Annotated in this window: 98 protein-coding genes, 1 other RNA gene and 2 pseudogenes (2 of these 101 only partly in view); 92 read left to right on the top strand and 9 right to left on the bottom strand. The window is 47.9% G+C overall.

Translation table 11 applies throughout. The features are described from left to right. The 9 genes from DW642_RS02075 to rny form a co-directional block, all read left to right on the top strand. Positions 1 to 204, top strand: partial view of an NAD(+)/NADH kinase gene (locus DW642_RS02075; protein WP_117509107.1) — the 3' portion only. It extends 654 nt beyond the left edge of the window; only the last 204 of its 858 coding nucleotides appear in the window; its start codon lies beyond the left edge, outside the window; the stop codon is at positions 202 to 204. Positions 205 to 233: 29 nt separating this feature from the next. Further along, on the top strand, positions 234 to 710 hold the full coding sequence (gene argR, locus DW642_RS02070) for an arginine repressor (RefSeq protein WP_022463344.1): 477 nt from the start codon (positions 234 to 236) through the stop codon (positions 708 to 710). Positions 711 to 774: 64 nt separating this feature from the next. After that, a complete protein-coding gene (gene recN / locus DW642_RS02065) occupies positions 775 to 2466 on the top strand; it encodes a DNA repair protein RecN (protein WP_117509106.1) in 1692 nt (563 codons plus the stop codon). 165 nt (positions 2467 to 2631) lie between these two features. Further along, a complete protein-coding gene (gene spoIVB, locus DW642_RS02060; protein WP_158554956.1) occupies positions 2632 to 3852 on the top strand; it encodes a SpoIVB peptidase in 1221 nt (406 codons plus the stop codon). 206 nt (positions 3853 to 4058) lie between these two features. Then, positions 4059 to 4859: a sporulation transcription factor Spo0A gene (gene spo0A, locus DW642_RS02055; RefSeq protein ID WP_055218233.1), complete on the top strand. Its 801-nt coding sequence runs from the start codon at positions 4059 to 4061 to the stop codon at positions 4857 to 4859. A gap of 192 nt (positions 4860 to 5051) precedes the next feature. Then, positions 5052 to 6494 (top strand): glycogen synthase GlgA, encoded by a 1443-nt coding sequence (gene glgA, locus DW642_RS02050; protein ID WP_117509104.1) that lies wholly within the window; start codon positions 5052 to 5054, stop codon positions 6492 to 6494. A gap of 273 nt (positions 6495 to 6767) precedes the next feature. Continuing rightward, entirely contained in the window at positions 6768 to 7835 is a 1068-nt protein-coding gene (recA, locus tag DW642_RS02045) for a recombinase RecA (protein ID WP_022463338.1), read from the top strand. After that, positions 7836 to 8462 carry a regulatory protein RecX gene (locus DW642_RS02040; protein ID WP_022463337.1) on the top strand — a complete coding sequence of 209 codons (627 nt, stop codon included), beginning with the start codon at positions 7836 to 7838 and terminating at the stop codon, positions 8460 to 8462. 148 nt (positions 8463 to 8610) lie between these two features. Further along, on the top strand, positions 8611 to 10176 hold the full coding sequence (gene rny / locus DW642_RS02035) for a ribonuclease Y (protein WP_022463336.1): 1566 nt from the start codon (positions 8611 to 8613) through the stop codon (positions 10174 to 10176). A gap of 112 nt (positions 10177 to 10288) precedes the next feature. Here rny and DW642_RS02030 read toward each other — a convergent pair whose 3' ends face one another. Continuing rightward, positions 10289 to 11119, bottom strand: a complete 831-nt coding sequence (locus tag DW642_RS02030) for an AraC family transcriptional regulator (RefSeq protein WP_117509103.1) — start codon at positions 11117 to 11119, stop codon at positions 10289 to 10291. A 187-nt stretch (positions 11120 to 11306) separates the two neighbouring features. On the opposite strand from DW642_RS02030, the gene DW642_RS02025 reads away from it, so the two are divergent. The 10 genes from DW642_RS02025 (at position 11307) to DW642_RS01980 (ending at position 25332) form a co-directional block, all read left to right on the top strand. Continuing rightward, positions 11307 to 13889, top strand: a complete 2583-nt coding sequence (locus DW642_RS02025) for a glycoside hydrolase family 3 protein (protein WP_055218222.1) — start codon at positions 11307 to 11309, stop codon at positions 13887 to 13889. Between the two features lie 214 nt (positions 13890 to 14103). Continuing rightward, positions 14104 to 14679: a stage II sporulation protein M gene (locus tag DW642_RS02020; RefSeq protein ID WP_117509102.1), complete on the top strand. Its 576-nt coding sequence runs from the start codon at positions 14104 to 14106 to the stop codon at positions 14677 to 14679. A gap of 111 nt (positions 14680 to 14790) precedes the next feature. Beyond that, the gene (gene xerD / locus DW642_RS02015) at positions 14791 to 15672 is read left to right on the top strand and encodes a site-specific tyrosine recombinase XerD (RefSeq protein ID WP_117509101.1); all 882 of its coding nucleotides are present in this window, start codon (positions 14791 to 14793) and stop codon (positions 15670 to 15672) included. 206 nt (positions 15673 to 15878) lie between these two features. Further along, entirely contained in the window at positions 15879 to 17396 is a 1518-nt protein-coding gene (locus tag DW642_RS02010; RefSeq protein ID WP_117509100.1) for a response regulator transcription factor, read from the top strand. After that, entirely contained in the window at positions 17393 to 19195 is a 1803-nt protein-coding gene (locus DW642_RS02005; RefSeq protein WP_117509099.1) for a sensor histidine kinase, read from the top strand. Before DW642_RS02010 ends, DW642_RS02005 begins: the two co-directional genes overlap by 4 nt. Positions 19196 to 19520: 325 nt before the next feature. Further along, complete coding sequence (locus tag DW642_RS02000; protein WP_117509098.1) at positions 19521 to 20453, top strand: ABC transporter permease; 933 nt, start codon at positions 19521 to 19523, stop codon at positions 20451 to 20453. A gap of 24 nt (positions 20454 to 20477) precedes the next feature. Continuing rightward, on the top strand, positions 20478 to 21386 hold the full coding sequence (locus tag DW642_RS01995) for a carbohydrate ABC transporter permease (protein ID WP_117509097.1): 909 nt from the start codon (positions 20478 to 20480) through the stop codon (positions 21384 to 21386). A gap of 42 nt (positions 21387 to 21428) precedes the next feature. Next, positions 21429 to 22964 (top strand): ABC transporter substrate-binding protein, encoded by a 1536-nt coding sequence (locus DW642_RS01990; RefSeq protein WP_117509096.1) that lies wholly within the window; start codon positions 21429 to 21431, stop codon positions 22962 to 22964. Positions 22965 to 23124: 160 nt separating this feature from the next. Then, the gene (locus tag DW642_RS01985; RefSeq protein WP_158554955.1) at positions 23125 to 23946 is read left to right on the top strand and encodes an MBL fold metallo-hydrolase; all 822 of its coding nucleotides are present in this window, start codon (positions 23125 to 23127) and stop codon (positions 23944 to 23946) included. A 39-nt stretch (positions 23947 to 23985) separates the two neighbouring features. Continuing rightward, entirely contained in the window at positions 23986 to 25332 is a 1347-nt protein-coding gene (locus DW642_RS01980) for a glycoside hydrolase family 30 protein (protein ID WP_117509094.1), read from the top strand. A gap of 98 nt (positions 25333 to 25430) precedes the next feature. Here the strand turns inward: DW642_RS01980 and DW642_RS01975 are convergent, their stop codons facing one another. Next, entirely contained in the window at positions 25431 to 26465 is a 1035-nt protein-coding gene (locus DW642_RS01975) for a 3-deoxy-7-phosphoheptulonate synthase (protein ID WP_117509093.1), read from the bottom strand. 167 nt (positions 26466 to 26632) lie between these two features. After that, positions 26633 to 27994 carry an oligosaccharide flippase family protein gene (locus DW642_RS01970; protein WP_117509092.1) on the bottom strand — a complete coding sequence of 454 codons (1362 nt, stop codon included), beginning with the start codon at positions 27992 to 27994 and terminating at the stop codon, positions 26633 to 26635. Positions 27995 to 28152: 158 nt separating this feature from the next. On the opposite strand from DW642_RS01970, the gene DW642_RS01965 reads away from it, so the two are divergent. The 36 genes and pseudogenes from DW642_RS01965 to DW642_RS01785 all read left to right on the top strand — a co-directional run bounded on the left by DW642_RS01965 (position 28153) and on the right by DW642_RS01785 (position 66466). Beyond that, positions 28153 to 28608, top strand: coding sequence for an RrF2 family transcriptional regulator (locus tag DW642_RS01965; protein WP_022463329.1), 456 nt, complete (start codon positions 28153 to 28155; stop codon positions 28606 to 28608). Positions 28609 to 28614: 6 nt separating this feature from the next. Further along, entirely contained in the window at positions 28615 to 29796 is a 1182-nt protein-coding gene (gene nifS / locus DW642_RS01960) for a cysteine desulfurase NifS (protein ID WP_022463328.1), read from the top strand. A gap of 108 nt (positions 29797 to 29904) precedes the next feature. After that, positions 29905 to 30342, top strand: coding sequence for a Fe-S cluster assembly scaffold protein NifU (gene nifU / locus DW642_RS01955; RefSeq protein WP_022463327.1), 438 nt, complete (start codon positions 29905 to 29907; stop codon positions 30340 to 30342). 2 nt (positions 30343 to 30344) lie between these two features. Continuing rightward, entirely contained in the window at positions 30345 to 31439 is a 1095-nt protein-coding gene (mnmA, locus tag DW642_RS01950) for a tRNA 2-thiouridine(34) synthase MnmA (protein ID WP_117509091.1), read from the top strand. Then, entirely contained in the window at positions 31436 to 32236 is an 801-nt protein-coding gene (locus DW642_RS01945) for a histidinol-phosphatase HisJ family protein (protein ID WP_117509090.1), read from the top strand. Before mnmA ends, DW642_RS01945 begins: the two co-directional genes overlap by 4 nt. A 263-nt stretch (positions 32237 to 32499) precedes the next feature. Continuing rightward, positions 32500 to 33513 (top strand): type I glyceraldehyde-3-phosphate dehydrogenase, encoded by a 1014-nt coding sequence (gene gap, locus DW642_RS01940; RefSeq protein ID WP_022463324.1) that lies wholly within the window; start codon positions 32500 to 32502, stop codon positions 33511 to 33513. A gap of 214 nt (positions 33514 to 33727) precedes the next feature. After that, the gene (locus DW642_RS01935) at positions 33728 to 34921 is read left to right on the top strand and encodes a phosphoglycerate kinase (RefSeq protein WP_022463323.1); all 1194 of its coding nucleotides are present in this window, start codon (positions 33728 to 33730) and stop codon (positions 34919 to 34921) included. Between the two features lie 35 nt (positions 34922 to 34956). Continuing rightward, positions 34957 to 35709, top strand: coding sequence for a triose-phosphate isomerase (gene tpiA / locus DW642_RS01930; protein ID WP_022463322.1), 753 nt, complete (start codon positions 34957 to 34959; stop codon positions 35707 to 35709). Between the two features lie 246 nt (positions 35710 to 35955). Continuing rightward, a complete protein-coding gene (locus DW642_RS01925; RefSeq protein WP_416822260.1) occupies positions 35956 to 37236 on the top strand; it encodes a type I restriction endonuclease subunit R, EcoR124 family in 1281 nt (426 codons plus the stop codon). 84 nt (positions 37237 to 37320) lie between these two features. Beyond that, positions 37321 to 38829 (top strand): ATP-binding protein, encoded by a 1509-nt coding sequence (locus DW642_RS01920; protein WP_117509089.1) that lies wholly within the window; start codon positions 37321 to 37323, stop codon positions 38827 to 38829. Positions 38830 to 39176: 347 nt separating this feature from the next. Further along, a complete protein-coding gene (locus DW642_RS01915; RefSeq protein WP_055218381.1) occupies positions 39177 to 39560 on the top strand; it encodes a RidA family protein in 384 nt (127 codons plus the stop codon). Positions 39561 to 39575: 15 nt separating this feature from the next. Beyond that, positions 39576 to 40865 (top strand): homoserine dehydrogenase, encoded by a 1290-nt coding sequence (locus DW642_RS01910; RefSeq protein WP_117509088.1) that lies wholly within the window; start codon positions 39576 to 39578, stop codon positions 40863 to 40865. A gap of 181 nt (positions 40866 to 41046) precedes the next feature. Beyond that, on the top strand, positions 41047 to 42588 hold the full coding sequence (gene gpmI, locus DW642_RS01905) for a 2,3-bisphosphoglycerate-independent phosphoglycerate mutase (RefSeq protein WP_022463319.1): 1542 nt from the start codon (positions 41047 to 41049) through the stop codon (positions 42586 to 42588). Between the two features lie 270 nt (positions 42589 to 42858). Beyond that, positions 42859 to 43092, top strand: coding sequence for a hypothetical protein (locus DW642_RS01900; RefSeq protein WP_117509087.1), 234 nt, complete (start codon positions 42859 to 42861; stop codon positions 43090 to 43092). 56 nt (positions 43093 to 43148) lie between these two features. Beyond that, on the top strand, positions 43149 to 44492 hold the full coding sequence (gene eno, locus DW642_RS01895; RefSeq protein ID WP_022463318.1) for a phosphopyruvate hydratase: 1344 nt from the start codon (positions 43149 to 43151) through the stop codon (positions 44490 to 44492). Between the two features lie 86 nt (positions 44493 to 44578). After that, positions 44579 to 44815, top strand: coding sequence for a preprotein translocase subunit SecG (gene secG, locus DW642_RS01890; protein WP_055226503.1), 237 nt, complete (start codon positions 44579 to 44581; stop codon positions 44813 to 44815). Positions 44816 to 45038: 223 nt separating this feature from the next. After that, complete coding sequence (rnr, locus tag DW642_RS01885; RefSeq protein WP_442857740.1) at positions 45039 to 46868, top strand: ribonuclease R; 1830 nt, start codon at positions 45039 to 45041, stop codon at positions 46866 to 46868. A 19-nt stretch (positions 46869 to 46887) separates the two neighbouring features. Further along, a complete protein-coding gene (gene smpB / locus DW642_RS01880; protein WP_022463315.1) occupies positions 46888 to 47358 on the top strand; it encodes an SsrA-binding protein SmpB in 471 nt (156 codons plus the stop codon). A 128-nt stretch (positions 47359 to 47486) separates the two neighbouring features. Beyond that, positions 47487 to 47844: a transfer-messenger RNA gene (ssrA, locus tag DW642_RS01875) on the top strand. Between the two features lie 745 nt (positions 47845 to 48589). Further along, positions 48590 to 50029 (top strand): annotated as a pseudogene (locus DW642_RS16620) (ATP-binding protein). A 13-nt stretch (positions 50030 to 50042) separates the two neighbouring features. Continuing rightward, a pseudogene (locus DW642_RS16725) lies at positions 50043 to 50349 on the top strand (DUF188 domain-containing protein); the annotation flags it as partial. Between the two features lie 428 nt (positions 50350 to 50777). Further along, positions 50778 to 52091, top strand: coding sequence for an ABC transporter substrate-binding protein (locus DW642_RS01860; protein ID WP_158554954.1), 1314 nt, complete (start codon positions 50778 to 50780; stop codon positions 52089 to 52091). A gap of 35 nt (positions 52092 to 52126) precedes the next feature. After that, the gene (locus tag DW642_RS01855; RefSeq protein ID WP_055266562.1) at positions 52127 to 52975 is read left to right on the top strand and encodes a carbohydrate ABC transporter permease; all 849 of its coding nucleotides are present in this window, start codon (positions 52127 to 52129) and stop codon (positions 52973 to 52975) included. Between the two features lie 21 nt (positions 52976 to 52996). Then, the gene (locus tag DW642_RS01850; protein WP_147326093.1) at positions 52997 to 53761 is read left to right on the top strand and encodes a carbohydrate ABC transporter permease; all 765 of its coding nucleotides are present in this window, start codon (positions 52997 to 52999) and stop codon (positions 53759 to 53761) included. 16 nt (positions 53762 to 53777) lie between these two features. After that, positions 53778 to 54398: a hypothetical protein gene (locus DW642_RS01845; RefSeq protein ID WP_117509085.1), complete on the top strand. Its 621-nt coding sequence runs from the start codon at positions 53778 to 53780 to the stop codon at positions 54396 to 54398. A 607-nt stretch (positions 54399 to 55005) separates the two neighbouring features. Continuing rightward, positions 55006 to 55599: a type IV toxin-antitoxin system AbiEi family antitoxin domain-containing protein gene (locus DW642_RS01840; protein ID WP_022463308.1), complete on the top strand. Its 594-nt coding sequence runs from the start codon at positions 55006 to 55008 to the stop codon at positions 55597 to 55599. 116 nt (positions 55600 to 55715) lie between these two features. Then, positions 55716 to 56192 (top strand): LURP-one-related/scramblase family protein, encoded by a 477-nt coding sequence (locus DW642_RS01835; protein WP_117509084.1) that lies wholly within the window; start codon positions 55716 to 55718, stop codon positions 56190 to 56192. Positions 56193 to 56230: 38 nt separating this feature from the next. Next, positions 56231 to 56407 carry a YccF domain-containing protein gene (locus tag DW642_RS01830; protein ID WP_082424435.1) on the top strand — a complete coding sequence of 59 codons (177 nt, stop codon included), beginning with the start codon at positions 56231 to 56233 and terminating at the stop codon, positions 56405 to 56407. A gap of 201 nt (positions 56408 to 56608) precedes the next feature. Next, positions 56609 to 57154 carry a hypothetical protein gene (locus DW642_RS01825; protein WP_117509083.1) on the top strand — a complete coding sequence of 182 codons (546 nt, stop codon included), beginning with the start codon at positions 56609 to 56611 and terminating at the stop codon, positions 57152 to 57154. Between the two features lie 165 nt (positions 57155 to 57319). After that, positions 57320 to 58228: an aminoglycoside phosphotransferase family protein gene (locus tag DW642_RS01820; protein WP_147326092.1), complete on the top strand. Its 909-nt coding sequence runs from the start codon at positions 57320 to 57322 to the stop codon at positions 58226 to 58228. A gap of 313 nt (positions 58229 to 58541) precedes the next feature. Then, on the top strand, positions 58542 to 60092 hold the full coding sequence (locus tag DW642_RS01815; RefSeq protein WP_117509081.1) for an ATP-binding cassette domain-containing protein: 1551 nt from the start codon (positions 58542 to 58544) through the stop codon (positions 60090 to 60092). 223 nt (positions 60093 to 60315) lie between these two features. Next, entirely contained in the window at positions 60316 to 61605 is a 1290-nt protein-coding gene (locus DW642_RS01810; protein ID WP_022463302.1) for an ATP-binding protein, read from the top strand. 550 nt (positions 61606 to 62155) lie between these two features. Continuing rightward, positions 62156 to 63259 (top strand): glycerol dehydrogenase, encoded by a 1104-nt coding sequence (locus DW642_RS01800; protein ID WP_055226553.1) that lies wholly within the window; start codon positions 62156 to 62158, stop codon positions 63257 to 63259. A gap of 259 nt (positions 63260 to 63518) precedes the next feature. Beyond that, on the top strand, positions 63519 to 64202 hold the full coding sequence (locus tag DW642_RS01795) for a response regulator transcription factor (RefSeq protein WP_117509080.1): 684 nt from the start codon (positions 63519 to 63521) through the stop codon (positions 64200 to 64202). Further along, a complete protein-coding gene (locus DW642_RS01790) occupies positions 64199 to 65797 on the top strand; it encodes a sensor histidine kinase (protein WP_242991100.1) in 1599 nt (532 codons plus the stop codon). Before DW642_RS01795 ends, DW642_RS01790 begins: the two co-directional genes overlap by 4 nt. 120 nt (positions 65798 to 65917) lie before the next feature. Beyond that, on the top strand, positions 65918 to 66466 hold the full coding sequence (locus DW642_RS01785; RefSeq protein ID WP_022463298.1) for a TetR/AcrR family transcriptional regulator C-terminal domain-containing protein: 549 nt from the start codon (positions 65918 to 65920) through the stop codon (positions 66464 to 66466). Between the two features lie 21 nt (positions 66467 to 66487). Here DW642_RS01785 and DW642_RS01780 read toward each other — a convergent pair whose 3' ends face one another. Then, positions 66488 to 67510: a hypothetical protein gene (locus DW642_RS01780; RefSeq protein WP_117509079.1), complete on the bottom strand. Its 1023-nt coding sequence runs from the start codon at positions 67508 to 67510 to the stop codon at positions 66488 to 66490. Positions 67511 to 67806: 296 nt separating this feature from the next. On the opposite strand from DW642_RS01780, the gene DW642_RS01775 reads away from it, so the two are divergent. The 11 genes from DW642_RS01775 (at position 67807) to DW642_RS01725 (ending at position 82881) form a co-directional block, all read left to right on the top strand. Then, entirely contained in the window at positions 67807 to 68607 is an 801-nt protein-coding gene (locus DW642_RS01775; protein WP_055218178.1) for a PHP-associated domain-containing protein, read from the top strand. A 93-nt stretch (positions 68608 to 68700) separates the two neighbouring features. After that, positions 68701 to 69873 carry a metallophosphoesterase gene (locus DW642_RS01770; protein ID WP_022463295.1) on the top strand — a complete coding sequence of 391 codons (1173 nt, stop codon included), beginning with the start codon at positions 68701 to 68703 and terminating at the stop codon, positions 69871 to 69873. 387 nt (positions 69874 to 70260) lie between these two features. Continuing rightward, the gene (aspS, locus tag DW642_RS01765) at positions 70261 to 71595 is read left to right on the top strand and encodes an aspartate--tRNA(Asn) ligase (RefSeq protein ID WP_330410080.1); all 1335 of its coding nucleotides are present in this window, start codon (positions 70261 to 70263) and stop codon (positions 71593 to 71595) included. 323 nt (positions 71596 to 71918) lie between these two features. Beyond that, complete coding sequence (locus DW642_RS01760) at positions 71919 to 72377, top strand: hypothetical protein (protein WP_117509078.1); 459 nt, start codon at positions 71919 to 71921, stop codon at positions 72375 to 72377. Between the two features lie 230 nt (positions 72378 to 72607). Then, positions 72608 to 74065 carry a radical SAM protein gene (locus DW642_RS01755; protein ID WP_055226489.1) on the top strand — a complete coding sequence of 486 codons (1458 nt, stop codon included), beginning with the start codon at positions 72608 to 72610 and terminating at the stop codon, positions 74063 to 74065. Positions 74066 to 74250: 185 nt separating this feature from the next. After that, positions 74251 to 75162 (top strand): AAA family ATPase, encoded by a 912-nt coding sequence (locus DW642_RS01750; protein ID WP_117509077.1) that lies wholly within the window; start codon positions 74251 to 74253, stop codon positions 75160 to 75162. Between the two features lie 11 nt (positions 75163 to 75173). Then, complete coding sequence (locus DW642_RS01745) at positions 75174 to 76961, top strand: cobaltochelatase CobT-related protein (protein WP_117509076.1); 1788 nt, start codon at positions 75174 to 75176, stop codon at positions 76959 to 76961. A 236-nt stretch (positions 76962 to 77197) separates the two neighbouring features. After that, complete coding sequence (locus DW642_RS01740) at positions 77198 to 77659, top strand: MarR family winged helix-turn-helix transcriptional regulator (RefSeq protein WP_242991099.1); 462 nt, start codon at positions 77198 to 77200, stop codon at positions 77657 to 77659. Beyond that, complete coding sequence (locus tag DW642_RS01735; protein ID WP_117509075.1) at positions 77653 to 79401, top strand: ABC transporter ATP-binding protein; 1749 nt, start codon at positions 77653 to 77655, stop codon at positions 79399 to 79401. Before DW642_RS01740 ends, DW642_RS01735 begins: the two co-directional genes overlap by 7 nt. Positions 79402 to 79404: 3 nt before the next feature. Further along, positions 79405 to 81330, top strand: a complete 1926-nt coding sequence (locus tag DW642_RS01730) for an ABC transporter ATP-binding protein (protein WP_117509074.1) — start codon at positions 79405 to 79407, stop codon at positions 81328 to 81330. A 240-nt stretch (positions 81331 to 81570) separates the two neighbouring features. Further along, entirely contained in the window at positions 81571 to 82881 is a 1311-nt protein-coding gene (locus DW642_RS01725) for a M18 family aminopeptidase (RefSeq protein ID WP_117509073.1), read from the top strand. 94 nt (positions 82882 to 82975) lie between these two features. Here DW642_RS01725 and DW642_RS01720 read toward each other — a convergent pair whose 3' ends face one another. From DW642_RS01720 to DW642_RS01710, 3 genes are all read right to left on the bottom strand, one after another. Continuing rightward, on the bottom strand, positions 82976 to 86569 hold the full coding sequence (locus DW642_RS01720) for an ABC transporter ATP-binding protein/permease (protein ID WP_117509072.1): 3594 nt from the start codon (positions 86567 to 86569) through the stop codon (positions 82976 to 82978). 189 nt (positions 86570 to 86758) lie between these two features. Then, positions 86759 to 87082, bottom strand: a complete 324-nt coding sequence (locus DW642_RS01715; protein WP_055218165.1) for a helix-turn-helix domain-containing protein — start codon at positions 87080 to 87082, stop codon at positions 86759 to 86761. Positions 87083 to 87300: 218 nt separating this feature from the next. Then, the gene (locus DW642_RS01710; protein ID WP_117509071.1) at positions 87301 to 87669 is read right to left on the bottom strand and encodes a DUF1292 domain-containing protein; all 369 of its coding nucleotides are present in this window, start codon (positions 87667 to 87669) and stop codon (positions 87301 to 87303) included. A 278-nt stretch (positions 87670 to 87947) separates the two neighbouring features. Between DW642_RS01710 and DW642_RS01705 the strand changes: the two genes are divergently transcribed. The 8 genes from DW642_RS01705 (at position 87948) to DW642_RS01670 (ending at position 96971) form a co-directional block, all read left to right on the top strand. Then, positions 87948 to 89012: a branched-chain amino acid aminotransferase gene (locus DW642_RS01705; protein ID WP_117509070.1), complete on the top strand. Its 1065-nt coding sequence runs from the start codon at positions 87948 to 87950 to the stop codon at positions 89010 to 89012. Between the two features lie 114 nt (positions 89013 to 89126). Further along, positions 89127 to 90587, top strand: a complete 1461-nt coding sequence (locus DW642_RS01700; RefSeq protein ID WP_158554953.1) for an aminotransferase class I/II-fold pyridoxal phosphate-dependent enzyme — start codon at positions 89127 to 89129, stop codon at positions 90585 to 90587. An 81-nt stretch (positions 90588 to 90668) separates the two neighbouring features. Continuing rightward, on the top strand, positions 90669 to 91424 hold the full coding sequence (locus DW642_RS01695; RefSeq protein ID WP_117509068.1) for an exodeoxyribonuclease III: 756 nt from the start codon (positions 90669 to 90671) through the stop codon (positions 91422 to 91424). 96 nt (positions 91425 to 91520) lie between these two features. Next, complete coding sequence (locus DW642_RS01690) at positions 91521 to 93416, top strand: alpha-amylase family glycosyl hydrolase (RefSeq protein ID WP_117509067.1); 1896 nt, start codon at positions 91521 to 91523, stop codon at positions 93414 to 93416. Continuing rightward, positions 93394 to 94011, top strand: coding sequence for a DUF5662 family protein (locus DW642_RS01685; RefSeq protein WP_226906316.1), 618 nt, complete (start codon positions 93394 to 93396; stop codon positions 94009 to 94011). Before DW642_RS01690 ends, DW642_RS01685 begins: the two co-directional genes overlap by 23 nt. A gap of 122 nt (positions 94012 to 94133) precedes the next feature. Further along, positions 94134 to 94616 (top strand): GntR family transcriptional regulator, encoded by a 483-nt coding sequence (locus tag DW642_RS01680; RefSeq protein WP_055226473.1) that lies wholly within the window; start codon positions 94134 to 94136, stop codon positions 94614 to 94616. A 32-nt stretch (positions 94617 to 94648) separates the two neighbouring features. Continuing rightward, complete coding sequence (locus DW642_RS01675; protein WP_334294011.1) at positions 94649 to 96241, top strand: xylulokinase; 1593 nt, start codon at positions 94649 to 94651, stop codon at positions 96239 to 96241. A gap of 34 nt (positions 96242 to 96275) precedes the next feature. After that, entirely contained in the window at positions 96276 to 96971 is a 696-nt protein-coding gene (locus DW642_RS01670; protein WP_022461490.1) for an L-ribulose-5-phosphate 4-epimerase, read from the top strand. A gap of 114 nt (positions 96972 to 97085) precedes the next feature. Here DW642_RS01670 and DW642_RS01665 read toward each other — a convergent pair whose 3' ends face one another. Continuing rightward, positions 97086 to 98114 carry a LacI family DNA-binding transcriptional regulator gene (locus tag DW642_RS01665; protein WP_117509065.1) on the bottom strand — a complete coding sequence of 343 codons (1029 nt, stop codon included), beginning with the start codon at positions 98112 to 98114 and terminating at the stop codon, positions 97086 to 97088. A 312-nt stretch (positions 98115 to 98426) separates the two neighbouring features. On the opposite strand from DW642_RS01665, the gene DW642_RS01660 reads away from it, so the two are divergent. The 5 genes from DW642_RS01660 (at position 98427) to DW642_RS01640 (ending at position 104451) form a co-directional block, all read left to right on the top strand. Continuing rightward, entirely contained in the window at positions 98427 to 99800 is a 1374-nt protein-coding gene (locus DW642_RS01660; protein WP_117509064.1) for an ABC transporter substrate-binding protein, read from the top strand. 27 nt (positions 99801 to 99827) lie between these two features. Next, positions 99828 to 100700: a carbohydrate ABC transporter permease gene (locus tag DW642_RS01655; protein ID WP_022461493.1), complete on the top strand. Its 873-nt coding sequence runs from the start codon at positions 99828 to 99830 to the stop codon at positions 100698 to 100700. Next, positions 100700 to 101560, top strand: coding sequence for a carbohydrate ABC transporter permease (locus DW642_RS01650; protein WP_022461494.1), 861 nt, complete (start codon positions 100700 to 100702; stop codon positions 101558 to 101560). Before DW642_RS01655 ends, DW642_RS01650 begins: the two co-directional genes overlap by 1 nt. Positions 101561 to 101677: 117 nt before the next feature. Further along, positions 101678 to 102997 (top strand): glycoside hydrolase family 32 protein, encoded by a 1320-nt coding sequence (locus DW642_RS01645; RefSeq protein ID WP_117509166.1) that lies wholly within the window; start codon positions 101678 to 101680, stop codon positions 102995 to 102997. A 134-nt stretch (positions 102998 to 103131) separates the two neighbouring features. Next, entirely contained in the window at positions 103132 to 104451 is a 1320-nt protein-coding gene (locus tag DW642_RS01640; RefSeq protein ID WP_117509063.1) for an aspartate kinase, read from the top strand. Between the two features lie 62 nt (positions 104452 to 104513). On the opposite strand, the gene DW642_RS01635 is transcribed toward DW642_RS01640, so the two are convergent. Further along, complete coding sequence (locus DW642_RS01635) at positions 104514 to 104789, bottom strand: hypothetical protein (RefSeq protein WP_147398846.1); 276 nt, start codon at positions 104787 to 104789, stop codon at positions 104514 to 104516. Positions 104790 to 104843: 54 nt separating this feature from the next. On the opposite strand from DW642_RS01635, the gene pyrH reads away from it, so the two are divergent. The 13 genes from pyrH to trmD all read left to right on the top strand — a co-directional run. After that, positions 104844 to 105542: a UMP kinase gene (gene pyrH / locus DW642_RS01630; protein WP_022461497.1), complete on the top strand. Its 699-nt coding sequence runs from the start codon at positions 104844 to 104846 to the stop codon at positions 105540 to 105542. A gap of 210 nt (positions 105543 to 105752) precedes the next feature. Next, positions 105753 to 106271, top strand: coding sequence for a ribosome recycling factor (frr, locus tag DW642_RS01625; protein ID WP_373141022.1), 519 nt, complete (start codon positions 105753 to 105755; stop codon positions 106269 to 106271). Between the two features lie 67 nt (positions 106272 to 106338). Beyond that, on the top strand, positions 106339 to 107076 hold the full coding sequence (uppS, locus tag DW642_RS01620; protein ID WP_022461499.1) for a polyprenyl diphosphate synthase: 738 nt from the start codon (positions 106339 to 106341) through the stop codon (positions 107074 to 107076). Positions 107077 to 107081: 5 nt separating this feature from the next. After that, complete coding sequence (locus DW642_RS01615) at positions 107082 to 107873, top strand: phosphatidate cytidylyltransferase (protein ID WP_117509061.1); 792 nt, start codon at positions 107082 to 107084, stop codon at positions 107871 to 107873. Positions 107874 to 107923: 50 nt separating this feature from the next. Next, positions 107924 to 109078 carry a 1-deoxy-D-xylulose-5-phosphate reductoisomerase gene (locus DW642_RS01610; protein WP_117509060.1) on the top strand — a complete coding sequence of 385 codons (1155 nt, stop codon included), beginning with the start codon at positions 107924 to 107926 and terminating at the stop codon, positions 109076 to 109078. A 6-nt stretch (positions 109079 to 109084) separates the two neighbouring features. Continuing rightward, on the top strand, positions 109085 to 110377 hold the full coding sequence (gene rseP, locus DW642_RS01605; protein ID WP_117509059.1) for an RIP metalloprotease RseP: 1293 nt from the start codon (positions 109085 to 109087) through the stop codon (positions 110375 to 110377). Positions 110378 to 110450: 73 nt separating this feature from the next. Further along, on the top strand, positions 110451 to 111704 hold the full coding sequence (locus DW642_RS01600; RefSeq protein ID WP_117509058.1) for a peptidoglycan-binding protein: 1254 nt from the start codon (positions 110451 to 110453) through the stop codon (positions 111702 to 111704). A 160-nt stretch (positions 111705 to 111864) separates the two neighbouring features. Further along, positions 111865 to 112209 (top strand): YlxM family DNA-binding protein, encoded by a 345-nt coding sequence (gene ylxM, locus DW642_RS01595; protein ID WP_330377042.1) that lies wholly within the window; start codon positions 111865 to 111867, stop codon positions 112207 to 112209. Positions 112210 to 112211: 2 nt separating this feature from the next. Further along, entirely contained in the window at positions 112212 to 113561 is a 1350-nt protein-coding gene (gene ffh, locus DW642_RS01590) for a signal recognition particle protein (protein WP_117509057.1), read from the top strand. Positions 113562 to 113615: 54 nt separating this feature from the next. Next, on the top strand, positions 113616 to 113861 hold the full coding sequence (rpsP, locus tag DW642_RS01585; protein ID WP_022461506.1) for a 30S ribosomal protein S16: 246 nt from the start codon (positions 113616 to 113618) through the stop codon (positions 113859 to 113861). 21 nt (positions 113862 to 113882) lie between these two features. Next, positions 113883 to 114113, top strand: a complete 231-nt coding sequence (locus DW642_RS01580; protein ID WP_022461507.1) for a KH domain-containing protein — start codon at positions 113883 to 113885, stop codon at positions 114111 to 114113. Positions 114114 to 114289: 176 nt separating this feature from the next. Continuing rightward, positions 114290 to 114796, top strand: a complete 507-nt coding sequence (gene rimM / locus DW642_RS01575) for a ribosome maturation factor RimM (protein ID WP_022461508.1) — start codon at positions 114290 to 114292, stop codon at positions 114794 to 114796. A gap of 18 nt (positions 114797 to 114814) precedes the next feature. Further along, a protein-coding gene (gene trmD, locus DW642_RS01570) for a tRNA (guanosine(37)-N1)-methyltransferase TrmD (RefSeq protein WP_117509056.1) crosses the window boundary here: on the top strand, positions 114815 to 115343 show its beginning. The gene runs 596 nt beyond the window's last position; only the first 529 of its 1125 coding nucleotides appear in the window; it begins with the start codon at positions 114815 to 114817; its stop codon lies beyond the right edge, outside the window.

The raw sequence follows: 115343 nt of genomic DNA, 5'->3' as shown, positions 1-115343 counted from the left end.
GAGGATGTGATCGAGGTGGAGCTCGGGCCTTCGAGAGACGGCGGCATTGAACAGGGCATGGCATATTTTGACGGCGACACCCGCGTTCCGATGAAAACCGGCGACCGGATCGTGATCAAAAAGGCCAGACGGGATACTCTGATTGTGAAGATCAGCAACATCAGTTTTCTGGAGACATTAAGAAAGAAAATGGCAAACATTTAAGATATAGTTACTGGGGAAGGATGCTTGAAATGAAAATCGCGAGACATGCACAGATTATCAAATTAATTAACCAATATGACATTGAAACACAGGAGGAGCTGGCAAAGAAGCTGGAGGAGAGCGGCTTTGCCGTAACGCAGGCGACGATTTCGAGGGATATCCGCCAGCTGAAGCTCACAAAAGTACCAAAAGAGAACGGCGGAAGCCGCTATGCGGTTCTGCAGAACGCACCGTCCGAGGTTGGGAGCCGCTATGCGCGCGTGTTAAAAGACGCGTATATTTCCGTTGATCTTGCCAAGAATATTCTGGTCATCAAAACCGTGTCTGGAATGGCGATGGCGGCGGCAGCGGCTTTCGATGAGATGAACTGGAATGAAATTGTCGGCTGCATCGGCGGAGACGATACGATTCTCTGCGTGGCAAGAGACGATGATGCGGCGCTTGTGGCAGCAGAACGACTGAAAAAAATGGTGGACGGCATGGAGGAGACGGGCGAAGAGTTCTAAAGAACGCACGTCTCTGCAAAAAGAGACAAAAAGATGACAGCAGGTGTGACACCGGAGGAAAAGAATGCTCACAAACTTACACGTAAAAAATCTGGCCCTGATCGACGAAGCGGAAGTGGAGTTCGGTCCGGGCCTGAATATACTGACCGGAGAAACCGGAGCCGGAAAATCCATCCTGATCGGTTCGATCAACGCGGCGCTTGGAAAGAAGATATCCCGCGAGATGATCCGGACGGGAGAGACAAGCGCGCTGGTGGAACTGGTCTTTGAAACCGAAAATCCGCATGTGCTGGAGCTGTTAAAAGAGATGGATCTCGAGGCGGAGGAGGGTCAGGTGATTATTTCCAGAAAGATCACCGGATCCCGCAGCGTCTGCCGCATCAATGGCGAGGCATGCAATATCTCGCAGGTAAAAGCTCTTGCGTCCCTGCTGCTCGACATCCACGGCCAGCATGAGCACCAGTCGCTGCTCTATCCGGACCGGCAGATCGCGATTCTTGACGCGTTTGCGGGAACCGAGGCGGCCACGGCAAAAGGAGAGGTCCGGGCGCTGTACCAGGAGTGGAAGAATGTCCGAAAGGAGCTCTCGGCGTACGAACTCGACGAGGAGGCAAGAAAGCGGGAGGCAGCATTTCTTACGTTTGAAATCAACGAGATTGATCAGGCAGAGCTAAAAGAGGGCGAGGACGAAGCGTTGGAAACTGCGTACCGGAAAATGGGCCATGCGAAAAAGATCGCGGAATCTCTGCAGACGGTATATGCGATCACCGGCTACGGTGCAGAGAACAGCGCCGGGGAGCAGGTCGGCCGCGCAATCCGGGAGCTGCAGCAGGCCGCGGTGTACGACGATGCACTTTCCGGTCCGTCGCAGACCCTTTCCGATATTGACGGACTGCTGAATGATTTCAACCGCGAAATTTCCGCATATCTTTCCGAACTGACCTTTTCCGAAGAAGAGTATTACGAGACGGAAAAGCGGCTCGACGAGATCAACCGCCTGAAAGCAAAGTATGGAAAGACGATGGAAGAGATCGCCGCATACCGCGAAGAACAGCAGAAAAAACTGGAAAAACTGGAAAATTTTGAGAGCTGCCGCGCCGCACTGCAGGAGCAGTTACAGAAAACGGAGCAGAAACTGGATGCGGCCGCACATAATCTGTCCAAAATCCGCAGAAACTATGCAAAACGGCTCGAAACACAGATTATCGAAGGTCTGCGCGACCTGAATTTCCTGCATGTCGCATTTGAAATTTCATTTGAAAAGACAAAAAGCTACACCGAAAACGGAACCGATGCTGTGGAGTTCTTAATCTCCACAAACCCGGGCGAAGCGATCCGTCCGCTGGCGAAAGTTGTTTCCGGCGGTGAACTGTCGCGAATCATGCTTGCAATCAAGACGATTCTTGCCGACCGCGACGAGACAGAAACCCTGATTTTCGATGAAATCGACACCGGAATCAGCGGAAGGACGGCGCAGAAAGTTTCCGAAAAAATGGCACAGATCGGGCAGCGCCATCAGGTCATCTGCATCACCCATCTGCCGCAGATCGCAGCGATGGCAGATTCTCATTTTGAAATCGAAAAAAACGTCGAAGAAAACGAGACCGTCACATCGATCCATCCATTATCCGAGGAAGATTCTGTCAGAGAACTGGCAAGAATGCTTGGCGGCGCGAAAATTACGGATTCTGTTCTGGCAAATGCCAGCGAGATGAAGGAATTGGCACAGGTACAAAAATCTGCAAGACTCAAATAAAGAGAAGTCCGCATACTAAGAGGGAAATCACGAAACAAAGCGTGGTTTCCCTCTTTTTCGCGGGCGGCGAGTCAAAGTCCGTGCCTGCACGAGAACTTGACGACCGCCGCGAAAACAAAAGAAATGCCGCAGTTCTGCCCTGCGGCGGAAAGGATGGGAATGCAAATGACGAGAAAACAAAAATACCGAAGAGTCCTGCTTGCGCTGGCGGCGCTGTTTCTGATCCTCGCTGTTCTTCTTGGCTACGATGCCATGCGCGAATCCCTGCCGGATACGATGTATGTGGATGAGAACAGCGAAAGCCCGTTTCAGCCGCTCACGAAACATCCGCTTCTGACAATTTCGGAAGATACGAAGGAAGCAGAAAAAAACGAATTCGGAGAAACGGGTGAAACGGTTGTAGAATGTTCCGCCGCCGGGATCCCGCTGAAAAAGATCCGTGTGATCCAGGAAGAACGGCCGAAAGTTGCCGTCTGCGGCGCGCCGGTCGGTATCTATATGGAGACCGACGGTGTGATGGTGATCCGTACAGCCGAAATCCGTTCGTCCGACGGAACCGTCAGCCGTCCGTCAGAAAATATTCTGCGGGAAGGCGACTATATCACAAAAGTAAACGGACAGAGCATCCGCAGCAAGCAGGAGCTGATTGATGCAGTAAAAGTATCAAACGGTTCCCCGGTGTGTCTTTCCCTGCTTCGGGACGGGGAAACGATCGAAGTGCAGGTGACACCGCAGAAAAGCCAGGACGGCACCTGCCGCCTCGGGGCCTGGGTCCGCGACAATATGCAGGGAATCGGAACACTGACTTTCGTGGAACCGGACGGAACCTTTGCAGCGCTCGGCCATGGAATCAGTGATGTCGATACCGGAAAAATGCTCCAATTGAACGGCGGAGAACTGTATCTGACACAGATTCTGTCTGTGATCCCGGGAAAAGCGGGTGTACCGGGTGAACTGCAGGGTGTGATCCATTACGAAGAAAAGAACCGTATCGGATCAGTGGCGGAGAATACCATCTACGGTATCCACGGCGTTCTGGACAGGGAAAAAAGCAGTGCACTGCCGCTTACCGTGACGGAAATTGCCTATCGGCAGGAGATCGAGACGGGCCCGGCCACCGTACGGATGTGCGTGGACAATACGGTAGAAGAGTATGAGGCGGAGATTACAGAAATCGATCTTGGAAGCGAGAATACGAACAAAAATTTTGTGCTCGAAATTACCGATCAACGGCTGCTACAGAAAACCGGCGGCATCGTACAGGGAAATTCCGGCTCGCCGGTGCTCCAGAACGGAAGGCTGATCGGCGCCATTACCCATGTTTTCGTAAACCATCCAGAAAAAGGCTACGGTGTCTTTGCGGAAAACATGCTTGCACGGAACTGAAAAAATATGCGTTAATTTGGTTGGAATTGTTACAAACTTCCGAATTTTTACGGAAAATGTCGATCGAATTTTCAAAAAATTACGGGAAATATATTGAAAATGCGAAAAAATAAAATTATAATGTCTGTGTGATTGGAAAAAGTTCAGAAGAAAACGGATGCAGTGAAATTCCGGAAAGACTATGAGTTTTTGCAAAGGAGAGCTTTATGGAAAAGATCAACATTGCCATCGCGGATGATAACGAACGCATGCAGGAAATGCTTGGGAACGTCATAAAACAGGATGACACGCTTGAACTGATCGGGCAGACCGGAAACGGAAATGATATCTACAGTATCATCCGCGACAAAGAACCGGACGTCGTACTGCTTGACATTTTCATGCCGAAGATGGATGGTCTGACTGTAATGGAGAAAGTCAATGAGGATAAAAATCTGAAAAAAAGACCTGCCTTTATCGTTGTCTCCGCCGTAGGAGAGGAGAGGATCACCGAAGATGCGTTCCGGCTCGGCGCTTACTATTACGTCTTAAAACCGTTCGACAACGAAACTCTTCTGAACCGGATCAAAGCAACAAAAGGAATGACAGCAGTAAGAAGATACCATCCAAGAAATTTTACAAACCCCGGAAAAGAGCCGATCTGTCCGCCGGAAAACAGTCTGGAAATCGATGTGACAAATATGATCCACGAGATCGGCGTTCCTGCCCATATCAAAGGATACCAGTACCTGCGCGATGCGATTCTGCTTTCCGTAGAGGACACGGAAATGCTCAATTCCATTACCAAGATTCTCTATCCGACCATCGCGAAACGCCACCAGACAACGTCAAGTCGTGTCGAGCGTGCCATCCGCCATGCGATTGAAGTGGCCTGGAGCCGCGGCAAAATGGACACAATCGACGAGCTGTTCGGCTATACCGTGAACAACCGCAAGGGTAAACCGACAAATTCTGAATTTATTGCATTAATTGCAGATAAAATACGTCTTGAACTGAAAAATCAGTAAAAAGTAACAAAAAAATCCGAACAAACGGAGAAATTACAGAAGTTTAGACTTTTTTTTCTGGACAAAGTACGGTATAATACAGACAGGACGTTGATTATCCTTTCGCGTTTCATAGGATCGTGACAAAAAGGAAGGAATTACAGAAAAACAAAGATGCGATAATCAGCATGAAATTACAGGAGGATTCTTTTCATGAAAAATATTTTGTTCGTGGCTTCAGAGTGTGTACCGTTCATCAAAACAGGCGGTCTGGCGGATGTAGTAGGTTCTCTGCCGAAGTACTTCCCGAAAGAGTATTTTGATGTGCGCGTGGTGATTCCAAAATACGCAGGAATCAAAGAACAGTTTAAAAATCAGATGCGGTATGTGACAAACTTCTACATGGATCTGAACTGGAGACAGCAGTATGTCGGCATTTTCGAGATGGAATATGAAGGCATCAAATTCTACTTTATCGACAACGAGGAGCATTTCGGAGGAAGCACTCCATATGCGGGCATGCCGTGGGATCTGGAAAAATTTGCTTACTTCAGCAAAGCAGCGCTTTCCATTTTACCGACCATCGGCTTCCGCCCGGACCTCATCCACTGCCACGACTGGCAGACCGGTCTCGTTCCGGTTTACCTGCACGAGCGTTTCCAGGCAGATGAATTCTATCGGGGAATCAAAACCGTCATGACGATCCACAACCTGAAATTCCAGGGCATCTGGGACCGCAAGACGATTCAGAGCATTACCGGCCTTTCCGACTACTACTTCACACCGGATAAGCTGGAGTTCAAACACGATGCCAGCTACTTGAAGGGCGGTCTGGTTTACGCAGATGCGATCACCACCGTCAGCAATACATACGCGCAGGAGATTCAGACCCCGTTCTATGGCGAAGGACTCGACGGTCTGATGTGTGCAAGAGCAAACGATCTGCGCGGTATTGTAAACGGACTCGACTACAATGAGTGGAACCCGGAGACAGACGCTCAGATTGCAAAGAATTTCAATGTAAAGAACTTCCGTAAAGAGAAAGTGAAAAATAAACTGGCACTGCAGGAGGAGTTAGGACTCGAGGTCAATCCGAAGACGATGATGATCGGTATCGTATCCCGTCTGACCGATCAGAAGGGCTTCGACCTCATCAGCTATATGATGGATGAGATGTGCCAGGATGCCGTACAGTTTGTGATCCTTGGAACCGGCGAGGAGCGCTACGAGAACATGTTCCGCCACTTCGCATGGAAATATGACAAGAAGGTTTCGGCAAACATCTACTATTCCGATGCAATGTCGCACAAGATCTATGCATCCTGCGATGCCTTCCTGATGCCGTCCCTGTTTGAGCCATGCGGACTCTCCCAGCTCATGAGCCTCCGCTACGGAACCCTTCCGATCGTCCGCGAGACCGGCGGCCTCAAAGACACCGTAGAGCCGTACAATGAGTACGAGGGAACAGGAACTGGATTCAGCTTCACAAACTACAATGCGCATGAGATGATGGGTACCGTGCGGTACGCAGAGCGCATCTATTACGACAAAAAACGCGAGTGGAACAAGATGATCGACCGCGCAATGGTACAGGATTTCTCCTGGGCGAATTCCGCAAAACAGTACGAGGAAATGTACAACTGGTTGATCGGATAAGCTGGTCTGCATTCTGAAAAATAAGAAAAAAATCCCGAAATGGCAGAAGAGGAAAGAAAAGCCGTTTCGGGATTTTTTTGCAGTATTTTTGGGTTGCGGCAGGAGAGTGGAATATGCTACACTTGTGCATAAGGATATATTCGAAGCAGCTCCGGTGCAGAGGATTTGGGAGCTGAAAAAAGACACAAGAAAAACAGTTGACAACAAAGCAGATTTGTAATAGTATGTATACAGAAGCGAACGGACGTTCGCGTGGTAAGGAGAATATTCAGTATGGGAAATAATAACGAAGATAAACTGCGTGCACTCGATGCCGCACTTGGACAGATTGAAAAACAGTACGGAAAAGGAGCCGTCATGAAGCTCGGAGATTCCGCAGCAAACATGAACGTGGAAACCATCCCGACCGGCTCTTTAAGCCTGGATATCGCACTCGGTCTTGGCGGTGTGCCGAAGGGAAGAATTATTGAGGTATATGGACCGGAGTCTTCCGGTAAAACAACCGTAGCGCTCCACATGGTAGCCGAAGTACAGAAACGCGGCGGAATCGCCGGCTTCATCGATGCAGAGCATGCGCTCGATCCGGCCTATGCCAAAAACATCGGTGTTGATATTGAAAACCTTTATATCTCACAGCCGGACAACGGCGAGCAGGCACTTGAGATCACCGAGACGATGGTCCGTTCCGGTGCGGTAGACATCATCATCGTGGACTCTGTTGCAGCCCTCGTTCCAAAAGCCGAGATCGACGGCGACATGGGAGATTCCCACGTCGGACTGCAGGCGCGTCTGATGTCTCAGGCACTCCGGAAACTGACTGCAGCGATCAGCAAATCCAATTGTATTGTTATCTTTATCAACCAGCTGCGTGAAAAAGTCGGTGTCATGTTCGGAAATCCGGAGACCACAACCGGCGGCCGTGCACTGAAATTCTATTCTTCCATCCGTCTCGATGTCAGAAGAATTGAAGCCTTAAAGCAGGGCGGAGAGATGGTCGGAAACCGTACCAGAATCAAAGTCGTGAAAAACAAAGTAGCTCCGCCGTTCCGCGAGGCAGAATTTGATATCATGTTCGGAAAAGGAATCTCCAAAGAAGGAGACGTTCTGGATCTGGCAGCTTCCGTCGGCATCGTACAGAAGAGCGGCGCATGGTTCGCATACGGCGGCGACAAGATCGGCCAGGGACGCGAAAATGCGAAAGCATACCTGCGCGAGCATCCGGAAATCATGGATGAGATCGAGCACAAAGTGCGCGTGGCTTACGGCCTGATCAAGGAAGAAGCGCCGGAAGGCACAGAAGAAACAGCAGCAGTTCCGGAAACCGAAGGAGACGACGAATAAATGTTTGTGACAGAGATTCGTCCTCTGAATAAAAAGAAATCACGGATCCTCTTCGATGACGGAGAGGATCTGGTTCTTTATAACGGGGAAATCCGCGCTTCCCGCATCAAAGAGCAGGAGGAGCTTCCCGATGAGGTTTACGAAAAGCTGGCAGGGGAAGTGCTGACTAAAAGGGCCAAACACCGCGCGATGTATCTGCTGCTCGGACAGATGCGGACGAAAAAAGAGCTGGAAGATAAGTTACGAAAAGACGGCTATCCCGAGAGAGCCATTGAAGAGGCTGTCTCGTACGTGGAGAGCTTTCACTATATCGACGACCGCGCATACGTGGAGCAGTATCTTGCGGGCAGCGGTGCGAAAAAAGGGAAAAAGGCAGTCCTCTATGCGCTGGCACAGAAAGGCGTGGACCGGGAACTGGTGGAATCCGTCCTGGAAGAGCAGGAGGATGCCCGCGATGAGTATGAACTTGCAAAAAGTGCCGCCTTCGCAAAGCTCGGCACGCCGCACCGGCTGGATGAAAAAGAGTATCGCCGTGCCGCCGGTTTTCTGATGCGGAAGGGATTCGGCAGTTCCGAAATCCGTCGGGCACTGGAAGAATACCAAGATTCCGCTGACGAAGAATTCTGAATATTCTCGGCGATTCCGCCACATGCCGCGAAATTATGTGCAATAAATTACATGATTATTTTTAAAACATTGACAAATTTGTGAAAACAGTATAAAATTGTAGTGTTGTAAATGTGCAATGAAAACTAAATAAGGAGGTGCTCCGGTAATGGGTACAGGTATTACAATTCTGCTGGTATTCATTGCTGTAGTAGTCACGCTGCTTATTGCGGTTCCTGTTACCAGGAAAATTGCTGTGGACAATAAAATCAAGCAGGATGCTGAAAAAATTGGCACAGCGGAAGAAAAGGCGAGAAACATCATAGATGAAGCACTGAAAACTGCCGAAACTAAGAAACGGGAAGCCCTGCTGGAGGCGAAGGAGGAGTCTCTTCGTACGAAGAATGAAGTAGAAAAAGAGACCCGAGAGCGCAGAGCGGAACTGCAGAAATATGAGAAGCGCGTTTTATCGAAAGAAGAATCTGTAGATAAAAAAGCGGACGTATTGGAGCGTCGTGAAAACGAAATTGCAGCAAAAGAGGCAAGCGTCAGAAAGAAAGAAAAGGAAGTAGACGGTCTACACGAAAAAGGAGTACAGGAACTGGAAAGAATTTCCGGTTTTACCTCCGAGGAAGCAAAAGAGTATCTGTTAAAATCTGTGGAAGACGAAGTAAAAATCGACACAGCAAAGCTCTACAAAGAGCTGGAGAGCAGAGCAAAAGAGGAAGCAGGCCGTAAGGCAAAAGAGTATGTGGTAACAGCTATTCAGAAATGTGCTGTCGATCACGTATCCGAGAGTACCATCTCCGTGGTACAGCTTCCGAGCGATGAAATGAAAGGCCGCATCATCGGCCGTGAAGGACGAAACATCCGTACACTCGAAACCATGACAGGCGTTGACCTGATCATCGACGATACACCGGAAGCAGTCGTTCTTTCCTCATTCGATCCGATTCGCCGTGAGGTGGCAAGAATTGCTCTGGAAAAACTGATCGTAGACGGAAGAATCCATCCGGCCCGCATCGAAGAGATGGTAGAAAAGGCCCGCAAAGAAGTAGAACAGAATATTCGCGAGGAAGGCGAGGCAGCCGCACTGGAAGTCGGTGTACACGGACTTCATCCGGAGCTGATCCGTCTCCTTGGAAGAATGAAATTCCGTTCCAGCTACGGACAGAATGCATTAAAGCATTCGATCGAGGTAGCACAGCTTTCCGGTCTCCTCGCAGGAGAGGTAGGATGCGATGTCCGCATGGCAAAACGTGCCGGACTGCTTCATGATATCGGTAAATCCATCGACCATGAGGTAGAAGGATCTCACATTCAGATCGGTGCAGATCTCTGCAAAAAGTACAAAGAATCTCAGATTGTGATCAACACAGTAGAATCACATCACGGGGATGTAGAGCCCCAGTCTCTGATTGCATGTATCGTTCAGGCAGCGGATGCAATTTCCGCAGCAAGACCGGGTGCAAGAAGAGAAACACTCGAAACATATACCAACAGATTAAAACAGTTGGAAGACATCACGAATTCGTTCAAGGGTGTCGAAAAATCTTTTGCTATTCAGGCTGGTAGAGAAGTCCGCATCATGGTTGTTCCTGAGCAGGTATCCGATTCTGAAATGGTACTGCTCGCAAGGGATATCTCGAAACAGATCGAAGCTGAACTGGAATACCCGGGACAGATCAAGGTTAATGTTATCCGCGAGAGCCGTGTAACGGATTACGCGAAATAAAAGACTTTCTACGAAACAATTTAATAACGAAATCAAAAAGAGGCTGTGGACATGAGCAATCATGTTCCACAGCCTTTTCAGTGTGTATAAGAACAGTAAGTTTCAAAAGAATTTATATGTGCCGTATCCGGTTCGAGCGCATTTTCTGAGGCGTAGAGCCATACAGCTTTTTGAAGGTCCGCATAAAAATTTTGTAATTTGACAGCCCGTTTTTCTCCATCAGTACCGTGATCGTTTCGTCGGAATTCTGTAAATCTTCGTACAGGTGCATCGTGCGCACATCGTTCAGATATTCGAGAAAGGTCTGTCCGGTATACTTTTTAAAGAGCCGGCAGAAATACTCCTTCGAGAGCGCCAGGGAATCCGCGGCTGTTTCGAGGCTTAACGGTTCCGGGTAATGCACTTTTACCCAGTTCATAACGTGTGTCACGCGCTGCAGATCGCGCTGTGAACCCGTGAGGGATGCCGAAGGGATCTGGTGGGAATACGACCGGCAGAGATGGTACAGAAATTCGTACAGTCGTGAGGTAAAGAGAAGCTGGTATGAATCGGAAGGATTCTGCCGGATCTCGTTCATCTCCGAGAGCAGTGCGCGGAGCGGAGCCGGCTGTTCCGAGCAGGGAATAATCGTGTCGAAACGCATCGTATCAAAGTCCGGCAGATATTGGCGCATCTGGCTTGCGGAAATCTGCAGCAGAAGATATGTACAGGTGTTAGAGCGCGTCATATGGAGGTCGCCGGAGTTGATGATAATCAGATCGCCCTCGTTTAACTGATACTCCGTTGCCTGGACAATCGCGGAAAACTGTCCCCTGATCAGATAGAGAATTTCCACATATTCGTGCCAGTGTGCCGGAAAAACAAAAGCGGGCGCATCCTGCAGCTCAAAACGGACGTGCAGCAGATCGGTTTCGTGTATTGTTTCGTAAAAGCAGGATTCCATAAGTACCTCCAGGATGTGATAGAAATATACGTCAATTATAATCAAAAAAGATAAGAATATTGTACCAGAAATTGGGCGAAATATCAATATCAACCAGAGAAAGGACAAGAAAGGAACTAGAAGTTACACGAAAAAGGGAAGATAATGGAGACATTAGCACGAAACAAAGTTTGGGAGGAACAAAGACATGAAAGCAAAGGTAAGAACCTTTAACGGAACTACATCTCCGGAAGTAACCCAGCGTGAAACAGATCACCGCAAACTTGCCCGCGAGGCAGCAGCAGAGGGATTCGTTCTTCTGGAAAACAAAGATCATTTCCTGCCGCTGGCAAAGGGCAGCAAGGTAGGTCTTTACGGAGCAGGTGCGATCCGCACCATCAAAGGAGGCACCGGTTCCGGCGATGTCAATGAGCGTGACAGCGTTAATATTTTCCAGGGCATGAAAAATGCAGGCTACGACGTAACAAGCAGTGAATGGCTGGAGGATTACGATAAACTCTACGTACAGGCAAGACTGGACTGGAAAAATGAGATTTTCACAAAATTGAACGGAGACGACACAAAATTCTTTGATGCGTACTCTGCAACCCCGTTCTTTATGCCATCCGGAAACCCGATCGATGAAGAGAAAGCAGCAGCCGACGGTGCAGACACCGCATTCTTCGTTCTGGCACGTATCGCAGGAGAGAACAAAGACCGTTTTGATACGGAGGGTGACTACTTCATCTCCAAAGAAGAGAAAGCTATTCTGGCACAGGTTTCCAGATGCTATAAAAACGTTGTTCTTGTTATCAACACTGGCGGCCTGATGGATCTGGCATTCGTAGAAGAATTTGACAATATCCGCTCTATTTTACAGTACGTACAGGCAGGCCAGGAAGGCGGAAATGCATTTGCTGATGTTGTAAGCGGCGATGTAACCCCATCCGGAAAAATGACAGATACCTGGGCAAAAGATTACTATGATTATCCGGGTGCAGAGGTTTACAGCTACAAGAGCGGCGACCTCATGAAAGAAAAATACGAAGAGGGTATCTTCGTTGGATACCGTTACTTTGATACCTTTGAAGTACCAGTCCGTTACTCCTTCGGTTACGGTATGTCCTACACCGATTTCGAGATCAGAACCGATGACATCAAAGTAAGCGGCCGCGGTATGATGAATCCGAAAGTAAGCGTGACTGTTACCGTCACCAACACCGGCGATACTTATGCAGGAAAAGAAGTTGTACAGATCTACGCTTCCTGCCCGCAGGGCAGACTGGTGAAAGAGTTCCGCCGTCTGGCAGGCTTTGGAAAAACAAAACTGCTGGCTCCGAAGGAATCCCAGACCATGACCATCACCTTCCCGCTGTATCAGCTGACTTCCTATGAGGAGGAAAGCGCATCCTGGATTCTGGAGCCGGGCATGTATGGTATCTGGATTGGAAATGATCTGAATACATCTGTTCTCTCCGGCGCGCTGGAGCTGGACGAGAAAGCAGTCATGACAGCGTGTGAAAATATCTGCCCGCTGAAAGAGGAATTGAATGAGATTGTTCCTGATGCAGAAAAAGTTCAGGCAAGAGAGGCTGCATGGCAGAAGGAAGTAAAAGAAAAGAGAATGAGCGTGATCGAGCTTAAAGCATCTGAGATCCCAACTGAGAAAGTAGATTACCAGCCGGTACCGGAAGAGCTTCCTGGAAAAGCAGGAAAGATTGTGGAATCCCTTTCTGTGGATCAGCTGGCACTCCTTGCAACCGGTGATCCGGGAAGAGCACAGGGCAACGCGCTTGGCTCCGCAGGAATTTCTGTTCCGGGAGCAGCAGCGGAGACATCCCCGTGTGCTTCGGAGGAGCCGTGGAATGTAACCACGATTGCTCTGGTCGACGGACCTGCAGGTCTTCGTCTGAAGAGAGAATACCAGGTAGACAACGGAGAGATCGTAGCGAGCGATTTCCTGGCGGCACTGGAAGGCGGATTCTTCAGCAAACCGCAGGAAAAACGCGGAACAACCTATTATCAGTTCTGTACCGCAATTCCGGTTGGAACACTTCTGGCACAGAGCTGGGATGTAGAACTGATCAAGAGAGTCGGCGAGATGATCGGCCATGAGATGGAGCTGTTCAACGTAACACTGTGGCTGGCACCTGGCATGAACATCCACAGAAATCCGCTCTGCGGAAGAAACTTTGAATATTATTCCGAGGATCCGCTGCTTGCCGGTATGATGGCGGCTGCTATGACGCTCGGTGTACAGAAGGTACCGGGCTGCGGAACCACGATCAAACATTTCGCATGCAACAATCAGGAGGATAACCGTATGGGCTCCGATTCCATCCTGTCCGAGCGTGCACTGCGTGAGATCTATCTGAAAGGCTTTGAAATCGCAGTCAAAGATGCACAGCCGATGTCCATTATGACATCTTACAACCTGATCAATGGTGTGCACGCTGCAAACTGCTACGATACCTGCACGAAAGCAGCGAGAGATGAGTGGGGATTTGCAGGAGCTATCATGACCGACTGGACAACCACCAACGTACAGATCCAGGGCGAGTGTACGGCAGCGGGCTGCATGAGAGCCGGAAATGACATGGTAATGCCGGGTCTGCCGGAGGATCACGAGAACATCAAAAAAGAACTTGCAGATGGAACTCTGACGATGGCAGAACTGAAACGCTGCATCTATAACACGGTAAATATCGTACTGCAGTCCAATATGTACGAGGGCGCAGTCAGCTACCTTGATCAGTTCGATGATCTGGATACCTATCTTGTCGTGAAATAAAAGAAGTGAAAAATATCTTATGGGGATATACAAAAAGCAGGGTTTGAAATGAACGGACATTTCGGTGCGTGAGACATTGGGGGACCCTGATAAGAGGAAAGAAGTGCCATTCGCAGATGGGGGTCTGCGGAGCAGGCACTTCTTTTACGTATATCGTCTATGAACCGTGAATACATTGACAGTAAGGCAGAAAATAAGGAGGCGCAAAAAGCAAATGAGAGAACGGGATGAGAATGCATATATTCGTTTTTTTGCCCTCTGGTTTGCGGCCGGTATGACCCTCGGTGTACTGCTGCTGCTTACGGCATCCCACATGGGAATGAAGGAGGGAAATAGCGTCCGCCTCTTTCAGGCGGAGGCGTTTTTTGGAAGAAAAATTTCCGCAAAGGCCTGCTTTTCCTATCTTCTAAAGGTACGGTTAGCACCGGCATTTGCGGGACTTCTCTTTGGATTGACGGCAATCGGTGCGTATTTTGCCACTGCTGCCGTTTGGGCATATGGTTTTCTGTGTGGCGTCTTTCTCTCGGCTGCCTATCTGCAGAACGGAATGGCAGGTCTTTTATTCTTTTTTTTGGCTCTTTTTCCGCAGATTTTCCTCTACCTTGCCGCGTTATTTCTGATGGCTGCTGCGTGCAGCCGGATGGCAGAGACGAATCACCTTGCCGGCGGCATACAGAAAAAGGAATATTTTTGCTTCGGCGTGCGCTACTTCTTTGCACTGATCCTGCTTCTGTGGGGTATTCTGCTTGAGAGTTATGTCAATCCGTGGTTTCTTGCGAAAATCCTGTAAAAACGGTCTGAAAAGGGAATTGCATTTTTGAAAAAACGTGTATATAATTAAAAGCATTGTTACCCTTTATCGGGCAGTGAGAGGGAGAAAAAAGCAAAAAGGAAAAAAGCTATGCAGGAAACGATACAGTCATTTACGGACTATCTACAGACGGAAAAGAAAGCGTCAAAAAATACAGAAGTCTCCTATCAGCGCGATCTTCGAAAGCTGGCAGTTTTTTTGAAGGAGCACGGAATAGAAAAACCGGAGCAGATGAATGCAACGGTTTTAAATTCTTATTTATTATATCTGGAGCGGGAACACTTCTCCCCGGCAACGATCTCGCGCAGCATTGCGGCGATTCATATGTTTTGCCAATATGCATGTCAGGAGGGAAAAATGGTATCTGACCCGTCGAAAGCGTTGCAGCCACCGAGGGTTGAGCGGAAAATGCCGGAGATCCTTTCCATCGCAGAGGTCGATCTGCTGCTTCGCCAGCCCAAAACCGACACGCCAAAGGGTATCCGCGACAAAGCAATGCTGGAAATGCTGTATGCGACCGGTATCCGCGTCAGTGAGCTGATCCATTTGAAGATACAGGATGTCAACCTTATGATGGGCTACATCACCTGCCGCGATGAAAAGGAGCGGATCGTTCCGTTCGGCGGACCGGCGAAAAAGGCGTTGGAGCAGTATCTGGGGAGTGCGCGCGCAGCCCTGATGCATGGACGGGATGATGATGTATTGTTTGTCAACTGCTCCGGAGGTCCGATGAGTCGTCAGGGATTCTGGAAAATTCTGAAATCCTATGCGAAATCCGCAGGCATTACGGCGGATATTACGCCGCATACCCTGCGTCATTCGTTTGCAACCCATCTGCTGCAAAACGGTGCGGACTTAAAGAGTGTCCAGGAGATGATGGGACACGCCGATATTTCGACGACGCAGATGTATCTCCACCTTGGTGTGAATAAGATTCGGGATGTGTACCGGAAGGCACATCCGAGAAAGTAGCAGATTGAACAAAAAAAAGAAATGGAAAAAGCGTATTTGGCAAAACTTGAATGAAAAGATTTGCCAAATACGCTTAATTTTTTGAGATTATGCAGATTAGAATGTGCCAGGAAACAGCAGTTTTGATTCACAAGCTACAAAATCTGTGTTATACTGAAAAACAGGTTTTACATTTAAGTATGATATAAGCAAAGGGGTATCACAACATGAAACTGATTGTGGTAGAAGATGAAAAGATTATTCGAACTGGCCTTTTAAAGCACGTTCCGTGGCAGCGCCTTGGTGTTTCGGAAGTTGAAGCGGCCGCGAACGGAGAGGAAGCATTGGCGAAAACGGAAAATTTCCGGCCGGATATCGTTCTTTCGGATATTCGCATGCCGGGCATGAGCGGTGTGGATCTGTGCCGAAAATTAAGAGAAAAATTCCCGGAGATCGAGATTATCTTTTCGACGGGCTATGCAGATAAAGAATATCTGAAAGCAGCAATCGATTTGCATGCAGTCGGATACGTGGAAAAACCGGTTAATGTGAAGCTGCTCTCGGAAAACGTCGAGGAAGCAGTGCAGCGTGTGAGAGAGCGCAGAAAAAGCGAACGCGCGAAACTTCGAAACTATCTTTTGGAGGTGGATACCGATGTTTCACTGGAACAGGCGGAGGGAGCCTATTTTCGCATTGTCATGATCCATTTTGACAGTGAAGGCTGTGGAGCCGGATTCTTACCGGAATTTGAAAAAATGGCCAAGGAAGCACTGCGACCATATCAGATTTCGATAACAATGACACTTTTTGATCCATTCTGTCTGATTTTGCTCCTTGGAAGTGAAAAAGAAAAACGTTGGAAAGAAATGGAACCGATTTTAGTTGAGACGTTGAAGAGCTGTACACAGGACGGTTCGATTTCGGGCTGCTTTTTATCGCATGGAAGAAGAGGCAGCTGTCAGAAAGACATCTTATTGTCTTATCGTCAGGCAAAGGAAGCGGGAAAAGCTCTTTCGTGGCTTGGATGGGGAAAAAGTGTCTGCTACGATGACATTCCGCCAGAGAAGCCGTGGATGGATGACGCCAAGAAACAGAGGGATGAATTTTATCAACTCCTTATAGACAACAATGAAAAAGGTGCCTGCCTTTTTCAGGAAGAATTGTATGAAAAACTGGTTAGCCATCATCTGTGTATGAGTTCTGACATACGGTACCATTATTGTGTGATGCGTGATATGCTGGAAAAAGCAGCAGAATATCGATATCCCGGTATGCTGGAAAAGCCGTGGGAACAGAGAGGAACCGATTTCTTTATGCAGGCAGAAACGTTTGCGGAAATGAAAGAGGAGATGATACGCAGAATCGAGCAGCTTTTTGAAAAACAGAATGGAAAAACGAATACGCATAAAACGGAGAACCGTTATAATGTGAGCCGTATCACGGAATATATTCAGGAACATTATGCAGATCAGGATCTTTCTATTGGAACACTCGCTGAGCTTGTTTATCTGACACCGACGTATCTTTCTACCGTGTTTAAAAAACAAACGGGGCTTACAATTGGACAGTACCTGCTGGAAGTGCGTGTAGAGAATGCGAAACAGAAAATGCGTGATCCGCAGCTGAAATTCTATCAGGTATCTGAAATGGTGGGTTATGAGGATGCCAATTATTTTGCGAAAATCTTTAAAAAGAAGACGGGGGTTACCCCGACAGAGTATAAGGAGAGCCTGCAGATGCGATGAAAAATCCATTACAGAAATTGTCAATGCATAAGAGAATGATGTTGTATTTCTCCGTTCCGCTGATTCTGGTGCAGATTTTACTCTGCTTTTTATGTTATCCGCAGGTGGTGCGCCATTATCGTGAAAAAACAGATTACTCAATGGAACAGTCGGTAAGCCAGGCGATTTCTTTTACGGAGAGTTATCTGCGGAATATGACGTATCTGGCGAATATGGTGGAGGACAATGGGGTAATTCAGAATACACTGTCAGCGGATGGCTTTGGAGAAGAAAGACCATACATGGAGCAGTGGCTGGAATACTATGAGCTGAATAAAGAATTTAATTCCTACGAGATTTCGAACTCGATCTATCGTTTCTGCCTGTACGTGCCGGATGAGGTGATGTATGCGGGAAATCAATATTATTTCGATGGAGTATCAAGGCTTAAGGAACGCAGCGATTACGTTGATCTGCGGTATGCTCTGAACACGGGAGAAGATTACGTTGCAATCAGTCGTGAGAGAGACGGTGTGGATCAGCAGGATACCTCGCAGATGGTTACCCTGTATCACCGGATTGCATCCAAAAAAGAAAAAGAAGAGGAACTTGGTATCTGCAGCATCAGTGTTTCTGCGAAATATTTCCAGGATATTATGAAAAATGCCAATATCACATCAGAAGGTCTTGTTTATCTGATGAGTGAAAACGGCAGGATGATTACCAGCTCTAACAGCAGTATTCTTCAAAAAATGCAGAAAAAAGGAATACTTTTAAACTATGGCGCGGAGCTTTTTATGGAAAAAAAGAAGGAGGGACAGAAGGAATATTACATTACCCGGCAAAATGTGGACGGTGCATCCTGGCAGATGATCTTGATAATTCCCGAAAATGAATATGAGGATCAGTACACGTTTCTGTGGCTCTCAGCGGCTCTGATGCTTGGAAGTATGATTGCCGTTATTGTATTGATGTCATATCTTCTTTCCGGTTACTACGTTGGAAGACTGAAAAAGCTGAATGTGGAAATGACGGGTCTGGAAAGCGGAAATCTGAACGCAAATCTGCCAATCACAACCGAGGAAGATGAAATTGAGGAAATTTATCACAATTTTAACGGTATGGTGCAGGAAGTCCAGCGGCTGATGCAGGAGCATTATCAACTTGGTAAGGAAGTTAAAATGGCAGAGGTACGGGCACTGCAGGCGCAGATCAACCCACATTTTCTCTACAATACGCTGGATCTGATTAACTGGATTTCCATGGACTACGGTGCAGAGGAGATCGGAACGCTGACGTGGAATCTGGCCCGGTTCTATCGGTTGAGTCTGAATCATGGAAAGAGCCTGATTTCCATCGGGGAAGAAGTCGAGCATGTTGAGGTTTATGTCAATATCGAAAATTATCACTTTGATAACGCCATTTCTCTCGAGGTAGATGTACCGGAAGAACTGAAGAGCTATGCATGTCTCAATATTATTCTCCAGCCATTTGTGGAAAATGCGATCGTCCATGGGATTGCGGAGAAACCGGATATTGAAAGCTGTGAGATCCGGATCTGCGCGAGAAGAGAGGAACAGGATATTGTTTTTTCTGTGCAGGATGACGGACCCGGTGTCGATGTGAAAGAGATGCAGAAAGAGACACAGCAGGACATCCGGACAGCACAGCATGGCTATGGTGTGCGGAACATCAACTTTCGCCTGAAGCTCTGCTTCGGTGAAAAGTATGGTGTTACGTATCTGGAAAGTGAAAAAGGAACGCATGTTGAGATCAAAATTCCGGTTATGACAATGGCAGAAGCGGAAGAGAAGATCTGAAAAGAAAGAGAGAGGAAAAACTCTCTTTCTTTTTGTATAAAAATTGTGAAAATGAGCGGAGAGATGTGGAAAGTACGCTGACAAATTGACAAGAAACAGGAAGAAAAACAAGATTTTTCCTGTGCAAGATCACAAAAATCATAAGAAATTACTAGAAATCGAAGTTTTGTTGGGTACAAAATAGCTAAATCCTTCGGTATAATAGGGTCATCAGTTGAGAACAAGCCCAAGACAAAGCGATGCGTGGAGGGTCTTGGGAGCACTCTTGTACAGGCCGGCAGTTGCATACAGTGCAGGAACGATGAAAAAGAAAGGAAGTCAACAAATGGGAAAGCATGTGAAAAGTTTTGTAGCAGAAGTAAAGAAAAACAGAGCCCTTTTTGTTATGGCGATGCCTGCATTTTTGCTGGTATTGATTATGCAGTACCTTCCGATGTCCGGACTGGTGCTTGCATTTAAGAACTATCGATATGATCTTGGCGTATTCGGAAGTGAATGGAATGGATTTGCAAACTTCGAATACCTGTTCTCATCCGGAACCGGATGGCTGATTACGAGAAACACAGTTGTGTACAACCTGTTAAACCTGGTTACTTCACAGCTTCTTGCGGTATTGATCGCAATTTTTATTTCTGAGATCAACAAAAAAATCTTTAAAAAAGTGACACAGTCAATCATTTTCTTACCGTACTTCATCTCCTGGGTTATCGTTGGAGTTTTTGTTTACAATATCTTCAACTATGAAACCGGTATCCTGAACAGTATCGTAACCTTCTTTGGAGGGGAGAAGATCAATATGTACGATGCATCCAAAGCCGGTATATGGCCATGGATCATCTGTCTGTTCAACTCATGGAAATGGTGTGGATATAACTCCGTTATTTACATCGCAGCAATTACCGGTGTCGATGCTGAGATTCACGAAGCAGCTTCCATCGACGGTGCAAATATTTTTGAGAGAATCCGTTTCATCACTCTTCCGAGCATTCTTCCGACCATTATCACCATGCTTCTTCTGCAGGTTGGCCGAATTCTCCGTGGTGATTTCGAGATGTTCTATCAGATCGTTGGAAACAACGGACAGCTCTTCAACAAGACCGATGTTATTGATACCTATGTATTCCGTTCCCTGATTCAGAACTCCAACCTCGGTATGACAGCGGCAGCATCTTTCTATCAGTCCGTCATCTGCTTTGCGACTATTCTGATCGTAAACGCAATCGTAAAACATGTAGAAGAAGATCTTGCACTGTTCTAAGACAGAAAAAAGGAGGAATTAGTTATGCAAGCTGTTGCAAAATCACAGAAAATCAAGAAAAGTACTTCTACAAAAGTATTTTATGTCATCTGTTACACCTTTGTTGCGCTGATGGCTCTGGTATGTTTACTGCCGTTTATTATGGTGGTTTCCGGTTCGTTTTCATCTGAGCAGGCGATTCGGTTTCAGGGTTATGGCATTCTCCCAAGAGAATTTACCACAGCCGCTTACGCACTGATCTTCAAGAGCCCGATGACCGTTGTCCGTGCTTACGGGGTATCTATTTTTATCACCCTCGCCGGAACTGCAGTAGGACTTCTGCTTACGACAATGACCGCTTACGTGATCAGCCGTAAAGATTTCAAGTACAGAAATGCTCTGTCCTTCTTCTTCTACTTTACGACCCTGTTTAACGGCGGTATGGTTTGCTCCTATATTTTCTACATCCAGTATCTGCACTTAAAAGACAGCTACCTTGCCCTGATCTTACCGGGTGTGTTCAATGTCTTCTACCTGTTGATCATGAGAACCTTCGTATCCGCAATTCCGACCGCACTGATCGAATCTGCGAAGATTGACGGCGCAGGCGAGTTTAAAACATTTTTCAGCATCATCCTTCCGCTTCTGAAATCCGGAATGGCAACCATCGGTCTGTTCCTTGCGCTTGGTTACTGGAATGACTGGTACAATGCAATGCTGTATATGAATACAGAAACAAAATATCCGCTGCAGTACATGCTGTATGCCCTGATGCAGAAAACGCAGGCAATGTCCCAGATGGCAAGCTCTGCAAACATTCCGCTGCAGGATATGCCATCCAACTCCCTGAAGCTGGCCATGGCAGTTGTGGCAACCGGCCCGATCATTCTGGTTTACCCGTTTATACAGAAATATTTTGTAAAAGGTGTTACAATCGGTTCCGTCAAAGGCTGATGGAACGATTAGATAAAGGCAACGAAAAAGGAGGAAAAAGAAATGCAAAACAAAAAATTAAGAAAAGCACTTGCTGTATCCATGGCAATCGCCATGACCGGAGGCCTGCTTGCAGGCTGCGGAAGCAACAATTCCAGCTCTTCCAATGGTGGAGCTGCAAAGAGCGGATCTACATCATCCGCAAGCGGTGAGCTTGACACATCCGAGTTTGTGGAGCTTTCCATGTATGTCATCAGTGACCGTCCGGCAGGACAGGATGCAATCGACGAGAATCTGAACAAACTCTTAAAAGAGAAACTGAACTGCTCTTTGAAAATCAACTGGATCGGCTGGGCGGAGTACGCAAACAAATATCCGTTGCTGTTCTCTTCGGGAGAAGAGTTTGATATGGCATACAGTGCATCCTGGCTGAACTTTGCATCTCTGGCGCAGAAGGGTGCCTTCAAGAGCCTTGATGAGCTCTGGCCAACCTACGCACCGAAGAACTTTGCAGCACAGTCTGAGGAAGCAAAACAGCAGGCAACAGTAAATGGAAGCTATTATTGTGTTCCTTCCCTGCTGTCTACCTACAATTCATATGGTCCTATCTATCGTGGTGACCTGGTAGAGGGAACCGAATGGGACGGAAAGATGGAGACCTTTGAAGATATTGAAGAGTACTGCGATATCATCAAAGAAACGCATCCGGAAATGGAGTGCATCGATCTGTACTCTACAGCACCGGAAATCTTCTTCATGTATATGGAAAATCAGGGACTGGCAGCCTTCAACGGAATCCGTTATCTGTGGTATGATCCAAATGCAGAAAATCCAACTGTTATGACTTCCTATGAGCTGGAGAAAACACCGGAATTCCTGGAAATGATGGCAAGATGGAATGAGAAAGGATTTTATTCAAAATCTGCTCTGTCAGACACGGACAGCACGAAATTTCAGAATGGTAAAGCAGCTCTGAAGATCCATAACATTGATTCCTATGTGGGACAGGCAATTCTTCATCCGGAATACGATATTCACTATTCTAACATGGTAAAAGATGTTGCACATCTTCCATATACGCAGGACTGTATGGTAATCTCCAATACTTCCAAGAATCCGGAGAGAGCAATGGCACTGTGGGATCTGATCACCAATGATCAGGAAGTATACGATGCATTCTACTACGGCATTGAAGGAACTTCTTATGAGCTGAACGATGAAGGACAGTTCAAGGTTCTGGATACGGACAACTATGGAACGAGCGCAATGTGGTCTGCAAGAAGTGATGCTCTGAACCGTCAGGCGATCGGTACTCCGGACGATTATAAGACTAACATTGATGAGTTTGAGTCCCACATCGTTTCTGGACAGGGAAATGAGAAATTCACAGGATTTGTACTGGATACCTCTTCCTTCGAGACCCAGCTTGCTGCATGCAACAATGTACAGCAGCAGTACTGGTGGCCGCTTGAGCTCGGATACACAGATGCAGAATCTGGTTTGGCTGATTATCAGTCCCAGATGGAAGCAGCAGGAATCGAGACCATGAAAGAGGCAGCTCAGAAACAGCTTGACGCTTACGTAGCAGGCCTGAAATAAAACGAATTTCCGAAAGGGAAACGCAAAGACTATATAACTTCTGCCGCAGGCAGAACAGACGGACAAAAAGCAGGTACTGGAGCAGAACATATCGTGGGGGTATGCGTGCGGTGCCTGCTTTTTCCGAAAACAGCCATCATGTATGGGAGGGAACAAAACTATGATAAAAGAACCAATGGTAATGGAAATTGCGAAAAACACCTACGCCATCAACGAATTCGGTCTGTCCGCGTGTTATTTTCTGGTCGGAGAGGAGCGTGCGCTTTTGATTGACACCGCATGCGGCCTTTCTGATCTGAAAGGCATCGCGGCAAGCTTGACGGACAAGCCGTACGACGTTGTCCTGACGCACGGCCATCTCGATCATGTCGGCGGAATCGGTGCGTTTACGGATGTCTATCTTGGCGAGGCAGATTTTGCTATGACACGGAACCTGAACGCAGAACAGCTGCGCGGCTTTGCTGATGAAATTGGAAGAAACGGCGGCTATCAGGCATATGAGTATGATCTCAACAAAATTCAGCCGTTCGAAATGCCGACATTCCATGCCCTGCACGAGGGCGATGTTTTCGAACTGGGAAACCGCCGCGTCGAGTGCATCGAGGTGGCCGGCCACACGCCGGGCGGCATCTGTTTTCTTGATGAAGCGACGAAAATCCTGTTCTCCGGCGATGCCTGCAACCAGAATCTTCTTGTCCTCGGCTGCAGCGTGAGAAAAACGCTGGAAGGGCTGTATCACCTGAAAACATACGAAACCCGCTATGAGAGATCCTACAGCGGGCACATCGGTTTCGGCGGCATGCAGGGCTATTTCAGCCAGCCAGAGACGATTCTCGATGACTGCATCAAAACCGCCGAGCAGATTCTGTCCGGCGAAGCAGAAGGAAAAACCGCACCGCGGGAAGGCATGCTCTATGCCGAACACGGAACCGCAAGACTCAGTTATTACCCGGACTGCCTGGAAAAGGATCCGGAGCGATAAAATGATCTGCAAAAAGCAGAGAAAAGGAGAAGAAAACTTATGGCAAAAGTAACATTACACGCAACCATCTTTGGGGAAGATGGCATCAAAACAAGAGACTATGAAACTGCACTGATCCCGGACGCGAAAAATCAGGAAATGCAGGTCATCAACCTGTACCCGGACAAGACGTATCAGAAAATTGAGGGATTTGGCGCCGCACTCACCGAGTCCGCAGGCTATGCACTGTCCCGCATGAGTGAGGAAAACCGTAAGAAAGTAGTAGAAGCGTATTATGGAAAAGACGGCATTGGCTATACGATCGGCCGGATTCACATGGACAGCTGTGACTTCTCCATCGGCAATTACTGCGCAGTCGAAAACCCGGACGATCCGGAATTCAGGGATTTTAGCCTGGAAAGAGATGCAAAATACGTGCAGCCGCTCGTAAAAGCTGTTTCCAAAACTCTTGGCAAACCGGTCTCACTGCTGCTTTCCCCGTGGTCCCCGCCAGCCTTCCTGAAAGAGACCGGCGTGAGAAACGGCGGCGGCCACCTGAAAAAAGAAAGCTATCCGGATTACGCAAATTATATTGCAAAATACATCACCGAGTACGAAAAACTCGGCCTGCCGATTTCCTGGATGACGGTACAGAATGAGCCGCTGGCTGTTCAGACCTGGGATTCCTGCGAATATACGGCAGAAGAGGAAAAAGAATTCCTGCGTGACTATCTGTACCCGACCTTAAAAGAAAAAGGCCTTGATCACGTAAAACTGTACATCTGGGACCACAACAAAGAGAGAACGTACGAGAGAACCCGCGACATTGTGGATGAGACAACGAAAGATATGATTGCTGGTGTTGCATACCACTGGTATTCAGGCGATCATTTTGACACCCTCTCGATGGTAAGAGAAGATTACCCGGATCTGATGCTGATGCACAGTGAGGGCTGCGTAGAGCTGGCACGGTACGGTGCGGCTGCCGGAAACTCTCTGCGCCATGCAAAACAGTATGCGCACGACATCATCGGCGATCTGAACCATGGCATGAATTACTGGATTGACTGGAACCTCGTGCTTGATGAGATCGGCGGCCCGAACCACGTGGACAACTTCTGCGGCGCACCGATCATTTGCGACGGAACGACCGACACAATCGAAGTAAAACCGATGTTCCACGCGATCGCCCACTTCTCAAAATACATCAAACCGGGCGCCGTCCGCATCGCAAGCTCCACGTATTCGCCGGATCTTGAGGTTACAGCAGCGAAAAACCCGGATGGAACGATTGCACTCGTTGTATTAAATACGTCAGAAGAGACGAAAGTAGTCAATCTCCGCATGAACGGAACCACAACCCGCCTGACCTTCTGGGGCAATAGCATTGCAACGGTATTGATTTAACAACCTTATCATAACAAAAGAAAGAAACCTCTGTGCAGACCGGTAAAATCTGCGACAGAGGTTTCTTTCATATGTGTTTTTGCAACGAAGGAGAAAATTTAGCACTCCTCAGCAATATCGTAAATCAGTCGTTCGGTCTGATCCCATCCAAGACACGGGTCGGTAATGGATTTTCCGTAAACATGGGTTCCGCATCCGATTTTCTGATTGCCAGGCTCCAGATAGCTTTCGATCATAACACCTTTTACGAGACTTTCGATATCCTTGCTGCATCGTCTTGTGTGCAGAACGTCTTTGACGATACGGATCTGCTGCTCGTATTTCTTTCCGGAGTTGGAATGGTTGGCATCGATGATGGTAGCCGGGTTTACGAGATGTGTTTCGTTGTATTTCTCCAGCAGAAGCTGAATGTCCTCGTAGTGATAGTTCGGCACGGAGTTGCCGTGCTTGTTGGTCGCACCGCGGAGAATGGTGTGCGCCAGCGGATTTCCGCTTGTCTTTACCTCCCAGGTACGGTAAATAAAGGAGTGGGAGCCCTGTGCGGCAATGACGGAGTTGATCATAACAGAAAGATCACCGCTGGTCGGGTTTTTCATGCCGGCCGGAATGTCGATGCCGGAAACAGTCAGACGGTGCTCCTGGTTTTCTACGGAACGTGCGCCGACCGCAACATAGGAGAGAATATCGGACAGATAGCTCCAGTTGGACGGATACAGCATTTCGTCTGCAGAAGTCAGATCAGTCTCTTCTACTACACGCATATGCATTTTACGCATGGCGATCAGGCCGTGCAGCAGGTCCGGCTTTCCTTCCGGGTCCGGCTGATGAACGATACCTTTGTAGCCTTCACCTGTGGTACGCGGTTTGTTGGTATAGACACGCGGGATGATGATCAGTTTGTCGGATACTTTGTCGGCAACCTTTGCCAGACGGTGATTGTACTCCAGAACAGCGTCTTCGTTGTCTGCGGAGCAAGGTCCTACGATAACAAGAAATTTATCGGAATCCCCGGTAAAGACTTTTGCGATTTCAGCGTCACGCTGTTTTTTGATTTCGGTTGCGCGGGCGCTTAAGGGATATTGTTCCCGGATCTCTGTTGGGGTGGGAAGTTTTCTTACAAATTCAAGGCTCATTTTCGTTCTCCTTTATCTTAGATGCACTTCTTTTCTAGCTGCGGGCAGAGGAGCGTTCTTGTGTGCCCCGTCGCAAACTATCTATAAATTATAATACATAACGCGAAGATTGTCGATATTTTTTCGGCGAAAATTCTGTTTCTCTTAAAAAAGATAGAAAAAAGGTATCAATGAACAGCAAATCCGTTTGCAGATTCCCGATGCAGGAACAAAAGTGCCATTGTCATAATGGTAAGTTCACTTGCAAGAATACCATAGAGATAGCCGCGGATACCGAAAACCGGGACGAGAAAAAGAATTGCAAGAATACGAATTACATCTCCGGCAAGGTTCTGGAAAAAAACGAGAGAAGTTTTTCCAAGGCCGTTTAAAATGCTTCCAAGTGTCGTTTCCAGATAGAGAAAAGGACTTAAAAATGAAAGGATACGCAGAAAAGCGCCGACTTCTTCGTTTTGAAAAAGGAAACGTCCAAGCCACGGACCGAAAAAGAAAAAGGCAAAAACAGCGGAAGTGCCAAGCAGCACACAGAAAGAAATTGTATAACGGATTGTGTCTGATATTTGCTCCGGCGTACCGTCGGCCTGCTGTTTTGCTACGCCGGGCAGAAGCATGACGGACACCGCGTGGGTGATGGCAGATGGAAAAAAGATCATAGGAAGTGCCATACCGGTGAGAATGCCATACTGCGAGAGCGCTGCTTTCCGGGAAAGACCGAAGGTGACCAGACAGCCGGGGAGCAGAGCACTTTCAATGCTGTGGAGGACATTCAGAAGAATACGGTTCAGCGTAAGCGGAAGATTCAAAACGGCAAGCTCTCGGAAGGTATCGTACCAGAGGGTCTTTTCTTTGAAAAAAACAGAAATCGGGCGGTGTTTCTGAGGGGACCTGCTGTGCGAGACGGACAGGCAGGCCATCAGAAAGAGACACGAAAAGAGTTCGCCGGCGGCAGTACCGAATGCAGCGACAGCGGCAGAGGGGAGGCTTGTGGAAAGACAGAAAAGCCAGGCAAGGTAGGAAGCGCCCATGCGCACGAACTGTTCCAAAAGCTGGCAAAAAGAAGGCAGTGCCGTCTGATTCTGGCCAAGATACCATGCCGAGAGACAGTTGTGGATCCCGGAGGGGAGAATGCCGAGTGATAAAATCCGGAGGAGCAGAATCGTCCGCGGCTCAAAAAGAAGCCGTGTTCCGATAAAATCCGCGCTGAAAAAGAGAAAGATGGAGGCGGAGAAGGAAAGTATCACTACAATGCCGCATCCGGCCGCCAGACAGATCTTTGCCCGTCTGGAATCCTTTTTGGCAAGGTACGATGCGACAAAGCGCGAGAGCACCGTCTGCATGCCGCCTGCGCCAAGGGAGAGCATCAGTGCGTAGAGTGGTGTGGCGAGCTGGTAGATACCAAAGGCTTCCGCACCGATCCGGCGCGACAGGAATATTCTATAGAGAAATCCAAGAATTCTGCAGATGATCCCGGACGCGGTCAGGATCAGTGTGCCAAGAAGAAGCGTGTTCTTTCTTGTGATTTTCAGCATGGGATAGACTCCTTTCACGGCATTGCGCAGATAGTCTAAAATATGCGAAAAAACTCCTTGACAGAACCCCGTGAGAGGTGCTATTCTGAGTGAGAAATAAATCCGATTAAAACTGTCGGAATTGGAAAACGACAGCACAGGAAAAAGGAGAACCAGGAATGAAATTATCGACCAAGGGAAGATATGGCCTGCGTGCCATGATCGATCTGGCGAGTCACGAAGAAGAGGGTGCAGTGTCCATTGCCAGCATTTCAGAACGCCAGAATATCTCAGAGAGCTATCTGGAGCAGCTGGTGCGTCCGCTTCGAAAAGCCGGATTCATTGAGAGTGTGCGGGGAGCAGGCGGTGGATATGTACTTGCAAAACCGGCAGATTCCATTTCGGTAGGAGATGTTCTCCGTGTGCTGGAGGGCGGACTCGAGGCAGTCACGTGCTCGGTCAATGAAGGCCTGGGCGGCTGCGATGCGGCCGATTTCTGCGTCACGCGTTTTGTGTGGCAGAGGATCAATGAGGGAATTACGAACGCTGTGGATTCCATCAGCCTCGGAGAGCTGGTTCAGCAGAGCCGGCAATTAGAGAAAAACAGAAACAGCGATAGAAATGACAAGGAGTGAACAACAATGATTTATCTGGACAATGCGGCAACAACAAAAACAGCCCCGGAAGTTGTCGAGGCTATGCTTCCTTATTTCAGCGAATACTACGGAAATCCATCCAGTATTTATGCAATTGCAGGAAAAAGCAAAGAAGCCATCACCAAAGGAAGAGAGCAGATCGCAAACGTGCTCGGCGCAAAACCGGAGGAAATTTATTTTACAGCCGGCGGCAGCGAGTCCGATAACTGGGCGTTAAAAGCTACCTTTGAAGCATATAAAAATAAAGGAAACCACATCATTACCACAAAAATCGAGCATCATGCGATTCTTCATACCTGTGAGTATCTGGAAAAAGAGCGCGGTGCGAAAATCACCTATATCGGCGTCGATGAGAACGGCGTTGTCAATCTGGATGAACTCGAAGCAGCCATCACACCTGAGACCATTCTGATTTCCGTTATGGCGGCAAACAACGAAATCGGAACGATTCAGCCGATCAAGGAAATCGGAAGAATTGCAAAAGAACACAATATTTTATTCCACACAGATGCCGTACAGGCATTTGGCCAGATCCCGATCAATGTGGATGAGTGCAATATTGATATGCTCAGTTCCAGCGGTCATAAGATTAACGGACCGAAAGGAATCGGCTTCCTTTACATCCGAAAGGGTGTGAAAATCCGCTCCTTCGTACACGGCGGTGCGCAGGAAAGAAAACGCCGTGCCGGAACAGAAAATGTACCGGGCATCGTAGGATATGGAGTTGCGGCAGAGCGTGCGGCAAGAACTATGGCGGAGCGTACCGCAAAAGAAATCGAAGTACGTGATTATCTGATCAACCGTATTTTAACCGAGATTCCGAACTGCCGTCTGAACGGCGATCCGGTAAAACGTCTGCCGAACAACTGCAACATCAGCTTTGAATTCATCGAGGGAGAGTCCCTTCTGATCATGCTGGATATGAAAGGTATCTGCGCATCCAGCGGTTCTGCATGTACTTCCGGATCCCTGGATCCGTCCCATGTACTGCTGGCCATCGGACTGCCGCACGAGAAAGCACACGGTTCCTTACGTCTGACTTTAAGTGAGGAGATCACAAAAGAGGACGTTGATTTCGTTGTAGAGCAGATCAAAGCGATCGTAGACCGTCTGCGCAGCATGTCCCCGCTGTATGAGGATTACATCAAAAAACAGCAGGGTAAATAAGTTAAAAAAAAATAAGACAGTCCATCCAGAAAGCCGGTACAGAAAAATTCAGGTAAAAGCTGTGCCGGAGGAGGACTGCTTTGAAATAGTTCAGGAGGAAGAATAACAATGTACAGTGAAAAAGTAATGGATCATTTCCAGCATCCGAGAAATGTAGGAGAAATTGAGAACGCAAGCGGTGTAGGTACCGTTGGAAATGCAAAATGCGGCGATATCATGAGAATGTATCTTGACATCGACGATAACGGAATCATTCAGGACTGCAAATTCAAAACCTTCGGCTGCGGCGCCGCAGTTGCAACCAGCAGTATGGCAACCGAGCTGGTAAAAGGAAAAACCATCCAGGAAGCTCTGGAAGTAACCAACAAAGCCGTTATGGAAGCACTCGACGGACTTCCGCCGGTCAAAGTTCACTGTTCTCTGCTTGCAGAAGAAGCAATTCACGCTGCACTCTGGGATTACGCAGAGAAACACCACATCAAGATCGAAGGTCTTGCAAAACCGAAGTCTGATATCAGCGAGGGCGAGGAAGAGGAAGAATACTAAGTATGGGAAAAAAGAAAGTAGTCGTTGGAATGTCCGGCGGCGTAGATTCCTCGGTGGCAGCGTATCTCCTGAAAAAAGCAGGATACGATGTCATCGGGGTGACCATGCAGATCTGGCAGGATGAGGCCGAGACAGTCCAGGAGGAAAACGGGGGCTGTTGCGGCCTTTCTGCTGTTGATGATGCAAGGCGCGTGGCACAGGTGCTGGACATTCCGTATTATGTCATGAACTTCAAAAAAGAGTTCCGTGAGAACGTCATGGACTATTTCACGAACGAATATCTCTGCGGCAGAACACCGAACCCGTGTATCGCCTGCAACCGCTATGTGAAATGGGAAGCGTTGCTTCAGCGCAGTCTTTCCATTGGAGCGGACTACATTGCGACCGGACATTATGCAAGAATCGAACAGCTTGCCAATGGACGGTATGCGATTGCAAATTCGGTAACAGCGGCAAAAGACCAGACGTATGCACTGTATAATCTGACCCAGGAGCAGCTTTCGCATACGCTGATGCCGGTCGGAGACTACACAAAAGATCAGATTCGTGAGATTGCAGCAAAAATCGGTCTTCCGGTAGCAAAAAAGAAGGATTCCCAGGAAATCTGCTTCGTGCCGGATCAGGATTACGCTTCCTTTATCCGGAACGAGACAGGAATCGTGGCACCGAAAGGCAATTTCGTGAATACAAAGGGTGAAATCCTCGGTACCCATGAGGGGATTACCCATTACACCGTAGGACAGCGCCGCGGACTCGGCCTTCCGATGGGACACCGCGTGTTCGTACTGGAAATCCGTCCGGAGACGAACGAGGTTGTGGTCGGCGAAAATGAAGAGGTTTTCGCAAAAGTAGTAAAAGCAAACAAAGTAAACTATATGGCAATTCCGCCGCTGGAACTTGGAGAAGAGCTCTCCTGCACCGCAAAAATCCGGTACGGGCACAAAGGCTCCCCGTGCGTGATCAAACGGACCGGGGAAGATGAGATTACCTGTACCTTCCCGGACGGCGTGCGTGCTCCGACACCGGGACAGGCTGTTGTCTTCTACGTGGACGGCTGTGTCGGCGGAGGCGGAACGATTACGGAGGCCGAAAGATGAAAATAGCGGACTGTCATATGCACAGTTTCTTTTCAAGTGACAGCGAAGCACCAACAGAAGAGATGGTAAAACGGGCAGTCGAGCTGGGACTTCCGGCAATCTGCCTGACGGATCACTACGATATGGATTACAGTACCGGCGAGTTCCAGCTCGATACACCGGCATATGCGGCAAAAATCCGGGAACTGCAGGAAAAATACCGCGACAAAATCGATATCCGATTCGGCGTGGAACTGGGACTGCAGCTCCACTTAAAAGAACGGATGGAAGAGTATGTAAATGCGTGGCCGTTCGACTATGTGATCGGCTCCATGCATGTCATTGACGGAAAAGACCCCTATTATGAGGATGCTTTCCTGGACTGGACAGCAGAAGAGCTGTACCGGGCGTATTTTCGGGCTACAGCAGAAAATATCCGGTTCTTCCACAATTTCCAGACGCTTGGTCATCTGGATTATGTGGTACGCTACTGCAGAGAAAAGGGAAAAGATTACAGCTACCGCGCATTTGCGGACGAGATCGATACCATTTTAAAAGAGCTGATTCAGTACGATATCGCGCTGGAAATCAACACCGGCGGCTACAAGGCAGGCCTTGGCGTGCCGAATCCGACGCCGGATGTCATCAGAAGATACCGGGAACTGGGCGGCGAAAAGATCACCTTCGGTGCCGATGCCCACAAACCGGAACATATAGCGTTTCATTTCGCGGACGCGTCAGCTATCGCGCAGGAAGCCGGATTCCGGTACTACGTGCGGTTTAAAGAGAAAAAGCCGGAATATCTGCCGATCCAATAGAAAACACGCAGGAAAAGCCGGAAAAAGCCCCAGAAAGGCTGGATTCCGGCTCTTTCTGCAATAGACGGATCTTTCGAAATTTTGCAGAAATACGGATTGGCATCCGGCTTCTTCACAAATTTTAGAAATAATTTCGTATTTTCTTGAAAATAGAACTTGAATTTTCCGACGAAATTAGGTATTATACAGATAAGGTTGATGTTTCTTTAACAAAGTACAGAGACTCAAAATTAAAATTCACTTTTTAGGAGGAATTGAAAATCATGGCAGTAAAAGTAGCAATCAATGGTTTTGGCCGTATCGGACGTCTTGCATTCAGACAGATGTTTGGAGCAGAAGGTTATGAAGTAGTAGCAATCAACGATTTAACATCCCCGAAGATGTTAGCTCATCTGTTAAAATATGACTCTTCTCAGGGAAAATATGCTCTGGCTGATACCGTAACATCCGATGAAGATTCCATCACAGTAGATGGCAAAAACATCAAAATCTATGCTTTCCCGGATGCTAACAACTGCCCATGGGGAGAGCTTGGCGTAGACGTAGTTCTGGAGTGCTCCGGATTCTACACCTCCAAAGCAAAAGCTCAGGCACACATCAATGCAGGCGCTCGTAAAGTAGTTATCTCCGCTCCGGCTGGTAACGACCTTCCGACCATCGTTTACAATGTAAACCATGAGACCCTGACAGCAGACGATAACATCATCTCCGCTGCATCCTGCACCACAAACTGCCTTGCACCTATGGCAAAAGCTCTGAACGAACTGGCTCCGATCAAATCCGGTATCATGGTTACTATCCATGCTTACACTGGAGATCAGATGACTCTGGACGGACCGCAGAGAAAAGGCGATCTGAGAAGATCCCGTGCAGCTGCAGTTAACATCGTTCCAAACAGCACCGGTGCTGCAAAAGCAATCGGCCTTGTTATTCCGGAACTGAACGGCAAACTGATCGGTTCTGCACAGCGTGTTCCAACCCCAACCGGTTCTACCACAATCCTTACAGCAGTTGTAGAAGGAACTGTAACTGTTGACGAGATCAACGCAAAAATGAAAGCATCTGCAACCGAGTCCTTCGGATACAACACAGATGAAATCGTATCCAGCGACATCGTTGGTATGAGATATGGTTCTCTGTTCGATGCAACTCAGACTATGGTTCTTCCGCTGGACAACGGAACAACAGAGGTACAGGTTGTTTCTTGGTATGATAACGAGAACTCCTACACAAGCCAGATGGTTCGTACCATCAAATACTTCAGCGAGTTAGCATAATTTAACAAACTGAACGGCAAAATTTCAGAGCCCAAAGGGTCCGGTCTGTTAAGGACCGGGCCCTTTTTGCGAATGCGGCGGAAAAATACGGCACAAAAACAGCCCTTTTCCGTGTGCAAAAATTATAAACTGCATTTTTAAATAAGGACCGCGATGCCGCAAAAACAAAGAAACGGCGCGGCAGATGCAGTTGGATATATGGAGGGAAACGCCCATGTTAAACAAAAAAACCGTAGATGATATCAACGTAAAAGGAAAAAGAGTCCTTGTAAGATGTGACTTCAACGTTCCGCTGATCGATGGAAAAATCACAGATGAGAACCGTCTGGTAGCAGCTCTTCCAACGATCAAAAAACTGATCGCTGACGGCGGAAAAGTAATTCTCTGCTCTCATCTTGGAAAACCGAAAGGAGAACCAAAACCAGAGCTTTCTCTTGCACCGGTTGCAGTTCGCCTTTCCGAGCTTCTTGGACAGGAAGTTAAATTTGCAGCAGATCCTGAGGTTGTAGGACCGAACGCAAAAGCAGCTGTTGAGGCTATGAAAGACGGAGATGTAATCCTTCTGGAGAACACCCGTTACCGTGCAGAAGAGACCAAAAACGGTGAGGAGTTCAGCAAAGAACTGGCTTCCCTGTGTGACGTATTCGTAAACGATGCATTCGGAACCGCACACCGTGCTCATTGCTCCAATGTTGGTGTTACCAAATATGTTGACACTGCTGTTGTTGGTTACCTGATGGAGAAAGAGATCGCATTCCTTGGAAATGCTGTCAACAATCCGGAGCGTCCGTTTGTTGCCATCCTTGGTGGATCCAAAGTATCCAGCAAGATTTCTGTTATCGACAACCTGATCGATAAAGTTGATGTCCTGATCATCGGCGGTGGTATGGCTTATACCTTCGCAAAAGCAGCAGGCGGCACCGTTGGTGATTCTCTGCTTGAGATGGATTATCTGGATTATGCAAACAAAATGAAAGAAAAAGCAGCAGCAAAAGGCGTGAAACTGCTTCTTCCGGTAGACAACGTTGTTGCAGATGCATTCTCAAACGACGCAAATACACAGGTTGTTCCGGCCGGACAGATTCCGGATGGCTGGGAAGGTCTGGATATCGGACCGGAAACTGCAAAACTGTTCGCTGATGCTGTTAAAACTGCTAAAACCGTTGTATGGAACGGACCGATGGGATGCTTCGAGATGCCGAATTTTGCAGCAGGAACCAAAGCAGTTGCAGCAGCACTGGCTGAAACAGATGCAGTTACGATCATCGGCGGCGGAGATTCCGCAGCAGCTGTAAACCAGCTTGGATATGGCGATAAGATGACTCATATCTCCACTGGCGGCGGCGCTTCCCTGGAGTTCCTGGAAGGAAAAGAACTGCCGGGCGTTGCAGCAGCAAACGACAAATAAGAATTTATATTCAAAACTAAGGAGATCAAACGATCATGGCAAGAAAGAAAATTATCGCCGGAAACTGGAAAATGAACATGACTCCGAGCGAGGCAGTAGAATTAGTCAATACATTAAAACCACTGGTAGCAAATGACGACGTTGACGTTGTTTTCTGCGTACCGGCCATCGATATCATCCCGGTTGTAGAGGCTGCAAAAGGCTCCAACATCCAGATTGGTGCTGAAAATATGTATTTTGAGGAGAAAGGTGCTTTCACAGGCGAAATCTCCCCGGCTATGCTGACAGACGCTGGCGTGAAATACGTTGTACTTGGCCACTCTGAGAGAAGAGAATACTTCGCAGAGACCAGCGAGACCGTAAACAAAAAAATGCTGAAAGCTTTCGAGCACGGCATCACCCCGATCATGTGCTGCGGAGAAACTCTGGAGCAGAGAGAGCAGGGTGTAACGATGGATTTCATCCGTCAGCAGGTAAAGGTTGGATTCCTGAATGTAACAGCAGATCAGGCAAAAACAGCCGTTATCGCTTACGAGCCAATCTGGGCAATCGGAACCGGCAAAACTGCTACAACAGAGCAGGCTGAGGAAGTTTGCAAAGGCATCCGCGAGTGCATCGCTGAAATCTATGATGATGCAACAGCAGCAGCTATCCGTATCCAGTACGGCGGCTCTGTAAACGCAAAAACTGCACCGGAACTGTTCGCACAGGAGAACATCGACGGCGGCCTGGTAGGCGGAGCATCCCTGAAACCAGATTTCGGAGCTATCGTAAACTACAATAAATAATTGATTTTGTACGAAATCAATCAATAAAACGGGCTAAAACGCCACCAAACACGGTGAATTCGGCAGAAATGCTGAAGGTGAGGTGTTTGGTGGCGTTTTGCTGTTTTTTATGCAACATATAACCCTTGATTTAGCTATAGAGAGTGCCAGTTTGTGCAAAAAGAAATCACTTCGTTTCTGTGTTTTGAAGCGGAGTGATTTTTTGCGCGGATTGAAAAATTCACGTTTTCGTGATATGCTTGTTTTATATCTGTCGACCAGCCGTCCAGAGAGTTTCTGGAAGAAGTAATCAAGGATTATAACAAAATGTTCCATACGAACTACGATACCTCAAGTGATAAATTCCAGAATTATTATAAAGATGTGTCGCTTCGCATGAAGAATAAGGAATTGGACATTCTGATCGTAGTCAATATGTTTCTTACCGGTTTTGATGCGACGACTATGAATACGCTGTGGGTAGATAAAAATCTGAAAATGCACGGACTGATACAGGCGTTTTCCCGTACAAACCGTATTCTGAATTCTATCAAGACCTTTGGAAATATTGTATGTTTCAGAAATCTGCAGAAGCGAGTAGATAGTGCCATTTCCTTGTTTGGGGATAAGAATGCCGGGGGCATTGTTTTGCTGCAGAGCTTTAAGGATTACTATTACGGATATGAATCCGTAGATGGTAAGCCAATGCCAGGGTATGTGGATCTGATGGAGGAATTGAATCATAAGTTTCCGCTGTCAGAACCGCAGATTGTCGGAGAGCAGAACCAGAAGGATTTTATTGCTTTGTTTGGTGCTATTCTTCGTATGAGAAACCTTCTGCTTTCCTTTGACGAATTTAAGGGGAATGAGCTGATTTCTGAGCGCAATTTGCAAGACTACATTGGACGTTATCAGGATTTGCGTGACGAGTGGAAACGGAAACGCCGGGAAAGTACGGATATTACAGATGATGTGGTGTTTGAAATTGAATTGATCCGGCAGGTAGAAATCAACATTGATTATATTCTGATGCTTGTAAAGAAGTATCATGATACCCACTGTGAAGATAAGGAAGTGCTGATAACCATCAATAAAGCGATTGATGCCAGCCCGGAGCTGCGCAGCAAGAAACAGCTTATTGAAACCTTTATTGCAGGAATCAATGATGTGGACGATGTTATGGATGAGTGGCATGAATTTGTTGTGGAACAGCGTGATTATGATCTTAATGTAATTATTGTGGAAGAAAAATTGAAGCCGAAAGACACACGAAAGTTCATAGAGAATGCGTTTCGGGACGGAGAGATCAAAACAGCGGGAACGGATATAGATAAAATCATGCCGCCAATTTCTCGTTTTGGTGGTGGCGGAAGAGCCAAGAAAAAACAGAGAGTCATTGAAAAACTGAAAACGTTTTTTGAAAAATATTTCGGTATCGGTGGTTCGTATTCCTTTAATGAGCCAGAGCATAAAGCCGTGACATACGATCTGAGCGATCAGGAAACAGTGTTGATGGCGGCAGAATCTGAAGCACCATACGGAAAATAGTCATAAATGAATGGAACCACATTGGAAGCAAAAAGCAAAATAATAGAGTCATCATGGACAAAACTTAATCATGGAGGTGATCGGATGACAATAGAAGAAATCCTTGCTGGAGAATCCAAGAACGTTGAATTCAAAGTACAACGTCCAGACAAGAGCATGAAATATATGAAAACGGTTGTTGCTTTCGCTAACGGAAAAGGTGGGAGGATTATATTTGGTATTGACGATAAAACAAGAGAAGTTGTTGGCATTCCGGAGGATAAAGTTTTTCGGGAGATTGATGCGATTACGAATGCTATTTCTGACAGTTGTGAACCTACAATTATCCCGGATGTTTATTTGCAAAATATAAATGATAAACCTGTAATTGTTGCAGAAATCAGGACGGGACGTCGGAAACCATATTATATTAAGGCAGAGGGGCTGGAGAATGGCGTATATATTCGAGTTTCTGGAACAACACGCCCTGCTGACCGTGATATGTCAAGAGAATTATATTATGAATGCGATGCCCGCTCTTTTGATTCAATAATCCGCAGAGATATAGAAGTGACCGATGAAGATATTAAAAGTCTCTGTGAACAAATGAAGGAAGTTGCTATTGCCAACTGCAAATCCAATCTTCAGCGATCAGCAGTTAAAGATGTAACGAAAAATGTTTTGCTCAGTTGGGGAATTTTGAAAAAAGATGAGAATGAAAAAATCTATCCGACAAATGCGTATATTTATTTAACGGGACAAGGTGGACTCCGTTCCATGATACAGTGCGCTGTGTTTAAGGGAACGACGCGAGCTGTCTTTTTGGATCGACGTAATTATGAAGGACCGCTTTGGAAGCAAGTAGAGGAAGCGGTGCAGTTTGTCCTTAGAAATATTCGTATGGGATGTCGGCTGGAAGGAGTATATCGACAGGATATTTATGAACTGCCGCCGGATAGTATCCGTGAGTTGATCGTTAATGCAGTTATGAATTGCAGTTACATTCAGAATTCTAATATTCAGGTGGCAATTTATGATGATCGCTTGGAGATCACATCTCCTGGTGGACTGCTTCCTGGCGTAACGATTGAGTTGATGAAGGAAGGATTTTCAAAAATCCGAAATCGTTCGCTTGCCAATGCTTTTGCCTATATGAACCTTGTGGAAGCATGGGGAAGTGGTATTCCGAAACTTATGCAGGCTATGCAGGAATACGGATTGCGTGAACCGGAATTTATTGATATGGAAGTAGCTTTCCGCATCAATCTTTATCGCGGCCAGAATGAGGTCATTGAGGTCAAAAATCGAGATCATGACCTCAATCATGGGTCAAATGATCTCAATCGTGAGCCCGATAATCTCAATCATGAGCCTGTTGACCTCGATCGAGATCCCAATGACCCCAATCATGATCCCAAAGATGACCTTGAAATTCAATTGTCAGAAATGATTTATAAAAATCCGGAACTGACTCAGAAAGAATTAGCAAAAGCGCTTGCAGTTTCTACGGCAACGATTAAGCGTATGCTTACAAAAATGCAGCATGAAGGTAAAGTTATCCGTGAGGGGTCTAATCGAAAAGGAAAATGGATATTGACGGATAAAATGAAATAGGATTGATGATTTGATTGGAAAAGGCAAATGAATTTACCGGCTTTTTTAAGAAAATCAGACGAACTTACAGAACAGTTATCAAAGAAACAAGTGATTGCTGTTATGTCGACATATCACAAAAGATATCCTAGACGGAGTGCGTTCATACATGAATTAATAGAATTTGGATATGTGAAATGAACGATTCTGAACTTTTCTTGTGTCCGGGAGCGGCTTTTTCGCACTTGCGGACATCTCCCACATGTGATATGATGGGAACGACAAAAGTGTCGGAAAAACCGCATGATAGAGGGAAAAAACGCGGCAAATCAGACGACGCGAAAGAAAGCATAAAGGAGAATATGATTATGGCAAGAGAAATCATTAATACAGAAAAAGCACCGGCAGCAATCGGACCTTATGTACAGGCAGTCGCAGACAACGGCCTTTTATTTATTTCCGGACAGCTTGGCTTTGATGTAGAGCATGGCAGCGTGATCCCGGAAACCGTAGAAGAGCAGGCAACCCTCTCTTTAAAGAATCTGGACGCAATCATGACAGCAGCAGGAACTGACCGCACGAAAGTGATGAAAACAACCATTTTCCTGACCGATATGAACGATTTTGCCAAGGTAAATGAAGTATACGGTGCTTTCTTTGGCGAGTCCAAACCGGCTCGTTCCTGTGTAGCAGTTGCCGCTCTTCCAAAAGCAGCAAAAGTAGAAATTGAATGCATCGTATCCCTGAAATAAGAGGGAGAGATGAGTATGGCAGAGGAAAGAGTAATTAAAATCGGAATGCTGGGTCTTGGCACCGTCGGTACCGGTGTGTACAAAGTGCTGAAAAGCCAGCAGGAGGAAATGCTTCCGAAGCTGGGAGCGCGTGTGGAGCTGAAAAAAATTCTCGTGCGCAATGTGGAAAAAGCAGCTGCAAAGGTTGATGATCCGTCGATCGTTACCATGAACTTTGAGGACATTGCCAATGACCCGGAGATTGAGATTGTTGTTGAGGTTATGGGTGGAAAACAGCCGGCTATGAATTACATTCTTGCCTGCCTGGATGCAGGAAAGAATGTTGTAACGGCAAACAAAGACCTGGTGGCATCTGAGGGTAAAAAAATCCTTGCGGCAGCAAAGAGAAACGGAAAGGATTTTCTCTACGAGGCATCCGTGGCGGGAGGAATTCCGATTATCCGTCCGGTGAAACAGTGCCTTGCAGCCAATCATATCACAGAGCTGATGGGTATTTTCAACGGTACCACAAATTTTATTCTGACAAAAATGTCGCAGGAAGGCATGGAGTTTGGCGATGCACTCCGTCTGGCGCAGGACATGGGTTATGCGGAAGCAGACCCGACCGCAGATGTGGAAGGTCTTGATGCCGGCCGGAAAGTGGCAATTCTTGCTTCAGCAGCGTTCAATTCCAGAGTGACATTTGAAGATGTTTACACCGAAGGCATTACCAAAATCACGGCGACCGATATCCAGTACGCAAAAGAGATGGGATGCACGATCAAGCTGCTCGGCGTGGCAAAAGATACCCCGGAAGGAATCGAAGCTCGCGTTCATCCGATGCTGATCGACAGCAATCATCCGCTTGCGACTGTCAATGATTCCTACAATGCCGTATTCCTGACAGGCGATGCCGTACAGGATACGATGTTTTACGGACGAGGTGCCGGAGAGCTTCCGACTGCGAGTGCTGTTGTGGGTGATATTTTCGATGTCGTGCGCAATATTTTATGGAACTGCTGCGGCAGAATCGGCTGCACATGCTACCGGGAATGCCCGATCAAGCGTGTCGGCGAAATTAAGTCGAAATATTTTGTACGCATGCAGATTGAAAATCGGTATGGAACGCTGGCATCGGTAGCTTCTGTCTTTGGAAACAACAAGGTTTCGATTGCACAGATGCTTCAGAAACGTGTCAATGGAAAATACGCCGAGATCGTCGTCATTACGGACGAGGTCAAAGAGCGCCATTTTGAGGATGCCATGCAGATTTTAGGCGGAATGTCGATGATCCAGGAGATTTCTTCGACAATCCGGGTATACTAACAAAATGTAACAATTCAGATCCATGCGAAATGGAAGAAAAATCGCGAATCATGCTTGCATGAAGGAGCGCTTTTTCTGGAGTTTCATATGGCGAAAAGCAACATCGAGATGCAGCGTAAGCGGAATCGAGATGGGGATCTGGATTGTTACCCCAAAATTAAATCAAAGAAGGGAATTCACAATGAGTAAAAAACCAACCGTATTAATGATTCTTGACGGATATGGACTGAATGACAAATGCGAGCATAACGCTGTCTGCGAAGCAAAAACTCCGATTATGGACCAGCTGATGAGCCAGTGCCCGTACGTAAAAGGACAGGCCAGCGGACTTGCTGTAGGTCTTCCGGACGGACAGATGGGTAACTCTGAGGTAGGCCATCTGAACATGGGCGCAGGCCGCGTTGTATATCAGGAGCTGACCAGAATCACGAAAGCAATCCAGGACGGTGATTTCTTCGAGAATGAAGAGCTGGTAAAGGCTGTTGAAAATGCAAAAGCAAATAATTCCGCACTGCACCTGTTCGGACTTCTTTCTGACGGCGGTGTTCACAGCCACATCACCCACGTATTCGGACTTCTGGAGCTGGCAAAACGTAAGGGTCTCGAGAAAGTTTATGTACACTGCTTCCTGGATGGCCGTGACACTCCTCCGGCATCCGGAAAATCCTATGTTGAGCAGCTGCAGGCAAAAATGGATGAGATCGGTGTCGGCGAAATCGGCGTGATCTCCGGCCGTTACTATGCAATGGACCGTGATAACCGCTGGGATCGTGTCGAGCTGGCTTACAAAGCTCTGACAAAAGGGGAAGGCGTAGAAGGAACCGATGCGGCAGAGGCTGTTCAGGCTTCTTATGATGCTGAAAAAACCGATGAGTTCGTTCTGCCGACCGTTCTGAAAAAAGACGGAAAACCGGTTGCAACGATTCAGGATAAAGATTCTGTGATTTTCTTCAACTTCCGCCCGGACCGTGCAAGAGAGCTGACAAGAGCATTCTGTGCAGATGAGTTCACCGGATTTGAGAGAGAAAAACGTCTGGATCTGACCTACGTATGCTTCACGGAATACGATGAGACCATCCCGAACAAATCCGTTGCATTCAAAAAAGAAGAGATCACCAATACCTTCGGTGAGTATCTGGCAGCACATAACATGACGCAGGCTCGTATCGCCGAGACCGAGAAATATGCACATGTAACCTTCTTCTTCAATGGCGGCGTTGAGGAGCCAAATAAAGGTGAGGACAGAATCCTTGTGAAATCCCCGAAGGTTGCTACTTATGACCTGAAGCCGGAGATGAGTGCTTACGAAGTATGCGACAAGCTGACGGATGCCATCCGTTCCCAGAAATACGATGTCATCATCATCAACTTTGCAAATCCGGATATGGTTGGCCATACCGGCGTTGAGAGCGCAGCAATCCAGGCAGTTGAGGCTGTTGATGAGTGCGTAGGCAAAGCAGTTGATGCATTAAAAGAGGTTGACGGCCAGATGTTTATCTGTGCGGACCACGGAAATGCAGAGCAGCTTGTAGACTATGAGACCGGCGAGCCATACACCGCTCATACCACCAATCCGGTTCCGTTCATTCTGGTTAATGCAGACCCATCCTACACGTTAAGAGAGGGCGGATGCCTGGCAGACATCGCACCGACCCTGATCGAGCTGATGGGAATGGAGCAGCCAAAAGAAATGACAGGAAAATCCCTGCTGATTAAGAAATAAAGAGAAATCGTGAAAATGTCCCTGCCGGATTCGTTTTGAAACGGGTGCGGCAGGGATATTTTATCATAATAATCTGAAAATAAAAATAATTACGCAATAAGAGACAGAATAAAAATGAAAAACAGATAAAAAATCAAAATAAAGTGTTGACAAACGGTGAGAAAACTGATATAGTAAAGTCAACAAAAGAAAACGGAAGAAAAAAACAGAAAGAGAGGACGGACCACCGAGAACATAACGAATTACCCCATAAACTAAGAAAGAGAAGGTATGGACCCAAGAAAACGTAACGAAGTACCCCAAAGTGAAACAAAAGAACAAAAGAACAAAAAAAGAAAGGATTCAGTCCAATGCACAGTTCTAACTTATGAAAGCCATCCGAAAATGGAAAAATCGGATGGCTTTCATATTGCGTTTTTTATGTTTGAAAAGAATAAGGACTGGAAAAAAGAGGTTTCGACAGAGAGAGCAACATATTTTTCCCATAGCACGGTCATACTGTGAACGCAGAGAAGAAACTTGGTTACTGTTCACTTTGCAGCAAAACAGGAGGGAAAACTATGTTTCGATATTTACCAATTCGAAGCGTGACAGGAAGAGAAATTCTGGATTCGCGCGGAAATCCGACCGTAGAGGTGGAAGTGGCCGTCGGGGAGGGGATTCTCGGGCTGGAAGGCCATATGGGGCGTGCCCAGGTGCCGTCCGGGGCATCGACAGGAAAATTTGAGGCACTGGAAAAAAGAGATCAGGAAGTGCGCTATCTGGGGCAGGGCGTGAGAAAGGCTGTAGAAGCGGTCAATACCGTGCTGGCCGATGCCGTTGTCGGCGAGAATGCGCTCGAGCAGGAGCGGATTGACCATATCCTGTGCCAGGCAGACGGAACCGAAACGAAAGAAAACCTCGGGGCAAACGCCATTCTCGGTGTCTCACTTGCTGTAGCGCGCGCGGCGGCAAATGCGCTTCATCTGCCGCTGTACCAGTACCTGGGCGGCTGCCACACAAGCCGTATGCCCGTGCCGATGATGAATATTTTAAACGGCGGCCGTCATGCCGACAACACCGTCGATCTGCAGGAATTTATGATTATGCCGTGCGGCGCTCCCTCATTTCGGGAGGGTCTTTCCATGTGCGCGGAGATTTACCATACGCTGAAGCAGCTCCTGAAGGAGAAGGGATACTCGACTTCTGTCGGCGATGAGGGCGGCTTTGCGCCGGATTTAAAGGATTCCGATGAAGCACTGCAGCTCATTGTCAATGCGGTCCAGAAAGCCGGCTATGCGCCCGGAAACGACGTGATGATCGCGATCGATGCGGCGGCAAGCGAGCTCTACGAGGAGAGCAGGAACGTCTACTACTTTCCCGGGGAATCCCGTCAGTGCGGAAAGACAGTATTTCGGGATACCGCAGAAATGGTTGCCTACTATGAGGAACTGATCGAAAAATACCCGATCGTATCCATCGAAGACGGGCTGTGCGAGGACGATTTCGAAGGCTGGAAACAGATGACGGAAGCGCTCGGGAACAGAGTACAGCTGGTCGGGGATGATCTGTTTGTGACGAATGTAAGAAGGCTTTCCTGCGGCATTGCACTTGGCACGGCAAATGCGGTTCTGATCAAGGTAAACCAGATCGGAACGCTCTCTGAGGCGCTGGATGCGGTGGAGATGGCGCAGAGAGCAGGGTACCGCGCCGTCATTTCCCACCGGTCCGGAGAGACAGAGGATGATTTTCTGGCAGACCTTGCCGTCGCGACAGGCGCCGGCCAGATCAAAACCGGAGCACCGTGCCGGTCGGAGCGGAATGCGAAATACAATGAGCTTCTCCGCATCGAGGAACGCCTCGGTGAGGAAGCGAAATACCGGAATCCGTTCCCGCAAAAGGGAACCGGCGTAAGAGAATGGTGAAAAACGGCGTAAAATAGGCAAATAACAGTTGAAATCGTTCTTCCGCTATGGTAAAATAATATAAGTTGGCCGTAGGAGGTGTAATTGTGGAAATTTTAAGAACGATTTTGACAGTCATTTATGTCATTGATTGTATTGCTTTAACCGTTGTTGTATTGATGCAGGAAGGAAAACAGCAGGGTCTCGGTGCTATCGCAGGTATCTCAGACACTTACTGGGGAAGAAACAAAAGCCGTTCTGCAGAAGGAACTCTGATCCGTGCAACAAAAATCATGGCAGTTCTGTTTATTGTACTGTCGGTTGTATTAAACATGAATTTTTAGCAAAGTAAAGACATCCTTATTCCCACGAGAAGGCGTAAGGGTGTCTTTTTCTACAAAGAGGAGATAATAGATGAAAGATAATAAGAAGAAAAAAGATCGGAGGAAATATCCGCAGGGCAGCGCGGCGTCCCATGCAGGACAGAACAGCGGGAACCATGGCGGTCATGCGGGCCATCCGCGTTCCAGAAGCTCGAAGCTGCTGAAAAACCGCAAGACGCTGCTGATGGATCTCGTAAGCTCGAAAAACTATGAGCCGATGCGTCTGAAAGACATTGCCATGCTGCTGCAGGTGCCGAAAGCAAAACGGTCGGAGCTTGCGGAGGTTATGGAAATCCTGGTAAAAGAAGGAAAAATCGATGTGATCTCCGACGGCCGTTACCAGAAGAGCCGCGGTGCATCCACAACGACGGAAAAACGGGAAAAAAAAGACCGCCGCGCCGGAGAGCAGGGCAGAAGAGGACGCGATGACCGATTCCGCAGAAAGAATGGAAAGGACGGCGACACAGAGAAGAAGCCGCGTATCCAGACTGTCGATATCCAGGCAGTCGTGGACGCTTACCAGATCCCGGAGGAGTTCCCGGCACGCGTGATCACACAGGCAGAAAAATGCCCGGAGGAAGTAATTCCAAACGATTACAACGGCCGTCTCGATCTGAAAAGCTGGCAGATGGTGACAATCGACGGCGAGGATGCCAAAGACCTCGATGACGCCGTATCCGTCACAAAAGCGGGCGATACGTGGACGCTTGGCGTTCATATCGCTGATGTCAGCAACTATGTGCAGGAAAATTCCGCCCTCGACCGTGAGGCGTTAAAGCGCGGCACCAGTGTCTATCTGCCGGACCGCGTCATTCCGATGCTGCCGAAGCGTCTGTCAAACGGCATCTGTTCCCTGAATGAAGGACAGGAGCGCCTGGCACTCTCCTGTATTATGACGATCAACGAGAAAGGCCGCATGATCGGCCATCAGATCGCTGAGACGGTGATCCGCGTGGACCGCCGCATGACCTACACCGCCGTCAATGCAATCCTGACCGAGCCGGAAGCACATCCGGAGCTGCTGGAGGAATATCATGAGCTGGTTCCGATGTTCCGCCAGATGCAGGAACTGTCTGCACTGATCCGGAGCTGTCGGAAAGAACGCGGAGCAATTGATTTTGAATTCCCGGAGAGCAAAGTAATTCTTGATGCAGAAGGGACGCCGGTGGAGATCCGCCCGTATCCGTCGAACGTGGCAACACGGATGATCGAGGACTTCATGCTGATGGCGAACGAGACCGTGGCAGAGGAATACTGCACACGCGAAATCCCGTTCTTATACCGGACGCATGACAAGCCGGACGGAGACCGCATGGAGGCAACGCTGACGCTGATCCGTGAACAGGGCATCAAAGTCGAAAAGCGTTCCCATGAGATTACGCCGGGTGAGGTGCAGAAGATTCTCACCAGCATCGAGGAAACCCCGGAAGAGCCGCTGATCAGCCGCCTGCTGCTCCGGTCGATGGCAAGAGCCATTTATACCCCGGAATGCAGCGGCCACTTCGGACTGGCAGCGTCATATTACTGCCATTTTACCTCACCAATCCGCCGTTACCCGGATCTGCAGATCCACCGCATTATCAAGGATGATCTGCGGGGACGTCTCGACAAGGGCGGCAGAATCGGCAAATATTCGTCCATTTTGCAGCATGTGGCGGAGCAGTCGAGTGCGATGGAGCAGCGTGCTGCAGAGGCAGAAAGAGAGGCTGTGAAGCTGAAGAAAGCCGAATATATGCTGGAGCATGTCGGCGAAGAGTACGACGGCGTCATTTCCGGCGTGACCGGATGGGGCTTCTATGTGGAGTTGCAGAATACCGTTGAGGGACTCGTTCACATCATGACACTGAAAGACGATTATTATAATTTTGATGAAGAAAATTACCGTCTGGTCGGAGAGCAGCACGGAAGAGTATTCCGCCTTGGTGAGCCGGTGCGTGTCCGTGTACGAAACGCCGAGCCTGCCAACCGGACAATCGATTTTACGTATGTAGAAAAAGAAACCGAGACAGAATAAATCCCTGGAGGAAAAAGCTATGGCAAAACAAAAAGGAAATCGAATGATTGCCAACAATAAAAAGGCATATCATGACTATTTTATCGAGGATAAATACGAGGCCGGCATCTCCCTTGCCGGTACCGAGGTAAAATCCCTCCGCATGGGAAAATGCAGCATCAAGGAGTCCTTCATCCGCATTGAGCGTGATGAGGTATTCATCTACGGCATGCACATCAGTCCGTACGAGAAGGGCAACATATTCAATAAAGACCCGCTGCGCATCCGGAAACTGCTGCTGCACGACTATGAGATCCGCAAACTTGAGGCGCAGATCAAGGAAAAAGGCTACACGCTCGTTCCGCTGCAGGTGTATTTTAAAGGCAGCCTCGTAAAAGTCGAGATCGGTCTGGCACGCGGTAAAAAACTGTATGATAAACGGCAGGATATCGCAAAGAAAGATCAGAGACGTGAGGCGGAGAGAGATTTCAAAGTTAAAAATCTGTATTAAAAATCCTTGACAAAAAGTATGGAGAAAGACTATAATACAATATACGGCAGTTGAAAGAGAGTTTTCACTGCACCGGGACGATCTGTTTGCGTCCCCGTATCAAAGAAAAGCGTCTGTAGAACCAGCACGGGCTTGTACTGGTTTCGACGGGGGTTTTGAAGTTTGGGAAGCCATTCGTGGACTCCGGGACCGCGTCATCAACCTGGAACCTAAATTTAAACGCAGACGATAATTACGTAGCGTACGCTGCCTAAGTGCGGCGTTGTCAGCTGAATAGTTTTCCGCGGCTATTCTCCTGACATCAAACAGATGCGGAGCACTTCGTTTCCAAAGCTTTGCGGAGATGGAAGATTTTATGAAGCTACCGAAGCGGCAAGCCTGTCATCCGGCGTGCCGATGGGGGAATCTTTAATAGAATGACTGTAATGGGAGATGCCTGAATGAATAGGCTTTCGGACAGGGGTTCGATTCCCCTCAGGTCCATACCTGAAAAACCGCTAAAATCCAGTGTTTTAGCGGTTTTTTTGTACATTTTTGATGGAAAAAACAGGGCAAAAATGCCGCTTTAGACCGTTTCAGACCGTTTAAAACCGCATGAATTTTGGTCAAAAAAGAAAGGAAAAATTCGAAATTTTGTCAAACTTTATCTTTATTCGCACTGTTAAGAACGTAAAAGAGACCGTTTCAAAGTGCTGCAGGCACATGAAGTAGAGATACTTGATGTGCCTGCTTTTTTGTACAATAGGAAAGTTCGACTTCCGTCGAACTCTTGATAAAAAGAGCCCGCACAAAGGCGGGCATGGCAAACAGACGATAGATTAAAAGAAGTCAATGTAAAAGCCTTCTTCAAATTCATCCTTATCAAGATCGTCATCTTCGGTAAGAAAATAGTGCATATGCACTATTTAAAAACGGTGGCTCCGTATAACAAAGATTTCTGTTCACAATATAAAAAAATATCCAGCAGGTTAACTTTTGAAGCGGTAAAACAAATGCTTAAGGATGTTTTGAGTTGGTAAGGGACTAATAGATTCTGTACTTTTCGCCCTATGATTGAATCTGATCATGCGCGAGAAAAGGAAAATAATAGAATTGACAGACTTGAAAAAATGAATTACGATTTTTAAAAGTACTGCATTGCTTGAATGAGAATTATATGTTAAGGTAACAGATATAAAGAGAACTTTAAGCATTGATTTATTAAAATAAACACGGATAGCGAGGTGTATTTATGACCATAGAAGAAATTCTTGCAGGAGAATCCAAAAACGTAGAATTCAAAGAGAACCTGCCGGAAAAGAGCATCAAATATATGAAGTCTGTGGTTGCCTTTGCAAATGGAACCGGAGGAAAAATTATTTTTGGAATTGCGGATAAAACCCGAGAAGTGGTTGGCTTTGACAAGGAAGATGTATTCAAAAAGATGGATGCGATTGCCAATGCCGTCTCGGATAGCTGTGAACCGGCAATTATTCCAGATATTACGCTGCAGACAGTTGATGGCAAGACGGTTATTGTGGCAGAAATTTCTGAAGGCAGACAGCGGCCATATTACATTAAAGCGCTTGGACGAGAGAGAGGCGTATATGTCCGTGTTGCTGGAACAACCCGGCTTGCTGACGAGTATATGATCAAAGAGCTGATGCTTGAGGGAAGCAATCGTTATTTTGATCAGGCGTTATGTACTGGACTGAGTGTTACAGAAGAAGAAATTGATACACTTTGTAAAGCGATGAAGGAGCAGGCAGTCAAAAATGCCCATAATGAGGAGCAGAAAGCATCGGTAAAAGACGTTGGAAAGCAGCAGCTTTGATCCTGTGGTATTTTGATTGAACGTGATGGAAAAGACTACCCTTCTAACGCTTATGCTATCTTAACGGGCTGTGGAGGGCTTCATGTTGCCATTCAGTGCGGTGTGTTTAAGGGAACAACGAAAGCGGTTTTTGTTGATCGAAGGGAATATACGGGTCCTTTGTGGGAACAAATAGAGGAAGCATTTCAGTTTGTTCTGCGAAATATTCATCTGGGAGCTACGCTTGTCGGCATTTACCGTCAGGATATTTATGAAATCCCGCCGGATGCAATTCGTGAGCTGATTATCAACGCGGTGGTGCATCGCAGCTATCTGGATCATGGTACAATACAGGTTGCGGTGTATGACAACCGACTGGAAATCACATCGCCGGGGAAATTGCCGATGGGACAAACGTTGGAGCGTATGAAAGAAGGCTATTCCAAAATCAGGAATGAAGCCCTTGCACATGCCTTTTCGTATATGAATCTGATTGAACATTGGGGAAGCGGGATTCCGAGAATTATAGACAAGGTAAAATCTGCTGGACTACAGGAACCGGAGTTTATCGGTGGAGAAGTTGACTTGCGTATCAATATCTATCGAGGACAAAACGATACAAATAACGCCAGAATCAACGCCAAGAAAACAAAAAATGGCATTGATGGCGTTAAAATATCACGAACGAAGGAACAGGTTCAGATAGAAAAACTGTTACAGGCTATAGAAAAGAACCCATTTGCAACCCAGGCGTATTATGCGAAACAGATCGGTGTGTCCAAAAGAACTGTTTCACGAATATTTGTTTCTTTACAGCAAAATGGTGTGTTGGTACAAAATGGAACAAACAGAAAATCGAATTGGGTAATCACAAAGTAGGAGAAACAGAAGAATGCAAAAATTGGTCGATGCAGATGCCTGTCCGGTAATTGAGACGGTTGAGAAAATTGCAAAAGAGCATTGTGTTCCGGTAACACTGTTGTGCGATACCAATCATGATTTGATATTTGATATCGGATTATAGCGAAATAGTCGTGGTTGGTGATGGAGCAGATGCTGTGGATTATGAACTGATCCGTGTCTGTCATAAAGGCGATATTGTCGTATCGCAGGATTATGGTGTGACGGCGATAGCGTTGGGAAGAGGTTCTTATGCGATTCATCATTCTGGTAAATGGTACACGAATAAGAATATCGATTAGATGCTCATGGAGCGTTATTTAAACAACGAAGTGAAAAAATACCCGCATCATCGTGTCAGAAGGACAAAGAAGCGAAAAAAAGGCGGATACTGAGGGATTTGAACAGTCTTTTGAAAAAATGTTAGGGATGATACAGGAGAAAGAAGGAAAAGAGTTTAGAAGATAAAATTATCAGAGAGTGAAATAAAGTGATTTGATAATATTAGGAGATATGCCCGGATGCTATTTTTCAAAAAGGAAAAAGTGTCAGGGCATTTTTATGTGCAAAACTAATAAAAATAATTCTGAAAATATAGTAAAAATAAGCATATTGTCAAATGAAACGGAGGGTATATAATAAAATATAGAAATATAAGCGGTGAGAAAAATTGAAAGGAAAAGTGCCTATGAAAAAACTCGGAAAATATGGTAAAAAGGTATCCTGCGTGGTAATTGGAATGCTATGTGCAGCAGCGATTGGCGCCTGTGGAAGCACACAAAGTGGGTCCCAAGATGAAAAAGATGTGAGAAATGATATTTCTGTCTATGAAGAGGGAGCTGATTTGGAAGGAACGCTTACATATGGAACCTTATTTATTGAGCCGCAGACCCAGCATATGATTGATTTATTTATGAAGGAGCATCCAGGCGTAAAAATTGAAACAAAGGTTGTTTTTGACAATGATGTTACGGATGAACAGTATAATGAAGGCTTAAATACCTTGCTTACAGAACTTGCATCGGATCAACGGGCGGATATTTATGATGCAACGTATTTACCATCGGAAATTAAGACGAAAGGCAGCGGCTATTTCGAGGACTTAAATCAGTATATTGATGCAGATCCTAATTTTAACAGAGATGATTATTACGATAATATCCTGCGAGCAGCAGAAGTCGATGGAAAACTGTATCAAATTCCGGAAGGTTTTTATTGTGTTATGCTTCGGTTGAATAGAAACATAACGGATGAACTGAATTATGAAGTCCCGGACGAAATGGATATCAATGATTTATATGAGTTATATCAGCAGGCCAAGCCAATTGCAGATGATGATTTTACGATTGATGTACAAAACAATATTTACGTGTTTCTGCCGATGACAGAGGACAGAGCTTATTTGAAGAAGGAAGAAGTAAATTTTGATTCAGAAAATTATGTGGATTTTCTGAGAAAAATGCAGGAACTGTATCAATATCAACCATCCTATGCGACCCATGCATTCACGGATATTAAAAGCTTTTCCGGAAAGAGTGTCCTGCTGAATACATTTACAAATTTACTCGAAGGTTCTCCGAGCGGAATGTTTGAAGAAACCGATACGGCAACAAAACCGATCCTGTTGAAATCAACGGATGGAAAAATTCCTTTCTGGAGAATTGGTGAGGACTTTTCCATGAGCTCAGGCTGCAAAGATAAAGCGCTTGCATGGGAATTTATCAAATTCTGCATTGGTCAGAAACAATTTGAGTTCGAAGATGCAAACAGTGATTCTTACTACAGAAATTTCTTTACCTATGGCAGTATGCTGAACAAAGAAAACACACGGCAGCTTGTTGCGTATCAATTGGAAAATGATGACGACACAGCAGAAAAATGGGAAGCATACAATGAAAAAGTTTCTGCAAAAGCTTTTCGGGATTTACAGTTAGACAGTATTTTGACTGAAATTCGAAACGAATGTATGGAGCAGAAAATCACCCCAGAGGAATGTGCGAAGCTTTTTCAGCAAAGAGCAGAGCTTTATGTTAATGAGTAGAAGCTGTCCTTAATCCATGGAATCAGGTATATGAAATGAAAAAACGAAATTTTATTTATATGTGTTTTATCCTTCCAAGTTTTATCGGGATCATGGCTTTTTACATCGTGCCGTTTCTTCTGTCCTTGTATTTTGCAGTGATTGACAACATGATGAACAAGGAATGGGTGGGTCTTAAAAACTTTAAACTGTTATTCGAAAATGAGTTATTCCTTTCAGCACTCCGTAATACCGGAATTTTTTGCGGGATTGCAATACCGCTGGGAATGGCGATTGCTTTGCTTCTGGTACTGGTTTTGAAAAAGCAGAGGAGAGGTCGAATTCTTCTTATCCTGCTCCTGATCCCATTAATCGTTCCATCTGGAACGGTGATTGCTTTCTGGAAATATTTGTTTGAGAGAAATGGTTTTCTGGATGGGTTTTTACAGCTTTTTGGAAAAAACATGTTCGATATTGAGAATTCCAGATGGGCCATTTTGATTATTATCCTGATGTATCTGTGGAAAAATATCAGTTTTTCGATTGTCCTTTTCTGGTCCGGGATAAACTGGATTCCGCAGATCTATCATGAGCAGTGCCAGCTGGATGGAGCTACAGGGCGGCAGGAATTCCAATATATTACATGGATCTTATTAAAACCAACGACGTTAGTTGTGCTGTTGATGTCGATCGTGAATTCTTTTAAGGTTTTTAAAGAGATCTATATGCTGTATGGGGCCTATCCATCACCGTATGTTTATATGCTGCAGCACTATATGAATAACCAGTTTTTGTCACTTAATATGCAGAAATTGTCTGCTGCAGCATGGTGTATGTTTCTCATACTGGGAATCTTTCTGGGCATCATTTATCGGGTCCAGAGGAAGAATCTGGATTATTTGTAAAGATCTTTTGTGGGTGATTTTATGAAAAAGAGATATTCGAATTTTTTCGAAAAGCTGATCTGCATGGGAGCTGTCATTTTGGCAGTCATTCCGTTGTTGTTTGTGGCTGGAAAGTCGGTACAAGTTCCAGAAGAGTATCTTATATTGCTCTTTAAGAGACCTTTGTATTTGCGGATGATGTGGAATTCCCTGATTATTACTATTCCGGTTTTGATTGGACAGCTTTTGCTTGCACCGCTTGCCGCATACGGCTTTTGGCAATGCAGGTGGAAATACAAGGAGATTTTGTTCTATCTTTACATGATTGTCATGCTTATGCCGCTGCAGCTGACTTTAGTGCCAAATTATTTAGTGGCGAATTGGCTGGGCATTCAAAATTCGTCCTTGGCAATTATTCTTCCGGCAATGTTTCAGCCATTGGGGGTATTTCTGATTCGTCAGCAGATACAGGATTTTCCGCAGGAAACGTTAGAAGCAGCCAGACTGGACGGAGCCAGCGAATACAGAATTTATCGTTCCATTGTAAAGCCTAATTTGAGTTCAGCCATTGCTGCTGCATTAATCCTGATTTTTATTGACAATTGGAATATTGTAGACCAGGCGGTCATTTTTTTGAGAGAGCCATATCAGCAGCCGTTATCCGTGTATCTTTGCCAGATTTTAGAGGAACAGCCGGATATCTTTTATGCAGCGTCCGTTTTTTACGCAGTACCAGTTTTATTGATATTCTTAATGGGACAGGACTATTTGATACAGGGAATCAGTATGTCCGGTGTGAAAGCGTAGAGGGGAAGAAAGTACGATGAAGTTCAAAAAAATAAGTATAGGGTTAATCGCTCTGTGGTTTCTGTTTTTAACTGCCGCAACGTTTTGGTCGGTCAAAGAAGAGAACAAAACGCTTCCTTCCGTCTGGACAGAGGAGGCACAGGAAGGCAGCATTGAGTATGAATTTCCAGTTGATTTGGAAGTAAGCGCAGCTGATCAGGCAATTGGCTATATCAGCATGTATGATAACGTTCCGGAATCTTTGCTGCAGGAGGGCAGAGATCTTCTGGTTGGAAAAGTGTGTTCTGTCATTCGAAAGGATGATTTGTATGAGCTTACGGTAGATCTGTATGAAAAACATTCGATTGGTGAAAACGTTGAGGGAAAAATCGAAATCACTTCTGAAGATGTTTTTCCAAAAGTGATCACACGGCAGGCGATTCATGAAGGAGACTTTGGAAAAACGTGTGTCTATTATATTAAGCGTCAGAAGGGAGCCTGGGGGTATGAAAATATTCTGGAAGAAAAAGCTGTGACATGTTTTCCAAATAGAAATTCAGATTTCGTGGTACTTTTATCAGAAGTAGACGAACCGATGGTCGTAAGCACATCAGAACTGACAAATGGAGAACGGGTGAAATTAACAGAAAAAGATTAAGGAAAAGAATACAGCCTCACTACCGGGACTTTCAGGGGTGAGGCTGTTTCATTATGTTCTATGCATGTGCCGATTTATACAGGCTTTAAAACACATTGTCATCCGAATAATGCGTCATGATACCTTTCGCATTGTAGCCCAATATATTCCGTAACTTATCAATTGCATTTGCTTCTATATATTGATTATGCCATAACCGCTTCATAAGAACTACGGTCCTAATCGTAAGAACTGGAAACATTGTGAATGACAATGAAAAATGTACGACTATCACCAAAGCCGGAAGCCTAGAAACAGGAGATGCGACCTTGACCGGCATTTTAATGGCGCTGGTGGCAGGATTTTTCGGTGTGCTGGAAGAAACCGTCCGCAGAAAAAACGCCAGTAATGCGGTGGTAATTTAAAAAATATGGAAACAAGGAACGATATAGCTTAACGGCTATGCCGTTCTTTGTTTTTTACTTAAGTACATGTTAGAAATTCCCTGGTATCTGACAATCACACATTATTTTTACGTAATTTAATGTGTGTTCGTCGCTTTACAGTTGACAATCACACATTATTTCAATATAATATAATGTGTGATTGTCAAAGAGGGGTGAGAAACATGAATGTTAAGGAGAAAATCGAAGAACTGCGAGAAGCGTCAGAGGACGGTACGATTACCGCAGCGCAAGTAACAGAAGCCGGACTGCACCGCAGCGTTTTACAGAAGTTTGTCAAGAGCGGCGAGATATACCGCTTCGGGCGTGGCCTGTATGTGTGGAGCGACGTATGGGAGGATGATTTCTACCTTTTACAGCGAAAGTATGGGCGCGGAATTTATTCGCACGATACTGCTTTGTATCTGCGGGGCTATTCGGATCGTACCCCGGCAAAATATACGATGACCTTTCCCAAAGGCTACAATGCTTCATCCTTGAAACGGGAAAATCTAATTGTCAAGCGCGTTGTGCCGGAGAACTATGAACTTGGCAGAATTGAAATGAAATCCCCATCCGGCAATCCAATTCGTGTTTACAATTTGGAACGGACGCTGTGTGACATCCTGCGCGGCAGCGGCAGTGATATACAGATTGTCGGAGAAGCTATGAAACGCTATGCAGCATCCAAGGATAAGAACATTCACAGACTGATGCAGTACGCAGATCAGCTTCGTGTGAAGCCAAAGGTGCTGCGATATATGGAGGTTTTGCTATAGACTGTTTCAGACCGAAAAAAATGGGGTCAAAATCGCGGTCGAAAATTAAGGGGAAAAGGAAAAATTTTCCATAAAAAAGTTGATTATCTGATAGAAAAATGAAAAGGGGAGCAGATATGCAGTTACTAATCAAACAACGTGTATTTTCCTGGTCAGACACGTATGATATCTATGACGAGCAGGGGAACCAAAAGTATTTTGTGAAAAATGAATTTATCTCGCTGGGACACCGTCTGCATGTGTACGATGCGGCGCATAATGAAATTGGGTTTATCAAACAGAAATTATTTTGCTTTCTTCCGACTTTCGAAATTGAATGGAACGGGCAGTTAATGGGACATATCGAAAAACGTTTTGCACTGTTCCGCCCCAAATACGATGTAGATTTCATGGGATGGCGTGCAGAAGGTGACTTCATGGGATGGGATTACGATGTATATGAAGCCTGCAGTGCAGTCGTCCACGTACATAAAAAACTTCTGAGCTGGGGTGACATGTATGTCATCGAATATGATAATCCGAGCAATGAAATTCCGGCATTATTACTGGTGCTGGCGATCGATGCGGCAAACTGTTCACAAAATAATGGATAGCTGGTGGTGTCTGGAATGGCGTCAGGGGAGATGCGGATATGAGAACTTTGGGAAATATTCTGTGGTTTATATTTGGAGGCATGTTCGGCGGACTTGCATGGATTTTTGCAGGATGCATCTGGTGTATTACGATTGTTGGAATTCCGTTTGGACGGCAGTTTTTCAAGATGGCAAGGCTTTCGTTTATGCCATTTGGCACGAGTGTAATTGGATAAAAGGTGTATGGAAAAAGATCGGGTTACCGGTCTTTTTCTATGCATATCATGAGGCGGCCATTCCTTTGATGCAAATAGAAACATGATAAAAGTATTGCGCAGCAGAATAAAGTATGATACCATAAATTTACAGAAAAAATAAAGAAACGATAGAATATTCAGTATTAATTAAAAAATCAGGAAACAGAAGGGGGGAAGTTTATGAAGATAAGACAGACAATCTTTTTATTACCTTTGTTTTTGCTGGCGGGCTGCGCATCTGCAGGAGGATCACAGAGCAGAGATCTGGATTTAAAGGAACTCTGTACAGAGGAGCAGGTTTTCCAGTATGCGGATTTTGAATGGGGAACGGATTCGGAACAGCTTTTCAAACAGAGCTTCCTGAAGTTTGATGAAAAAGATCTGGGACAGGGTGATGAGAGCAGCACAAAGACATACGAGAGCAAAGAAAAATTTTCCCTGGAAAATGCAGAATCTAACATGGATCTGGAATTTTCGGACGGTCAGCTGAGTCAGGTTTCCTTTACTTTTGACATCGAACAGGATGCCAATACATGGATTCAGAAAGAAGTAGACGAACTGAATTCTTTATACGGCGGAGGAATTGCAACTGGACTCGGAAATCAGATTTATCAGTGGCAGGGGGAGCAGGATACGGTTCTGCAGCTGACGGCTTTTACGGAAGGGGATGAAAGCGCAACCGTTATCTTAAGCGTGGCATCGATGGAATACTCGATTGGATCATAAAATTGACAGATACGGGCGCATCAGACGGCAATGTCTGGTGCGCCTGCTTTTTTGTGAAAAAACTTTCCAAAGCTTTTAAAAGCCAGAAAGATAGAATGACAAAAGTGTCACAGATGTGATATAGTAGTAGAATAATGTGAAAAAGAGAAGGATTTGACAAAAGAGATGGAGTTAGGAAATTTTCAGAAATCAGTAGATTCAGATGAAATCAAAACAATGGCATTTGAAATCATCGGAGAACCGGTAAAAGCAGTTTCCCGCATCTGCGAGCAGTGGGGCGAGGCGGAAGATGAAGTGCGGGAGTACGATGTGTATGTGATCGAGACAGATGCAGGAAAATATACACTGAAGAAAACCGGCAGCAAAGAAGCGCAGATTTATGCGCAGTATCTGTCAAAAGGAGAGTTTCACGTACCGCAGTATGTCGGCATGCGGCAGGCAGAGGATGCGGACTGGATCTGCATGAAGTATGTAGAAGGAAACGACATGCGGGATATGACGGACGAGACAACAGAAAAAGCGGCAGAAACCTTAAGTAAAATTCAGTCGTATTTCTGGACACCGTCGATGGACAAAGCGCCGGAAAATGAAGTGGAGCAGAGATTTGTCGAATACTGGAAACGCGTTCTGCGCCGAGCATCGTCCGTAGCGGATGATCCAATTCTGCGGAAAGCGTATCAGATGTTCCTGGACCGCCAGCTGACTTGTCCATGTACGATGTCAAACGGTGATTTCCTGCAGTGGAATGTGATCTATGACGGCGAAAATGTTGTCATGATTGACTGGGGATTTGGTGGAATGATGCCGTATTCTCTGGACATTGCAAGATTCCTGGCACATGCGACCGAGACACGGAGTACTTTCCCGTTCTACATGGACGATGCACAGAAAGAGCTGTTTCTGGATCGGATGTATGAAGCGTTAAAGACAAAGATTTCACGCGAACAGTTCAATCTGGATGTGAAGCTGGCCACGCTGAATGAGTATATCGAGTTTGTGGAAGCAGAAGAGGACGAAGACGGCTGGTATCTGGAGCATGCACAGGCGCTGGCAGAGGAACTTCTCAATTTGTAAAAAAACGGATTGCATTTATCTGTAAGTTGTCCTATAATAGGGAACAGAAAATAAAAAGAAAGAGCACCATTGGTGTAAAGGTGAGGGAATGTTTCTGCGATAATCGACTTTAAGAAAAACACAAAGAACGGACAGCCTGGAAAACAGGCCTGTTTTTCGTGTACGCTTAAAGACGAGAATCGCTGAATCATTTCCCTTTTTTATGAGAATAGAACAGGGATATTTTTTTGCGGGTCTGTTTTGCGTACGCAGGACAGGCTCGTTTTGCGTAAAAAAGCAGAAAAGAGGCTGCCGGAGCAAAGGGGGCTTCTGTATGATGCAGATAAAAAAATTAACACTGACACATAAAAAAGATCTGCGAGTGATTCTCGAAGATTTTCAGCTTGTACTGAATGACGGTGATAAGGCCGTTATCATTGGAGAGGAGGGAAACGGAAAATCGACGCTGCTGAAGTGGATGTACGATCCCGCACTGACGGAAGATTACATCGAATCCACAGGCGAGCGCATCATCGGAAAGGAGCGGCTTGGATATCTGCCGCAGGAACTTCCGGAGGCGGAGAAAACGAAGACGGTGTATGAGTATTTCTATGAAAAAGAAAAGTTCTGGGATCAGACACCGAAGGATCTGGCGGTGCTGGCAAGAAAATTTGGTCTGACGGAAGAATTTTTCTATCGGGATCAGCAGATGAGTGAGCTTTCCGGCGGCGAGAAGGTGAAAGCGCAGATGATGCGTCTTCTCATGGAGGATGTCACGGTCCTTCTGCTGGATGAGCCGTCAAATGATATTGATCTTGCGACACTGGAACTTCTGGAGAAACTGATCCGCGAATGGGAGCATATTGTTGTTTTTATTTCGCACGATGAAACGCTGATTGAAAACACGGCAAATATGGTCATTCATATTGAACAGATTGTGCGGAAGACAAAATCGAGATACACGGTTGCGAAACTTCCCTATCGGACGTATGTAGAGGAGCGCCTGCAGAACTTCGAGCGCCAGGAACAGAAGGCGCAGAGTGACAGGAGAGAGAAAGCGCTGCGCGATGAGAAATACCGAAAGGTATACCAGAGCGTGCAGAACGCCTTGAACAACTGTTCCCGTCAGGCACCGTCCGTGGCGAAAAATCTGAAGGACAAAATGCATACCGTAAAGGCGATGAACCGCAGATTTGAAAAAGAAGATGCCCGTATGACAGAAATGCCGGAGCAGGAGGAAGCGATTTACTTCCAGCTTGGAGGAGCAGAGGCAGCCATGCCCGCCGGGAAAACGGTCATCGAATATCAGCTTCCGAAACTGGAAACGCCGGATGGGGAGCGGGTTCTGGCGGAAAATATCACCTTAAAGATAAGAGGACCGGAAAAAATATGCATTGTCGGCCCGAACGGGGCAGGTAAAACGACACTGCTGAAAAAGATTGCGGCAGAGCTGAAAGAACGGGAGGATCTCCGCGTAGATTATATGCCGCAGAATTATGAGGATCAGCTGGATCTTTCCATGACGCCGGTCGATTTTCTGGATTCCACCGGGGAGAAGAGTGAGAGGACGAAGATTCGGACGTATCTCGGATCGCTGAAGTACACGGCAGACGAGATGGATCACCCCATCCGCGAACTGTCCGGCGGCCAGAAGGCAAAAGTATTGCTTCTGAAAATGAGCCTTGGCAATGCCAATGTGCTGATTCTGGATGAACCAACCCGAAACTTTTCACCCTTATCGGGACCGGTCATAAGAAAAATGCTCCGCGAATTTCCAGGCGCCATCATCAGCATTTCGCATGACAGAAAGTATATCGGAGAGGTGTGCGGGAAGGAGTATCTGCTGGAAAAAGACGGACTCAGACTGATCAGAGAAGAAAAATAAAAATATTTGATAACGAAAAATACGACGGTGGCTGGCCGTCGTATTTTTCCGTGGAGAGATTATGTTTGTCTTAAGAGAAGGTTTCACAGCAGATTCTGTTCCGGTGAAGTCGGGAAAAATGTTAATTTTATATTGAATTAGGTCGGGAAAAATGTTAAATTAGGGTAAGAATAACACGGGAAAAATGTGAAATAATAAAAAAGAGAAATGGAGGAAGATCAGCATGCGTCGATTTGCAATGGATAAACTATTAGACTGGAAGAAAAAAAGTAACAGAAAACCACTGATTTTAATGGGAGCCCGGCAGGTTGGTAAAACGTGGTTAATGAAAGAATTTGGTAAGACATATTATGAAAAAACCGCCTACATTTCTTTTTACAATAATCAGAGAATGCAGGCGGTTTTCGATACGGATTTCGATATAAAACGTATTATTATGAACCTCAATATTGAATCAGGCGTAACGATCACCCCAGAGAATACATTGATTGTTCTGGATGAAATTCAAAATGCACCGAAAGCGTTGGAATCTTTGAAATATTTTTGCGAAGAAGCACCGGAATATCATGTAATAGCAGCAGGTTCACTTCTTGGCGTGGCGCTTCATGAGGGAATATCCTATCCGGTGGGAAAAGTAGATTTACTGGATTTATATCCATTCAATTTTAGAGAATTCCTGTGCGCTATGGACGAAGAAGGGCTGGAAAGTGCATTGGAAACAAAGGATTACAATTTAATTGACAATTTTGCGGATAAATATTTGTTCTGGCTGAAAAATTATTATTATACAGGCGGCATGCCAGCAGTTGTAGATGCATTTCGCTTGAATAAAGATTATGCAGAAGTACGACAGATACAGAGTGATATTGTACGGCAGTATGAGGGTGATTTTGGAAAGCATATTAAAGCAAAAGTTCTCCCAAGAATACGAATGGTATGGGATTCTATTCCGATGCAGCTGGCGAAGGAGAATAAAAAATTTTTCTTTGGACAGATAAAGAAAGGAGCCAGAAGCAGCGAATTTGAAATAGCAATTCAGTGGCTTCTGGATTGTGGATTAGTATATAAAGTCAACCGGGTAAATGAGCCTCATATGCCGCTGAAGGCGTATAAAAATATGAATGCATATAAATTATTCGTACTGGATGTAGGACTGCTCGGAGCAATGAGTGAACTGCCAGCAGAATCCATATTGGAGGGTAACGATATTTTTGTTGAATTTAAAGGCGCGCTTACAGAACAGTACGTTCTGCAGCAGTTGATTTCAGATACCCCTTATACGCCATATTATTATGGAAATGAAAAAGCAACTTTCGAGCAGGATTTTCTGATTCAGAAGGCAAAGAGTATTGTGCCGATTGAAGTAAAGGCGGAACAGAACATTCGATCCCATAGTCTTAAAACATATTGCGAAAAGTTCCAGCCGGAAGAAGCAGTTCGATTTTCAACATTGAAGTATAAAGAGCAGGAGTGGATGGTAAATATACCATTATACGCTGTTTGCAACTTATAAATTAAAACAGCTATAAATCCCACGAAAGAAGGTGATCCCCATGCCATTTAAAATCATCCGAAACGACATCACAAAAGTTCATGCCGATGCGATCGTCAACACAGCCAACCCTTAGCCAATTTACGTGAAAACGTATCAGAGGGGCGGTTACTTTAATCAAAGCCAGACGTTCCACCCGTTTTACCAGCCGGAGAAGATCAAAAAGGAAGAACTGGACAAAATTCTCGAAGCCGACAGCATCGCTGATGACAGCACAATCCAGAATGCTTTTTACGATGCCCCGACAGTTGTCTATCTGTTTGCACCGTATACCTACCCAAACGACGCACAGGACTGCTGCGTTGCAAAATCATTTACGATCAGGCAGAATAAACCGAAAAATCCCGGGGAAATATGTGAACTTCCGGGGTTCATTTTGGATGGAAATATTCTTGCAATTTTACAGCGCAGTTATTATAATAAAGACAAGTTCTGCGGTAAACTCATTTTTCGCAGAAAACGCCAGAAGCGGAGGCTGACGTTCAAAAAACAAAAAAGGAGCGTAAGAGAAATGGCAAAAATTTTAATTAGCCCTTCTAAATATTTACAGGGCGCAGGGGAAATGAAAAACATCGGAACATATGCGGCAAAATGCGGAAAGAAAGCACTGGTTCTGATCAGCCAGGGAGGCTACAGACGGATCGGAGCAATGATCGAAGAAAGCTTTGCGGGAAGCGACTGCGACGTTGTTTTTGATTATTTCAACGGCGAGTGCTGTGAGAGTGAGATCAACCGTCTGGTTGCTATCGTGAAAGAAAAAGGCTGTGATCTGGTTATCGGTGTCGGCGGAGGCAAAATTTTTGATACCGCAAAAGCAGTTGCCTACTACGCAGAAACACCAGTATTCATCTGCCCGACCATTGCATCGACCGATGCACCGTGCAGCGCACTGTCTGTTGTATACACAGAAGAGGGTGTATTCGAGAGATACCTCTTCCTTCCGGCAAACCCGAACCTGGTTCTGATGGACACTGACATCATCGTAAAATCTCCAGTCCGCCTGACCGTAGCCGGAATGGGTGATGCACTTGCCACCTATTTTGAAGCAAGAGCCTGCCAGAGAAGCGGAGCTACTTCCTGCGCCGGTGGAAAAACAACCGAGGCAGCGATGGCACTCGCGAAACTCTGCTTTGACACTCTGATGGAAGAAGGTGTAAAAGCCAAAATCGCTCTTGAAGCCGGCGTATGCACCCCGGCAGTCGAGAAAGTCATCGAGGCCAACACCCTCCTTTCCGGAATCGGTTTTGAAAGCGCAGGCCTCGCAGGAGCCCACGCCATCCACAACGGCTTCACCGTACTCGAAGAGTGCCATCACATGTACCACGGTGAAAAAGTAGCCTTCGGAACCCTGACTCAGCTCGTCCTGGAAAACGTACCGCTCGATGAACTCGAAGACATCATCTTATGGTGCATCGAAGTCGGTCTCCCAGTCACCTTGGCTGAACTCGGTGCCGGAAACGTAACCGACGACCAGCTCATGGAAGTAGCCAAAACCGCATGCGCAGAGAACGACACCCTCCACAACATGCCATTCGAAGTAACCCCGGAGACCGTCTTCGCCGCCATTAAAGCAGCCGACGCCTACGGCAGATACTATCTCGACGAAGAAGAATAACCCGTATGAAAAAAGATCTCCTGCCAACCCCAGGAGATCTTTTTTTATACTCAAATTTAATCAATACAAAAAATAGAAGTTTCCAACTCCCTTCCTATATGTTAAAATAAACTCACCCCATTTCACAGAAAAAACATAAACCCATGTTAAAGTAAAATGGTAAAAATATCAAACATAAAAACACAACGAGATCAGGAAAAAGCACGAGCGGGCGGGCAGCCGGGCGTTTTCCGTCCGTCATATAAAGGAGACAAAACTCATGGAAAAATTAAAAATCCTAGTAGTAGACGACGAAAGCCGCATGCGCAAACTCGTCAAAGATTTCTTAGTAAAAGCCGGATACGACGTCATCGAAGCCGGTGACGGCGAACAGGCCGTAGACACCTTCTACGCCCAGAAAGACATCGCCCTCATCATCCTCGATGTTATGATGCCCAAAATGGACGGCTGGCAGGTCTGCCGCGAAATCCGCCAGAACTCCAAAGTCCCGATCATCATGCTCACCGCCAAAAGCGAAGAACGCGATGAACTCCTCGGCTTTGACCTCGGCGTAGACGAATACATCTCAAAACCATTCTCCCCGAAAATCCTCGTCGCCCGCGTCGAAGCCATCCTGCGCCGCAGCGGCAAAACCGGCGAAGACGACATATTAGAAGCCGGCGGCATCCGCATCGACAAAGCCGCCCACATGGCATCCATCGATGGAAAACCAATGGAGTTAAGCTATAAAGAATTCGAACTCCTCACCTACTTCCTCGAAAACCAGGGAATCGCCCTCTCCAGAGAAAAAATCCTGAACAACGTCTGGAACTACGACTACTACGGCGACGCCCGCACCATCGACACCCACGTCAAAAAACTCCGCAGCAAAATGGGCGACAAAGGCGATTTAATCAAGACCATCTGGGGCATGGGCTATAAATTCGAGGCGGACGAATCATGAACGGAACAGAAAAACAAAATGAGACTTCCATGGAGATGCCTGCAGAAGATTCCCGTGTGACAATGGGAAACCAGACGGAGAAAAAGCACCGGTTTCACTTGAAAATGCCACAAAAGGGAAGAAAACACTCCGTCAAAAAACGAATTGCCTATACTTTTATTGCGACCATGGCAGCTACCCTGCTTATCATCGGCCTGATCAATTACTTCTTTCTCGGGTCCTTTTATATCCGGGATAAAGAACACATTCTGGCAGAGAGCTTTCAGAAACTGAATGCGACAGGCGGAGACAGCGACAATATCCCTGATACCTTCGAGCAGTTCTGCGCTACCAACAACCTGAAAGTCATTATTACCGGACCGGAGCTCAGCAGCTTCGTCTATTCCAACGCAACCGACCGCCAGAGCCTCCAGACCCTGATCTTCGGCCTGATCAGCGGAAATGAGCAGGCAAATACCAAAGTCGTTGACAGCAAAGACAACTATCAGATCCAGAAATTCTACGACAGCCACGCCGATGCCGAGTATCTGCAGATCATCGGCTGGTTTGACAATGGAAATTGCTACTTTGCAAGATGCCCGCTGGAGAGCATCACGGATGCGGTCAGCCTTTCCAACCAGTTTTACCTCTTTATCGGCATTCCGATCATCATCATCGGTGCCATTGTGATCTGGATCATCACCCGCCAGATCGTCCGTCCGGTGCAGGAGCTGACCGAAATTTCGAAAAAAATGGCAGCCCTTGACTTCGATGCCCGCTACGTGAGCGGCGGAAAAGACGAGATCGGCGAGCTTGGAAACAACTTCAATGTCATGTCCGAACAGCTTGAGCAGGCGATTTCCGAGCTGAAAAGTGCGAACGTTGAGCTGCAGAAAGATATTGACAAAAAAACGCAGATTGATGAAATGCGCCGCGAGTTCCTCTCAAATGTCACACATGAGCTGAAAACCCCGATCGCTCTGATTCAGGGTTATGCGGAAGGCCTGAAAGACAACATCAACGACGATGAGGAAAGCCGCGAGTTCTACTGTGATGTCATCATCGACGAGGCGGCAAAGATGAACGAGATGGTCAAAAAACTCCTGAACCTGAACCAACTCGAGTTCGGTGAGGATCAGGTCAATATGGAACGGTTCGATCTGAACGCCGTGATCAGAGGCGTGCTGCAGTCCTCCGACATCCTGATCCGCCAGAAAGAGGCAAAAGTGCTCTTTACCGGCGGCGACCCGCTCTATGTCTGGGGCGATGAATTCAAAGTCGAGGAGGTTATCACCAACTATCTGACGAATGCCCTAAACCATCTGGACTACGACCACACGATTGAGATCACCTGCAAAAAAGAAGGGAATGTCGTAAAGACAACCGTTTTCAATACCGGGGACCCGATCCCGGAGGAGGATCTCGACAAGGTATGGGTGAAATTCTTCAAGGTGGACAAAGCGAGAACAAGGGAATACGGCGGAAGCGGCATCGGCCTTTCCATCGTAAAAGCCATTATGGATTCCTTCCAGCAGCAGTGCGGCTGCCAGAATTACGACAACGGTGTGGCATTCTGGTTCACACTGGAGGCAGATGGAAAAACGGAAGAAGCATGATTGCAAAAAGCGTGCCAGAAAAAGGAAATACAGCCTTTTCCTGGTGCGCTTTTCTTGCATAAAGGAAAAAGATGGTGTAGAATAATAGCACAAACGGTCGAAAAGAGAGGGAGAAAAGAGATGGCGGATTCCAACAGTACAAAGAGTGCGCTTGCAGATGCAATGAAAAAATTGATGGTATGCAAGTCTTTTGCGAAAATCAGTATTTCAGATCTCTGCGAGGAATGCGGTCTGAACCGGAAAAGCTTTTATTATCATTTTAAAGATAAATACGATCTGGTAAACTGGATCTTTTATGTGGACTTTCTGACAAACATGGGCGGAAAGAACTTTGAGAATGAATGGGATGTGCTGGTGGCGGTCTGCAATATTTTCTATCAGAATAAAGCATTTTACCAGAGTGCCCTGAGGATCGAAGGGCAGAACAGTTTTAAGGATTACTTTTACGAGATGCTCGAGCCGGTCATGGCGTTTTTTGTACAGGATCTCTTTCAGGTACAGAATCAGAAACTGTTTGTAACGTTCTTCTGTGATGCCTTCCTGACCGCGGTTCTGCGCTGGTTTTCCATGGAAAGCGAGCTGGAACCGGAAACGTTTGTCGAAGAACTGAAAGAAGTGATATATAGATCATCAGAAAAAATAGCAGCCAAAGCGGAACCAAAGAAATAAAATTCCGCTTTGGCTGTACTTTTATGCATCTGCGAGCAGTTCACGGTAAAATATATTCCGAAGAGACAACTCTTCAAAGGAAACGGTGGGCGTATCGAGTGTGCGGGCCATGTGATCCGGCAGAAGCAGCAGATACGCCGGATGGGCGGTGATAATCTGCTCAATTTTGCGGGAGTCTTCCTGCACTTCGATCGGGAAGAATGGCTGTATGGGGGTGAAGCGGTACTGTTGAACAACATCGGAAACAGCCCGGATACTTTCTTTTGAGCACGAATCATCTGCGACCAGAAAGAAAAAGACACTCTGTTCCATCTGGGAATACAGGTGGTCAAAAGAGAGCAGATAAGCGGCAGCATCTGCATCCTGATAGACTTTGTGCATACCGAACAGCGTTTTCTGATGGCGCAGGGCTTTTGCCATGGAAGCCGTTGAGGGGGCATCAATTGGAAGAGAAACCATCAGGTTCGGGCAGGATAAAAGCAGTTTCTGCTGTTTTTCGGTAAGCGGCGTATCGGAAAGAAACCAGAGAAACGCGCATTCCGGATGCGACTGGATGACGGCAAGGTAGGATTCCATATCCTCATGATGATCCATGGAGCGGAGCTGATAAGAGTAGATGCCGTATGTCAGACCGGTTCTGACCACGGATGCAAAAAACGAGGAATCGTAAGTGTCCGGGATGCGGCTGTCGAGACGGAGCTTGACAACCCAGGGAACAGCAAAGGAAAGTTCTTTCTGCTTCTGGCGCAGAATCTGCGCACCGTAGGTAAAACTGTTGTAGCCGATGTTGATGCCGAACTGACGAAGCGCTTCCGGATCGTTGCTGCGCAGCAGAAAGTCGATCGCCTGATAATACGGGCTTTCATCGTTGCGCAGAAGATCCTGAAAAATGGCAAAAATCTGATTCTGAAAGCGGCCGCGGGAAAACTGGCGGCCAAGATCGCAGAGCTTGCGGACGCTGCGTTTCGGATCTGCGTCCATCTCCACCATCGCGCGTGCAACTGTTGTGTCGATCAGTGCGCGGGTAATGTCCTGTGAATTCATAATGTGTTCCTCCGATCAAGTAAAATAAGCTGTTTTTATCATAGCAAAAAGAACACGGTAAAAACAGGGACAAAGAACAGGAATTGTCTAAAAACTCCATTCCTTAAGGAAAATTTACCAGATCTTCAGAAGAAATTTCTTTTTCTTTTGTGGAAAAAGTGGTAAAATAAAGTTAGATGGTACAAACTATCGATTCTGCCGCGCCAAAAACGCGGCGGAACCATCCGAAACGATTCCAGAAAAATAGGAAAAACGAAATGGTTTTCGAACATGGAAGATAAAAGGAGGCGTTTTGCATGAAATTTGATATGCACTGCCACACAAAAGAGGGTTCGATGGATGGAAAAGTCATGATTGAGGAGTACATCCGAACATTGAAACGAAAAGGATTTGGAGGAATGTTGGTATCCGACCACGATTCCTATGACGGATACCGCGAGTGGAAGAATGCCATCAAGGGAAGAGCACACCAGGATTTTGTGGTATTAAAAGGTGTTGAGTACGATACGTGCGACTGCGGCCACATTCTTGTGATTATGCCGTTCGGCGTAAAATTAAAAATTCTGGAGCTACGCGGTCTGCCGGGATCGATCCTTGTCAAGATCGTCCATGCGTACGGCGGAATTTTAGGACCGGCGCATCCGTACGGCGAAAAATTTATGAGCATGATCAGCACGAATGAACGGAAGAAAAAGTATCAGCAGCGGATTGCCCAGCTTCTCCCGCAGTTCGATTTTGTTGAAATTTTCAATGCGTGTGAGAGCGCGGAGACGAACGCAAAAGCGAAACGGCTGGCGGAGAAATTCAATAAGCCCGGCTTTGGCGGAAGCGATGCGCACCGGCTGGACTGCATCGGAAAAGCGTATACCGAGCTGCCGGATACTATCAGAAGTGAGGATGATCTGATCGCCTACGTAAAAACGTGCCCGCAGATCGAATGCGGCGGCGAACATTACAACGGAACGACGAAAGACCGGATCGGCCGCCTGAACATGGTGCTTGTGGATTCGTTCTATTTCTACAACAAACTTGCAAATGGCTGGCGTTGGCGGAAGCGGAGACGTGAGCTGTTTGATATCATAGAGAAAAAACTCTGATGAATGCCTGGCAAAAAAGCGTGCCGGAAACGTTTCGTTCGGCACGCTTTTTCCTGCCCTGTATTTGAATCGAAAAAGAGAGGAAACATACGTATGCTTGCAATATTTCTTGCGCCGGTCTACATACTGGCAAATGTATTTACCGCCTACTGGCTGCTGCGGTGGATGAAGGAGGTGCATCCTTTGTTCCGCCATCCGGCCGTGCTGGGTGTCATTTTGGTGCTGTATGCATTTTTTGCACTTTCCCTGCTGACGAGCTTTCTGATCAAAAGAGATCCCGTTCACCGGATTTTAAAGGTCATCAGCAACTGCTGGCTTGGCATGTATCTGTATTTTCTTGGCTTCACCGCGATTCTGGTGCTGCTGCGCTTCATTTTTGCGCATACGGCACTGACGAAAACTTGGCTGTATTCTCCGATGGGATTGAAAGCGGTCGGCCTTGGCGCGATCCTTTTTGTGACGGGAATGTGCATCTACGGAATGGTGCATGCAGTCCATATTTACACGACACGATATGAGGTTCCATCGAAAAAGGATGCACATCTGAAAATTGCTCTCGTCGCAGATCTTCATCTGGGGTACAGCATCGGCAGTCATCAGATGGAAGAGATGGTGGAAAAAATTAATGCTGAGGAGCCGGATGTCGTTGTGATTGCCGGGGATATTTTTGATAATGAGTACGATGCCATCTATGAGCCGGACCGCGTGGCGGATCTTCTGGCGGGCTTAAAGAGCCGGTACGGCACGTACGCCTGCTACGGCAACCACGATCTCGATGAGAAGATTCTCGCGGGCTTTACGTTTGAGACGAAGGAGGAGCGCATCGCCGACCGCCGGTTCGGTGAGTTTCTGGACCGCGCGAAGATTCATCTGCTGGAGGATGATGTGGTCTGTATCGATGATGCCTTTTATCTGGCGGGCCGAAAAGATCCCGACCGGATCCGCAAAACGCAGGAGACACGCGACACGCCATCCGAACTGCTTACCGGACTGGACCAGTCGCTTCCAGTTTTTGTGATTGACCACCAGCCGTCGGAGCTGACCGAGCTGGCAGAGGCAGGCGCAGACCTTGATCTTGGCGGCCATACGCACGACGGACAGCTCTTCCCAGGCAATATCCTTACCGGCCTGATGTGGGAGAATGCCTGCGGGATGAAGAAAGTCGGAGACATGTACAGCATCGTCACATCCGGCGTGGGTCTCTGGGGACCGCCGATGCGGATCGGGACGAAAGCGGAAGTGGTGATCATCGATTACGGAAAATAAGGGTTGACAAAACCGGAACGCAGAATTATAATACAACAAAACTACGAAACAGAGGTTATCAACGATGAACGAGATGCACAGCGTACAGATGCACAGGGACGACGATTGATAGCGCTTGTATCAAAGTGAAGACTACTATACTTCACAGGTACAGGCGCTGATTGTGTTGTACCTGTGTGGAAGATAAGGCAAAGGGAAACCACACCGGGAGAAAAAGAAATACCCCGTGTGGTTTTTCTTTGCCATTTTTTATCCATGCGGGAATGACTTGAAATTTACATCAGAGAAGGGTTGTGATCGTATGGGACATACAGATTATGTCCATATGGATTTTCTGCTGATTTTGCGGCGATAAAGAAAAATCAGAACAGAAAGGCAGAAAAGACTATGAAGACAGAAATGAATACCGTAAAAGTAAGAAAAACAGAGGAACTCGAAGCAGAGCAGTTAGGAGCACACATCGGCGAAATCGTGCGGCTGCATGGAAGCATTTACAAAATCCGAAAAATGAGCTCATTTGCATTTGTGCTGCTTCGGACGAAACGGCAGATGGTACAGTGCGTGTACGAGCCGGCGTATGCCCGGTTTGCATTGGAGGAATTAAAAGAAGAGGCGTGTGTCCGGTTTACCGCGGAGGTGATCCGTGAAGAGCGTTCCAGAAGCGGGTATGACCTGCATCTGTTAGACGTGGAAATCCTCTCCGAGCCGGAAGAAGTACCGCCGGTTGTCATCAACCAGAAGCGGGTCAACACTTCCATCGAGAACCTGCTGGACTACCGGCCTATCACGCTGCGAAATGAAAAAGAGCGCGCGGTTTTCCAGATTCAGGCCAGGATCTGTCAGGCGTTCCGCGAATTTCTGGATGGACAGCACTTCACCGAAATCCACACACCGAAGCTCGTAGCAGCGGGAGCCGAGGGCGGAGCTAATATCTTCTCCCTGTCGTATTTCGGCGAACAGGCATATCTGGCGCAGAGCCCGCAGTTTTACAAGCAGATGATGGTCGGCGTCTTCGAGCGTGTCTACGAGATCGCACCGGTCTTCCGGGCGGAGAAGCACGACACGGCGCGTCATCTGAACGAATATACAAGCGTGGACTTTGAGATGGGCTATATCGAGAATTTTGAGGACATCATGGCGATGGAGCAGGAAATGCTGCGGTACACATTTGGACGGCTGCAGGAGACATGCGGAGCGGAGCTTTCGCTTTTAAAAGCAGAGGTGCCGGTGATCACGGAGATTCCGAGAATCCGTTTTTCCGAGGCGAAAGAGCTGGTGAGCCGCGTATACAAAAGAGCCTTTTCGGAGAAACTGGACTTTGAACCGGAGGAGGAAAAACTGCTGTGCGAATATGTGAAGAAAACGACGGGCAGTGATTTCGTGTTTGTTACACATTATCCAAGCGCCAAGCGCCCGTTTTACGCGATGGACAGCAGAGAAAATCCGGCAGAGACGGAAAGTTTTGACCTTCTATTCCGCGGTCTGGAAGTGACGACCGGCGGCCAGCGCATCCACAATTACCGGGCGCAGGTGGAAAAGATCGAAAGCCGCGGCATGCATGTTGAAGCGTTTGAGAGCTATCTAATGATGCACCGCTGCGGCATGCCCCCGCACGGCGGCCTCGGTCTTGGGCTGGAGCGGTTTACGGCACGGCTTCTCGGATTTGAAAATGTACGGAACGCATCCCTGTTTCCAAGAGACATTCACCGTCTGATTCCGTAAACCAGAAGAGTGTAAAAAACTCCGGCGAAGCCGTGGCGCAGATCCACGGGCTTAGCCGGAGTTTCATAAGATTTCCCTCCCTTTTGAAAGATAGCGTAACCGTTTGGATATTTCTGTTATACATCAGGGGAGTGAAAATGACAAATTGTTTATTGCAGACAGGATTGCTGTATAAAAGTCAGAATTTTTGCAGAAATGAGCCTTGTAAAGCGTCCGAAAATAGGCTATACTAAACAAGGTTTGGATGCCTGCAGAATCTGGCAGTATCGGCAAATATTGGAAAAAAGAAAGACGGGAGTTTCCCGGTTTGAGGATAGGAAAATATGAAATTATATGACATTTCCGGAGAGCAGTTTTCCGCAATGGACGCGCCGCGTCATCTGATGACGGAGGAAGGAACGGCGCAGACGACGCTCGACCGGTCACTTGGCATCTGTCAGGTGGCGGAGCTTGAGGGAAAAGTGACAAGAGAAGTGCTCGAGGAGGTCATGGAAGAAGACTGTGAACGTCTCCTGATCCGCGGCGATGCGCAGATTACACGCGATGGGGCAGATTACCTGGCAGAGAAAAAACTGGTGCTGCTCGGTGTGGAGCAGGAAACCGTCGGAAATGAGACATCAGGGAATGATGTTCATCAGCAGTTACTGAAAAAAGGCACGGTGATTGTTGAAAATCTGAATCTGGAGAAAGTGACCTCTGGTCATTATTTTCTCGTGGCTGCGCCGATCCAAAAGAAACACAAATACGGCGGCCCGATCCGTGCGGTTCTGATCGAAAATTAGGAAATGCCCTGTGTGAATCCGAAAATGCAATGTGAAACATAACAGAAAGAGAAAAACAGGAAAAAGTGTTCACTTGTGGGACACTTTTTTTGATATGTCCAAAACGAGGAAATTTTGGGTTGTATTTTCCAAATATGGAGAATATAATGGGAAAAAGCCAGGATGTGGTATTCAAAACCAGATCAATTCCGGGCGAAAATATTAAACTATTACAAAGGAGATCGTGAACAATGGATGCAAAAATGAAAGTAGAAAGAGCCGCTGCAGGCGCTGCGATCGATGGTGTTTTAAAATATGTGAACCACGGAGATGACAGAACAAAAGCACTGCTGAATCTGACGGATTTTGTACAGAAATTTACCGGAAATATGTTTGCGGAGAAAACGTTCGACAATATCCGCACCATGCTACAGAATCCGGACAACAAATGGGTACAGTATGTCAACCGCGGACTGGACGAGCTGGATCCGCAGGTGATCAAAATGACTGCTTTGAACCTGGGATTCCAGGCAGCTTTCGTCGGAACGAAACAGATCCGTATGAACCGTGAAAAATACAACTGCAACATCCCATGGACGATGCTGATGGACCCGACAAGTGCCTGTAACCTGCACTGCACCGGATGCTGGGCAGCAGAATACGGCCACAAGCTGAATCTTTCCTATGAGAAACTTTCTGATATCATAAGCCAGGGAAAAGAGCTGGGAACCTACTTCTACATGTTCACCGGCGGCGAACCGCTTGTGCGCAAAAAAGACATCCTGCGTCTGGCAGAAGAGCATCATGACTGTGAATTCCACTGCTTCACCAATGGAACCCTGATCGACGAGGAGTTCTGTGAGGCGGTTCAGAAGCTCGGCAATATCTCCTTCTCCCTGTCTCTGGAAGGCTTCGAGGAGGTCAACGACGGACGCCGCGGCGAGGGTATTTTTGATAAAGTTCTGGCAGCCATGGATCTGATGAAAAAACACGGTCTGCTTTTTGGTACTTCCATCTGCTACACAAGAGCAAACCTCGAGACCGTTACAAGTGACGAGTTCCTGGATCTTTTGATCGAGCACGGATGCCGTTACAGCTGGTATTTCCACTTCATGCCGGTTGGCATGGACGCTGCACCGGAGCTGATGCCGACGGTTGAGCAGAGAAAATATATCTATCACAGACTGCGTGAGATCCGTTCCGATAAGAGCGACAAACAGATCTTTGTTATGGACTTCCAGAACGACGGTGAGTTCGTCGGAGGCTGTATCGCAGGAGGAAGAAACTACTGCCATATCAATGCAAACGGCGATGTGGAGCCGTGTGTTTTCATCCATTACTCCGGCGCCAACATCAACGAAGTTTCCCTGATCGAAGCACTGCAGCAGCCGCTGTTCCAGGCATACCGCGATGGACAGCCGTTCAACCGCAACCACCTGCGTCCATGTCCGATGCTCGAAAATCCGGAACTGCTGCGTGAGATGGTAGAGAAGACCGGCGCGAAGTCAACCGACCTGCAGTCTCCGGAGAGCGCAGAGCATCTGTGCGGAAAATGTGATCTGTATGCTGCTGAGTGGAAAAAAGCCGCAGACGAGCTGTGGGCAGAGAATCCGCATCACAAACAGAGATATGAGAACTATAAGAAAGAGAACCTGGACGAGGAGGCAAAAGCTTCCACAGAGGAGATTCTTTCCGGAATCCGCGGATAATGCGATCGATGAATCGAAGATAAAATAGAAGCAAGACACCGGAAAATGGGACGAAAACCTGTTTTCCGGTGTCTTTTTGTGCGGGCAGTGAGCCAAAGTCCGGTCTTGCAGAAAGTGACCGGATCCCGTATACTATAGAGAAGCAAAGCGATATTTTAACGACAGAGAGGATTAAAAAATAGAAGATGAACGATTCATTTTTACAGAAACAGGGCGTAAGCGGGGCGTTAATTGAGAGTGTGCAGAAATTCCGCGAGAGCTATCCAGTGGCGGGGGGATTAGAGAACCGCATGAGCACGCCGGAAATCCCGTTTTTCGGAAAAGAGATTCTGGAGATGGCAATTGCCGCGCTGCTGCAGGGCGAAAATCTGCTGCTGACCGGCGAGAAGGCAACGGGAAAAAACGTGCTGGCAGAGACACTGGCGTATGTTTTCGGAAGACCGACGTACAACGTTTCCTTCCATGTAAACACAGGAAGCGCCGAGCTGATCGGAACCGATACGTTCCAGAACCAGGAGGTCACACTCCGGAAAGGCAGCATTTACCGCTGTGCAGAGGAAGGCGGTTTTGGCATTCTCGATGAGATCAACATGGCGAAAAACGATGCGGTCAGTGTTCTTCATGCCGCACTCGACTACCGCCGCATCATCGATGTGCCGGGCTACGATAAAATTCCGCTTCACCCGGCGGCGCGGATGATCGGAACGATGAATTACGGCTATGCGGGAACGAGGGAGCTGAATGAAGCGCTGGTGTCCCGCTTTCTGGTGATTGACATGCCGCCGCTTACAGAAGAGACACTGTTTTATCTGATGCAGTCAAAATTCCCGGATCTGAAACCGGCGGCACGCGAAGCGCTGGCCGGCCTTTACCTCGATCTGCAGAAAAAGGCAAAACAGGCGGAAATCACCACGCGCGCGCTCGACCTCCGCGGTCTGTTCGGAGCGATCGGCACGATGCGCCAGGGGCTGTCCCCGTATCTTGCGGTGCAGATCGGCATTGTCAATAAATGCTTTGACCTGTTTGAAAAAGAGATCGTGCGGGATGTCGTGCGCACGCGGATTCCGGAAGAGTGGACGCCGCAGGATATTTTTTAGAGGAAATACGTATGGTGACAGAGGAAACATTAAAAACGCATGAGATGGAGCTGGAAAGCCGGATCCGCAATCTCGTCTGGACTGTCAGCGGCGACTACACGCTGAAGCTGAACCCGGATGTGGAGCGGTATGCGAAGGAGCCGGATACGGTACTGTACGACACAATCCGCCAGGGCGCCTTTTCGTGTTACTTTGATCGGGAAGCCTACAGCCTGTATCTGGTGAAGAAGGTTTACAGCGGCGCAGCGGAGGGAGAACTGATGATGCTCGCCCAGCTGGTGACGGAGGAGGCCGTATCGAAGCGGCTCGAAAGCGAGCGCCCCGGTGTCAAGGGCTTTCGAAGGAGAGCAGCGGAGGAAATACTGGACCACTCTTTTGAAACTCTATCCAGAAATGAGACAGGCCGCCTGAAACTGGAGTATCTACGCGGAAGAAGAGAGGAGGACGAGGGAAAAAGCCCTTCATACTCGGGGAAAACGAGGGAGTGGATGGAGCTGCTGAAGCACGCATCCGAAACAGCGGATACAATGGAACTGATCCGGGTGACGGACGAGCTGTACAATAAGGTCGTCGATCCCGCATTTGTGAAAAAGCACGGTGATCTTGCCTCGATTCTTGCGGTAACGATCGAGGAGCTCACCGAGTATTCCTGGAAGGATTTCCTTTCGGAGGAACTGTACGAGGACGGGCTCGAGACATATCTGGAGCGAGTTTCGCTTGATATGACAAATTTCACATCAAAAGAGGCGGAAGAGAAGAAAGAAAAAACAGCGGGAAGCGATACCAAAAAGATCGTTGTCGTCGATGAGAAAGCGTTGGCACGGATGTATCAGTACATTCAGCGCAATTACGGAAAAACGTGGCTCTCGGAGAGTGAGGAGAAAAGCCGGAATTACCAGCTCTGCCGCGGCATCCACAGCGACTGCAGCCTCTATTACACGGAGGGTGTGCTGAAAAATCCGGTCGGAAAGTATTATCAGCTCTCCTACGCGCAGAAGCAGAAGGATAAAAACCTTCATGCCTATTACGACCAGCACCGCGCGGTGCGGCAGAACATTTCGCTGCTGTATCAGGAACTGAAAAAAGCGATGCTGCTGCAGGAGGATCAGTCGTTTGCGGATGCAGACCACGGAATTTTACAGCCCGCGCGGATGTGGAAGGTGGGACGGAGCCAGAATGCGGATCTGTTCCGGCTGGAGCAGCGGCGGAATTCGCTGGATTTTGTCGTGGATATTCTCGTAGATGCGAGCGGTTCCCAGCGGCCGCGCCAGGAGAATGTGACACTGCAGACGTACATTCTGGCGGAGACCTTAAGCCGCCTGCACATCCCGTTCCGCGTGATGAGCTTCTGTACGTTCTGGGATTACACGATCCTGCACCGGATGCGCGATTACGACGATCCGCGGGAGAAGAACAGCAATATTTTTGAGTATATCACATCCTCAAACAACCGCGACGGGCTTGCTGTCAAGGCGGCGGGGATGGATCTTTTAAAACGCCAGGAGGACCGGAAGCTGCTGATCCTCTTAAGCGACGGAAAGCCGTACGATGTGCTGGTGAACCGGCCGAATGCGAGAAATCCAAAGCCGTACCGGGATGACTATGCACTGCATGACACGGCAACTGAGGTGCGGCGCCTCAGGCAGCAGGGTGTCTCGGTGCTTGGGGTCTTTGTAGGCGAGGAGACGGAGCTTATGGCGGAGCAGAAGATTTTCGGCAAGGATTTCGCGTATGCGCGCGATATCCGCAACTTTTCCCATATGGTGGGAAGCTATTTAAGAAGAAAAATCGAAGAATAAACGAGCGGAATGCTCTGGGCGGAAAGTGAAAAACTTTTATCCGGAGCATTTTTTTCGATTTTTTTACGCAAACAGGTTGACATTTCCCACAAAATCTCCTAGAATGTTCTATAGCGAACTGTTTAATATGAAACAGTCATCTATAGAACAGTTGCTTATGGAACAGTCCTTATTCAAACAGTTTTATAACGAACAGATGGGGACGGCAGCAAAGGGGAAAGGAGGAAAAAAGCAGCGTGTGTTGTAAAAAAAGAAAAATCGGCCACGAACTGCGGACGCTGGACAATATGATGTCACGGAACCTGATGGCAGCCGCCAGAGAGCGGGGCGTCGATGAACTGACGGCCATGCACGGGTGGATTTTGGGCTATCTGTGCAGGAACGAGCACAAAGATATTTTCCAGAAAGATATTGAAGCGGAATTTAAGATCTGCCGCTCTACCGTGACCAACATTTTAAAGCTCATGGAGAAAAAGGGCTACATCAAACGGGAGTCCGTTCCCTATGACGCGCGGCTGAAAAAACTGGTGCTGACCGATACCGGAAGAGAGCTTCACGAGAAGACGAAAGATATGATCGATATGCTGGAAGAACAGACGGTTGCGGGAATTTCAAAAGAAGATCTTGACACTTTCTACCGTGTCATCGATCAGGTCAAAAACAACGTAAAAAATATGTTAGGAGAGACATCATGTTAAAAACACTTGGAGCACAGGTAAAAGAGTTTAAAAAAGCCTCCATTGCCACTCCGATTTTCATGATTCTGGAGGTTATCATGGAGATGATCATTCCTCTTATGATGGCATCCATTATCGATAACGGTGTAGAAAAAGGCGATCTCCATCACATTTACGTGGTGGGAGCATTCATGGTAGTGGCAGCAGCCATCGGTCTGTTTGCAGGTATCATGGGCGGAAAATATGGAGCAAAGGCATCTGCCGGATTTGCAAAAAATCTGCGTCAGGCCATGTTTGAAAATATCCAGGAATATTCTTTTTCCAATATTGACAAATTCAGTACAGCAGGTCTTGTCACCCGTCTGACCACAGATGTGACGAATCTGCAGAATGCATATCAGATGATCCTTCGTATGTGCATGCGTGCACCGGCGAGTATGATCATTGCAATGATTATGTCGTTTTACATCAATGCACGCCTTGCGAGCATTTATCTGGTGGCCGTTATTCTTCTTGGAATGTGTCTGTTTCTGATCATGCGGTCTGCAACCAAATATTTCGAGCAGGCATTTCCAAAATATGATGAATTAAATGCGAGTGTGCAGGAAAACGTATCCGCAATCCGTGTGGTAAAAGCGTATGTGCGCGAAGATTATGAGACAGGAAAATTTCATAAAGCGTCCGAAAATATTTATAAAATTTTCTGTAAAGCAGAAGAAAATCTTTCCTTTAATGCACCGCTGATGCAGCTGACCGTGTACAGCTGTATTCTTCTGATCAGCTGGCTCGGTGCCAAAATGATTGTCGGAAGCAGTCTTTCGACCGGAGAACTGATGAGCCTTCTGACCTATTGCATGAACATTCTGATGAGCCTTATGATGCTTTCCATGGTATTCGTTATGATCACAATGAGCCTTGCAAGTGCGCGCCGTATTTCAGAAGTCCTGAATGAGAAGAGTGATCTCGATAATCCGGAGAATCCGGACTTTTCGATTCCGGATGGAAGCATTACCTTCGATCATGTCTATTTCAACTACAAAAAAGGAGCCGGCGAGCCGGTTCTTTCGGATATCAATCTTTCCATCCAATCGGGTGAGACAATCGGTATTATCGGTGGAACCGGAAGTGCGAAAACAAGTCTTGTCAACCTGATCAGCCGTCTGTATGATGTAACAGATGGATCCGTTAAGGTCGGCGGAAAGGATGTCCGCTCCTACGATATGGAAACGCTGCGAAATGAAGTAGCCGTTGTTTTACAGAAAAATGTGCTGTTTTCCGGTACTATTCTCGACAACCTCCGATGGGGTGATAAAAATGCTTCGGAAGAAGAGTGCAAGCGTGTCTGCCGTCTTGCCTGCGCCGATGAATTTATCGACCGGATGCCGGAGGGCTACAACACCTACATCGAGCAGGGCGGATCCAACGTATCCGGCGGCCAGAAACAGCGCCTCTGTATCGCGAGAGCACTGCTGAAGAAACCAAAGGTGCTGATTCTGGATGACAGTACAAGTGCTGTCGATACCGCAACTGACGCGAAAATCCGGAAGGCATTCCTGACTGAGATTCCTGAAACGACAAAGCTGATCATTGCACAGCGTATTTCCAGTGTGCAGGACGCAGACCGCATCATTGTCATGGAGAACGGAAAAGTAAATGGTTTTGGAAGCCATGAGGAATTACTGAAAACCAATGAAATTTACCGCGAAGTATATGAGTCTCAGACCGGTGGCGGCGGAGACTTTGACGAAAAGAGAGGTGAGTAAGGAATGGCAGAGAGAGTACAGCAGGTAAAGGGGCCGGGAGCAAGACCTCCAAGAGGGGTGAAACCGCAGGTCAAGAATCCGATGAAGATCTTTACCAGAATTATGAAATATGTATTAAAGGATTATACGGTACACTGCATCGCTGTTGTCATTGCGATTTTTGTCAATGTCCTGGCAAATGTACAGGGAACGATGTTTATGAAAACGCTGATTGACGGCTATATCACGCCGATGCTGACCCAGCCGGATCCGGATTTTGGCCCGCTGCTCCACGCAATTTTGCGGGTGGCCGGATTTTACGGAATCGGTATTGTGGCTGCGTTCGTTCAGAACCGTACCATGATTTATGTATCCCAGGGAACCCTGCGGAATCTGAGAAATGATCTGTTCGGCAATATGGAAAAGCTGCCGATCAAATATTTTGATACCCATGCGCACGGCGACATCATGTCGATTTATACAAATGATATTGATACCCTGCGTCAGATGATCAGTCAGAGTATCCCGCAGATCATCAACAGTGCAATCACGATTGTCAGTGTCTTTGTCAGTATGCTGATTCTGAACATCCCGCTGACGATTACAACGCTGGTTATGGTATCTATCATGCTGGGAGTGACAAAAAAGGTGGCCGGATTTTCCGGAAATTTCTTTGTAAAACAGCAGAGGGATCTTGGTAAAGTCAACGGCTTTATCGAAGAGATGATGGATGGCCAGAAGGTTGTCAAGGTATTCTGTCATGAAGAGGAGAATATCGAAAAATTCAAAGAAATTAATAACAATCTGTATGAGAGTGCTTACAATGCCAATGCGTTTGCAAATGTTATCGGACCGATCAATGCACAGCTTGGAAATATGAGCTATGTTGTCTGTGCAATTGTCGGCGGTGCACTTGCCCTTGGCAGCGTCGGTGGCTTTACGCTCGGTGGTCTAGCAAGCTTTCTGACCTTCAACAAGAGTTTTAACATGCCGATCAACCAGGTCAGCCAGCAGCTGAACGCAATTGTTATGGCACTTGCAGGAGCGGAACGTATTTTCCGACTGATGGATGAAGAGCCGGAGCTGGACGAGGGGTATGTAACGCTTGTCAATGCGAAGGAAGAAAACGGAAAACTCACCGAGACGAAAGAGCGTACCGGAAAATGGGCATGGAAGCATACGCACCAGGCAGATGGATCTGTGGATTACCGCGAGCTGCAGGGCCGTGTGGTATTCGAACATGTTGATTTCGGCTACAACCCGGATAAAATTGTTTTGCACGATGTATCGCTGTTTGCAGAGCCGGGTCAGAAGATCGCGTTTGTCGGTTCTACCGGAGCCGGAAAGACAACCATTACCAATCTGATCAACCGCTTCTATGATATTCAGAAAGGTAAGATCCGTTACGATGAGATCAACATTGGAAAGATCAAAAAAGATGACCTGAGAAGATCGCTTGGCATTGTTTTGCAGGATACACATCTGTTTACGGGAACGGTAAGAGAAAATATTGCCTTCGGAAAGCTCGATGCGACGGAGGATGAGGTTGTAGCAGCAGCAAAACTGGCGAATGCGCACGGATTCATTATGCGTCTGCCGCAGGGCTATGACACAATGCTGACCGGAGACGGTGCGAATCTGTCCCAGGGTCAGCGGCAGCTTCTTGCGATCGCGCGTGCAGCCATTGCAGATCCGCCGGTACTGATTCTCGATGAGGCGACAAGCTCCATTGATACCCGTACCGAGCGCATTGTTCAGGATGGTATGGATAAGCTGATGAGCGGAAGAACAACCTTTGTTATCGCACATCGTCTGTCCACCGTACGAAACGCCGATTGTATCATGGTTCTTGAGCAGGGACAAATTATTGAGCGCGGTACCCATGATCAGCTGATGGAACAGAAAGGAAAATATTACCAGCTGTATACCGGAAATCAGGTTTCCGCATAGCAGAAAAAACGGAAAAAGTAAGTCCCGCACGACAGAAAATAAAAATCTGTCTGTGCGGGATTTTTTTGCGAAGCAGCGGCTGGTTTTATGTGCGAGTAGCGAAGCGGATTGCGAATATCCGCTTCGAAATGATGATTGCGAGTGATACAGTAAGTTCCCACAGGTTTTTGGGTCTTGAAAAAGACAGCGGGATTTTATAAAATAGAAGAAGCGTTTGAATATATGCAAAGGAGAAAAACTATGGAATACCTGAATACAGCGCAGGAGCTGCTCGATTTTATCATGCGGTGCAAAAGCCCGTTTCATGTGGTAAAAGAAGCCGGCGATCTGCTGAACGAAAATGGATATACAAAACTGGAGGAGACAAAAGAATGGAGTCTCGTTCCGGGCGGAAAATATTATGTGACGAGAAATGAATCCTCGGTGATTGCGTTCCAGATCCCTGAGAGCGCATTTTCCAGCTACCAGATCATCGCAAGCCACAGCGACTGTCCGACGTTTAAAGTAAAGGGAGAGGACCCATTCGTGACGGATGGTCATTACACCCGCCTGAACGTGGAGGGCTACGGCGGAATGATCCGTTCCCCATGGTTTGACCGTCCGCTTTCCCTGGCGGGCCGCATGGTGGTACGTGACGGAAACAGCGTGAAATCCGTGCTGGTTGATGCCGGACGAGATCTGGTGACGATCCCGAATCTGCCGATTCATCTGAATCGTGACATCAACAACGGAATCAAATACAGTGTGCAGACCGACATGCTCCCGATTCTCGGTGATGAGACAGCGAAAGATCATTTTTACGAGCTGTTTCTGCCGGATACCGCAAAAGAGGATATTCTCTCCATGGAGCTTTATCTGTATAACCGAGTGGAAGGATCCATCTGGGGTGCCAGCAAAGAGTTTTTATCCAGTGGGCGTCTGGATGACCTGCAGAGCGCGTTTGGCTCCTTAAAGGGCTTTCTTGCTGCAAAGGCAACAGGCCAGGTCAATGTCTGCGCAATCTTTGACAATGAGGAGGTAGGAAGCCTCACAAAGCAGGGTGCGGATTCTTCGTTCCTGACAGAGACACTGCAGCATATCAATGCAGCCTGTGGAAAAGACACGATTGCATATCACAGAGATCTTGCGGGAAGCTTCCTTGTTTCTGCTGACAATGCACATGCCTTCCACCCGGCACATGCGGAGAAATACGATCCGAAGAGCCGCGTATACATGAATGGGGGCGTTGTCATTAAACAGAGCGCAAACCAGAAATATACAACGGATGCCGTTTCCGAGGCAGTAACAAAGATGCTCTGCGAGAAGGCCGGCGTACCGTGCCAGGTATTCGCAAACCACGCCGACATTCCGGGCGGAAGCACGCTTGGCGCAATTCTGAACTCTCTTGTCTCGGTGACAAGCGTGGATATCGGAATGGCTCAGCTTGCGATGCATTCCCCGTATGAGACGGCAGGCGCCAAAGATACTGCTTATCTGGTGCAGTTCGCAAAGACCTTCTATGAGACGACACTGGTGCGGACAGAGCATGGATTTTCTCTGGAAGAAAAATAAAAGTTTAAGATAGAAAAAAGCGGCCGGCGGGACTTTTGAAAAGCCTCTGCCGGCCGCTTTTTGCGTACTTGCAAAGTGTGTTTTAAGGATCAGATTATTCTGTCCGGAGTGCCGTAACCGGATCGCTTTTTGCCGCTTTCTTCGACGGAATCAGACCGCCGATCAGGGTCAGAACGACGCTGAGTGCAATCAGAACAAGCGCCGGGACGAGTGGAAGAGAAGCACTGACCTTCGTCGTATCCGCCAGATGGTGGATCAGAAGGTTGCCCGGAATCATCAGAAGCAGCGAGAGCCCGATGCCGATCAGTCCTGCACAGAGTCCGATGATGAAGGTTTCGGCATTGAAGACCTGCGAAATATTGCGTTTCGAAGCACCGATCGCGCGCAGGATACCGATCTCTTTCTTACGTTCCAGAACACTGATATAGGTGATGACGCCGATCATAATCGAGGAAACCACAAGGGAAATGCCGACAAAAGCGATCAGCACGTAGCTGATGATGTTGACGATATCCGTGACGGAGGACATCAGAGTGCCGACCACATCGGTGTACGAGATTACCTGCTCGTTTTTGCCTTCTTTTTCCATCGTGTCATTGTAGCCGTCGAGGATGGAGACAACGTGTTCCTTGCTCTCAAAGTTTTTCGGGTAAATGCTGATCGAAGAGGGTTCGTCAAAATCAGCGTAGCCCAGTTTCTGCAGATTGCCCTCATAGGTGGAAGAGCCGGAAGAACTAAGAGAAGCGAAGAGCTCCTTCATATCATCCTCAGTCATATTCATCTGGAAGGCACTTGCAAAGGCATCGGTGTCAATCTTCATGGCATCGCCCATCGAATCCTGCAGAGAATTACCGACCTGCGTCATGGCGCGCTCCATCTCGGACTGAATTGCAGAGGCCATCTGCGTCATCATCTGTTCCATCGCGGAAGTGATCTGTGTCTGCAGAACCGAGGCGACAGAAGCGGAGTAGCTTCCCATAACGCCTGCCATGTAGTTTGTGAGCGCAGAAGAAACCTGGGACTGCAGTCCGTCGAGATCGACGATTTTTGTGATACCGCTGTTCAGCCGCTGCTGGCCGTCCGCCGTGTTCAGGTAGGCGATAAAGTGCTGGCCCATCTCCGTCGGATCCGGCAGGCCGTTCTCCTTCACGTAAGCGAGATAACCGTTGGAAAGCTCCGTCGCAAGCGCAGTGAGCTGGTCGGATGTAATTTCGATATTGCCGTTGTTCTGCATCACCTCGGAAATCCAGTCGTTGATGATCTGAACAGCTTCTTCGGTCTGCAGATACTCCGCAAGATAAGCATCAAACTGTTCCGGATCGGTGTAGCCCATCTTGATCAGGTATGCCTGATACCCTTTGAAGATCCGCTGAATGAGTTCCTGGATCTGTTCCTGTGTAATGGAAACACCGCCGCCGTCTGCAATGATGGTCTGGATGTGGCGCCGCAGGATTTCCTGTGCTTCCGTGGAATTGATGTAGGAGACGAAATCCTCCTGTAAATGGGAATAATCCGCCTCCGGGTGCTCCGAGGCGTAGCCCTGATAGCCCTCCATGAGGCTGGAAGCCAGTTCCTGCATGCCGTCTTCACTGACATTGAGAGTAAGCCCGGATAAAATCTGGCCAAGATCAAGCTGCGGCAGTCCGTCGAAATTAAGAGAGATCTGACTGAGGTCAATCGCACCCGCGAGATCCATGCTGCTTCCGGCGTCCGCAAAGGCGCTGGAAAAATCAAGGTTCATGGAATCACCGGAAAAAGCACCGGAGAGTGCGGAATCGTCGAACTGGAAAGCGTTCTGCAGCTTGTCCTCATCGACAGTGATAAAGGAATCCATATCAAGACCGCTGTTCTGATCCACGGTGCCGAATTCCTGATTCGTAAAGACATCGATGGAGGAGTCCGCCATCTGCTGTTTCACAATCTCGGATTTCTTTGCTTCCTCCACAACGTGGCGGGTCAGCGATGCCGGGTAATTGATGCCGGCGGTCAGGGCAGAGGCGGCAGAGTCAGGGGACGGCTGGACAATACCGGTGATTGTGAGCTTTTCGCCGTTGGCAACGAGTTTTTTCATATAGTCTTCATTGTCGCTTTTATCTTTCCAGACCTGATACTGACTGTCGTATTCGTAGCAGTCTGCGCTGTTCACAAGACGGAACGTGGTGCCGAGAATATCATCGTAGGAATACGTGCCGATGGAGGAAGGGGTCTCGACGGTTTCTTCATTTAAAAACTGGCGGACCATCTCATCCAGCTCGAGTGCATCGCGGAGCCCCAGGGTGTAGAGCAGAAAATCACTCATTCCGCCGTCGGAAGTGAGGACAAGCACACATTCGTTATAGTTTTCCGGCCAGTGTCCGGCTTTTAAGTCGTACTGGTTCTCGTACAGGGAAGCGGTGTCCGGCATCTCGTAAAAGACGTTGGTGCTCATCATGGATGACATGATGCTGTTGGAGCTTGCGCCAAGGCCGAGCGAGCGGAACGACTGGTCCGGGTGCACCTGGCGGATGGAATCGCCGTCTTCGCGGTAGATCTGCGGCGTGACGGAGTAGGAATATTCGATGGCATTTGTGTAGTCGGAAATGCCGTCCGCACCGCCGTCAAGGTACTTTTTCAGGGAAGCGAGATCGTTGGAGTTCATGGTGGAGAACATGTTGGTCACGACTTCCTGGACTTTGATTTCATTCTTTTTGCCGGAATCTTTTGCGTCTTTGCCGGCATTCTGTGAGCCGACCATCATCGAAGTGAGGTCAAAGCCGGTGCTCTGGATCTGAAGCGGATATTCGGAGAGAGTTTCCTCTTCCATATTCTGAATATACTCGTTGACACCAGAGGAGAGTGCCAGAATCAGTGCAATGCCGATGATGCCGATTGAGCCGGCAAACGAGGTGAGCAAGGTCCGCGCTTTCTTGGTGCGCAGGTTATTAAAACTTAAGGAGAGCGCCGTCAGAAAGGACATCGACGATTTGCCCATGTTTTTGTGCTTGGGAGGAAGCAGGGTTTCGGAATCCGGCTCAAACGGGTTCGTGTCGGAGCAGATCACACCGTCACGCAGGGTGACGATCCGGTTGGCGTAAAGCTCGGCGAGCTCCGGATTGTGTGTGACCATGACGACAAGGCGTTCTTTGGCAACTTCCTGCAGCAGGTCCATGACCTGAATACTGGTGTCGGAATCGAGCGCGCCGGTCGGCTCATCGGCAAGCAGAATTTCCGGGTCATTGACAAGAGCGCGGGCGATGGCGACACGCTGCATCTGACCGCCGGACATCTGGCTCGGCCGCTTGTGGAGCTGTTTTCCAAGACCGACCTTTTCAAGTGCCGCGATTGCTTTTTTGCGCCGCACCTCTTTGGAAACACCGGAAATGGTAAGCGCCAGCTCTACGTTTGCAAGGACGGTCTGGTGCGGGATCAGGTTGTAGCTCTGGAAGACAAAGCCGATCGTGTGGTTCCGGTAGGAATCCCAGTCGCGGTCCTTATACTTTTTCGTGGAAATGCCGTTGATGATCAGATCGCCGCTGTCGTAGCGGTCGAGGCCGCCGATGATATTCAGAAGCGTCGTCTTTCCGGAACCGCTCGGCCCTAAAATAGCGACAAACTCGTTGTCGCGCAAATTTAAGGACACATCGTCGAGCGCTTTCTGTACCAGCGTCCCGGTCCGGTATTCTTTTTTGATATGCTGAATCTGTAGCATGAAAGGGTAACTCCTTCTGTGATTAATATGTGAACAGTTGTCCTTTATTCTACAACGAAATACGGGAAAAGTCCCGGGCTTTAGAAAAATTTAAGAAAAGTTTATCGACAGAAAAAAAGTTCCGCCTCTGTTTCGGAAAAACAAAAAACGGAACTTTCTTTATCTGTGATACTTATGATGCCGGAAAAGTCAGACTTCCATCAGAAGACCTTTCATATAAGCCTTTAAGATTTTCTTTTTCTCCAGCGAAAGATTATTGTAAAGCGTAATGATTTCCTGCTGTCCTTCGGTAAGCTGCAGGGCATCCGGCTCGTCGAGAAAGAAATCGGCAAGTGTGATGCCGAAAGCGTCGCAGAGCTTCTGCAGGGTAGGGATGGTTGGAATATTGGTGCGGTTTACCATATTATTTAAGGTAGAATAGGGAATGTCCGCCTCTTTTGCAAGACGGTAATAAGTCCAGGAACGCTCTTTGCATAAATCCTGAATGTGCTGTATTACATCTTTATCTCTCATAAAAAGATACCTCGTATTCCTATGTAATGTAGCGGCATGAAAATTGCTACTCACATATATTATACGTCTGTAAAAGAATAGAAACAGATCTTAAAGAGAGATGCAGAAAAGCTGTACAAATAAGAAATAATGGGAATTTGAGAGAAAAAGAGAGAAAAACCCGGCAGGAAAATAAGGTCTCCCGCCGGGTTCTGCAATCGTTTCAAAGTCTGTGATTCTTACTCTTCGGTGGAATTTTCTTCCATCTCGTTGAACTGCTCGGTATCCATCAGCTCGTCGAATGCGTCTGCTGCAATTTCGTACTCTTCATCGGAATCGATGTTGTCGAGGTTCGGCTGGCCGTTCTCTTCGTAGTAACGATACAGATAAACTTCGCCGTCTTCGTTCTCGCCGTTTTCATCGAGCGGCAGAAGAGCGATGTACTCTTTCTGGTTCGGAGCTGGGAAAATGGTCAGTACGGCACATTTTACTTCGGTATCGTCGTCCAGTGTCAGGGTAACAGTCGGCTGATCCAGATCCTGGCAGTCGCTGCCGCAGTCTGCGCAGTCTCCGCTGCAGGATGCGCTGTTGAATAATTCTTCACTCATTTGTATTACCTTCCTTTTTCGTGTTCAAGTCTTATCAGGTTCTTGTCTGCCATTCTAACAGATAATAGAAAAAAACACAATGGCTGTGCCGGGAAAGCAGAAAAAATGCGGCTGATACAGGAAAATACGGAAAAGATACAATAAATAAGAACGAAAAAATGAAAAATTAGTCGTATTTTCTATTGACTGTTTTCGGGTACAGTTTTATACTATCACTATTGAATCTAAATATACAGGCAGCTGAACAAACTTATCCTCAACTGCCGGGGAGGCAAAAAATGGATATCAGATTTGAAAAAAGAGAACATTTACAGGAAAAACCGGATCAGAAAAATCTTGGATTCGGAAAACACTTTACAGACTATATGTTTGTCATGGACTGGGACAAAGAGCAGGGATGGCATGATGCAGCAATCGTACCGTACGGCGGAATCCCGATGGATCCTGCAACCATGGTACTTCACTATGCACAGGAAACGTTCGAGGGACTGAAAGCCTACAGAACAGCAGAAGGAAAGATCCAGCTGTTCCGTCCGGAAATGAACGCACGCCGTATGATTAAATCCAACGAGAGACTCTGCATGCCGGGCGTACCGGAGGAGATGTTTGTAGAGGCTGTCAAAGCACTGGTTAAAGCACAGGAAGACTGGGTACCGTCTGAGCCAGGTACATCTCTTTACATCCGTCCGTTCATGTTCGCTACTGAGGCAAGCCTTGGCGTACATATGGCAAAATCCTACAAATTCGTTATCATCACCACTCCGGTTGGAGCATACTATGCAGAGGGCATCAACCCGGTTAAGATCCTGGTTGAGGATGAATATGTTCGTGCAGTCAAAGGTGGCACAGGATTTACAAAATGCGGCGGTAACTATGCAAGTTCCATCGCAGGCCAGGTAAAAGCAGAGAAGATGGGATGCACCCAGGTTCTGTGGCTGGACGGCGTACATCGTAAATATGTAGAGGAAGTTGGAACCATGAACATCATGTTCAAGATTGCCGGCGAAATCTACACCGCACCGCTGGAAGGAACTGTTCTTCCGGGCGTAACCCGTGATTCCCTGATCCATATCTTAAGAGACTGGGGATATAAAGTAAACGAAACACATCTGTCGGTTGACGATCTGATGAAAGCAGGTCATGACGGCACACTGGAAGAAGCATTTGGTACTGGTACAGCAGCAGTTGTATCTCCGGTTGGTGAATTTGTATACAAGGACGATTCTGTTGTTGTAAATGACTTCAAGATCGGTGAGCTGACCCAGAAACTGTACGATACCCTGACCGGTATCCAGTGGGGTAAACTGGAAGATAAATATGGCTGGACTACTCCGGTAGAATAAACCATATAAAACAGAAAAATGCAGATAAGGGGGTCCTTCCCGCACAGCGGTGCGGGGAGGATTCTTTCGCTTCAGAAAAAGATTCAGAAATCGTTTGAAAGGAAACAAAGCAGAATGGATCAGAATCGAATGCCTCTTGTGGAGGCGTTACAACAGTTCCGGGAGGAAGCACCGGCCTATTTCCGTATTCCGGGACACCGGTTTGAGCGCGGGCTGGATGAGACGTTAAACGGAGCGTCGCTTGCGGCGTATGACCTCTCGGAGGCAGAAGGGCTTGACGATCTGCATCACGCGGAGGGCGTGATTGCAGAGGCGCAGAAACTGGCGGCGGAAACGTGGAAGGCAAAAAAAACTTTTTTTCTTGTCAACGGCACAACATGCGGCAACGAGGCGATGGTGCTTTCGTCTGTGAAAGAGGGCGAAAAAATCATTGTTCCGCGAAACGTGCACAAATCGGTGCTGATGGGCCTGATTTTAAGCGGAGCCACACCGGTTTATGTGATGCCGGAGTACAGCACGAAATGGCAGATGTGGGGCGGCGTAACGCCGGAGACGATCGAAAAAGCCTTCGCGGAAACGCCGGATGCGAAAGCCGTACTTCTGGTCAGCCCGACGTACTACGGTCTTTGCAGTGATCTGCAGGCGATCGCAGAAATCTGTCACTGTCACAACGCAGCGCTTCTTGTCGATGAAGCACATGGATCGCACCTCTATTTTTCCGAACAGCTTCCTCTCGGCGCACTGGAAAGTGGTGCGGATGCCTGCGCGCAGAGTATCCACAAAACGGCGGGTTCCTTTACACAGAGCTCCTTCTTATCACTCGGTTCTGGCCGTCTCGATGAGGCAAGAGTGGCCGCCAATCTGCAGATGGTACAGAGTACATCGCCGTCCTACCTTCTGATGGCATCCCTCGATGCGGCGCGGCGCGGGATGGCGCTGCACGGAAAAGAGCGAATGGAACGCGCGCTGGAACTCGGCCAGAGGGCGCGGCAGGAGCTTGCAAAGATCAAAGGAATCGAAGTTCTTGGGACCGAGATGGAAGGAACGTGCGGCGTATGGAAGATCGACCTGACGCGTCTTGTATTCTCGGCAAGAGAACTTGGTATTTCCGGCTACGATCTGCAGGTGCGTCTGTACGAGGAATACCGCGTCAGTACAGAGCTTGCCGACGAGGAGAACGTGGTCTGCGTTATTACCTGGGCAAACAGCGAGGAAGATATCACACGGCTGATCGATGCGCTGGCAGGAATTTCGGCAGCAGAGAGCGGGAAAACGACGGGGCGGACGAAGTTTACAGAAAAGCAGTGGCTGTTCCGCAGCCTGCCGGAGATGGTAAAGACACCGCGCGAGGCATATTTTGCGGAGAAGGAAGCCGTTCCGTTTGCAGAAGCGGAGGGACGAATTGCAGCCGAGATGGCAGCCCCATATCCGCCGGGAATCCCGCTCATCTGCCCGGGCGAGCGGTACAGCAGAGAAATGTTGGAACTGATGCGCCAGTATAAAGCAGACGGCTGCGAATTTCACGGACCGTCGGATGCGTCGCTGGAAGTGCTGTATGTTCTGAAAGAGGAATAAAAGAAAACGGAAGTCGGTTCCCAGCGTTTTGCAACAGAAACCGCAGAGAACAGACTGTAAGGAAAAGGAGATGAATTGCGTATGAAAAAAATGATATCCTGGAACGTAAATGGACTGAGAGCCTGCATGAAGAAAGGCTTTCAGGAATACTTTGAGGCGGCAGATGCCGATATTTTCTGCCTGCAGGAGACAAAGCTGCAGGAAGGACAGATCGACCTTGAGCTGCCCGGCTATCATCAGTATTGGAATTATGCGGAAAAGAAAGGATATTCCGGCACGGCCCTGTTTACCAAAGAGGAGCCGATTTCTGTTCGCTATGGTATCGGAATCGAAGAACATGATATGGAAGGCCGTGTGATCACGGCAGAGTTTCCGGAATACTTTGTTGTAACCGTCTACACACCGAATTCGCAGGATGAATTAAAACGCCTTGCCTACCGGATGGAGTGGGAGGATGCGTTTCTTTCTTACTTAAAAGGACTGGAGCAGGAAAAACCGGTGATTTTCTGCGGAGATCTGAACGTCGCAGCGACCGAGATGGATATCAAAAATGCAAAGGCAAATGAGAAAAACGCCGGCTTTACGAAAGAGGAGCGCGAAAAATTTGCTGTGATCAAAGAAAAAGGCTTTGTTGATTCCTTCCGTATGCTGTATCCGGACACCGTGACGTATTCCTGGTGGTCATACCGCTTCCAGGCACGCCAGCGGAATGCAGGATGGCGGCTTGATTACTTTATGGTATCAGAGTCCTTAAAAGATGCAGTTGCAGATGCCAAAATCCATACCGAAATTCTCGGTTCCGACCATTGCCCGGTGGAACTGGATTTAGAGGTATAACAATTGGTAACATTGGTCAATTGACAATTTTATTCAAATGATTTACATTAATAGTATGACAATTGCAACAAATTATAAAAAATAAGGGCGGGAATTATGATACAGACAAAAAACAGAGGAAAATATCGAATTTTACCGGGAAATCCGGAGAAAATGGGCGCATCGGCGACGAAAGACGGATACAATTTTGCCGTAGAAGTATCAGATGGAAAAAAAGCAGAGCTTCTGCTGTACCGGAAAGGTCACCAGAAACCGTTTCTTACCGTGCCGCTTCCGGAAGAGGAGCGCACTGGCGTGATCAGTTCCGTGGAAATCACAGGCCTGACGGTAGGAAAGTTTTCGTATGCCTACCGGATGGACGAAGCTTTCTGCTTGGATCCGTATGCGGGAGCAGTAGAAGGAAGAGAAACCTTCGGTGCACCGATGGAAAAAGAAGAGGGCGCCTGCTGCTGCCTTCTCCCGGAGTACCCGGTAATGCGCACCACCTCACTGCACCGGCCGTATGAGGAGACGATTCTGTATAAGCTCCATGTGCGCGGTTTCACCAAAGACGGAAGCTCCCGTGTAAAGAACAAGGGAACGTTCCGCGGCGTGATCGAAAAAATTCCATACTTAAAAGAACTCGGTATCAATGCAGTAGAGTTGATGCCGTCCTACGAGTTTTTTGAGTGGACCTCCCTTACGGAGCCGGCCTATGTATATCCGGCGCCGGCGGAAGAGAAGCGCGTGAATTATTGGGGATACGGCACAAAGGCCCTGTATTTTGCTCCGAAAGCTTCGTATGCTGCATCCTCAGATGCCGTCGCAGAGTTCGCAGAGATGGTCGATGCCCTGCATGAGAATGGTATCGAATGCCTGATGGAATTCTGTTTTGCCCCGGGAACGCCTTCTGGTTTTGCCCTGCAGGTTCTGCACCACTGGCAGCTCCGCTATCAGATCGACGGTTTCCATCTGGTCGGCGATGCATCGCTGGCAGAAGAAGCGTCCAAAGATGCACTCCTTCGGAAGACGAAACTGATTTTCCTCGGTTTTGACGGCGCACGGATCTATCAGGGAAAACGCCCGTGGTTCCGGAATTTAGGGGAACACAATCAGGGCTACCAGTACCATATCCGCCGCTTCTTAAAAGGCGATGAGGGCAGCCTTTCCGACTTCACCTATTATCTGAGAAGAAGCCCGGAGACACACGGTGTGATCAATTATCTTGCGGATCACGACGGTTTTACCCTGTATGACAGCGTTTCCTACGAACAGAAACACAATCTGGACAACGGCGAAGACAATATGGATGGTTCCAACGAAAACCTGACCTGGAACTGCGGCGCAGAAGGCGTGACCCGGAAACCGGCTGTGCGCGCGCTGCGTCTCCGCCAGCTGAAAAATGCCGTTCTCATGCTGATGACAAGCCAGGGAACACCGCTGATTTACGGCGGCGATGAATTCGGCAACAGCCAGAAGGGCAACAACAACGCCTGGTGCCAGGACAACAAAACCGGCTGGATCGACTGGAAAGCAGCCGCCCGGAATCCGGAGTTTGCCGCCTTTGTAAAAGCAGCAATCGCCTTCCGGAAGGCGCATCCGGCGCTGCACGGCGAACGCGAGCCGCGCTTCATCGACTACAAATCCTACGGCTGCCCGGATATGTCCTTCCACAGCCAGAGAGCCTGGTTCTCCCAGATGGAAAACACATGCCGTTTTATCGGCGTCATGTACTGCGGAAGCTATTTCCAGGACAAAGACGGAAACAAGGACGACGATCTTTATATTGCCTACAACATGCACTGGAATCCGCATGAGCTGGCACTGCCGTCCCTCCCGGAGCAGAAGGTCTGGTATCTGACGGCCGACACCAACACACCGGAAGTCTTCCTGACAGAAGAAAATCAGAAAAAAGTCAGCGCAAAAACGGTCATCGTGCCGCCGCGCAGTATCATAATTTTAACAGGAAAGCAGGAGAAGAGGCAGAATGATGAAAGCATGGCAGCACTTTAAAACCATTACCACACACAAAATGTGGGTCATGCGGTACTGCTTCAAAATAGGACTGTACTGGCAGGGATTGACCCACGACCTCTCGAAATATTCGCCGACGGAATTTCTGGTCGGCATGAAATACTATCAGGGCGACCGGAGTCCCAATAACGCCGAGCGCGAAGACACCGGCATGTCAAAATCCTGGATGCACCATAAAGGGCGCAACAAACATCATTTTGAATACTGGATTGATTACGGTATCAATTGTGACACTATCATCAAAGGCGTCCCAATGCCGCGCCGCTACGTCGCCGAGATGATTATGGACCGCATCAGCGCGTCCCGCGTCTACCTCGGAGACGCTTATACCGATCAGGCGCCGTACCAGTATCTCAAAAAAGGAATCGGCCACCTCTGGTTCGTCCATCCCGAGACACTCTCGCAGCTCGAATTTCTGCTGCGCATGCTCTCGGAACGCGGCGAAGACGATACCCTCTATTACATCCGCTACCACTTCCTAAAAGGTGACCCCGTCCCGCGAATGCACTGTCCTCAAGAATGCACTGTCTACGAAGAGGCCATTCGCAAGAAAGTGTCCCCGTCCACTCATTAAGGTATTGGACCTATCCGCCCGCCCGATACTCCTGAGCGTCCCTTTCCCACAACAAAATACAACTTGTCACAACAACCGTACAAGTTGTATTATGAATTCCAGAAAGGGGAATCACCAATCACATGGAACCAACCACCGGCAAAGCCAAATACTACACCCTGATGGAAGCCCTAAAAGAGCAGATTCTCTCCGGAACCATAAAACCCGGCCAGAAGCTTCCCTCCGAAAACGAACTGACCCGGGAATACGCCCTCTCACGCCACACCGTCCGAAAGGCCCTCGCTCTTCTCGAAAATGAAGGCTACATCACCGCCCAGCACGGCAAAGGAACCTTTTGCTCCGAGCGCGTAATCCAGCGTCATAATTCAAAAAACATCGCCGTCACCGGATACGACAACTCGCTGATCGGCCAGAGCAGTCCGATCGGGATCACGACCATTGCCCATCCGCAGGAAAAACTCGGTGAGATGGCAGCAGAGCTCATTCTCGAAAAAATCAGAAAAGTCCCGGAAGAAGAAAGCAGCGTCAAACGCCTGATTTCCCCGGAACTCATCGTAAGAGAATCCACCGCAGGAAAAAATCTGTCAACAGAGACGAAAAAATAGAAAAGAACCCAAGGGAGGAAAAAACAATGGGAATGGATGCAAAAACAGCAATCCTCGAACAGAAAACAGCACTTGGTATTGAGTTCGGCTCAACCAGAATCAAAGCCGTCCTGATCGGCGCAGACAGCGCCCCGATCGCATCCGGAGATCACGAGTGGGAAAACCGCTACGACAACGGCGTGTGGACCTACACCCTCGAGGACATCTGGACGGGCCTGCAGGATGCCTATACCAAAATGGCAGCTGATGTCAAAGAAAAATACGACATCACCCTGACCCGCGTCGGAGCCATCGGCTTCAGTGCCATGATGCACGGCTATATGGCATTTGACAAAGCAGGAAACCTCCTCGTGCCGTTCCGCACCTGGAGAAACAATATCACAGAAGAAGCAAGCGAGAAGCTGACCGATCTTTTCGGATTCCACATCCCGCAGAGATGGACTATCGCCCATCTGTATCAGGCAATCTTAAACGGTGAGCCGCATGTGGCAGATATCGACTACGTGACAACCCTTGCCGGATACATTCAGTGGAAAATGACCGGCGAGCGTGTCGTTGGTGTCGGCGAGGCATCTGGAATCTTTCCAATCGATTCTGAAACCAACACTTACTTTGCCGACATGATCGCCAAATTTGACGAGGCAGTCGCAGACAAAGCATATTCATGGAAAGCACTCGATGTTCTGCCGCACGTTCTGACCGCAGGTGACAATGCCGGTGTTCTGACAAAAGAAGGTGCCGCACTTCTCGACATGTCCGGAAATCTGGAAGCAGGCATTCCGCTCTGCCCGCCGGAGGGAGATGCCGGAACAGGTATGGCAGCAACAAACAGCGTCCGCGTCAGAACTGGAAACGTGTCTGCCGGAACTTCCGTTTTTGCTATGATCGTTCTGGAGAAGAACCTTTCCAAAGTATACCCGGAGATCGATATGGTAACAACCCCGTCCGGTCATCCAGTTGCCATGGTGCACTGCCAGAACTGTACTTCTGATCTGAATGCATGGGTCAATCTCTTCCGTGAATTTGCGCAGACCTTCGGCATGGAAATCAGCACGAATGATCTGTTCGGCAAGCTGTACAACAAAGCCCTGGAGGGCGACGCAGACTGCGGCGGACTCCTTGCCTACAACTACTTCTCCGGCGAGCACGTAACCGGCTTCAACGAGGGCCGTCCTGTCTTCGCACGTACTCCGGATGCGAAATTCAATCTGGCAAACTTTATGAGAGTCAACCTATTTACTTCCCTTGGCGCCCTGAAAGTCGGCCTTGATATCCTGATGAAAGAGGAGCATGTGCAGGTCGACCAGATTCTCGGCCACGGCGGTCTCTTCAAGACAAAAGGTGTCGGCCAGAAGATCCTCGCAGGTGCCATCGACGCACCGGTTTCCGTCATGGAGACAGCAGGAGAGGGCGGAGCCTGGGGCATCGCGCTGCTGGCTTCTTATATGATCAACAAAGAAGAGAATGAAACACTCGAGGATTACCTCGATGCAAAAGTCTTCGCAGGAAATGCCGGAACCAAGATGGATCCGGACCCGGCAGACGTCGCTGGATTTGAAGTATTCACCGAGCGCTACAAAAAAGGCCTGCCGATTGAGCGTGCAGCAGTAGAGAGCTTAAAATGAACCATCGTTTGGGAAAGACAGAAAGGACAACACAATGTTAGAAGAACTGAAAAAAAGAGTATACGAAGCCAACATGCTTCTTCCAAAATACGGACTGGTTACCTTTACCTGGGGAAATGTCAGCGAGATTGACCGGGAAAGCGGTCTGTTCGTCATCAAACCAAGCGGCGTGGATTACGACCTGCTGACACCGGACGATATGGTTGTCATGGATCTGAACGGAAACAAAGTAGAAGGACGCTACCGTCCGTCTTCTGACACCCCGACCCATCTGGAGCTGTACAAAGCATTTCCGGAGATCGGCGGCATTGTTCACACCCATTCCTCATATGCGACAAGCTGGGCACAGGCGGGAAGAAGCATTCCGTGCTACGGAACAACCCATGCAGACTACATCTACGGTGAAGTACCGTGCCTGCGCTGCCTGACAAAAGAAGAGATTGACGAGGCATACGAGGAAAACACCGGCCATCTGATCGTCAATGAGTTCAAACGGATGGGAAAAGATGTAAAAGCCGTTCCGGCCGTTCTTTGCAAGAACCACGGACCGTTCACCTGGGGCAAAGATGCGCATGAGGCTGTTCACAATGCTGTTGTCCTCGAAGAGGTTGCCAAAATGGCATACCGTGCCGAGACCATCAACCCGAGAATCCAGCCGGCACCGCAGGAGCTGCAGGATAAACACTATTACCGTAAACATGGTGCAAATGCTTATTACGGACAGAACTAAAAAAGAGTAAGAAGATAAGAAAAGCGTCATCCACAAACTGCAGGGCACACAGCCCGCAGGTGGATGACACTTTTTTGATAAAAACATTTTTATGATAGAAATCTGCTTTTAAAATCAAGTGGTCGTCTGACGCCGGATCAGAAGCGGCGGAACGGTCTTGTGAACCGGCTCGGCAAGCGGCACCGGGTGGCGTTTTTTCCGTTCCTGCATCTGGGAGACCAGAAGGGAAACAGCCTCGTCTGCAATCTGGTCAATCTGCTGGCCGACAGTGCTGATCGGATAGATAGCCTGCTCGGAAATAGGCGCACCGTCGAAGCCGATGAGTTCGTAATCGTCCGGCAGGGTATGGTATTTGCGGATCAGAAGATTTAAAAGAATATTGGCATGATCATCGTTGGAGAGGAAGATGCCCTTTTTCTGACCGGCATATTTTTGTTCGATGTTGTCAAAGATTTCCTGCAGCGGTGCTGCGGCTTCCTGATAAGAGAGTCCAAAATCCCGAATGATAACCTTGTGCGGTACACCGGCCTTTACACAGGCATCCTGGAAACCGACGAGACGGCGGTAGGCAGGAACATTTTCTTTGGTCGGTGAGTTCAGATGAATCAGGACATCACAGTGGTTATGAATCAGAAGCGAAGTCGCTTCGTACGCGCCGAGGTAGTTGTCTGTATTGACACTGCTGACGAACTGGTCTTCGCGCTCAATTGCAACGACCGGGATCTGCAGATCGGAGAGTTCGCGGGAGGAGAGTGTATGGGAGAGGACGATGAGGCCCTCGATTTTGTACGACATCAGCTCCTGAATGTAGCGGTGCTCCGTCTCGTTGTGGCCGTTTCCGGCGAAGACGAGGAATTTATAGCCATATTTCTCATAAGAAGCAAGAATCTGATTCAGCATCTCGGAATAGTAGTTCATGGAGAGGCTCGGGATCAGGACGCCGACAAATTCGGTCTGTCCGTTCGCGAGAATTTTTGCCACTTTGTTTTCTTTATAGTTCAGTTTATCCAGTGCATCGGAAATGATCTGCTGATTTTCCGGTGTCAGGGAATCCGGGTTGTTGAAATACCGGGAAATGGTTGTTTTGGAAAAATGCGTGTACTGTGCAATATCATTAAAGGTTACATTTTTTTTTCGTGCCATAAGTTCAAGTGTCCTTCCCTTCAAAAGTGTTGCGTGAATCATGTAAGCTTTCAGAAAAAAACAAATAATATATGAAGATAGTATAACATTTCTCGCCCGCCGGAACAAGCGGGAATCGGTTAAGTAACCGGTTTTGTAAAAGTTCCACAAAAGCCAAAAACAAAATTATGGAAAATCACGAAAAGTAAAGAAAATATTGACGAAACCCACTGTCAATGCTATGATAAAGACAATGAAAGTAACCGGTTACTTGACCGGTTACACAAAACGAAGGACAGGACCAGCTGTCCAGAGATAACAGGAGGAATTGTGATGAGAAAGAAATTTAGTGCCAGGGCGGCAGCTCTTGGAATGTCCGGCGTGCTTCTTACTTCTGCACTGACCGGATGCACCTTCGGCTTCGCAAGCGATCCGGATGACCCGAACGCAGTAAAAGAAGAAGTGCCGATCGACATGACCACCGATACCTTCCAGTACGATACGTCGCTTTCCGGAACGAGTATCGTCATCATGAACACAAAAGCAGAAATCCAGACAGCACTGGAAGAGATTGCAAAAGTGTTCGAGGAGAAAGCAGGCGTACATATTGAGATCATGCCGGTAACGGACGGCGATTCTCCTTATACCAAAGTAGTCAGCCTCTACAACTCCGGAAACCCACCGACACTTTCTATTCTGGATACGACCGATGTCATTGCACTGGCAGAAGAAAAAGCAGCCGACTTAAGCAATGAAGCATGGACCGGCGAGGCAGAAGAGTACCTGACCAAAATCAACGGAAAGGTTTACAGCTTCCCGCTCTGTATCGAGGGCCGCGGTATTATCTACAACAAGAGCGTGATTGAAGATACCTTAGGTAACGAGTTCGATCCATCCGATATCAAAACCCAGGACGATTTCGCAGCACTTCTCCAGAGCCTGCGGGACAACGGAATGAAGAATCCGATCTCCATGGCAAAAGAAGACTGGTCCCTTGGAGCACACCAGCTGCAGTACATCTACGAGACATACAACGGAACCTCCGACGGTGCAGCAGAAGTCATCAACGAGCTGAAGGACGGAACCTTATATCTGCCGGACTACACCCGCATGAACGAGTTCCTGAATACCTTTGACCTGTTAAAAGAGTACAACGTAGCAAAGGGCGATCCACTCGGCGCAGATTACGATGAGATGGCAATTGACCTGGCAGACGGAAAAACCGCTTTCTGGTTCAACGGAAACTGGGCATGGCCGAACCTTGAGGAGGCAGGAGCCGAGACGACCGACGAGTACGGTTTCCTTCCATACTTCCTGAACAATGATCCGGACGACTTCGTCAACAGCAAAATCCAGGCATCCCCGTCCAAACAGATCATGCTGGATGATATCGTGGCTACCGACGAGCAGAAAGCAGCAGCAAAAGAGTTCCTGAACTGGCTGGTTTACAGTGAGATCGGACAGCAGATGGTTGTAAAGACCTGCAGCCTGATCCCTCCGTTTAAAAACAACCCGAACGAGCCAAGCGATCCGTTAAGCCGCGACATTTACGAAAAAGTACAGAACGGCGGAGCATTCAACGCATCTGCGATCGTGCCGAACGATCACTGGTCTGTCCTTGGTGCGGCAATGCAGAAATATCTGGCCGGAAGAAGTGACCGCGAGGAACTGATAGATTCCATCCAGGCATACTGGGATGAGCAGTAAGCCGGAGGATATGAAGGAGGAACGAAAATGAAATCAAGCAACAAGGGAAAAGATTTCTGTGTATTTGCGCTGCCGGGCCTGTTCTGCTTCCTGGCAGTCGTCATGGTACCGTTTATCTACGGTATTTACCTGACCTTAACCGACTGGAACGGTGTTTCCAGCGTGAAAAACTTTGTAGGACTTTCCAACTTCGCAGCCGTTATGCGCGACGCGCAGTTCTGGAAATCCCTGCTGTTAACCTTTAAATATGTCATTGCGGTTGTTGTTCTCGTCAATGTGATCGCCTTTTTACTGGCTTATATCCTGACCCGCGGCATCAAAGGTCAGAACTTCTTCCGCGCCGGATTTTTCACCCCGAACCTGATCGGCGGTATCGTACTTGGATACATCTGGCAGTTCGTATTCTCCCGTGTTTTCGTCAGCATCGGTGAGACCACAGGATGGAGCCTGTTTGAAATTTCCTGGCTTTCTACCCCGAACAAAGCATTTGCAGCGCTGGTGCTCGTTTCAGTATGGCAGCTGGCAGGCTATATGATCCTGATCTACGTTGCCGGCTTTATGGGACTTTCCGAGGACGTGCTCGAGGCGGCAAGCATCGACGGTGCATCCGGCTGGGTAAAAATGAAAAACATTATCCTTCCGCTGATGATGTCCTCCGTTACTATCTGCCTCTTCCTGACCCTGTCCCGTGCGTTCATGGTATACGATGTCAACCTGTCCTTAACCGGCGGTGCTCCGTACGGAACCACCGAGATGGCAGCCATGCACGTATATGAGAAAGCATTCACATCGAGACAGTTCGGTGTCGGCCAGGCAGAAGCCTTTATCCTGTTTATCATTGTAGCCTGCATCAGCGGTATTCAGGTATACACCACCAAGAAGAGGGAGGTTGAAGCATAATGAATCAGAAGAAAATTGGCGGAACAAAGAAAAAAGTAACTGACGCGCTGGCTATGCTCCTTATGATCATCGTTTTCTGTGCGTTCATGTTCCCGTTTGTCATGGTTATCATCAACTCCTTAAAACAGAAACGTGATATCATCAAGAGCCCGTTCTCCTGGCTGTTTACGATCAAAGGTCTTTCGTTTGACAACTTTGTAAAAGCATTCAATCAGATGAACTTCCTGAATGCCTTCAAGAACTCTCTGGTTGTAACCGTAACAGCAACCGTACTGGTTACGGTACTCGCAGCCATGCTGGCTTACTACATCGTGCGTAATGTCAACGTATTTTCCAATATCATCTTTGCACTGATGGTTGCATCCATGATCATTCCATTCCAGGCAATCATGATCCCGCTTGTCAGTGTATACGGCGGAACCTTAAACATTCTGAACCACAGACTGACCCTGATCTTCATGCACACCGGATTTTCCATGGCGATGTCCGTGTTCATGTTCCACGGATTCATCCGCGGAAGTATCCCGCTGGCGCTGGAGGAGGCCGCTTACATCGACGGCTGTACCCACACCCAGACCTTCTTCCGCATCGTGTTCCCGCTGTTAAAGCCGATCATTTCCACCATGGTAATCATGAATGCGATGGCATTCTGGAATGACTTCCTGCTGCCGTCCCTGGTGCTGACCGACAAAAAGCTGCTGACTCTGCCGCTTTCCACCTACAGCTTCTACGGAACTTACTCCGCAGATTACGGAACCATCATGGCAGGTCTTCTGCTCTGCGTCATCCCGATCCTGATTCTGTACGTGGCACTGCAGAAACAGATCATCAACGGTGTCGTAGCCGGAGCAGTTAAATAAGTAAATCATAGAAATCAAGAACAAGCCGGGCAAAGGAGGGCGGAATTAAAAATGCTTTCTTTTTCCGGCTTTTCTTATCAGAGACAACAAGAAAGAGACAGAAAGGAAATCAAACACATGAAAAACAGATTACACGTAAAAGCGCCGGGCAACTGGGTGAATGACCCGAACGGCATGATTTATTATAAGGGACAGTATCATCTTTTTTATCAGCATTTTCCGTACGCGCCGCGCTGGGGCACCATGCACTGGGGCCATGCGGTGAGTCCGGATCTGATTCACTGGGAGCATGTCGGCGTTGCCCTGTTCCCGAGTCTTTCCGAGGACCAGAACGGCTGCTTTTCCGGAAGCGCAGTAGAAGAGAACGGCGTGATGCATCTCTTTTACACGGGTGTTCACTATAATCAGGTAAATCCGAAGGATATTCATCAGTGCCTTGATCAGGATTTTACCTCGGCGCAGCTTCACCTTACTTCGAAGGACGGTATGCATTTTGATGTCTTCGGGGATAAGGAGGTTGTTATCCCGGCACTCACCGATCCGGAAATCGGCGACAATACGCACACGCGTGACCCGAAAGTCTGGAAGGGAAGCGACGCATGGTATATGGTGCTTGGAAGCACGACGAAGGATCACAAGGGCGAGGCATTATTCTATAAGAGTGAGGATCTTTCCCACTGGCATCTGGCCGGACAGGCGACGACGAAACAGAAGCTCGGCTGGATGTGGGAGTGCCCGGATCTCTTTAACGTAAACGGACGCAGCGTCTTTGTATTCTCCCCGATGGAACTGATCGAGGACACCGACGGCTATGCGGATCGGGCGATCTGTATGCTGCCTGAGTTTGATGAAAAAACCTGCACAATGAAATTTCCGGAGAACTGGCAGCTTCTGGACTGCGGCGGTGACCTCTATGCACCGCAGACCATGACGGATGCGGACGGAAACCGGATTTCCATCGCATGGCTTCGGATGCCGGAACCGGTAGATGGTATATGGCAAGGCATGTTCTGCCTGCCGCGTGTGGTGGATGTACAGAACGATCATATTTACTTCCGTGTTCTGCCTGCCATCCGCGACGGATTCTGCAAAAAGACGGATTCCCTCGTTTCGGCATGCGGAGAGTGTGCCATGATCCGCGCCGAATTAAAAGAGGGTGAAAGCCTGGAAATCGGCGGCTATAAGATCTGGCGGCAGAGCGGAAAAGTCTGCGCAGACCGCACGGATGTCTATCCATCCGGTGCAAAAGGATGGCTTCATGCCGAGACGCCGCAGTTAAAAGAGGGCGATCTTCTTGAGATTTTCGTGGATCCGAATATGATCGAAATTTATGCAAACAACGGCGAGTACGTATTAAGCCAGGCGGTTTACGGGCTTGGAGAGACATTCTCCTATAAAATGGAGAAAAAACCGGAAATTTATCTGTGGAATGAATGAATCAGCCAAAAAAGTTCTTGACGCATACGGGATTTTGTTCTAATCTAGTACGTAACAGCTTTCTAACGTTAAAGTGACGGGCTGAAAAACGAGATTTCGAAAGATATCCGAAAAGAACGCAAGGAGAGATTATTATGAAGAAAGTAGTAAAATTCGGCGGCAGCTCCCTCGCGAGCGCAGAGCAGTTTAAGAAGGTCGGAGACATCATCCGCGCAGATGAGGGAAGAAGATACGTGGTACCTTCCGCTCCTGGAAAACGAAATTCTGCTGATACGAAAGTAACCGATATGCTGTATGACTGCTATCGCACTGCAGTTGCCGGAAGAGATTTCAAGAAGAAACTGCAGAACATCAAAGCGAGATATCAGGAGATCATCGACGGTCTGAACCTCAGCCTGGATCTTTCCCCGGAATTTGAAAAAATCGCAGAAAACTTTGCCGCAGCAGCCGGAGAGGACTACGCCGCATCCCGCGGAGAGTACCTGAACGGTATCGTGATGGCAAATTATCTGGGATATACGTATATTGATTCTGCAGAAGTGATCTGCTTCGACGAGAACGGAAACTTCCTTGCAGACAAGACTGACGAAGTGCTCTCCGAGCGTTTAAAAGATCTGGATAACGCAGTCGTTCCTGGATTCTACGGCGCAAAACCGGACGGAAGCGTAAAAACCTTCTCCCGCGGCGGATCCGATATCACTGGTTCCATCGTGGCAAAGGCCGTACACGCTGACATCTACGAGAACTGGACCGATGTTTCCGGTTTCCTGGTAACCGATCCGCGTATCGTCAAGGATCCGGAAGTCATTTCCACCATTACCTATCGTGAGCTGCGTGAGCTTTCCTACATGGGAGCTACCGTCCTTCATGAGGACTCCATCTTCCCACTCCGTCAGGAGGGAATCCCGATCCACGTGCTGAACACCAACGCACCACAGGATCCGGGAACCATGATCGTGGAGAATACCTGCAGTAAACCGAAATTTACAATCACCGGTATCGCAGGAAAGAAAGGCTTCGCATCCATCACGATTGAGAAGAGCATGATGAATACCGAGATTGGCTTTGGCAGAAAAGTACTTGGCGTCTTTGAGGATAACAATCTTTCCTTTGAGCATATGCCGTCCGGCATCGATACCATGACGGTATTTGTTCATCAGAGTGAGTTTGCAGCAAAAGAACAGCAGGTTATCGCAGGACTGCATCGTGCCGTACAGCCGGATTCTATTGATCTTGAATCCGATCTGGCGCTGATTGCTGTTGTAGGACGCGGTATGAGAAGAACGAGAGGCACAGCCGGAAGGATTTTCTCTGCACTGGCGCATGCGCACGTTAATGTCAAGATGATCGATCAGGGTTCCAGCGAGCTCAACATCATCATTGGCGTTGAAAACCGCGACTTTGAAACAGCAATCAAAGCAATTTATGATATCTTTGTCGTAGCGCAGATCTAAAATGAATCTATAAAAAATCTCTGTCAGGAGTCTGAACTTCCGACAGAGATTTTTTATGGTTTTTATGCCGCCGTATCGCGGAATTCTTTTCGAATGGTGAATGTAAAAATACAGATTACCACACAGCAGATGATCCAGGCCGTCGGTTCGCAGAAGCCGCCGCAAGCGTTCACCTCTCTCCACGGGAATGTCAGCGGATTTTCAAAGCGTATCTGCACCGGACGCCGATGGAATGATGGAATATCTGCAGTGGAGACGGATTCTCGCAGCGGCAGACGATCTGCGGAACACAAACGAATTTTGCCCTTGTCGTTTTTGGGAACAGATGGTATAATCATTTCATAAATGCAAGACATTTGTGAAAAAATATCATAAAGGAACGAGGATGCAAGATGAAACGACGAGTATTACTGAAATTGAGCGGAGAAGCTCTTGCAGGAGAGAAACACACCGGTTTTGACGAGCCGACCGTCACAAAAGTGGCAAAACAGGTAAAAACTCTGGTAGACCAGGGGATTGAAGTCGGCATCGTAATCGGAGGAGGAAACTTCTGGAGAGGACGCAGTTCCGAAAATATCGACCGTACCAAAGCAGACCAGATCGGTATGCTGGCAACCGTTATGAACTGTATCTATGTATCAGAAATCTTCCGTTCCCAGGGAATGATGACCGCAGTTCTGACTCCATTCCCATGCGGAGAGTTCACAAAAGGATTTTCCAAAGACCGTGCAAACAAATATTTCCAGCACAACATGGTTGTATTCTTTGCCGGCGGTACAGGCCATCCATATTTCTCAACCGATACGGCAACCGTACTTCGCGCGATCGAGATCGAGGCAGACGAGATTCTGCTTGCAAAAGCAGTAGACGGTGTCTACGACAGCGATCCGAAAACAAACCCGGATGCAAAGAAATTTGACGAGATTTCCATTCAGGAAGTCATTGAAAAGGATCTGAAAGTGGTAGATATGACCGCATCCATCCTTTGCAAGGAAAACAAAATGCCGATGCTGGTATTTGGTTTAAATGAAGAGAACAGCATTGTAAATGCTGCAAACGGAAAAATCAACGGCACAAGAGTGACGGTATAATTAATAAAAATTCAGCAGTAAAACACTTGCTGTTTTACTGCGTAAGAAAATGATTCAGGTGTGAGCAGCTCTCCTTTTGCGAAGCAAAACTTTAAATGAGAGCTGCGAATGTCACAGTTCGCAGAACTGTGACCGTATAAGAGATAGCAGGAGGACAAATTTAATATGGCAAATCAGATCGACGAGAGAGTAAAACCGTTTGAGGTAAAAATGGGCAAATCCATTGCAAGCCTCGATTCCGAATTCGGAACCATCCGCGCAGGCCGTGCAAACCCGCATGTACTGGACCGCATTACTGTAGATTACTATGGAACACCGACTCCGCTGCAGCAGGTGGCAAACATCTCTGTTCCGGAAGCACGTATGATCCAGATCCAGCCGTGGGAAGCATCCCTGGTAAAAGAGATCGAAAAAGCGATCATGATGTCTGACCTTGGCATCAACCCGTCCGATGACGGAAGAGTCATCCGTCTGGTATTCCCGGAGCTTACCGAGGACCGTCGTAAAGAGCTGGTAAAAGAGGTAAAGAAAAAAGCAGAGGGCGCAAAGGTAGCCATCCGCAACATCCGCCGCGATGCCAATGATGCGTTCAAGAAACTTGCCAAAGAGGACGTTTCCGAGGACGAAATCAAAGAGCTCGAGGAGCAGACCCAGAAATTAACAGACAAATACATCAAAGAAGTAGATCAGATGGTGGACGTAAAATCCAAAGAAATTATGACCGTGTAATACAAAGAAAACAAGGGGCTGCCTGTCATTTGCAGGCAGCCTGTTATCGTTTACGGAGGAAAAAAGTATGGATAATGAATTAAAAGTGCCGAATCACATCGCCATCATCCTGGACGGAAACGGCAGATGGGCGAAAAAACGCAATATGCCGCGCGGCTACGGCCATATTGTCGGATGCGACAATCTGGAAAAAATGTGTGACGTGATCAAAGACATGGGTGTCAAATATCTGACCGTCTATGCGTTCTCAACCGAGAACTGGAAACGCTCCCGCGCCGAGGTGGAGGGACTCTTAAAGCTGTTCCGCCAGTATCTGAAACGATGCATCAAAAAAGCACATAAAAATCAGATGCGCGTCAAAATCATCGGAGATCCGAGCGCATTCCCGCAGGATATTCAGGACAGCATTCATGAACTGGAGGAGTGCTCCAAAGATTACGATCACATGTACTTCCAGATCGCAATGAACTACGGTTCCCGTGATGAGATCCTGCGCGGCATGACCCGCATGATCGAGGATGTGAAAAACGGAACTCTCGCAGAGAATGCGTTTGATGAGAACGGAAAACTGACGGAGCAGTGTTTTGAGAGCTACCTCGACACCGCCGGAATCCCGGATCCAGATCTTCTGATCCGTACAAGCGGCGAGCAGCGCCTTTCCAACTACCTGATGTGGCAGCTGGCCTACACGGAATTTTACTTTACCGAGGTTCCGTGGCCGGATTTCCACGAAGAGGAATTGAGAAAAGCCATCGAACAATATAATAACAGAGACCGGCGTTACGGCGGCGTGAAGGAGGAATAAAAAAGATGTTTAAGACAAGACTGTTAAGCGGCATCGTGCTCGTCCTTGTGGCGCTGCTTACGATCTGCAGCGGCGGAACCGTGCTCTATATGACGGTTCTGTGCCTGTCGCTGATCGGCGCAGGAGAGCTGTTCCGCGTGATGAAGGTAAGAGAAGATAAATGGAATCTGTTGGAAATTACGGGCTATGCGGGCGTTGTGATTTTCTATCTGTCCCTGCTGCTTCATGACCCGATGTACCAGATGCTCGCGCTGATCCTGGATCTCGTGCTTCTGATGGCAGTATACGTATTTACTTATCCGAAATACAACGCCAATCAGGTGATGCCGGCGTTCTTTGCGATTGTCTATGTCGGCGTAATGCTTTCCTATGTATATCAGACCCGTATGCTGGAAGGCGGAAAATTCCATGTATGGCTGATTTTCCTGTGCTCCTGGGGCTGCGATACGTGTGCATACTGTGTCGGTGTACTCTTTGGAAAACATAAAATGGCACCGGTTTTAAGCCCGAAAAAATCCGTAGAAGGGGCTGTCGGCGGTGTCGTCGGAGCGATTCTGCTCGGCATCATCTATGCGGCTGCGACAAAGGGCGGCATGGTGGAATACGCCATCATCTGCGGTGTCGGCGCGCTGATCTCTATGGTCGGAGACCTTGCGGCATCCGCAATCAAACGAAATCAGGGCATCAAGGATTACGGAAAGCTGATTCCGGGCCACGGCGGTATTCTCGACCGCTTCGACAGCGTGATCTTTACCGCACCGATCATCTATTTCCTGTCGGTGCTTCTGATTCATTAAAAAAGCTTCCCCTACAGCATAAACGGGAAGCAGATGGGAGAAACTGGAATATGAAGAAAATAGCAATTCTTGGTTCAACCGGTTCGATCGGAACCCAGACCCTCGATGTCGTGCGTGCCAACGGCGATCTTGAGGTGGTCGGCATCAGCGCCGGAAGTAATATTACACTGCTCGAGCAGCAGATCCGGGAATTTCATCCGAAGTTTGCGGCAGTCGGCGATGAGGCGAAAGCGGCAGAACTCCGTGACAGAGTGAAGGATCTTCCTGTAAAAATCGGCAGCGGCATGGACGGCATGATCGAGCTTGCCACGATGCCGGAGAGCGAAATCCTTGTGACAGCGATCGTCGGCATGATCGGCATCCGCCCGACGGTTGCGGCGATGAAGGCAGGAAAAGACATTGCATTGGCAAACAAAGAGACACTGGTAACGGCGGGACACATTATTATGCCGCTGGCAGAGGAATGCGGTGTGCAGATCCTTCCGGTGGACAGTGAGCACTCGGCGATTTTCCAGTGCCTGCACGGGGAAAACAGAAAAGAAATTGAAAAACTTCTGATTACTGCATCCGGCGGTCCGTTCCGCGGAAAAACAAGAGCGGAGCTCGAAAACGTAACGGTAGAGCAGGCGCTCCGTCATCCGAACTGGTCGATGGGGCACAAGATCACGATTGATTCCGCGACACTCGTTAACAAAGGACTGGAAGTCATGGAAGCAAAATGGCTGTTCGGTGTTGATCTCGACCACATCCAGGTTGTGGTACAGCCAAAGAGCATTATCCATTCCATGGTAGAATTTAAAGACGGCGCTGTCATGGCACAGCTTGGCACACCGGATATGAAACTGCCGATCCAGTACGCACTGTATTACCCGGAGCGCCGCTTCCTTGCAGGCGACCGCCTCGACTTTGCGGCGCTGACACAGATCACGTTTGAAGAACCGGATATGGATACCTTCCTCGGCCTTCCGATGGCAATGCAGGCGTCCCGGACGGGCGGCTCCATGCCGACGGTCTTCAATGCGGCAAATGAACGCGCCGTTGCACTGTTCCTCGCGAAGAAGATCCGTTTCCTCGAGATTTACGACGTGATCGCCGGTGCAATGGAAGCACACAAAACGATTGCCGATCCGACGCTGGAGCAGATTCTCGCGGCGGAGCAGGAGACGTATGAATGGATTGCGAACAGATATAAGATGGGAGAATAAGACAGCATGATTGTAAAAATCCTGATAGCCGTACTCATTTTCGGAATCACCGTCATTATCCATGAGCTGGGGCATTTTCTTTTGGCGAAAGCGAATGGTATTACCGTGACGGAATTTTCGATCGGCTTTGGCCCGACGGTGGTAAAGACAGAAAAAGGAGGAACGGTCTATTCCTTAAAACTTCTGCCTTTCGGCGGTGCGTGCCAGATGCTCGGCGAGGACGGTGAAGAGGAGGGGGAAGGAACCTTTAACAGCAAATCCGTGTGGGCAAGAATTTCCGTCGTTGCGGCGGGACCGGTGTTCAACATGATTCTGGCATTTTTCTGCGCAATATTTGTGATCAGTTACGCGGGAAGTTCCCCGGCGCGCGTCACAGAAGTGGCAGACGGTTCGCCGGAGGCAGAGGCAGGCCTGGAAGCGGGAGATATCATCACTTCCTATGAAGGAAGACATATTTCCATCGGAAAAGAGCTGAACTCTGTGATGACGGTACGGGGTGTGCCGACGGATGAGATTACGCTGGAGGTTAAAAAGGCCGACGGGGAAAAGAAAACGATCACATATGAACCGACGGTGACAACGCGGTATATGATGGGCTTTAACTACGATGACTGTGACCGCGGCATGGAATTCACGTATGTGCAGCAGAATATGCCGCTTGCCGCTGCGGGTGTTGTCGCGGGCGACCTGCTCGTATCGATCAACGGAGCGCTGATCACCTGTGTGGCAGATTTTACTGCTTACCAGACAGAGCATCCTTTCGATGGAAGCGCTGTGACGCTGGAGTATGAGCACAGCGGAAAGACGAAAGAGATTACGGTGACACCGGTTGAAAATACGTATGCGAATGTACAGTTTTCGTATCAGCTCCGGGAGAAACAGTCCCCGATCGGCGTGCTGAAATACAGCGTGCTGGAGATCAAATACTGGGTGCGCACCGTCATTGACAGTGTCAGTATGCTGATCACCGGACAGTATTCTGTGAACGATCTTTCCGGCCCGGTCGGCGTGGTGGATGCGATCGGAACCGCCTATGATGATGTAAAATCGCAGGGCGTTCTGGTTACGGTGATGACGATGCTGAACATGGTGATTCTGCTGTCATCAAACCTTGGCGTCATGAACCTGCTGCCGCTCCCGGCACTCGACGGCGGACGGCTTGTCTTTCTGATCATAGAAGCCATCCGCAGAAAACCAATCCGGCGAGACCTGGAGGGTATGGTTCACTTCGCGGGCCTGGTGCTTCTGATGGCGTTGATGGTCTACGTCATGATCCACGACGTCCAGCGGATCCTGTAAATCGAAAAATGAAAAGCAACAAAGCCTCATATTCTGCATACCATAAAAGGAGTGCAGGATATGGGGCTTTTTTATGAAAAATTTGCGTATGCAGCAGGAAATGACTGACCGCGGGCGGCTGGAAATCCGGGTAAATACAAGAATCCAGGCGCGGCCTGTTTCCGGGGCGCGGGTGACGGTTTCGTATACGGGAGATCCGCAGAATGTGATCGAGGAGCTGATTACCGACGGGGACGGCAGAACGGAGACGCTGGATCTGGCGACGCCGCCGCTCGAGTACAGTCTGGAACCGAATGTGAATCAGCCGTATTCCGAATATACGGTGAAAGTGGAGGCGGAAGGGTATGAACTGGTTGAAGTGACGGGCTCCGAGCTTCTTTCAGGAGAACAGTCCGTCCAGCAGGTGGACCTCAAACTGGCAGAGGGCGCAGCGTTTGCGGATGTGACGATCCCGGACCATACGTTGTTCGGCGAATATCCGGCGAAAATTCCGGAAAGTGAGATCAAGCCGACGAGGGAGAGCGGTGAGATTGTGCTGTCCCGCGTCGTGATCCCGGAGTATATCATCGTCCACGACGGAGCGCCGACCGACAGCACGGCACGCGACTATTATGTGCGGTACCGCGACTACATCAAAAACGTGGCGTGCTCGGAAATCTATGCAACATGGCCGGATGCGGCGATCCGGGCGAATATCCTCGCAATCATGTCATTTACGCTGAACCGTGTCTATACAGAATGGTACCGCAACAAGGGATACGATTTTACGATCACTTCGTCGACGGCCTACGATCACAAATGGATTTACGGCAGGAATATTTTCGACAGCATTTCCCTTGTGGTCGATGAGATTTTTGCTGATTACCTGTCGCGCCCGAATGTGAAACAGCCGATTCTGACGCAGTACTGTGACGGAAACCGTGTGAGCTGCCCGAACTGGATGAGCCAGTGGGGGTCCAAAAACCTGGCGGACCAAGGGTATTCAACGATTCAGATTCTCCGCAATTATTATGGAGACAATATGTATATCAACACGGCGGAGGAGATTTCCGGCATCCCGTCCTCCTGGCCGGGGTATGACCTCACCATCGGCTCGTCCGGGAACAAGGTACTGCAGATGCAGGAGCAGCTGAACGTGATTGCGGAGGTGTATTCATCGATTCCGACGGTCTATGAAAATGGCTATTTCGATGAAGAGACGCAGGACGCCGTCGAAGCGTTCCAGCGGCTGTTCGGCCTGCCGGTTTCCGGCATTGTGGATTATCCGACGTGGTACAAAATCCAGTCGATTTATGTGGCTGTGACGAGGATTGCGGAGCTGCAGTAGGTATACAAAAGTCTTTATAAGGGGCGTGTTTTCTGCGAAAAAACGCGGAAAATGCGCCTTTTCTGCGGCTTTTGAAACGGATCAGAAAAATTTTAAAACTGTCAAGAAAAAATACTTGACACCCTGCGCCTTTTCGTGTATGATAACCAAGGTGATCGCAATGGAAAAAATATTGGAACAGACATTACTGTATGATTTTTACGGCGAACTTCTGACTGAACATCAGCGTCAGGTATATGAGGACGTGGTGCTCAACGATTTTTCCCTGAGCGAGGTTGCGGCAGCGCGGGGTATTTCCCGCCAGGGAGTTCACGATCTGGTCAGACGCTGCAACAAGACACTGGAAGAGTATGAAGAAAAGCTTCATCTGGTACAACGCTTTGTGCAGATCCGGGAGAATGTAAACGAGATCCGAAAGCTGACAGACCCTTCTGGTGATACCCCGAAAGAAGATGTGATGCAGCGGATTGCAGCAATTGCATCGGATATATTAGAGGAGCTTTGAGCATGGCATTTGAAAGTTTAACCGAGAAACTCCAGAATGTTTTCAAAAATCTCAGAAGCAAGGGCCGCCTGACCGAGGCGGATGTAAAGACTGCGCTGAAGGAAGTAAAAATGGCACTTCTCGAGGCGGATGTCAGCTTCAAAGTAGTAAAACAGTTTATCAAATCCGTACAGGAGCAGGCAGTCGGACAGGACGTCATGAACGGACTGAATCCGGGTCAGATGGTCATTAAAATCGTAAATGACGAGCTGGTCAAGCTGATGGGTTCCGAGACAACGGAAATCGCACTGCGCCCGGCGAGTGAAGTTACCATTATTATGATGGCAGGTCTTCAGGGAGCCGGTAAAACAACCACAACCGCAAAGATTGCAGGAAAGTTAAAAGCCAAGGGAAGAAAACCTCTCCTTGCAGCCTGCGACGTATACCGCCCGGCAGCGATCAAACAGCTGCAGGTCAACGGAGAAAAGCAGGGAGTGGAAGTGTTCGCCATGGGAGATAAAAACCGTCCGGTGGATATCGCAAAGGCAGCGCTGGTGCATGCAAAGACAAACGGCTTTAACGTATTGATTCTGGATACCGCAGGCCGTCTGCACATCGATGAAGAGATGATGCAGGAGTTACAGGATATCAAAGCGGCTGTTCCCGTGGATCAGACCCTTTTGGTAGTAGACGCTATGACCGGACAGGACGCAGTCAATGTGGCCGAGATGTTCAGCAATAAAGTCGGCATCGACGGTGTAGTGCTTACAAAATTAGATGGTGACACCAGAGGCGGTGCGGCACTTTCGATCCGTGCAGTTTCCGGCAAACCGATTCTCTATGTCGGCATGGGCGAAAAGCTTTCGGATCTGGAGCAGTTTTATCCGGACCGTATGGCATCCCGTATCCTCGGCATGGGCGATGTCATGAGCCTGATTGAAAAAGCGCAGGCGAACATCGACGAAGAGAAAGCAAAAGCCATGGAGCAGAAGATGAAGAAGGCACAGTTCGACTTCAACGATTATCTGGATTCCATGGAGCAGATGCGCAATATGGGCGGCATCTCCAGCATCCTGAATATGCTTCCGGGCGTCGGCGCAAAGATGAAGGGCCAGGACCTCGAGAGCATGGTGGATGAAAAAGATATGGCGAGAAAGGAAGCCATCGTGCTTTCCATGACGCCAAAGGAAAGAGAAAACCCGGATCTCATCAATCCGTCGAGAAAGCAGAGAATTGCAAAAGGCGCCGGTGTTGACATCGCGGAGGTAAACCGTTTCATCAAACAGTTTGAACAGTCAAGAAAAATGATGAAACAGATGACCGGAATGGTCGGTAAGGGTGGTAAAAGAGGAGGATTCAAACTTCCCTTTTAGCATAAAAGAAAAAATATAAATAAATACATGAATTTACAATGGAGGTAAAGAAAAATGGCAGTAAAAATGAGATTAAGAAGAATGGGACAGAAGAAAGCTCCTTTTTATAGAATTGTTGTAGCAGATTCCAGATCCCCAAGAGACGGACGTTTCATCGAGGAGATCGGAACTTACGATCCGAACCGCGAGCCGAGCGCAATCAGCTTCAACGAGGAGGCTGCTAAAAAATGGCTGGCTAACGGCGCACAGCCGACCGAAATCGTTGCCAAACTCTTAAAACAGGCTGGTATCGAGAAATAATTCATACGGGGGTATCTTGTAATGAAAGAACTTATCGAAGTAATTGCAAAATCTCTGGTTGATCATCCATCTGAGGTAGTTGTGACAGAAACCGTCAGCGGTGATGACCTTCTGCTGGAACTCAAAGTAGATCCGTCAGATATGGGAAAAGTCATCGGACGTCAGGGACGCATTGCGAAAGCAATCCGTACGGTTGTAAAAGCAGCTTCCTCAAAGAGCGACAGAAAAGTTGTCGTAGAAATTTTACAGTAAGTAAAAGATAGGAAAAGGAACCGACAGTTGTTGCCGGTTCCTTTCTTTACGCGGGCAACGAGACAAAGTCCGTGCTTGCACGGGACCTTGGCGACTGCCGCGATAACTTGAGAAACTCGCAAAGCGTGTTTCTCAAGTCGCAATACACAGTAGAACTGGTTGGAAAGGGTTTTTGAATGGAAGAATATTTGCAGATTGGCGTAATTACCACAACCCACGGCGTACGCGGTGAGGTAAAGGTATACCCGACGACAGATCCGGAGCGTTTTCTTTCTCTGGACCGCGTTTTTCTCGATACAGGAAAAGAAAAAAAAGAACTCCATGTAACTGGCGTGCGTTTTTTCAAACAGCTTGCCATTGTAAAATTCAAAGGAATTGACAACATCAACGATATCGAACGGTATAAAGGCTGCAGCCTCTATGTGACGAGAGAGGATGCCATTCCGCTGGAAGAGGACGAATACTATATCGCAGACCTGCAGGGAATGCAGATGTACACCGAGGACGGCGAACTGTTCGGCACGCTCCGCGATGTGATGGAGACCGGTGCGAACGACGTCTATATTGTAGATTCGAAAGAGCACGGAGAGGTTCTGATTCCGGCGATCCATGACTGCATTCTGGATGTGGACCTGGATGAGCAGAAGATGACGATTCACCTTCTTCCGGGCCTGATTGACTGATAAAGAGAGTAAAGAACGATGAAATATCATATTCTGACGCTGTTTCCGGAGATGATCGAGCAGGGGCTGCACACCAGCATCCTCGGAAGAGCCATCAACAACGGCTATATTTCCCTCGAGACGACGAATATCCGGGATTTTTCAGCAAATAAATTCAACCGCGTGGACGATTACCCGTACGGCGGCGGTGCGGGCATGGTCATGGAGGCGGAGCCGGTGTTCCGCGCCTACCAGTCGGTAGCCGAAAAGATCGGGGAAAAGCCGCGCACGGTCTATCTGACACCCCAGGGAAAAGTACTGAACCAGACGATGGTGGAAGAGCTGGCGCTTGAGGACGATCTTGTGCTGCTCTGCGGCCACTATGAGGGCATCGATGACCGCGTACTGCAGGAAGTGGTAACGGACTATATCTCGATCGGGGATTATGTTTTAACAGGCGGAGAACTCGGTGCAATGGTGCTGGTGGATGCGGTATCGCGGTTTGTGCCGGGTGTCTTAAGCAACGAGGAATCTTCGCAGTTTGAGTCGCTGCAGGACAACTTGCTTG

It is taken from the genome of Blautia sp. AM23-13AC, assembly GCF_003435675.1.
Classification (GTDB): domain Bacteria; phylum Bacillota; class Clostridia; order Lachnospirales; family Lachnospiraceae; genus Fusicatenibacter; species Fusicatenibacter saccharivorans.
This window is presented reverse-complemented; position numbering and strand designations above follow the sequence as displayed.

Coding starts and splice junctions, on each gene's coding strand:
- argR (WP_022463344.1), top strand. CDS start 234: ATGAAAATCGCGAGACATGCACAGATTATCAAATTAATTAACCAATAT.
- recN (WP_117509106.1), top strand. CDS start 775: ATGCTCACAAACTTACACGTAAAAAATCTGGCCCTGATCGACGAAGCG.
- spoIVB (WP_158554956.1), top strand. CDS start 2,632: ATGACGAGAAAACAAAAATACCGAAGAGTCCTGCTTGCGCTGGCGGCG.
- spo0A (WP_055218233.1), top strand. CDS start 4,059: ATGGAAAAGATCAACATTGCCATCGCGGATGATAACGAACGCATGCAG.
- glgA (WP_117509104.1), top strand. CDS start 5,052: ATGAAAAATATTTTGTTCGTGGCTTCAGAGTGTGTACCGTTCATCAAA.
- recA (WP_022463338.1), top strand. CDS start 6,768: ATGGGAAATAATAACGAAGATAAACTGCGTGCACTCGATGCCGCACTT.
- DW642_RS02040 (WP_022463337.1), top strand. CDS start 7,836: ATGTTTGTGACAGAGATTCGTCCTCTGAATAAAAAGAAATCACGGATC.
- rny (WP_022463336.1), top strand. CDS start 8,611: ATGGGTACAGGTATTACAATTCTGCTGGTATTCATTGCTGTAGTAGTC.
- DW642_RS02030 (WP_117509103.1), bottom strand. CDS start 11,119: ATGGAATCCTGCTTTTACGAAACAATACACGAAACCGATCTGCTGCAC.
- DW642_RS02025 (WP_055218222.1), top strand. CDS start 11,307: ATGAAAGCAAAGGTAAGAACCTTTAACGGAACTACATCTCCGGAAGTA.
- DW642_RS02020 (WP_117509102.1), top strand. CDS start 14,104: ATGAGAGAACGGGATGAGAATGCATATATTCGTTTTTTTGCCCTCTGG.
- xerD (WP_117509101.1), top strand. CDS start 14,791: ATGCAGGAAACGATACAGTCATTTACGGACTATCTACAGACGGAAAAG.
- DW642_RS02010 (WP_117509100.1), top strand. CDS start 15,879: ATGAAACTGATTGTGGTAGAAGATGAAAAGATTATTCGAACTGGCCTT.
- DW642_RS02005 (WP_117509099.1), top strand. CDS start 17,393: ATGAAAAATCCATTACAGAAATTGTCAATGCATAAGAGAATGATGTTG.
- DW642_RS02000 (WP_117509098.1), top strand. CDS start 19,521: ATGGGAAAGCATGTGAAAAGTTTTGTAGCAGAAGTAAAGAAAAACAGA.
- DW642_RS01995 (WP_117509097.1), top strand. CDS start 20,478: ATGCAAGCTGTTGCAAAATCACAGAAAATCAAGAAAAGTACTTCTACA.
- DW642_RS01990 (WP_117509096.1), top strand. CDS start 21,429: ATGCAAAACAAAAAATTAAGAAAAGCACTTGCTGTATCCATGGCAATC.
- DW642_RS01985 (WP_158554955.1), top strand. CDS start 23,125: ATGATAAAAGAACCAATGGTAATGGAAATTGCGAAAAACACCTACGCC.
- DW642_RS01980 (WP_117509094.1), top strand. CDS start 23,986: ATGGCAAAAGTAACATTACACGCAACCATCTTTGGGGAAGATGGCATC.
- DW642_RS01975 (WP_117509093.1), bottom strand. CDS start 26,465: ATGAGCCTTGAATTTGTAAGAAAACTTCCCACCCCAACAGAGATCCGG.
- DW642_RS01970 (WP_117509092.1), bottom strand. CDS start 27,994: ATGCTGAAAATCACAAGAAAGAACACGCTTCTTCTTGGCACACTGATC.
- DW642_RS01965 (WP_022463329.1), top strand. CDS start 28,153: ATGAAATTATCGACCAAGGGAAGATATGGCCTGCGTGCCATGATCGAT.
- nifS (WP_022463328.1), top strand. CDS start 28,615: ATGATTTATCTGGACAATGCGGCAACAACAAAAACAGCCCCGGAAGTT.
- nifU (WP_022463327.1), top strand. CDS start 29,905: ATGTACAGTGAAAAAGTAATGGATCATTTCCAGCATCCGAGAAATGTA.
- mnmA (WP_117509091.1), top strand. CDS start 30,345: ATGGGAAAAAAGAAAGTAGTCGTTGGAATGTCCGGCGGCGTAGATTCC.
- DW642_RS01945 (WP_117509090.1), top strand. CDS start 31,436: ATGAAAATAGCGGACTGTCATATGCACAGTTTCTTTTCAAGTGACAGC.
- gap (WP_022463324.1), top strand. CDS start 32,500: ATGGCAGTAAAAGTAGCAATCAATGGTTTTGGCCGTATCGGACGTCTT.
- DW642_RS01935 (WP_022463323.1), top strand. CDS start 33,728: ATGTTAAACAAAAAAACCGTAGATGATATCAACGTAAAAGGAAAAAGA.
- tpiA (WP_022463322.1), top strand. CDS start 34,957: ATGGCAAGAAAGAAAATTATCGCCGGAAACTGGAAAATGAACATGACT.
- DW642_RS01920 (WP_117509089.1), top strand. CDS start 37,321: ATGACAATAGAAGAAATCCTTGCTGGAGAATCCAAGAACGTTGAATTC.
- DW642_RS01915 (WP_055218381.1), top strand. CDS start 39,177: ATGGCAAGAGAAATCATTAATACAGAAAAAGCACCGGCAGCAATCGGA.
- DW642_RS01910 (WP_117509088.1), top strand. CDS start 39,576: ATGGCAGAGGAAAGAGTAATTAAAATCGGAATGCTGGGTCTTGGCACC.
- gpmI (WP_022463319.1), top strand. CDS start 41,047: ATGAGTAAAAAACCAACCGTATTAATGATTCTTGACGGATATGGACTG.
- DW642_RS01900 (WP_117509087.1), top strand. CDS start 42,859: ATGGACCCAAGAAAACGTAACGAAGTACCCCAAAGTGAAACAAAAGAA.
- eno (WP_022463318.1), top strand. CDS start 43,149: ATGTTTCGATATTTACCAATTCGAAGCGTGACAGGAAGAGAAATTCTG.
- rnr (WP_442857740.1), top strand. CDS start 45,039: ATGGATCTCGTAAGCTCGAAAAACTATGAGCCGATGCGTCTGAAAGAC.
- smpB (WP_022463315.1), top strand. CDS start 46,888: ATGGCAAAACAAAAAGGAAATCGAATGATTGCCAACAATAAAAAGGCA.
- DW642_RS01855 (WP_055266562.1), top strand. CDS start 52,127: ATGAAAAAACGAAATTTTATTTATATGTGTTTTATCCTTCCAAGTTTT.
- DW642_RS01850 (WP_147326093.1), top strand. CDS start 52,997: ATGAAAAAGAGATATTCGAATTTTTTCGAAAAGCTGATCTGCATGGGA.
- DW642_RS01845 (WP_117509085.1), top strand. CDS start 53,778: ATGAAGTTCAAAAAAATAAGTATAGGGTTAATCGCTCTGTGGTTTCTG.
- DW642_RS01840 (WP_022463308.1), top strand. CDS start 55,006: ATGAATGTTAAGGAGAAAATCGAAGAACTGCGAGAAGCGTCAGAGGAC.
- DW642_RS01835 (WP_117509084.1), top strand. CDS start 55,716: ATGCAGTTACTAATCAAACAACGTGTATTTTCCTGGTCAGACACGTAT.
- DW642_RS01830 (WP_082424435.1), top strand. CDS start 56,231: ATGAGAACTTTGGGAAATATTCTGTGGTTTATATTTGGAGGCATGTTC.
- DW642_RS01825 (WP_117509083.1), top strand. CDS start 56,609: ATGAAGATAAGACAGACAATCTTTTTATTACCTTTGTTTTTGCTGGCG.
- DW642_RS01820 (WP_147326092.1), top strand. CDS start 57,320: ATGGAGTTAGGAAATTTTCAGAAATCAGTAGATTCAGATGAAATCAAA.
- DW642_RS01815 (WP_117509081.1), top strand. CDS start 58,542: ATGATGCAGATAAAAAAATTAACACTGACACATAAAAAAGATCTGCGA.
- DW642_RS01810 (WP_022463302.1), top strand. CDS start 60,316: ATGCGTCGATTTGCAATGGATAAACTATTAGACTGGAAGAAAAAAAGT.
- DW642_RS01800 (WP_055226553.1), top strand. CDS start 62,156: ATGGCAAAAATTTTAATTAGCCCTTCTAAATATTTACAGGGCGCAGGG.
- DW642_RS01795 (WP_117509080.1), top strand. CDS start 63,519: ATGGAAAAATTAAAAATCCTAGTAGTAGACGACGAAAGCCGCATGCGC.
- DW642_RS01790 (WP_242991100.1), top strand. CDS start 64,199: ATGAACGGAACAGAAAAACAAAATGAGACTTCCATGGAGATGCCTGCA.
- DW642_RS01785 (WP_022463298.1), top strand. CDS start 65,918: ATGGCGGATTCCAACAGTACAAAGAGTGCGCTTGCAGATGCAATGAAA.
- DW642_RS01780 (WP_117509079.1), bottom strand. CDS start 67,510: ATGAATTCACAGGACATTACCCGCGCACTGATCGACACAACAGTTGCA.
- DW642_RS01775 (WP_055218178.1), top strand. CDS start 67,807: ATGAAATTTGATATGCACTGCCACACAAAAGAGGGTTCGATGGATGGA.
- DW642_RS01770 (WP_022463295.1), top strand. CDS start 68,701: ATGCTTGCAATATTTCTTGCGCCGGTCTACATACTGGCAAATGTATTT.
- aspS (WP_330410080.1), top strand. CDS start 70,261: ATGAAGACAGAAATGAATACCGTAAAAGTAAGAAAAACAGAGGAACTC.
- DW642_RS01760 (WP_117509078.1), top strand. CDS start 71,919: ATGAAATTATATGACATTTCCGGAGAGCAGTTTTCCGCAATGGACGCG.
- DW642_RS01755 (WP_055226489.1), top strand. CDS start 72,608: ATGGATGCAAAAATGAAAGTAGAAAGAGCCGCTGCAGGCGCTGCGATC.
- DW642_RS01750 (WP_117509077.1), top strand. CDS start 74,251: ATGAACGATTCATTTTTACAGAAACAGGGCGTAAGCGGGGCGTTAATT.
- DW642_RS01745 (WP_117509076.1), top strand. CDS start 75,174: ATGGTGACAGAGGAAACATTAAAAACGCATGAGATGGAGCTGGAAAGC.
- DW642_RS01735 (WP_117509075.1), top strand. CDS start 77,653: ATGTTAAAAACACTTGGAGCACAGGTAAAAGAGTTTAAAAAAGCCTCC.
- DW642_RS01730 (WP_117509074.1), top strand. CDS start 79,405: ATGGCAGAGAGAGTACAGCAGGTAAAGGGGCCGGGAGCAAGACCTCCA.
- DW642_RS01725 (WP_117509073.1), top strand. CDS start 81,571: ATGGAATACCTGAATACAGCGCAGGAGCTGCTCGATTTTATCATGCGG.
- DW642_RS01720 (WP_117509072.1), bottom strand. CDS start 86,569: ATGCTACAGATTCAGCATATCAAAAAAGAATACCGGACCGGGACGCTG.
- DW642_RS01715 (WP_055218165.1), bottom strand. CDS start 87,082: ATGAGAGATAAAGATGTAATACAGCACATTCAGGATTTATGCAAAGAG.
- DW642_RS01710 (WP_117509071.1), bottom strand. CDS start 87,669: ATGAGTGAAGAATTATTCAACAGCGCATCCTGCAGCGGAGACTGCGCA.
- DW642_RS01705 (WP_117509070.1), top strand. CDS start 87,948: ATGGATATCAGATTTGAAAAAAGAGAACATTTACAGGAAAAACCGGAT.
- DW642_RS01700 (WP_158554953.1), top strand. CDS start 89,127: ATGGATCAGAATCGAATGCCTCTTGTGGAGGCGTTACAACAGTTCCGG.
- DW642_RS01695 (WP_117509068.1), top strand. CDS start 90,669: ATGAAAAAAATGATATCCTGGAACGTAAATGGACTGAGAGCCTGCATG.
- DW642_RS01690 (WP_117509067.1), top strand. CDS start 91,521: ATGATACAGACAAAAAACAGAGGAAAATATCGAATTTTACCGGGAAAT.
- DW642_RS01685 (WP_226906316.1), top strand. CDS start 93,394: ATGAAAGCATGGCAGCACTTTAAAACCATTACCACACACAAAATGTGG.
- DW642_RS01680 (WP_055226473.1), top strand. CDS start 94,134: ATGGAACCAACCACCGGCAAAGCCAAATACTACACCCTGATGGAAGCC.
- DW642_RS01675 (WP_334294011.1), top strand. CDS start 94,649: ATGGATGCAAAAACAGCAATCCTCGAACAGAAAACAGCACTTGGTATT.
- DW642_RS01670 (WP_022461490.1), top strand. CDS start 96,276: ATGTTAGAAGAACTGAAAAAAAGAGTATACGAAGCCAACATGCTTCTT.
- DW642_RS01665 (WP_117509065.1), bottom strand. CDS start 98,114: ATGGCACGAAAAAAAAATGTAACCTTTAATGATATTGCACAGTACACG.
- DW642_RS01660 (WP_117509064.1), top strand. CDS start 98,427: ATGAGAAAGAAATTTAGTGCCAGGGCGGCAGCTCTTGGAATGTCCGGC.
- DW642_RS01655 (WP_022461493.1), top strand. CDS start 99,828: ATGAAATCAAGCAACAAGGGAAAAGATTTCTGTGTATTTGCGCTGCCG.
- DW642_RS01650 (WP_022461494.1), top strand. CDS start 100,700: ATGAATCAGAAGAAAATTGGCGGAACAAAGAAAAAAGTAACTGACGCG.
- DW642_RS01645 (WP_117509166.1), top strand. CDS start 101,678: ATGAAAAACAGATTACACGTAAAAGCGCCGGGCAACTGGGTGAATGAC.
- DW642_RS01640 (WP_117509063.1), top strand. CDS start 103,132: ATGAAGAAAGTAGTAAAATTCGGCGGCAGCTCCCTCGCGAGCGCAGAG.
- DW642_RS01635 (WP_147398846.1), bottom strand. CDS start 104,789: ATGATTATACCATCTGTTCCCAAAAACGACAAGGGCAAAATTCGTTTG.
- pyrH (WP_022461497.1), top strand. CDS start 104,844: ATGAAACGACGAGTATTACTGAAATTGAGCGGAGAAGCTCTTGCAGGA.
- frr (WP_373141022.1), top strand. CDS start 105,753: ATGGGCAAATCCATTGCAAGCCTCGATTCCGAATTCGGAACCATCCGC.
- uppS (WP_022461499.1), top strand. CDS start 106,339: ATGGATAATGAATTAAAAGTGCCGAATCACATCGCCATCATCCTGGAC.
- DW642_RS01615 (WP_117509061.1), top strand. CDS start 107,082: ATGTTTAAGACAAGACTGTTAAGCGGCATCGTGCTCGTCCTTGTGGCG.
- DW642_RS01610 (WP_117509060.1), top strand. CDS start 107,924: ATGAAGAAAATAGCAATTCTTGGTTCAACCGGTTCGATCGGAACCCAG.
- rseP (WP_117509059.1), top strand. CDS start 109,085: ATGATTGTAAAAATCCTGATAGCCGTACTCATTTTCGGAATCACCGTC.
- DW642_RS01600 (WP_117509058.1), top strand. CDS start 110,451: ATGAAAAATTTGCGTATGCAGCAGGAAATGACTGACCGCGGGCGGCTG.
- ylxM (WP_330377042.1), top strand. CDS start 111,865: ATGGAAAAAATATTGGAACAGACATTACTGTATGATTTTTACGGCGAA.
- ffh (WP_117509057.1), top strand. CDS start 112,212: ATGGCATTTGAAAGTTTAACCGAGAAACTCCAGAATGTTTTCAAAAAT.
- rpsP (WP_022461506.1), top strand. CDS start 113,616: ATGGCAGTAAAAATGAGATTAAGAAGAATGGGACAGAAGAAAGCTCCT.
- DW642_RS01580 (WP_022461507.1), top strand. CDS start 113,883: ATGAAAGAACTTATCGAAGTAATTGCAAAATCTCTGGTTGATCATCCA.
- rimM (WP_022461508.1), top strand. CDS start 114,290: ATGGAAGAATATTTGCAGATTGGCGTAATTACCACAACCCACGGCGTA.